Below are 105,097 nucleotides of genomic sequence, written 5' to 3' on the forward strand. Positions count from 1 at the left end.
AGAACTGGTCAACAACGATGACTGGATGGAAGAGTTCCTGCAAGGGCTGTGATATGCATTCACACGTTGCAGGTGAAAAACACCTTCTATAACCCGTATTCCAGAGGATTTGTCGACACTCTGTCTTCTTCTCATTACGCCGTTTCCTGGCAGCTCTTGGAAGACCTTTTTTCTGACCTTTGAAGGATTCACGGAAGAAAGTTTCATCCAGTTCTGTGATACCACTAAGCTCCGGTGCCCGGTTGTGCTCAATAGCCTGTAAAAATCGATGCCTCCAACAGAATGATGTTTTCAATGAAACGCCGCATTGCTTGGCAGCCGGGCGAAGCGTCAAAGAGTGAGTCAACCCCTCAAGATACTGCGGCCAACGCTCAGGATGTCTTAAACGGGCCAGAGGCGTTTTGGCAAAAGAGTTCAGAGTCTTTCGACAAGACTTGCACCGGAAACGTTGTCGTTGGTTCCGCATCCCCTGCATATTCTGGAAACTCTTGAACACCAATGGCACTGACTTAAGGCCTCAGCCCTTGATAATTCAAGGCTTACTCGGAAAGAAGCGACTATAAAAAGTCACAAACCTAAATATTTCCCTTCCGAGCAAGCCATGAACAAGTGTAGCCAAGAATTTCTGTCCCTCGCAGATGAATGCCTTCACCAATTTGCACAGACTGAAAGTGATGAATTTTCATCAATCCTTACCTCTGATGACCTTAACTCTTTTCAGAATTGTTACCCCGGCTGCAGGGTAAGGGATTTTCCACCCATCAAAACATTAACCTTGTTCATGCGACAGGTGGCCAGTGACACCAAATCATGTCGCCACGCCCTCATTGATGAAGCGAGAGACCAGGTCGTCAGGGGCAACAAGGAGAAAGTGCCCAACACTGACACCAGCGCATATTGCAAAGCGAGGCAACGGTTGAGTGAAGCATCCGTAAGAGGTTTGCTGCGCATATCTGGCAATAGCCTTGATCACGCCTCACCAGAATCATGGCTATGGCATCAACGTCGTGTACTCCTTACTGATGGTTCAACATTGTTGATGCCTGACACCGTAAAAAATCAAAAAGAATATCCTCAGCCTGGCACTCAAAAAAGGGCTTGGTTTCCCGATTCTCAGAATTCTTATTTTGATATGTCTTGGCAGTGGCGCATTGCTTGATTTTGCTGTGGCTGCCTACGAAGGGAAAGAAACCGGGGAACAAGCTTTGCTCAGGAAATTGTTCTCCCATCTGCAGGATGGCGACATCCTTTTAGGTGATGCGAATTTTGAGAACTGCTTCCTGTTGGCTTTGCTGTTACAAGCCAAGGCTGACGTGGTTTTCGAGAAAAATGGTGCCCGCCATATTGATTTCCGGAAATGCGATCAAAAGCTGGGTAGCAAGGATGGATTATTCAAATTAACAAGACCAGTCCGACCTGAGTGGATGAGTCAGGAGCTTTATGATCAGATGCCTGCAGAGCTGGTAATCCGTGCTGTCAAGAACAAACGTAGCACCATCATCACCACTTTATTGGATGCTGAGGAGTATCCCCGGACAGAGATTATTGCGCTGTATCTGAAACGCTGGTGTCATTCCTTCAGACGTTGCTGGGAGCATCGGGTGGCTGGCTGGAACAGAAAATCATTAATATGTTGGACATCATAGGACAGCATATTGTTGGAAATCGACCTGGTCGGTCGGAGCCAAGGGCCGTCAAGAAACGGCCAAAACCGCATAAAAGGCTCCAGCATTCAAGGTCGCAGGCTCGCAGACTCAAGAAATACCAAGGGAAGTGAGCTTAAGTCAGTGGCATTGGCTTTCACACTGGTATTGCCGCTGCCGACCCTGACCCCAGATTTACTGACACTGCTGCTTGTAACACTAATCTGACCAGTTGGCTTCTTGATGGGAGAACCAGGCTGGAAAATTCTGGTTGTCCCGAGGCAAACTGGTCCCGAGGCAAACTGCCCGACTGAAAGCACTGATGCTCCATCCACACGACTCACCACAACCACCACTACAGACGACAGCGTTCAAGCAACAAGTGACGTATTATCTTCACCTCTGGAAACATGGGGCAATAGCACTGTAACCCTGACTACCACAGACAGCACTGATTACCCGAACTACTCACCGAGCGCAAAAACATCGTTATCGACGAGCCTGTCAAGTTCACCGGATTCTTCATCGGTTAACACAGCCGATAACGGCAATACTTCATCCCTCCTTAACACCGACGAAGTGGATGCAGGCATTCCGTTGCCTACCCTGGCCGGAGGGGCAGCAGCGGGTATTCTCACCGGCGGCATTATCCTGTATGCCAGCTACCAGTGGTACCATCAGCAAGGGTTAAGAGGCACAAAGTTAGCCCTGCGGCCCATCACCTGTATCAGCGATGCGATTTGCTGCCATTCACCAGCTATGGGGAAAAAAGCGGATAGCATGGAACTGGTTTCTTTGCGGTCGATTGATGTCTGACAGTGAAACCAGAATCGGCAGACCGCCATAAAACGTCAGACTAATGCGGATAAACATTGACAGCATACACTCATCCCGTCTGGTCCGAGAATAGCGCCCGTCCGGGCGACCCCATGGCGAGGGTGGCAGAAAATTAAGGATAAACATTCCGTTTTGTGAGGTGAGTCTATTCTCGGACAGCCTCCTGATTATCCAACGGTTAACGTTGCAGTGGGATGATGCCGTTGAACTTCCCATTCGGGTAATGTCTTTCTCCGATCCTTAAGTTTCAGCGGGTCCCAGACATGGATTTTCCAGTACACTTTATTACTTATCCATAAACAGAGTTTCATAACGTTGATCATGAAGTTTTTGAGTGCGGCTTTAAAGCCTTCCCAGCGAGCACGTCGGCTGGCGTATTGCTCATAGGCTTCGCCTGTTTTGGCTAAATCTGCCCTGCTTGCCGATGCCAGCTTTCTGCCAAGTTTGGCACCAACCACCAGAAAGTTATTCAACGAGCGGTAATAGGGAAGTGATGTGGCGGCATCTCCGGCGATGCAGATAAGCTTTCCTGATGGCGTGACATGGTGAACTTTACGGGCATGAAAAATAGACAGGGTATGGGGCGTTAATTCTTCAGTGTCAGCAATGAGGGTTTCCTGGCAGAATTGATGCTTTATCGCCTGCCAGTTTTTTATTTTTTCTTTCAGGCTATCCCTTACTTTACTGTCGCAGAGCTTTGCGGCATGGCCAAGGTTGTAGCCAGAGAGACTGTCGAACTCTTCTTTTGAAATAAAAAAGTCAATGGTGACCTCATTGGTCTGTTCATTGAGTGGGCGAATTCTCTCTTCGACCGGTGATAACATCAATTTGAAGGTTGCATAAACATAGCGGGAAAGATTAAGCCAGCCACTGGCCAGCTTTTTCGTTGGGCCCCGGACCTGGTATTTTACCCTGACTCGATATTGCAGGTCTTTTTTTGAGGTAAACTCACTGTCTTCATCGGTTGATGATAGTTCGGAGAAGAGAATATCTTCTCCCTGGTAGTCCGGGTTATCTGCCATTTTCAGTAACGCTTTTCTACTTTTTGAATGTGCGCCATCGGCACAGACAAGGGCATCAAACAGGGCTTCTCCTGATTTAAACGTTACTTTACCATCGCCAATGGCAACCACTTCATAATCACTGCCAGCGTGCATGGTGATGCCCATTCGTTGGGCAATTGACTTCAGATCGGTTTCAAGCTCTTTACAACTGATATGACCATGCTGCCTGCGGATTTTATCTCTAAGCTGCGCCATTCCCTGTGTTAACACCGGATGGTCATAACTCTTCAGTGATCTGAAGCATTGATCATCAATGTGAACTGTGTGATTTCGAGCGTATTCTGCTCTCTTTTCAAACATTTCTATATCAGTATCAGGCTGCCCTGCCTTCAATTGCAATGCATTGTAAAGGGCAATAGGGCCCATTCCCACGTAGGCTACTTTGAGGGCTCGATGATTCAGAGGCTGGCCTGTCCCTGGCATTTGTTCACTGGACTTTTTCCTGTTATTCGCTAACCCCTGTGACACCGCTATTTCAGGTGCTGGTAAAAATAAACCCGGATAGCGCTCATCCACGCCTGGTATTGCTTCCCTGATCATGACTTCTCAGCTCCCTCTGTGAAATAACTATTTGATAAAACTGAATTATCTGTTTTGGATTATTCAGTACGATGGTTCATAAAATCGAACTGTTAAAAGTTGGACATTTTTTTTAGAAAAACGTTCGTTTTAATTTTTACCATTCAATCGATAGACATCATTTTCTTCAATTGAGAACAATGTCTGGTCGGCCCACCCGGGCGGCCCCACCTGGGCGGCCCCACCTGGGCGGCCCCATTGCAATACCAACAGGCCAAGACTTGCCAGCACACTCTGGGCAGCACCTTCTATAGGGAGGAGATAATGGCGGCATTGGAACTAATGTCAGTGGTGTGTGGTCAAATGTGGTTAGCGAGGCTCGAAAACTCAAGATTATCAGTGGAAAATAGGAGAATTTGCCATGGAATGCAGAAGTCATTCACCAATCCGTTTTTCTATACCAGCCGGTGCTGACAACCAGCCGATGGGACAAGCCCTGGCAGCCATCACTGGTGAATTAAATGGTATGAAAGTACAAGATACCAGTTCACAAGCTATGTTTTCCTCAACTTTTGCAAGTCAGCCCGCATCCGGAACTAGTCAACCATCGACAGTCTCCTTAGCAGGCAGAAGCTCGATTGTGCCTGTCAGCGAATCATCGACAAGAACCTATCCATCGCAACTCGATCGTTTTCTTGATGGCGGTCCATTCCCGGAACTGTCCAAAAAGGAAAAAGACGAGATCAGAAAGGAAAGGCTGGCTTTTAGTAGTATGGTGCGCAAAAAGGAATCAAAGTTTGGCGAATATCATTTAGCAGGTTTTCCGTACTTACCAATTAGTACCAAACACACGACCTACTTGATTCCCACCGACGATATCAAAACTTACTTGTTGATTGCCGAGCATTACAAAGATCTGCGCTTCGCAATTGACTTCGATGAGAAAGAACGCGCTATAGAAGCTCAAGACAAACTCATGGTCTATTTGAATGATCCCCATTGTCTCAAAATGAGTGTTGCGGAAGCAGCCCGCTTTCAGGCCGAAAGTGCAGCAAACTTTATTGCACCTGAAGTTGTCAAAAAAATTCTGGACAGCAAGCTGGATTATTTTGTTGAGGCGCTCACCGATGAAAACAAACGACCAAATGTCATTTTTACTCTCCTCACCCTACAAGACAAACTGAATGATGCCAAGAAAGAGGTGGATGAATGCATTGAGTATCCAAGTGTGTGGGATGATGAAGATGACAGCCCCAAGCTGTCTATTCAAGTGGGCCATTCCAGGCTGATTATACAGAATGAACCGGCCCAAAAAGCCAAACAGGCTTTGTGTCATATGCAGGATATGATCTCTCATCTTTTGCAACAGGATTATGATCAAGCCAAGATCAGCCAACAGTCAATAAAGCTCAAGCAAGGGAACTTCTACGTCGAATGATGGCAATTTCGAAAGATATCTGAGCTTATGGTTTAGCGGCTGCGATCAGCCGCCAACAATCCCACCAACAACTCCGTCAATAACCACAACATTTCTGCCGCACCATTGGAACAACAACCACAGGCTCCTGGTTCGGCGGGAGAATCCTTCGATTAGGGATAGGCTCCGGACATCATTTTCAGTGACTCTATCTCGTCCGCCCAGAGTGTTTCATCAATGGTTTCCAGAACCATGGGAATGCCGTCAAACCGGCTATCAGCCATGATATAGCGGAACACCTCCCAGCCAATCTCGCCCTGACCAAGGCTGTGGTGCCGGTCTTTTCGTGAGCCCAGTGCACCTTTGGAGTCATTCAGGTGCATGCCTTTCAGGTACTGAAAACCTATGACCTGCTCGAACTCGGCAAACGTTTTCTGGCAGGCGTCCTGTGTGCGAAGGTCGTAACCGGCAGCAAAGGTATGGCAGGTATCCAGACAGACACCAACACGGCTTTTGTCGTCCACCTGTTCAATGATTTCGGCGATTTCGGCAAATTGCCACCCCAGGTTGCTGCCCTGGCCTGCGGTATTTTCGATCACCGCAATCACGCCCTGAGTTTGCTCAAGGGCTATATTGATGGACTGGGCAATTTTACCCAGGCAGTCCGATACCCCAATTTTTCTCAGGTGACTGCCCGGGTGAAAGTTCAGTCGGTCAAGACCGAGCTGCATACACCGTTCCATCTCATCAATAAATGCCGCCCGGGACTTTTCCAGGGCTTCCTGCTCCGGATGACCCAGGTTGATCAGATAACTGTCGTGGGGGAGAATTTGTTGCGGTGTGAAATGGTATTGCTCACAACGCTCTCTGAATAACTCGATGCTCTTCATTGACAGCGGTTTGGCGTTCCACTGTCTTTGATTTTTGGTGAACAGGGCAAAGGCGGTTGCACCTAATTCATGAGCATTCACCGGGGCATTTTCGACACCACCGGCCGCACTGACGTGTGCTCCAATGTATTTCATTGATTGGGACTTCCTGTGGGTTTTATGAGATAAGTGCAACGGTAGGCACTATCTACAATGTGCTAGCTACAAGGTGCTTGTGGTCGGAATTTTTATCCTCAATTTTATGCCATTCTTGCGTCGGGGTCGCCTACTGAAAAGAGTTGTCTGGAGAGGCGCTATTCCCGGTCAGCCTCTCGGGCATTCATCTCTTCTGATAACCATTGCATATATTGAGCCCGGGTTTCTGTAAGCTCATTCGGCAGGTGATGCCGGGCACCCTCCAGCCAGAGGACTTTGGGCGAGCGATATAGTTGCCCTAAAGCCTGAATGTTATAGGGGCCGTCCACCGTGGTGTCATCCGTGCCCTGAAGGATCAGTGGGCTTAACGGGATTTGCTCTTTGGATGACTCTATTGTTCGAATCCAGCGGTCCAAAGCAGAGACCCATTGTGTGGGTAACACGGTTGGTGCCAGTGGATCATTGTGCGCTCTGTTCAGGAAGTCTTCATCCCGACAGTTATCTTTGAATTGCCTGGGAATCTGGCGAATAAATGGCCGGACCAGGTAGAGCTGTAGTCGGCTGAGTTTCCATAACCAGGGCCGAACCAGTGGAGCAGACAGGATAACCTGATCAAAAGGCATAGGCGTGCCTTGCCTGGTATGGTAATGCAACAGCTCGGTAATAATGGCACCACCTGTGCTCTGACCGTAGGCAAGCCATGGCCCGGGCAGTATTGACGTGCAGTACTGCATAACATCTGCCAGCACCAGGCGATAGTGTGCAAAGTCTTCAATGGTCGCTGGTTGGCCACTGGAAAGCCCGTGACCGGGAAGATCGTAGGCCAGAACGTTATAACCTTCTTCCAGGAAGAAGCGGATAACATGCTCAAACAGGCCGACATGGTCATAGTAGCCGTGGAGCAGAAATACCGAGCCTTTGGCTTCAGGTCGGGTGTATAGGTGGCAGGCAATGTGGTATTCAGTGCTGTTTATATACCCCAGGCAATGCTGGACATCAGGGAGGCGCTTTTCCAGGTCAATGCGGTAATACTCAAAGTATGCCTGTTCGTGAGGATACGGAGTCAGGCCATACGAGAGCGGCCGCATATCAGAGATAAGCCCGGGTTTGTCCATTAACTTTCTTCAGGTACTTTCTGGAGGTCCTTCAAGGGAACTTCGATCTCTTTTCTGGCAACAATCTTTTCTTCAATGCCTTCGTCAGTTCGCTGACTTTCAATGAACTGGATAAGAATAATACCACGGTCCATCTTAACACCTTTGACAAACGTACTTTCAAGGTGTCGGAAAAGAGGGTTGTTATACAGTACCGACTCACCTTCCTTGAAACTTACGGAGTCTGGCTTCTCATCCGGAATGCGGCCATTGTATTTCCAGACAAATGCCTCAATCTGGTCGATCAGCTGCTCACCATTAGGTATCGGCCTGGGTAGTAGCCTGCCCATATCTTTTTCAGGAAGTCGCCCTTCGTTGTATAGCTTTTGACTGATCTTGTTAAACCGGACCACCTGGGCAATGCCCCGGGTTGAACGGATTTTGTGAAAAGAGGGAAGGGCGTCCTTGTCTAATCGGATGAACAGATAACCAGGAAACAGGGGAACGCGAGCGCTTTTTTCCTGAATGAGAGGACAATAGGCCTCAAAGCCCTGGTGCTCAAGATTATCCTGGGCACGAACCTCTTCCCGGTGTTTGGCTTTCAGCAAATACCATCCCTGTTGCAAAGCCGCTTGTTCAGATGACATAACAAATCCTTTTGACGACGTTTACTGAAAATAACCAACGGTCAGGTAGAGTGCCATGAAGTGGTTCCCTGCAATGTGTGAACTTCATCATCGGACATTCAGCCAATTTGGCATGTTGCCGGGCTGTCGTACAGTTAACATTGCCCTTATTTATCGAGGTCAGCACACGACAGTAGAAGTCAGTGTATGTGCTGAACACAAGAACTATGCCAGTAAAAAGCACGTTAACGCAGGCCAGCAGTTGGTTTCTGCATTCAATAGAATCAGCTGATCTAAAGGTGTTCGACGAGAGCATTCTACAGGACTCAGTCACTCAGACAATACTCAATCAGCAGCAGAGTCCTTTATGGAAAGACTATTTTTCAGGGAAGCAAGTAAACAAGGGGGGGGGAAAGGAAGGAAAAATACCGGAAGAACATAAATTGTCTTCCGGCTCTTTTGATCGACCGATCAGCGCTTGGCTGCTGCTTCGAGCATGGCTACTGCAGGCAGAACCTTGCCTTCGACAAACTCAAGGAAGGCACCGCCACCGGTGGAAATGTACGACACTTTATCTTTAATGCCGTACTTGTCGATAGCGGCCAGGGTATCGCCACCGCCAGCGATGGAGAATGCATCTGAGTTGGCAATGGCCATGGACAGTGAACGGGTACCCTCACCGAACTGGTCAAACTCGAAAACTCCCACCGGACCATTCCACAGGATGGTTTTTGCTGCCGTGAGAACGTCGGCAAACAGCTTCTGGGTTTCCGGGCCAACGTCAAAGATCATATCGTCATCTTCAACCTCATCCACCGACTTGATAATGGCGGTCTCGTTCTCATCGAATTTCTTACCGCAAACCACATCCACTGGCATTGGGATATCACACTTTTCCATCAGGGCTTTGGCCTGAGGGATCAGATCTGCTTCGTAGAGGGACTTGCCCACATTTTTGCCAGCAGCTGCCAGGAAGGTGTTGGCGATACCGCCACCGACGATCAGCTGGTCACAAACGCCGGACAGCGACTCAAGCACGGTCAGCTTGGTAGAAACCTTGGAACCACCAACGATCGCCGTCATCGGACGCTCTGGTTTATCCATAGCCTTGCCCAGAGCCTCCAGTTCCGCCGCCAGCAGTGGACCGGCACAGGCAACAGCGGCAAACTTGCCAACACCATGGGTGGAAGCCTGGGCGCGGTGTGCAGTGCCGAAAGCATCCATCACATAGATATCGCACAGGGCGGCCATTTTGCGGGACAGGGCTTCGTCGTCTTTCTTTTCGCCGACGTTGAAACGGCAGTTTTCCAGAATAACCAGCTCTCCGGCTGCCACGTCAAAACCACCGTCAACCCAGTCTTTGACCAGGCGAACTTCCTTACCCAGCAGGTTGCCAATGTAGTCTGCCACCGGCTTCAGGGAGAACTCCTCTTCATACTCACCTTCAGTAGGGCGACCCAGGTGAGAGGTCACCATGACATGAGCACCGGCTGCCAGAGCCTGCTCGATGGTTGGCAGAGACGCCAGAATACGGGCGTCACTGGTGACCTTGCCGTCTTTTACCGGAACATTGAGGTCTTCACGGATCAGCACGCGTTTGCCTGCCAGATCCAGGTCGGTCATTTTTAAAACGTTCATTGGGAGCCCTCTTGATATTCACTGATGGCTGAGTTTCTCAGGGGCAAGCACTGTTTATTAATACTTGCCTTGTAGAAATTGCCTGGGGAATAGCGAAAAAACGTCGGGGACAATAGCACATAAATGACACTTCAGGTATGCATTGATACGCTCTTATGACCTGAATCAAACGGTGATCCAAGAGTTTCCAGAGGGTCACAAAATTTATCGTGGATGTTGTTTGAAAACGTTAATGGTGCGGGGATAGCTGGCGACAACTTATGGCGTTACAGGACTTCAGACTTTACAGGACACCAACACTGAGCTTCCACCAAAGTAAAAGGCAGGTATCGGCGATAAAGCAAATTTCTGCGGGATTACCCGGTGATCTGATGTGAGCACGGCAATTATCTCGGGTTTCATCATTGGGGATGGTTGAAATTACCAGTTTATTCACTTTTAAGAAATCGGGAATGCCGGGTTTATGTTTTCCAATGATCAAGGTGATCTGATTCACCAGCCTGAGGATATCGTATACCATAGCGAAAATAGTGACGATCTGGCAGAAAAACGCATCATAGTGGTATTAGTTGACGATTAAGGAATTCGAAAAGAGCCAAAAGTAAGTTATTCAGGGACAATTCCTAACCAGTAACCCGCAACATCCAGCATCCGATTGGCAAAGCCCCATTCATTGTCAAACCAGCATAGTAGCCTGACCAGACGATTGGCAGAAACCTGGGTTTGTGTACCATCAACGATGCATGAGCGGGCATCATGGTTGAAATCCACTGAGGCGTGGGGCTCGTTGGTCATACCCAGTATCCCTTCAAGACGACCAGAGGTGGCCTGTTCCAGAATATGATTGATTTCTGCTGCTGAGGTGTTTCTGCTGACCTGAACTGTCAGGTCAATACAGGAAACATTAATGGTGGGAACCCGCACGGCACTGGCTGTAAATCGCCCCCTGAGTTCAGGCAGCAAACGGTTAATGCCTTTGGCAAGGCCTGTATCAACCGGGATGATGGAGTGCAGGGCGCTGCGGGTCAGACGCAGGTCGTTCTGATGATAGGCATCAATAACCGGTTGATCATTCATGGCGGAATGGATGGTGGTCATGGAGCCGTAGTCAATCCCGAGGGCGTCGTTTAACGTTTTGAGCACAGGCACAATGCAGTTAGTGGTACAGGATGCACTGGAAACAATACGGTGCCTGGCGTTTAACTGCTGTTCATTGATACCGTAAACGATGGTTGCATCCACGTCCGGTTTTGCTGGCTGGGAAAAGAGCAGGCGGGAAGCTCCCCGTTCAATATGAAGATTTGCGGTAGCCCGATCATTAAATGAGCCTGAGCATTCCAGTAGCAGGTCGATGTTCAGGTCTTGCCAGTTGATTTCCCGTGGATCCGGCTGGTTAAACACCCGAATGCGGTCATCGCCGATCAACAGGTGGCTATCGTCTGCGAACACCCGGCCCGGAAAACGGCCATGGGTTGTATCATAGCGGGTCAGGTAGGTCAGCGTGTCAATAGTGGCCAGCTCATTGATGGCGACCACTTCCATACCATGCACAGGATGATCACGAAAGCCATTTTCATAGAGTGCACGCAGCACGCACTGGCCGATTCGCCCATACCCGTTAATGGCCACCCTGTATGTCATCGTTTGTTTGTTTCCAGCGGTTGTTAGCGTCGGGTATTGTACCGGAAAATATCAGAAATGTGATCAGGAGCACCTGACCCGGCTTTCAGCAAACAATTATTCATTTTGTTATAAATGAAACTTTTTAACATGCACACACTCCAAAAAAGCCCTGTCAATGCACTAACGGAAGTATCGTTATGATTTCTGGAAACTCAATACATGCCCGGAAAAATGACCAGGGAGCGACTCTGGATAATAATCCGACATCTTCTGATTCTGGCAGTTGGCTTGGTCGCACTGCGACTCACAACCCTTCTCCCCATGATGCTTCTCACCATCATTCTCCGGGCACGACCTGCCAACCCTCGGCTCCAGTGACTAAAACGAGATCGGCGACTGTTGAAGCAAGCCCCGATAACGGCATGCGACTCCCTATGCTTAAACTGGTGGAGTGTCAGCTGTCATTGAAAGAGGGGTTTAGTGCGGTTTCTAATGCTCTTCAGACAATGTTGTTACGTAGCTCAATGCCTCGCTGCCCACCTTCTCTCAGAAAAGGATTGGATATTCTTAAAACTAAAGAACCATTTGATGACAAGCTCTTTCTGGAATTGGCAAGGCTTTTACGCGCAGCCCCATCAGTTATTGCAGGTCATCAGGAAGTTGATAAATCTGTAAAGATTGATGTGTTGGAAGGTTTGTATCACCAGCTCAAGTCTGTGCCACCAGTGCAGCTGAAGAAGGCACATTCTCTACGGGCTCATTTAGAAACGATTAAACAGAACTTTGAACGCTATGCTCCGGAAGACAGGTTATGTTATTTACCTGATCCTGTTCCAGAGCATGAGGCAGCGCAAATGAAGGGTTATATGGATGCTTTGGATACGCTGTTATCCGACATTGACAAAAGTGCTCTTGGTCTATTGGTAAAAGACCATGTCTCACTGCAAAAACAGCTGTCAGACGCAGCTGAAGCTGTTCAGACATGTAAATATATTTTGAACAGAAAAAATCTGTAAATAAGGGGTGAAGTTTAAAACCACTCGTTCAGGAATTATTCTCTATTCATAAATGAAACTTTTTAACATTCACTCAATCTAAAAGAGCATTATTAATAGAATTAAGGAATATATCTTATGATCTCCGGTAACCCAATACCGGTTCAAAATGGCTTGGGCACTGCTCAAGATGATCCGGCATCTTCTGGTTCTGGCAGCTGGCTTGGTCGCGCTATTAACGTACTTAAAGCGGTGACCTGTTTTGTCTCGGGAGTAGCCGCTGTGGCTGCCCTGTCCACTGGCTTCTATGTTGTGGCTGCGGTATGTGGCGCGATTTTCGCGGTGTCCGGATTATCCCTGCTGTTTGGCAATAGTCACAATAACGTGGATCTATCAGGGGCAAGCCTACAGTCACCTTCAGATGATCCTGAAGATACAGGCGCAGTCGAACTGTGTAGCACTGACCAGTCAGAACCGGTCAGCCAGTTGGCCACCCACAAGTCGCATACTCCTTCCGATTATACGACAAGCTCGGTCTACAGGGGCGCGCCGACACCGGTGAAGACAATGAATCCGCCGACGGTTAATGTCAGCACCAATAATGGCAGGGGCCTCCTGCCCAAGGCTGAACTGGTGAGGTGTAACAATGTACTGGACGATGGGATCAGAAATGTCCATGTGGCTCTTGATGCCATGAGGCTGTATAGCTTATCAGCCAACAGCCCGTCATTTTACAGGAAGCACATAGGTACTCTTAGAAGCAGTGAACCATTTGATGAAGATTTATTTCTGCTTCTGGCAAAACGTTTAAAGGTAGATAAAACGGTTATTAATGGTCACCAGCAACTGGATAAGGCTGTCAAGATTGATTTGCTGGAGAAACTGGTTGAACAGCAGAAGGATGTGCCCCAAGTGCAGCTGCAGCATGTTAAAACTCAAATGGTCAATCTGGAAAACCTTAAAGAAGACCTGCAACGCCACTCTCCGTTACTCGAAATTAGTTCAATACCTGATCCGGTACCAGAAAGTAAAGTGTCACATATGAAGCGTCATGTGGATGCCCTGGATACAGTGTTGGCCAACATTAGAAAGCGCTCGCTTGCTGACCTTATCGACGCTGATGACTCATTGCAGGAACGGTTGTCAGAAGCGGATGCAGCGATTGAAAAATGTCGAAATATTTTAAATGGGACTGATCGTAAATATTATTGAAGTGGGCCATTTCCGGGACCCTGAAATATCCGGGCTAGGCATTCCTCCAACCGGGGCTTGTTGCAGTAACGATTATTTTTTTTTCATAAATGAAACTTTTTAACAGGCGCATACTCTAAAAAAAGGAATTCTAAGGCAATAAAGGAATATAATTTATGATCTCTGGAGCCCCGATAACCCCCCAAAATAGCTTGGGAGCTGCTCAAGATGATCCGACATCTACAGGTTTTGGCAACTGGCTTGGTCGCACTATTAAGGTACTTAAAGGGGTGACTTGTTTTGTCTCGGGAGTTGCCGCTGTGGCTGCCCTGGCTACTGGTTTTTATGTTGTGGCTGCGGTATGCGGGGCGATTTTCGCTGTGTCCGGGTTATCCCTGCTGTTTGGCAAAAGTCATAATGACGTGGAACCATCAGGGGCAAGCCCACAGTCACCGTCAGATGATCCTGATGATTCAGGCGCGGTCGAACTGTGTAGCACTGATCAGTCAGAACCGGTCAGTCAGGTGGCCACCCACAAGACCTATACTCCTGCCGATTATACGACAAGCCCGGTTTACAGGGGCGCGCCGACACCGGTTAGACCGGGTTTAGTTGATCTGGAGACGTGTAAGAGTGAATTGCACCACGGGCAAGGAGAAGTTGGTATAGTTCTTAATCACATATTTCTCAATTGCTTAACAGACCATCGCGATCTGACTCATCCCTGGAAACAATTGGATATTCTAAAAACTAAAGAACCATTTGATGACAAGCTCTTTCTGGAATTGGCACAACTTTTACGCGTAGACCAATTGATTATTAATGATCACCAGCGTATTGATAAATCTGAAAAGATTGCATTGTTAGAAAGGGAGTATAAACAGCTGAAGGAAGTGCCTAAGGTGCAACAGGATCACACTCTTAAACTAATTGCGGATCTCAATAACATTAAAGATAACCTGAAATCCTTTGTTCTACCAGGCAGGTCATTTCGCGTACCTGATCCGGTTTCAGATATTGATAGAGCAACAATGACGGAGCATGTGGATGCTTTTGATTCGCTGTTATCCCGCATTGACAAAAGTGCCATTGCTGAACTGATTCGGGCTGATGAAGAACTGAAACGCAGGATGTCAGACGCAGCGGAAGCTGTCCAGAAATGTAGAAATATTTTTGCACAAACCACACCGTAAATGTGAGTGGGCTATTTCAGGGTCCCTGAACCAGATAAAGTTCAGGGGCAATTCTCGGTCAGCCTTAACCTACCGTTACAGGTGCTTCCCTTTCTCCTTCTTTCTTTACCAGCAACAGTGAAGCAACAGAGAGTATTCCGCAACCAGCCATCACCGCTGCCATGGGAATGGCTGTTCCATTATGCAAGTAACCAACCAAAGCAGAGGCAATCCCTCCCATGGTAAAACGCAGTGCGCCTGCCAGGGCGTTTGCTGTTCCTGCCGATTTTGGGAAGTGGGCCAGGGCCAGGGCGTTGGAGTTAGGACCCGTCAAGCCAATACAGGCGATATAGCAGGCAATTGGGATCATCAGTCCGGGCAGGCTGCCAAAGCCGGTAACCGTGTTAAGCAGGAGCAAAAGTGCAGAGACCGCTGCGATCAGGCTGCCTGAGCGCAGAATCGTAAACAGTTTGAACTGCGCAACCAGGCGGATATTCACCATATTGGTGATCCCCATGGCCAGGATATTAATGGCAAAGAGCAGCCCATACTGTTCAGCGGGGATGCCAAACAGCTCAATGTAGACGAAGGGAGAGCCGGAAATAAACGCAAACATGCCACCAAAGAAGAAGGCATGGCAGAGAATACAGCCAATGGCTTCCCGGTTTTTCAGGATGTTGGCGTAATTCAGTGCCAGCTGTAATGGCGACACCATAAGCCGGTCTTCATCTGGCAAAGTCTCCTTAACCCGGAAAAAGGCCAGAATTAATGACAGGCAGGCGGTTATCGCCAGAAAGATAAACAGGCTCTGCCAGCCAAAGAACTTGAGAATCTGCCCACCCAGCAGTGGCGCAGCCAGTGGTGCCACGGTCATGACCATGAGAATGGAGGACAGTGCTTTGGCTACCTGTTCCCTGGGGAACAGATCCCGGATCATGGCCGGAATCGTCACCATAATGGCCGCTCCGGCCATTGCCTGCAGTACCCGGACAATAATCAGCTGGGTGGCACTGGTACACAGGGCGGCCAGAATATTGGTCAGGATGTAGAAGATGATGCCCGGGAACATGACCGTTTTCCGGCCGAACCGGTCCGATAACGGGCCACAAACCAGCTGGCTTATGGCAAAGCCAATGGTATAGGCACTCAGTGTGTACTGTATCCGGCTTAATGGCTCCCCCATGCTTTTTGCGATGGTGGGCATGGCGGGCAGGTAGAGGTCAATGGCCAACGGCCCAAGTGCTGTTAGCGCCCCCAGGGTCAGAATCAGGAATAAGCGCTCGCCCCGGTTCTCTGTTGTTACCAGATGAGTTGACGTTGTCATTTTTCAGGCTCATATTTTCGGGCAGCCGGGAGTTTGGGTTTCAAGAGGTTTTTGTCCCGAAATGGCGGTGGCTGCATTTATATAAAAATTGTCTGACTTAACAGCCGAACCGCTGTAGTACTTTGAGAAATGCACGACACTGGTTTATTGTTTATGAGGGAACGTCTTGTCCGCTAAAGCAATGGTTGGTAACGGACAGGTAACGGCATCAATTTATAGTTTATACGGCTATAAATAATTCTTTCATAAAAGCATTAAGCGATAAATAGAAAAGTACACTTGTACAAATAGTACTTACCATGCATTTACTGCCGGTCGCTTCTCTGGTGATAATTTTTCTGCCGCTACTTTTCTGTGATCCGGGTGCTGAAAGTGATTGAAGCTCATACGATAGCCACAGCTTAATTGAATTTCACCGGTTGCAAGACATTGGTATGGCGTATTTTCCGCCAGCACCTCTTCTGGCCGCCGGGCATTAAAACCGATCAGATCCCAGCAGCCAGGATTCAGCTGTTTCAGCAGTATGGCGACAATCGGTGAGTTGGCCAGATCAAGGTTGGTGGCAAAACTGACGTATGAGCTGTTTTTATGCGGTGTGATATGGATGGTGGCATAGCGGTTGCCCCGAATCGCATTCAGGGAGTAACCACAGGGGGTAAACAGCCAGTCGCTCAGGGCAAAGTCCGGAAACAGGCGGTTCAGTTTAAGCAAGCGACGGATGTCTTTAATCGTCTGGCGCTCACAGCGCAGGCTGTCAGCATTTTCCCCCCGGATATGGTACATCAGCAGTTCGCTGGTGGTGTCATCAAGCGCTGGTCCATAGGGCTTGTCCAGATGGAATACATAGTTATGATGGCCATCCGGATACCCCAGACGAAAGGCACAGCCGGGCACACGCTGGCTCAGTCGGTCAACGTCGTCCATAAAAGAAGTGTTCTGAAGATGGGGCTGGTACTCATTTTTGCGCTGGAATCGGGCGCAGCGGATATGCTCCAGAGGGGTTTGTTCAAAGAAGTAGAGGGCAGCATCCACCAAAGTAGTGGTGCCACAGGTAAGCATCAGAAACCGGTCATGCCAGACAAACAGGCTGGACTCCGACAATAGATAAGCGTCACAGTGTTCGTTGCTGAGAATGGCCAGGATGTCTGCCCGGGCTCTGGCCACCATCTGTGCCCAGAAGCTTCTGCCCAGGGCCCTCAGGGAAACCCATTCCGGGCTGGTGACGATCTCTATTTTCTTTTCCGAGCCTTCAAAAAACATCACGGCAGGCTCCCTCCGATAAACTCCAGGTAGGTGTAGCCCCGGAGCCCTGATTCCAGTTCCGCCAGTATGGCCCGCTGTTGCCCTGGTGGCAGGTTTTCCCTGACCAGCTGCCGGTAGGTGCGAAGAAAGCTTTCCGGCTGCAGGTTGACATAACGCATCACCTTTTCCACGGTATCACCCGCCTGGTACCCGGTGACTTCCACTTCTCCCTGCCCATTGATGTGGACCGAGGCCACATCGGTATCCCCGAACAGGTTATGCATATTCCCCAGAATTTCCTGGTAGGCACCCACCATGAAGATACCGATCAGGAACGGGTTTTCCGGCTGCCATTGAGGCACGGGCAGGGTGGTTTCTATGCCCTGGCCGTCTACGTACTGATTAATGACGCCGTCGGAGTCACAGGTGATATCCTGCATTACCGCCCGGCGGCTTGGCGGGCGATCCAGACCGGACAGGGGCATGACCGGAAAGATCTGATCAATACCCCAGGCATCGGGCAGGGATTGAAACAGGGAGAAGTTCACATAGAACTTGTCCGCCAGTTTGTCACTGAGTTCATCAATCAGCGGGCGATGGGCCCGGATGTGGGGGGAGAGCCGGGTCTTCAGTTCGTGGCAGAGACGCAGGCTGGTGTTTTCTGCCCAGGCCCGGTGCTCAAGCCCCAACAGTCCCATGGCAAACTGGGTATGGACTTCTGCCAGGTCAGCCTGGCTGTTGTGATAAATCTCGGTCAGGGCGCGTTCACCCCGGCTATGACTCAGGTCTTGCCAGGAACTCCACATATTATGCAGCAGAAGGGGGGCATCTGCGCTGGGGGGCGTCAGTACTTCCGGTTCATAGCTTTCCACCCCCAGGATATCGGTGATCAGCACTGCGTGGTGTGCCACCAGGTGTCGGCCCGACTCGGAAATAATACCCGGAACCGGCAGGCCGTACTGCTGGCAGATATCGCCCAGGGTGAAGACGATGTTGTTGGCGTACTCCTGCAGGCTGTAGTTCATGGAGCAGGAACTCTGACTGCGAGTACCTTCGTAGTCCACCGCCAGGCCACCGCCCACATCAACAAACCGGATCGGCAAGCCCATACGGTGCAACTGGGCATAAAGGCGGCCACATTCACTGACGCCCTTGCGCACATCCTCGATATTGGCGATCTGGGAGCCCAGGTGGAAGTGCAGGAGCTGCAAAGACTCCTGTTGCCGGGCCTGCTTTAACCGTTCTACTGCATGGAGTACCTGGCTGGCGCAAAGACCAAACTTGGATTTTTCCCCACCACTGGCCTGCCACTTGCCTTTGCCCTGAAAAGCCAGACGTACCCGAAGGCCCAGACGGGGTTGAACACCCAGGCTGGCCGCCTCACTGAGCACCATGTCCAGTTCGGTGAGCTTTTCCAGAACAATAAAAACCTGATGACCCAGCTTTTCCCCGATCAGGGCCAGGCGAATATACTCCCGGTCTTTGTAGCCGTTACAGATAATCACTGAGCTGGCCCGTTTGGCCAGGGCCAGAACCGCCAGCAGTTCCGGTTTGCTACCCGATTCCAGGCCCAGCTGTGGCTGTTTGCTGGAGGACTGACTGTTCAAAATATCTTCTACCACCGTCCGCTGCTGGTTGACCTTGACCGGGTAAACGGCCAGGTATCGATGGTTGTAACCGTAATCACGGATGGCCCGGTTAAAGGCGTGGCACAGATTATCCAGACGCTGATGGATAATCTGCGGAAAACGCACCAGCACCGGCAAGGAAACGCCCTGACGGTTCAGCTGACTGGCAATGGTACTCAGTTCAACCGGTGGCGTGCCCTTGATATTGACCGTGACATGACCCTGATCGTTCAAATCAAAATGATTCTGGCTCCAGAAACGGATGTTATAAGTAGAGCGTGCTCCATCAACGTCCATTCTGTTGCTACCTGTTGTACTGTGGAAATAATGAAGGTCGCCAGCGGTTAGCTCCTCGGGCTCATAGCCAGTTTTCGTCCAAAAACACAACTGATTGAAGGATCAAGTATTTTTGACTTAAAAATAAGTGGGGCCATACTGCCATCTGGTGGATAAACCTCCCAGGGCCAATAAACATCAGTAAGAGCTATACAGGGAGGGCCCGAATGCGTAAAAGAACAAAGTGTAGTATGGAACTCCATTACGTACCTCATGAAATCTGCACTCAGATTTCTGGCATATCGCAATGGCTTGATGCTCATCCTCAGTTCAATGCTTGGTCTTATGAATATCTGAGTTCAGGTGACAAAAAGAGCACTGGCAGGGTGGGTTGTCAACAGAATCCGTTCTGCGTGAGGCACTGTTAAAAACGTATTTGGACAGGTAGTTACGACTATCTGTCGTCTGTTTTGGGTAATGAGGTATGGATCCCCGGGAACCAAATGTTCAGGGGAAGCTTTGTGGAATCAAAGATAGGGTTTAAAGGTGAAAACCTTTTATCAGTAGTAGCTGATTTCAGCGTCGTTTATTTCTACAAAAGTCCCTGAGTCTCTGGTCATTATTTCAGATGCCTGATCCAATGCACCAATTGCACCAAATGCGCCTCCTGCCCTAACAAAGCGACAAACGGACTCTACTTTAGGACCCATGCTACCAGCGGCAAAAGGAAATTTTTCAAATGCATCCGGTGTGGCGCTGCGTATTTTCCTTGAGCCAGGTTGGCCATAATCTGTTTCTACGGCAGGTACGTCAGTAAGGAGAATCAGCCCATCTGCTCCCAGCCCTTCTGCTAAAACAGCAGAGGCCCTGTCTTTATCAACCACCGCTTCGACACCCAGTAATTTGTTATCAGCACCACGGGTTACGGGTATTCCTCCACCGCCACCACAGATAACGGTAATCTCCCCAGAAGAAACGATATGTTTCAGGCAGGGCATTTCAAGAATCTCTTTTGGTTGTGGGGAAGGAACGACGCGCCGGTAATAATGACCGTCGGCCTTAATGGTCCATTCGGGGTTGGCATTACTGATCACTTCTGCCTCTTCACGGGTATAGACAGGGCCAACAAATTTGTCGGGATGCTCAAAGGCAGGATCATCAGCACTGACAATAGTTTGAGTGGATACAGTACAGACTTTGCGACCGGGCATAAAATTCCTGAGTTCCTGCTCAAACATAAAGCCGATCATGCCCTGGGTTTGTGCTCCCAGTGCATCAAGTGGATATGGGTTTACCTCTTTGTAGGCCTGGTTCATTAACGCCAGCAACCCAACCTGTGGGCCATTGCCATGGGTCAGGACAACCTGGTGGTTCTTGGCAACGTTAGCAATAGATTCTGCAGCCATTCGGATGTTCTCTCTTTGCAGATGGGCTTCCAAAGGTTGGTTTCTCTGCAAAATAGCATTGCCACCAAGGGCTATAACAACAAGCATGGTTAAACCTCTGTCAGGATTTACTGGTTAATGAAAAAGGAGGCACAGGACTGCCGGTTAAGAAGGCACCGGGGGTAAACAGGGTATTGTCTTGGGCGGGTCAGGCGTCGGGTGTTACTCATGGAAGGTGCCGTGCCAGATGATTCGAAGAAAGGCCTGAGTGATCTGCCCGGCCTTTGATTTACACCGCCGGAACCTGCTGGGTAATGCAGTGAATATTCCCGCCACCGAGCAGAATCTCCCTGGCATCAACTCCCACGACCTCATAGCCGGGATAGAGATCCTGCAACAGAGCCTTTGCCTTCTCATCGTATGCCGGATCCAGCAGTGGCAGGATAATCCGTTGATTGGTAATCAGGAAATTGGCGTAAGAACCGGCCAGACGTTCTCCGGCACTTCGTTCCATACCTTCACAGATATCAATGCCACCTGCTTCATCATCCTGTATATAAAGGGGCCCCGGGATGTGCATTTTATGAATTTTCAACTGACGACCATGAGCGTCTGTTGTTTCAGACAACACCCGCCAGGCTTCCTGGGAAATCTCATACTGGGGATCATTTTCATCATCACACCAGGAGAGAATCACCTCGCCGGGGCGAACTATATGAATCAGGTTGTCAACATGTCCATTGGTTTCGTCGTTATACAAGCCTCTTGGAATCCAGATAACTTTTTCGATATTCAGATAATCTGCCAAAACCTGTTCAATGTCTGATTTGCCCAGGTCAGGATTGCGGCTTTCATGGAGGAGACACTCTTCCGTGGTATACAAAGTACCCTCACCATCCACATGAATGGAACCACCTTCCAGAATAATCGGAGCCCGATAGCGATCATCGCGGTTGATTTCGCAGATTTTCTGAGCCACCTGATCATCACGGTCCCAGGGGAAGTAAAGGCCATCCACCAGGCCGCCCCAGGCATTAAATTCCCAGTCAACACCACGGCGCTCCCCCTGGTCATTGACCACATAACTGGGACCGATATCACGCATCCAGGAGTCGTTGGTGGTCATTTCCACCACGCGGATATTTTCCGGTAGCATCCGTCGTGCATTGTCATACTGCGCTGCAGATACCGCCATGGTTACCGGAGTCACTTCAACAATGGCTTTGGCAACGTTAACAAACACCTGTTGTGCAGGTTTCCCACCATAGCGCCAGTTATCGGTACGCTCTGGCCATGCCATCCACATTTCTGCGTGCGCCTCGTGCTCGCCAGGCATCCGGAACTTGTCTTTTTTGGGTGTGGTTTGACAGGTAATACTCATCGCTGTACATACTCTTACTGATTAATGTTGCTGCCGTGGTTATACAGAAGCGGAATGCATTCGTTTGGTTGCAGTACTGAGAACCCATTCGCCAATCCCTACCGTGATGGTGATGCCGAGGGCAACCGGAATGGAGTAACCCCAGTCGACAGTGCCATGGCCAATATCCGGAAAAATGAACAGCAACACCGCCTGAGCAATAAAGAGAAAACACAGTACACTCAGAAATGCCTGGATCCTGGTGCTGCCGGGTACCTTATAAGGACGTTCACGATCCGGATCGCTGACACGCAGCTTGAAGTAGGCCGGAAACATAAACAGGTAAGGCAGCAGGAAGATGCAGGAAGAAAAAGCAAAAATAGACCAGAACAGTTCATCACTTTCACCGGTGGTCAGGCCATAAAGCAGGATCACGACAGTCGACACGGTACCGGTAATCGTATTGGCCCCAATGGGAGTTTTATAGACCGGATGCTCCCTGGCAACAAATCCGGGAAGCTCTCCCGCCTGTGCGGCTTCCATCGCTGCACGGCTGGCCCCCATGGTCCAGGTGGTCATATTGGCAATAAAAGTCAGCAGAGCCAGAGAACCAACGCCGTATACCATAAAATGACCAAACTCGCTGTCACCAAACAGAGTTTTCAGGGTAGAGACAATACCGGCAACCAGACCAATCTCTTCAACCGGCAATGCCAGCAGGATGCCGAGGGTTCCAGAGATATACAGCCCTGTCACTATCGCTGCCGAGATCAGGATAGACTTGGGAATGTCTTGACGTGGATCTTTTATTTCACTGCCCATACAGGCAATAAGCTCAAAACCCATCAGATTAAAGATAATGACCGGCAGGAAGCCGAGACCGGAATCCAGCGATGGCATCATGGAGTTCAAGGTAAACTCATTGGCAACACCATGCTGGCTTGAGTACCAGTACCCTCCCACACCCAGGACCAGGATCACGGTTACCTTGAAAAGGGCCCCCAGGTTGGTTACCCAGACACCGGCATCCACGGAAATATTACAAATCCAGATGGTCAGCCAGGTTAAACCAATACAGATGGCAATTTGCCACCAAAGATGCATGTCCGGAAAGAACATTTCGGCAAACATGCCCGCAAACATGATGTACACTGCCGGCATCCAGAGTCCCACATTGATCCAGTAAAACCAGGTAGTGCGGACAGCCCACTTAAAACCAAAAGCTTTTTTTACCCAGTCGTAGATGCCGCCCTCACCAGGATATGTGGTACCCAGTTCAGACGAGATCAGGCCGTAAGGAATGACAAAAAGCACCATGGTGATCATCCACCAGGTAATGGAAGAAGGTCCTATGGATGCACTGGCCGTCAAACCATCGACCACCAGTACTGCACAAACGCTAAACAGGGTCAGGCTGGGTAATCCCATTTTTCCTGTTGTTTCACTGGTCATTATTGCTCTCTCCGCAGGCCTTGAAGAAACAGAAAAGACGACGATGTTCGATTTCAGGAATCTAATGAACCTGAAAGCCATATAGCCGAAAACTCAATGGTCAAAGTAAAATCTGATGAACTCCGGAAGACGAGACGTGGCACCCTGGGCGGCTGGAAGCAATAAGGAGCGTTTTTGCCATACGCTCATCTGCTGCCATCAATGGAACTGGTATAAAGATGCTTTCAAACGGTTGATACAGAATGTTTTGAAAATCCTGATTTACACGACATTCATTTTCTAATATAGACTAGAAAAATTACACGACAATAAATTTATAGACTAAAATCGCAACAGAGCTAAAACACATGTTCACACAACACATAAGATGTTCCGGGCCTGAAACCAGCTGATTGCCCGAGACAGCCTGCTGAAAGAAATGTGCCGTTTGGAGTAGTAAAAAGCACTCTTGGAAAACGATCATTTATTTCCCCCCTTGCATACCCGAGCAGAACAACCCCGGTGAATAATCAGGAGTATCCTGTTATGAAAATGCCATCATCCAGTGCCACTGAACTGACCAAGCCAGAACTCAAGCACTTCCTGACAACACAGGACTATACACGACAGGAACTGACCGATATCCTTGAGCTGATGAGCATGTTTAAGGAAGCCCGTAAGGCAAATGCGGTACCACAGCTGTTTGCCGGCAAGTCGGTTGCCATGATTTTTGAACAGCCTTCCACCCGTACCCGGGTCTCTTTTGAAACAGCCGCCACTATTCTGGGTGGTGGTGCCTTATTCCTTTCTCCAAAAGATATACACCTGGGCGCTAAAGAAAGCTTGTCAGATACCGGGCGTGTACTTTCCCGTATGTGTGATGTCATCATGGCCCGGGTCGATGATCACAAAACCGTCGCAGGCCTGGCTGAGTACTCCACCGTGCCGGTAATCAATGGCCTGTGCGACTGGCTGCACCCAACCCAGATCATGGCTGACCTGTTCACCATGCAGGAACACCTGCCAGCAGGAAAAAAACTGGAAGACCTGACCGTTGCCTTTGTCGGCGATGCCACCAACGTATGTTCTTCCCTGATGTTTGCCTGTACCAAGTTTGGTATGCACTACAAACATATCGGTCCCAGTAAATATCAGGCTCCTGAAATGTGGCAAGAGATCGCCAGAGAAAACATCAAGCTTTCCAATGGCAAACTGACCGTGACCGATAATATCGAAGAAGTGGAAGGCTGTGACATTATTATTGCCGACAGTTTCTACTGGTTTGGCCAGGAAGCTGAAAAAGAAGAGCGTCTGAGTACGTTTATGCCAACTTATGTCGTCACCGAGGAAATGATGGCCAAAGCAGGAGAAAACAGCATCTTTATGCACTGCCTACCTGCTAATGACCAGAGGGAATGTACCCGTGAAGTGATGGAAGGTCCGCACTCTGTGATTTTTGATGAAGCAGAAAACCGACTGACTGCGCAAATGGCATTGCTGGTTTATCTGACGCACAAATCAATTAAAAAACCCACTGAAGAGACGCTGGCCTACCACAAGGATCGTATCGAAAGCTTCCTGAGCCGGGTTTAATCGGAGTTCTCTGGTAGAAATAAAGCCGTTGTTTTTGGAGCCAAGTTTACGGGATTTTTTATTATCGGCGTAACGGATTGACTCACCAACAGTTACCTGTAATTCATCAGCCCCTGGCAGGGGAAGCGTTGCCGCTTTGCTGTTTTTCCGCCACTGCCTCTGCGATGGCTGTCTCAATGTAGCGTGGCAGGGCGAAAGCAGCCAGATGAACCTCTGGTGTGTAGTAGCGAGTGGTAATGTTACTGTGGGCAAAGCGTGCTTCAAGTTCGACCAGGGGGATATGGCGGGCTTTAAGGTCATCGGTGCCCCAGGCAAAGGTCATGATGCCACAGGCGTAGGTGGGAACGGCGGCGCTGTAAAAATGCAGGTCCGATACATAGCTGGCCAGACGATGGGCGGTGGTTGTTACCTCATGCAACTGCATAAACGGTACCCCGTTTTGGGCAACGAAAATGCCTTTATCAGTCAGCAGTCGTTTGCATCCCCGGTAAAATTCAGAGGAGAACAAGACTTCCCCCGGACCGATAGGGTCGGTGCAGTCAGAGATAATCACATCAAAGCTATGGTCAGCGATCCCGTGATTGTTGACGAACCGAACGCCATCCTCAATCACCAGGTTAACTCTCGGGTCATCATAGGCCCCGGCACAATGGTTCGGCAGCCACTGGCGGCAGAGATCAACCACAGCCCGGTCAATTTCCACCATGGTGACCTGTTCAACGGATTGATGCCGGAGTACTTCCCTGAGCATACCGCCATCACCACCGCCAATAATCAGTACGCGCTTTACCTTGCCATGGGCCAGGATGGGCACATGGGTCAGCATTTCATGGTAGATAAACTCGTCTTTTTCGGTGGTTTGAATCACGCCGTCCAGGGCCATGATGCGGCCAAAGAACCGGTTCTCAAAGATGATCAGATGCTGGTGTTCGGTGTGATCTTCAAACAGCAGCCGGTCAATCGAAAAATTCTGTCCATAGCCTGAATACAGTGTTTCCTGATAGGTATCTTCGCAGTGCATTGTTGCCAATCCTGTAGATAAATAAAAAGAACCGCAAATACTCGTTGTATGCCGATGAATCTGTTGAATATTGGACCATTAGCCAAATGATTGGCAGCGGGCCTGATGGGGAAACGGCTGTTCACGGGTATGAACTTTGGTTATTCCGTGTTGCCGCAAGGCCCACCCAGGGGAAATAAGACGACATTGTCAGATTGAAATGTTTTATTTTAAAAGTGCTGAATTAAACCTGCATGGATATCGGATGGCAAGTTGGGATAGTGAGGAAAAAACGGCCAATAGCGCAGATGGTCGTTTTCAACGATGAGAGGACAGCCATCCCTTTACCAGGATGGCTGAATGGATTTAACCGAGCAGCTCTTCAGCGATTGCCACGATATTGTCAACAGTAAAGCCAAAGTATGGGAACAGGTCTTCTGCCGGAGCGGACTCACCGTAGGTGGTCATGCCAATAATGCGCCCATCCAGGCCAACGTACTTGTACCAGAAGTCAGCAGCAGCGGCTTCAATCGCAATACGGGCAGGCACTTCCAGGGGCAGAACGGACTGTTTGTATTCAGCATCCTGGGCATCAAACACATCCGTGGATGGCATGGAGACCACACGTACTTTATGTCCCTGGGCAGAGAGAGCAGCCTCGGCGTTCATAGCCAGCTCTACTTCTGAGCCGGTAGCCATCAGAATCAGCTCAGGCGTACCTTCACACTCTTTCAGGATGTAACCACCCCGTTCAACCAGGGCAATCTGTTCATCGGTTCTGGCCATGCATGGCAGCCCCTGACGGGAGAAGATCAGGGCACTGGGTCCATCAACACGTTCGATGGCATGTTTCCAGGCGACGGCAGATTCTACTGTGTCACATGGACGCCATGCATTCATGTTCGGTGTCATGCGCAGGCTGGCGATTTGCTCAATAGGCTGGTGGGTTGGACCATCTTCACCCAGGCCGATGGAGTCGTGGGTGTAGACCAGGATTGAGCGCTGTTTCATCAGCGCGGCCATACGGACAGCGTTGCAGGCGTATTCCATAAAGACCAGGAAGGTTGCGCCGTAAGGAATGAAACCACCGTGCAGGGCAATACCGCTCATCATGGCGGTCATGCCGAATTCACGGACGCCGTAAAACAGGTAGTTGCCATCAGCATCGTCACGCTTGATGCCTTTGGAGCCGCTCCACAGGGTCAGGTTGGAGCCCGCCAGGTCTGCCGAACCACCAAGCAGTTCCGGGAGGATCGGGCCATAAGCGTTCAGGGTGTTCTGGGAGGCCTTACGACTGGCGATCTTCTCACCTTCCTGTTGGCAGGACTTGATATAAGCCGATGCCTTTTCGGCAAAGTCAGCGGGCAGGTCACCTTTCTGGCGACGGGTAAATTCTGCCGCAAGCTCCGGGTATTGGGCCTGATAGGCTGCGAACTTTTCATTCCAGGCGTTTTCTTTGGCGGCACCGGCTGCTGTGGCATTCCACTGGTTGTAAATGTCAGCAGGCACTGCAAACGGTGCGTGTTGCCAGCCGAGACGCTCGCGGGTCAGCTTGATCTCGTCATCGCCTAACGGAGCGCCGTGGCACTCCTCTTTACCGGCTTTGTTGGGTGAACCAAAGCCGATAATGGTTTTACAGCAGATCAGCGTGGGTTTGTCCTGTTCGGCGCGGGCGGCTTCGATGGCGGCTTTGATCGCTTCAGGGTCGTGACCGTCAACCGCCGGAATGACATGCCAGTGGTAAGCTTCAAAGCGCTTGACGGTGTCGTCGGTGAACCAGCCTGCCACTTCACCATCAATGGAGATGCCGTTGTCATCGTAAAATGCCACCAGTTTGCCCAGGCCCAGGGTGCCCGCCAGGGAGCACACTTCATGGGAGATACCCTCCATCATGCAGCCATCACCCATAAAGACGTAGGTATGATGGTCAACAATATCGTGGCCAGGCTTGTTGAACTGAGCGGCCAGTGCCTTCTCGGCGGCGGCCATGCCAACGGCATTGGCGATGCCCTGGCCCAGGGGACCGGTGGTGGTTTCAATGCCCGGTGCATAACCATACTCGGGATGGCCTGCCGTTTTGGAGTGCAGCTGACGGAAGTTTTTCAGGTCATCAATACCCAGATCGTACCCGGTCAGGTGCAGCAGGGAATAGATCAGCATGGAACCATGGCCATTGGACAACACAAAGCGGTCACGATCCAACCACTCTGGATTGGCGGGGTTGTGATTCAAATAGTCGCGCCACAGCACTTCAGCAATATCAGCCATCCCCATGGGGGCACCGGGATGACCGGATTTGGCTTTTTGTACGGCGTCCATGCTGAGGGCACGAATGGCATTGGCAAGCTCACGACGTGAGGACATGGGAATCTTTGCTCCTGGGAATCCAGTCTGGTTAAATTCGCGCGCTAGTTTAGCGAAACCGACAGCATTCTTCATCCATATTGGTTTACTGACTAGATGCAGAGAAATAATCTGCTATTGCTTTCTGTGAGATTGAAAACAACAGGCGAGATGGAAAACAAGGCAGGCCTATTATTGAAGTGATTGAAACGCTGAACTATCACCGTTGCGTGGTGTCACATCTGCACGTTTTTTGTACGTTAAATTCCGGAGGCTTTATGAGCCCCTTAACTGGTACCCAACCGCTCCCCAAGGATAGTTTTACCACGCCAGAATCAAAGAAGGAGAAAGCTGTCGATAAGAGAGCCATGTCGATAGAGTCAAAGCAATCTTTGCCACAGAGTAACCAGAGAGCACTGTCAGATTACAATATCAAGGTTGACGGTAAAAAACATGCCAAAACTGCTGGTGAAGAAGGAAAAATGCATGACGAATACTGTACAAAATGCCTGATGGCTGCTGACCAGCAGAATAACTCCAATACCTATGTCAGTAAACAGGAAGTGCTGCATGACTACCGTCAGGATGGCATCTGGTCCTGGGGTCTGAATGGCGTGAACATTGCCGGTTATCCTCAGTGTCCTGTGCCTGGTTGTGCAGGCCATATTCCGGAAGGAGCAATGCTGATCGGTAAGCACTGGAAATAAAGACGGGCTTCACAATCCAGGCATAAGTTGGTCAGTCTATTCTCGGTCAGCCTCCCAGGGTTCTGTTCGCTCATGGTAATGTCTGCCCAAATGCTTGATGGCGATCAGCCATAGGGCAATGGCCAGTATAAAAGCCCCTGCCAGCCAGGACATGGCAAGGCTGAGGGAGCCAAAAAGGGTAATCAAAATCTGTTGAAAAAAAGAGCTGCCTGACTTGCCAACCCGACTCACCACTAACTCAATAGCTGCTTTTCCCTTGTACTTTCGCTCAGCATCAAGAGGTATGAAAGTGATCTCTTTGGTGGCATCAAACAGCGTATATTTTGCCGATTTGCCGAGGGCATGGCAGTACATGCCGATCTGCAAGCCGATCATGGTCAGATCCATATAACAAATACCGAAAAAGCTGACCTGTGATTTCTGATACATGGCCAGGAGAAAAAAAGGCAGGGCCGTGGCTGTCAGAATGATAGGGGTTGCAAAAGCTGCTGCCCACCAGCTGATCTTCAGCAGGGCTGGCGTTAGCAGACCACAGATCAGACTGCCTATGCCGCTGATCATGGCCACCTTGCCCATAAACATCGAGTAGTCTGCCTCACAGGGATACAGCTGCACCAGCTGGCTTTTCCAGGCCAGCTCAACCATGTTAATGGCGATGCAATAAGCCAGCATAACCAGCGCAATGCTGGCCAGGTACGGGCAGCGCAACAGGTATCGTGCGCTGGCCAGCAACGGCAGGTTGGTTGGGGTGTGTGTCTTCTGGCGGGTGGGATCTGTGAGGTTTTTCGAAGTTAAGTGGCAGCAGTATTCATTGAGCAGCAGAATCAACAGCCCGAAAAGCACGAACAGAAGTGATAAGATCTCCAGGCTCTCCTGCCAGCCTGAATCCGGGGCCATAACTCCCCTGGAAACGCAGTAGTAAAGCATAGGGCCGGAAATAATGGATGCGCTGCTGCCGATCATGGTGATCAGGGGATATTGCCGGGTGGCACTCTGGGCATTGTGGAAATCATTGACGGCTGTCCAGAAGAGGGTGCAGATCACCGCCGATCCCCAGAGTTCTGCCACGGCAAAGAACAGCGTCAGGGGCCAGTAATAGACCATGCCGACAATAAATTGCAGGTTTTCATGGATGAATGGGGACAGCAGAGCAAGCGCTGCGGTGGGGGCGAAAGACTCCAGGTTTGGATAAATAACCATGGAAAACAACGGCATCCAGATCAGAAAAGGGATTAATGCAACGACAAACAGGGTACGTTTACTGAGTCGGTTAGCCAGAAAGCTGTAGGTGATTAAAAAGATAAAAGCGACAGGCATGACAACCATCAACTTGATGAAGGGAATGGCTTCCGCACCAAGCCGGGTAATGAGCAGCGACTCTTTCAGGTTCCAGAGTATGTCAAAGTTGAAGGTGCAACAGGACAGCATGGCAATTTGCAGATAAAGCATCGAATTTGAATTACCAGCAACGTTTCTGGATGAATTTTTAGTCATATACAGCGTGTTTCCTACCTCCCGTTATTGCTTCCAGATACTGATGCTCAGCAGGCTATTGTCATTCAGGCGCAGAAAGTGCTGGATAAATATAGTGCAGAGATTGGATTTCTTGTGTCTATTGATTGTATATAAAAATATTTTGATATAGATTTTGGCTCTTGCTAAACTTCCCCCTTCGAATATCCCGGTAAATGAGTCAATGATTTACTGTGCTTAAGTGATTGGAAAGGATGACGTGTGTTGACGGATGCTTTTGAGCAGCTGGCCTCGGTGAGCAAAGCCAGTGGCGATGTTCTGAGATTACAGATTCTGAGGGTCTTGAGCACAGAGTCTCTCGGTGTGCTGGAGCTGAGCGGTGTGTTTGCCATGCGTCAGCCAGCCATGAGCCATCATTTGAAGGTTTTGTCTCAGGCCGGGTTAGTCTCAACCCGCAAAGAAGGCAACACGGTTTTCTACCGTCGGGCCCTGCCCACATCGGCAGGTCATCTTGAAGGGGTAGTCCGCTCATTGTTTCAGGCGGTGGATGGTATACCGCTACCTCATGATCTTGCCGAACAGCTTCAGGCCATTCGCCTGCAGCGGGCGGAACTGTCCCAGGCATTTTTTGCCCGCAATAGCGAAGAATTCCGTCAGCACCAGGAGCTGATTGCCGAGCACCAGCTCTACGCTGAAACGGTGGCAGACCTTATTGAGACTACCGATTTTCCTGAACAGAGCCTGGCCCTTGAGCTTGGTCCCGGTGAGGGAAACTTTCTGCCAATACTCGCCTCTGTGTTCAAGCTGGTTTACGCACTGGATAACTCGGAAAAAATGCTGAGTTACTCCCGGGCGCTGGCCAAACAGCAAGGCATTGGCAATGTCACTTTTGTTCATGGCGAGATCCAGTCACTGAGCAACATGACCAGCGCCTTTGACTGTATCGTCATCAATATGGTGCTGCATCATGTGCCCAGCCCGGCGGACATCTTTAACTGGTCTTCCCGACTATTGAAGCCCGGTGGTAGCCTGTTTATCAGTGAACTCAGCCATCATGATCAGGACTGGGTTCGGGAGTCCTGTGGTGATCTGTGGCTTGGTTTCAGTGCCGGTGAGTTGGCTCAATGGGCGGATAAAGCAGGATTAATCAGCGGTGAATCCCAGTATCTGGGGTTACGCAATGGTTTTCAGATCCAGGTTCGACGTTTCTTCCTTGCCGGATAAACGATGACCTGGTTAACGCCTCAATTGAACGTTATGAACAGATGGTTTCATGGAATCAAAGAGGCGCACTCAATTTTTTCAAGAGGGTAAAACGGCTATGTCTGAGTATTCGCTATTCACATCGGAGTCGGTATCTGAAGGGCATCCAGACAAAATTGCTGACCAGATTTCTGATGCTATTCTGGACGCCATCATCAAGGATGACCCGGAAGCACGGGTTGCGGTAGAAACCATGGTGAAAACCGGCATGGTGATTGTTGCCGGTGAAGTGCGCACCACAACCTATGTTGATATTGAAGAGCTGGTTCGTAATGTCGTTACCAGCATTGGCTATAACCATGGAGACCTGGGCTTCGATGGTGAGTGCGTTGCGGTTCTGAATGCCATTGGCAAGCAGTCTCCGGACATTGCCGTTGGTGTTGATGAAACCGACGAACACGAACAGGGCGCTGGTGATCAGGGCCTGATGTTTGGATATGCTACCAATGAAACACCGGTGCTGATGCCTGCCCCTATTTACTATGCCCATGAGCTGGTTAAGCGCCAGGCGCAGTTGCGCAAGAATGGTGTGTTACCCTGGTTGCGTCCTGACGCCAAGAGTCAGGTAACCATGCGTTACGACCAAAATGGTAAGGTGCAGAGTGTCGATGCCGTTGTGCTTTCTACTCAGCACTCTCCGGATGTCTCTCTGGATGAAATTCGTCGTGAAGTGCTGGAGCAGATTATCAAGCCTGTATTCCCGGAAGGCTGGCTCCATGAAGACACCAAATACCACATTAACCCGACGGGTATATTTGTGATTGGCGGGCCTGTTGGTGACTGCGGTCTGACCGGACGCAAGATTATTGTTGATACCTACGGTGGCATGGCCCGTCATGGCGGTGGTGCCTTCTCCGGTAAGGATCCATCCAAGGTTGACCGTTCTGCCGCCTACGCCGGCCGTTATGTTGCCAAGAACATTGTTGCTGCCGGTTTGGCGGATCGTTGTGAAATTCAGGTGTCCTACGCCATTGGTGTTTCTGAGCCTACCTCGATTTCCATTAACACGTTTGGCACCGGTAAAGTGTCCGATGAGCGTATCGTTGAACTGGTTCGTGAGTATTTTGATCTGCGTGCCGGTGGACTGGTGAAGATGCTGGATCTCAAGCGTCCAATCTATCAGTCCACGGCAGCCTATGGCCACTTTGGCCGGGAAGAGGCCGAGTTCACCTGGGAGCGCACCGATAAAGCGGAACAGCTTCGCAAGGCAGCAGGTCTTTAATTTTTCCTTCTTCAGGCAGCTGGTTGGCTGCCTTTTTTACCTGCTTTTCTCAAAACTCTTTCCTTTCCTCTGTATTGTTCAACCTTGCCAATAAAGCGAATGCGGTGTCTATATCAAAGTTTGTTGATATAGGTTGTTGCCGCTGCTAGACTGCACAATAATTCGGATAATACGCAGAACAGGATACGTTTTATGAGTGCTAACCCTGAGTTAACTGCTGATTTGCAAAGCGCCACCAAGGGTCCGGACTACCGGGTAGCTGATATTTCCCTGGCGGATTGGGGAAGGCGCGAGATTCAGATTGCCGAAGGTGAAATGCCGGCACTGATGGCGATCAGAGCCAAATACCGTGATTCTCAGCCGCTGAAAGGCGCAAAGATCATGGGCTGCATTCATATGACCATCCAGACTGCGGTACTGATTGAAACGCTGGTAGCGCTTGGTGCTGAGGTACGCTGGTCCTCCTGCAATATCTTCTCTACCCAGGATCACGCCGCCGCCGCCATTGCCGCAGCGGGCATACCGGTATTTGCCTGGAAGGGTGAGACCGAAGAAGAGTTTTGGTGGTGCATCGAGCAGACGGTCCTCGACGGTGCCGGTGAGCCCTGGCAAGCCAACATGGTGCTGGACGACGGTGGTGACCTGACACTGCTGTTACACGACAAGTACCCTGCACTGCTGGACAACATTCACGGCATTTCTGAAGAGACCACCACCGGGGTTCACCGCCTGCTGGAGATGCTGGAAAAAGGCACCCTGAAAGTACCGGCAATCAATGTTAATGATGCGGTCACCAAAAGTAAGAACGACAACAAGTATGGCTGTCGCCACTCTTTGAATGATGCCATCAAGCGGGCCACCGACCATCTGCTGGCGGGCAAGAAAGCGCTGGTGATTGGTTACGGTGATGTAGGTAAGGGTTCCGCCGCTTCGCTGCGCCAGGAAGGTATGATTGTCAAGGTTACGGAAGTGGATCCGATCTGTGCCATGCAGGCCTGTATGGATGGTTTTGAAGTGGTTTCACCCTATATTGATGGTGTTAACGATGGCGCCGACGCTTCTATCAACCGGCAGCTGCTGGCCACCACTGACCTGCTGGTGACCACCACGGGTAACGTTCATGTCTGTGACCGGCACATGCTGAAAGCCCTGAAAAATGGCTGTGTGGTTTGTAATATTGGCCATTTTGATACCGAAATAGACACGCAGTTCATGCGGGACAACTGGACCTGGGAAGAGGTCAAGCCGCAGGTTCACAAGATCGTCCGGGATGATTCTTGCAATGATCACCTGATACTGCTGTCCGAAGGTCGACTGGTGAACCTGGGCAATGCTACCGGACACCCGTCGCGTATCATGGACGGTTCTTTTGCCAATCAGGTTCTGGCTCAGATTCATCTTTATGAAGCAGGGTTTGCTGATCTGCCAGCCGATCAAAAATCAGACAAGCTGGCGGTGACCGTACTGCCCAAGAAACTGGATGAAGAAGTCGCTGCCTACATGGTGGAAGGCTTTGGTGGTGTGATTACCCGGCTGACTCAAGGCCAGGCTGACTACATCAATGTACCTGTTGATGGCCCCTTCAAGAGCGACGATTACAAGTACTAAATGTCTTTTTCGCTGGCTGATATCTCTTCACCAGCCAGCGACCTCTGCTGGTGACTACCATGGCAAATACAATAACCAATAATACTCCTGTCAGCTTTGAGTTCTTTCCCACTAAAACAGAAGAGGGTGCCCGGAAACTTGAGCAGAATGCCCTCAGCCTGGCCAGATACCAACCGGAATTTTTCTCAGTGACCTACGGTGCTGGTGGCTCAACACGGGACAGAACCCTTGAAACTGTGCTGTCAACTCAGAACCAGACCCGCATAGCAACCGCTCCTCACCTTTCCTGCGTTGGTGACTCCCGGGAGCAGATTAAAGAGTTGCTGAATTTTTACCGTGACCAGGGCATTGAGCGTATTGTTGCCCTGAGAGGTGATCTGCCTTCAGGTATGGGACGTGACAGTGGTGAACTCCGCTACGCCAATGAGCTGGTGGAGTTTATTCGCACTGAAACCGGGGATCACTTTCATATCGAGGTTGCCGCTTATCCGGAAGTTCATCCACAGGCACCCAATATGGAAAAGGATCTGGCAAACTTCAAGCGTAAGGTGGATGCCGGTGCGGACTCGGCGATTACCCAATATTTCTTTAATGCAGACAGTTATTTCTATTTCCTGGAGCGTACGCACTCACTGGGCATTGATCTCCCGGTGGTTCCCGGAATCATGCCGATCACCAACTATAGCCGCCTGGCTCGCTTTTCCGATGCCTGTGGTGCCGAGATTCCACGATGGATTCGTAAGCAACTGGAAGCCTATGGTGATGATATCAGCAGTATTAAACAGTTTGGTGAAGAGGTGGTGACCCGGCTCTGTGAGAGGTTACTGCAAGGTGGTGCTCCGGGTTTGCACTTTTATACGCTTAATCAGGCGGCCCCCTGCCAGGGTATCTGCGATAACCTGGGCATTTTGGCTGATTGATGGCAGGAGTTATGAGTTGTGAGGGAATTGTGAATGGTATTATTATTCCTGTTCCCCCGTAACTCATAACTCTCAACCCAGTGCCCCTCCATGAGAAACCCTCGTATTTATTCAGCGCAGCCGCTTCAGGCTGATAGCTCCATCGAACTTTTTGAAAATGCCGCCAATCATGTTGGCCGTGTTTTGCGCATGAGACCCGCAGAGCCCCTGGTGCTGTTTAATGGTCAAGGGGGAGCCTGGCAGGGAACCGTAGAGAGCGTTAGTAAAAAGTCGGTTACCGTTTATCTTGAGTCGTTTATCGAGGGTGATGCCCAGTCCCCCCTGACTATCGAACTGGGTCAGACACTCAGCCGTGGTGAGCGTATGGATTATGCCATTCAGAAGGCAACGGAGGCGGGTGTTACCGCCATTACCCCATTATGGAGTGAGCGTTGTGAGGTGAAGCTGAATGCAGAACGTTTGGATAAACGGGTCAAACACTGGCAACAGGTGGCTATCAGTGCCTGTGAACAGTGTGGCCGTAACATCGTACCGACCATACATACGCCCGTTAAGCTGGAAGATTGGCTCACCACTCGGGCGACTGAATTGAACTTTGTGCTGCATCATCGAACCAGAGAGAAACTCAGTGGTTTTGCCCAGCCAGAATCGGTATCTCTGTTGATTGGCCCGGAGGGTGGATTAACTGCTCAGGAAATTGAGTTGGCTGAGGGCCACCGCTTTAACCCGCTGGCCTTAGGACCCCGTGTGCTGAGAACGGAAACTGCACCGGTAGTGGCGATTACGCTGATGCAGTACCTCTGGGGAGACTACTGAATAAGTACCTACAGGATCAGTATAAATAGTGAAAATAATGGCTGGTCAGCTCAGGTAAAAATCCTAATAATTCGCCGTCCTTTTCAGTAAGAGCCTTTGGTTATGAAAAAGTCGCTTTTCAGGCTCTTTGCTTATCTGGTCCCGGGCAAGCGGCATATTCAGCCCTGGACAGTTTTGGAGTAGATGGTTCATGAAAAAGATGGCGATCAAAGCGCTGGCTATTGCTGTTTTTGCAGCATCACTGACTGGCTGTATGGGTCAGATGGGCACCTCGGCTATGGTGACCAAAGCTAACCTCTCGGTGGTCGACAACCGGTATGGTCGTGCCGGACTGTTCATGCTGCTTAGCCCGGTTTACGGTATTGCCGCTACTGCAGACTTTTTCATTTTCAACACCGTCGAGTTCTGGACCGGCACCAACCCGATTACCGGCAAGTCGCCAGCGGTTGTTGATATGCCTGTTGATGCCATCTTCAAGGTCAACCACAAGCTGGATAAGTCCATGACCGAAGTACCTCTGGATCGTATCACTTCTGCTTCGTTCAAGCAGGTTGATGAGAATACGGTTGAAATGCAGGTGACGTACACTGACGGCAAGCAGGCCATTATGCGTGGTGAAAAGTCCGGTGAGGCAGTCAGCTTCTTTCTGGATGGCGCGTTTGTTGCCACCGCTCAGGTTGCAGAACTGAATGATTATGTTGCTGCCAGGCAGTCTTGATTAATTCCGTCTGAAGCACCAGGCGTCTGTCGTCTGGTGCCATAACGGTTATTCTGTGATTCTTCACACTATTGGTCGGTGTCCGGGCCGTTTTCAGGATCAGAATAGAAGGGTTGATGAAACTAACCCATTTCTCCCTGCTACCGACCTTCCTATTACCGAAAAAAATCAGCGCCCACCTTATCAGAAACCACCAGCTACCCCCTGTTTTGGCTCCTGTTTCAGCGGTTGTTTTCGGCAGTACTTAAATGAGTGTCCCAAAACCGTTTTATAGGAAAAGTTTCACGTAACTCAACGGGATATATGGGTGTTTATCACTATACATGCAAAGTAGATGGTGTGAAAAAATGCCGATGATTTTTCGCTGGGCTTAATATTGAGCCCTTGTCTTGATACTGGTCTTAACAAAAGTATTTATTCCATAAACAGTCAGCCCAGTGAGCAAACGTTTGTACGGTCATTGGGTTGAAATAAGGAAGTCTTGATGGCTCATTTGATCGACGAAGTTCTGTTTCAATCAGATAACAAGTTCAAGAATCGTATCGTGATGGCTCCGATGACGATTCAATCCGCCTTTTTTGATGGCGGCGTCACCCAGCAGATGATTACCTATTACGCCGCTCGCTCTGGCGATGCAGGTGCTGTAATTGTCGAAAGTGCTTTTGTGGAAAATTACGGCAGAGCTTTCCCCGGTGCACTGGGTATCGATACTGACGGCAAAATTGCTGGTCTGAAGCAACTGGCGGATGCCATCAAGGCCAGAGGCTCAAAAGCTATTCTGCAAATCTACCACGCCGGTCGTATGGCAACGCCTGAGTTTAATGGTGGCCATAAACCGATCTCGGCCAGCCCTGTCGCTGCTCTGCGTGATAATGCGGAAACCCCGCTGGAAATGACCGAAGAGCAAATCGAAGAGATGATCGAGTTGTTCGGCAATGCCGTGAACCGTGCCATTATCGCCGGTTTTGATGGTGTTGAAATCCACGGTGCCAACACTTACCTGATCCAGCAGTTTTTCTCGCCACACTCCAACCGCAGAAATGACCGGTGGGGTGGCGATATGGAAAAACGCACCACATTCCCGCTGGCTGTTCTGGCCAAAACCAAGCAGGTGGCACAGTCTCATAACAAGGCTGATTTCATTGTCGGTTATCGCTTCTCACCTGAAGAGATTGAAGAGCCGGGTATCCGCTTTGAAGATACCATGTTCCTGTTGGATAAACTGGCGACAGAAGGTCTGGACTATTTCCACTTCTCTATGGGCAGCTGGGCACGTAACTCCATCGTAAACCCGGAAGACAAAGAGCCACTGATCAACAAGTATCGTCAGCTGCAGTCTGAGGCGGTGGCCAGCGTGCCGGTGATCGGTGTGGGTGGTATTGCCCAGACTGCCGATGCACAACAAGCACTGGCCCAGGGTTATGATATGGTGGCCGTGGGCAAGGGTTACCTGGTTGAACCTGCCTGGGCAACCAAGGCTCTGAACAATGAGACCTGCGCCGAGTTCGCCGATATCGCTCAGCAGGAAGCCCTGCTGATCCCGACGCCGCTGTGGGACATCATGGATTACATGATTGTCGACAGCGAAGCAGAAGCGGAAAAACATCAGCGCATCAAAGAGCTGCAAGGTATTGAGATCCGTTTCCAGCCAGGAACTTATACCGCTTACGGCCGTGGCCACAACGGTGACCTGCCGGTGACGGTAACCTTCTCTGAAGATGAGATTCTTGAGATTGTGGTGGACTCTTCCAGAGAGTCAGACGGTATCGCCAACCCGGCCTTTGAGCGTATTCCACAGCAGATCGTTGATGAGCAGACGCTCAATATTGACGTGATCTCCGGCGCAACCGTCAGCAGTCAGGCGGTAATCGACGGTGTTTCCAATGCGGTTGATCTGGCCGGTGGTCACTCCGAGGCTCTGCGTGTGAAAGCCCGTAAGGCGGTTGAGTGGATCGCGCAAACCATCGAAGAGAGCGCCGATGTGGTGGTGATCGGTGGTGGCGGTGCCGGTTTGAGTGCAGCGCTGACAGCCCTGGACAAAGGCAAGTCAGTTATCCTGCTGGAGAAGTTTCCGGCCATTGGTGGTAACACGGTCCGTACGGGCGGTTGGGTTAACGCTGCTGAACCCGCGTGGCAGGGTGATTTCGCGGCACTGGCGGGTGAAAAAGAGACCCTGATGGCCCTGGCTGAGACGCCAGAGTCTGAGTTCGCCGGTGAATATCTGGACGATTTCCGTACCCTGAAGTCACAGCTGGATGATTACTTCAACCAGCACGACCATGGCAACAAATACCTGTTCGACTCGGTTGAACTGCACCGCATCCAGACCTACCTGGGCGGTAAGCGTACCGACCTGAATGGCGAAACCATCTATGGTCAATACGATCTGGTCAAGCAGCTGACTTCCAGCTCCATGGAGTCCATCGACTGGCTGAGCGAGAAAGGCATCGAGTTTGAGCGTGGCCTGGTGGATATCGCTGTTGGTGCCCTGTGGCGTCGTGCCCACAAGCCAAAGCGTCCAAAAGGCGTTGAGTTTGTTGATAAGCTGCAAAAGCGCATTCTGGAACAGCATGGTCGCATCATCACCGATACCCGGGCTACCGACCTGATCGTTGAAGATGGCAGGGTTGTGGGTGTCAAGGCGATCCAGGCCAACGGTAATGAGCTGATCGTGAAAGCGAGCCACGGTGTGGTCATGACTTCTGGCGGCTTTGGTGCCAATACCCAGATGATCAAGAAGTACAACACCTATTGGAAAAATATTGCTGACGATATCAAAACCACCAACTCTCCTGCGCTGGTGGGTGATGGTATCGAAATGGGTGAAAAAGTCGGTGCTGAGCTGGTGGGTATGGGCTTTGCCCAGCTGATGCCAATCGGTGATCCGAAGTCCGGTGCTCTGCTGACTGGCCTGATTGTACCACCGGAGAACTTTGTCTTCGTTAACCAGAAGGGCAAGCGTTTTGTTGATGAATGCGGTACCCGTGACAAGTTGGCCGATGCCTTCTTCGACCACGGTGGCACCGTTTACATGATTGCCGATGCCGAGATTCGCAAAACAGCAGCCAACACCTCCGATGAAACCATTGCCCGTGAAATCAGCGAAGGCATCATCCTGGAAGCGGATACGCTGGAAGAACTGGCCGACAAGATTGGTGTGCCACAGGCGGAATTTGTGCAAACCATCAAGCAGTACAACACATGTGTTGAGCAGGGCCACGATCCTGAATTCAACAAGAGTGCGTTCGGCTTGAAGGTGGAGCAGGGACCGTTCTACGCCACACCACGTCAGCCTTCTATTCACCACACCATGGGTGGCTTGAAGATCGATACCAGCACACGAGTGATTGGTAAGGATGGTAACGTTATTCCTGGCCTGTACGCAGCGGGTGAAGTCACTGGCGGTATCCATGCCGGTAACCGTCTGGGTGGTAACGCCCTGATCGATATCTTCACGTTTGGCCGTATTGCCGGTGAAAGCGCGGCTGACCTCGTTTAAGGTATAGCGGCGACAACCAAAAGCCTGCCCTGCCCAAGTGGAGTGGCGGGCTTTTTGGTAGCGAGCTATTTCTACACAAATGTTCATGACGATGGTTTGTCACCCTCTGTCATGAAAGCTTTAGCCACAGAGTCACGGAGACACAGAGGAAAAGCGTTTTTCTGTTCTCCGTGTCTCTGTGCCTCCGTGGCAATTTATTTCACGGCAAACACAAGTTCATACACAAGTACCAGTTCATGCACAAGTACCAAACCCGATTCCAGATGATGGGAACAGTGATTGATCTGGTCGTTTATCATCAAAATGGTGAGCAGCTGCTCAAAGCGGCCTATCACCAACTTTCCCAATACGCCCAGCGGTTCACGGTCAATCAGCCTGCTGTCAATCAACCAGATAGTGAGCTGATGGCGATCAACCAAAATGCGGGTATCGCACCCATCGCGGTTGAGTCTGATCTCTTTCACCTGATCAACATCGCCAAGGCGGCAAGCCAGGACAGGCGCAACCCCTTCAATATTGCTATTGGCCCTCTGGTCAAGCTCTGGCGCATCGGCTTTCGGGATGCCAGACTGCCCTCAGCGGCGGAGATATCTGCACGGTTGGCGCTGGTCGATCCCGATAACATTGTCCTGAACGAGCAGGAGAGAACGGTATTTTTGCGTCAACCCGGTATGGAGATCGACCTGGGGGCCATCGCGAAAGGCTATTTTGCCGATCAGGTCAAACAAGCGCTGGTCAACGCCGGTGTTGATCATGGCTTTATCAGTCTGGGGGGCAATGTGGTCACCATCGGTCACTCCCCCACCAATGCCAACCGGGCCTGGAATGTGGGTATTCAAAACCCTCTGGCAGAGCGGGGCACCATTATTCGTGCGCTGCCACTGAACGATGCCTCCATGGTCACCTCTGGCATTAACGAACGCTATTTTGATGTCAATGGTCAGCGTTACCACCATCTGCTGGATGCACAAACCGGTATACCCATTGCCACGGATATTGCCAGTCTGACCATTATTTCCAAACACTCCGTTGATGGTGAAATCTGGAGTACTGCCGGGTTTTTATCCTCGGCGGATGATGCGCTGCACTATTTATGTCAACAGGCATTTATCGAAGCCGTTGTCGTGGCAAAGGATGGCACCGTTAAGATGACCGATGGACTGGTTGACCATGGTCGTTATATTGCTTTGCGGTGAATAGACCATCTACCAGCCAGTCCTGCTCCAATTCGTGTCTGCGGTATGAGAAGCAGTGCCTGCGGGGGGCCCGCCAGCAAACATGACGGTTTAAACACACGTTGCCGAAAAAGCATCCGATTTTAAACAGAAGGAATATTAACTGTACGATTAATTAAAACTAAGGAACTAATTATTACAGGAATGGTCTTATTACTGCATACCGAAGTTAACCTGGAAAAGTGCATGTTAATAACAACGGCAAGAAAGTGGATGAGCAAGCGTTGGTTAACAAGCTGGAAACGCTTCAGGTCAATACCCCCCAGCAAGATCGGTTACCTGCCCCAAAAGACGTTACAGTCATCATTCTGACAGGTGCCCACCGGAAAAGTTGCTCCGGTATTCCGGGTCAACCCGTTATTGTGAGTTAATTTCTGATCGCAGCGAGATTCCGGATAATATCAAAATAATCATCAGTATTCGAAAATGCATGTTTTTTTCCTAAGCGACCACATGAGAAAAATGATGAACGCAAGATTAATTCATTTAGTTGTTAAATTGAACCATTCAGAATAAAAAGAGTCGAAAAAAGCTATTAATGCTCGTTCCGCCAGTTTTTAAGGTTCCGACGTGGATATTGCCAAATTAACTTACAAAAACCTGAACGCTTATCAATCGGGCCTCGAGAACAGCCTGCCAGCGATGGACGAAGTTACCGGCCCTCTCTGCCTACAGGAATCACGACCTGTTCATGTTGTTGGTGGAGAATGCACTCCATCGGACGGTTTCTATGAAAAAAAGCGACTCGAAGACTTCAGGATAGCGCCTCACTGTGAGTTTGAGGGTAAATTGAGATCTTCCGCAGAAGTATCTCTGGATGAGAAGCCAGGTTATGCCAGTACTGCAGAACTGCCGTTAAATTTTATCTGGGTCGGGAGTCTTATTCCTGATAAATACGCTAAAAATATCTTTGACTGGGCCAATGCCTACCCACAGCGGATGACTGTTCTGTGGATTACATCAACTTTGTTAAGTGAGCAGGCCAGGGAGGATATGGTCCGCTTTGAAGAAGTTTGCCCGGAAAATGTCCGGGTTATGGATACTGTTATCAATCCACTATTAAATAACATTGGCTTTGCCGACATCGAGCGCTGGATGTTTAATGGATTTGAAACAATGTCCAAGGTTGAGATAACAAGAACAGCCTGTGCATATAGCGATGTACTCAGGGTGCTTCTGATGTTTTATGGCACTGAGCTGCTTGATGGTATTAAGCAAGGCTCGGGTGATACCGATAAAAGAACCAACCCGTGTGACGGGATGATTTATTTAGATACCGATATTTATTACAACTCCCTGTACAGGATGGATGATCTGTATTTTAAAGGGGTTTTATGCAAGTGGAGATTCCTGGTCCAATTACTGACGTACACCTCGAATGATATTTTTGCCACTTCCCATGCCCGATCAGACTTTTTTGGTTGTTTAATGCACGAGGTGCTGACCAAAACCTTTGCATTTATGAGTCAATATTCCAGCTGCGCAGAGTATGTTCGTCCCGAGCCTGATGATATTAGGTCAAATGAATTGAATGTTACTGAGTTTTCCTTTGTGCCTGCTGATAAGATGGTTACCAGGCACTATGGAGGATTTGCAGAAAAATTAGAAGATGAAAACGGTGCCTTTTCTTTTCCCCTCAAAGAAACAGTGGGTCATGATGCTTCCTGGGTTGATGGTAGCGCTTTAAGCCTTCAGCGTTCGATGTTCAGAGCAAAGAGCCTTATGCAGCGGTCCGTTGATTATTTTTGTTCAATTTCGTGATTTCCCAAAAACCTCATTGCGTACAAAAAAATTTTTGGATTATTGAATCGTTTGCGAAGAATAAATATTGCACTATGATAATTTGTTCATGCACAGGATTGCCTGAAATTACCTGAATCGCCATAACCAGTTTGAGAAATAATTCGTATGTTTGCAGTTAATAATGACAATAATCCCAGTGCAGGTATTAATTTCATCTGTGATAATCTTGGAAGCCCATGTCCGGATGATACATCTGCCAGTCCTGTTTTTCAGGGTTCGTATGAAGTAAAGCATATCCAAACCGACAAAATTACCAGAGCTTTTGTTAGTCAAACTGAATTAGTCAAACGTCAGCTGGGTGATCTGGGTCTTCCCCGGTTGGACCAGAAAAATGTCAGCAAATTAATTACCAACGAAGTGGCAATTGTGCTTGAAGGTACTGCACCTCAGATCGGGATAGCCGAAGTGACTCCTTCAGCTAATGGTAGTAATACTGCGGTAAATGGCCCGTTTGCAAATGCGGTGGCATTACCCAATCAGTCAGTTGGCAAGAATCAGTCTTTGCCCGTGCTCAACAATAGTGATTGTGAGGTTTCTTCCCGTCTGTTTGATGCTTTCCAGGCTGGCAATGCTCAACTTGTCATCCAGTATTGTCAGCAAATACTGGGCAGCCCCCGCGATGAGTGGGCAAAGCAAACACTGCTGGAAGCCAGAAACCCTGCTGGTATTCCCGGTCTCTACATAGCGCTCAAAAAAGGTCATACCGACTGCATCAGTGCCTTTCTCGATCAGGTACAATGCAGTAACCTGAACGTTGAAATGAAGCAGAAACTGTTGGCTCCCCAAGTCCCTCCAAGCAACACGCCAGGTCTTTTGCTGGCTATGAGAAATGGCCACGCTGACCTTGCCCGCACCTATTGTGAATGGATACTATCAACAAATAACTCTGATTGCTGGAAAGAAGAACAGCTAATGGCTATTGATTTATCTTCTATTGACGGGTTAGACGGGCCAGATTATCAAGCGCCCGCTTTGCACGAAACCATGGAAAAAAACCACAGTGAGTGTGTTAAGGTTTTTTGTAAACTGGTTTTAGCAAGTAATCTCAGCGTTCAGATCAAAGAGAATCTGATAACCGCTAATCAAGTTGAATGGCCATTGAGGCCGGGTCTCTACAGTGCTTTTCTTAAAGGCAAAGCTCACAGTGTGGAAGCTTTTTGCCAACAAGTTCTGGAAGCACAACTTGATGTTAGTGTGAAGCACAGGTTGTTGGCACCAAAATGGTATGGTGCAACAATCAAGCAGGAAGCCAATTTAGGATCTGAATTATTTCAGATATACAAAACCACTATAAAAAATAGCAATTTGAATTCTATAGCAAAAACATCACTAACATCTGGTATTTTAAACCGGTTAAAAAGAATTTTTGATCCTGTCCGCCTTTATCTCAACGTTCGTGATGCATTTCGGTAGATAAGCTACAGAACCAGGGAACTGATTATTAAACGAATGGCCTTACTATCAAATTGCGAACAGTTTTCGCCACTAAATTGTGGATAAGTAATTAATTGTGGATAAGTAATTGGCAAATAAGTAGCTGGCCATATGGAATCATATATTTCTGGCTACTTGGGCAGGTGCTATGCGAGGCACAACGGAGGGAGCATAGCCGTAGCTATGTGACCGGAGTTGTAACGAAGCAGAGTGCCTGAACAAGGAGTCAGAAATATATGATTTCATATGGTTAGCTACTTACGTAATGGTTTGGCTTTTTCGCTTCATTGACAACCTCCCCCAGCTAAATCGCTGGAGGATGTCAATTTCTGTTCCACAAGAGAAAGGTCCGGAATTGAAGCAGGAACGTCTCTCATAATAATCCGATATTTCTCCATGGGGCCTTTTTCTTCTGCTGAATTCCGCACTTCTTCCCGTACCAGTGTTAATGGTTGCGGAATCCCCTGCACCACCATGGCATAGAATGGCAGGCTATCGTTTTTGCTGGTGCGATGCATAATGGCAATACGATTGCTGGCAGAGAACTCGGCAAATCGTCCCTGGTTCAGTCTTTCAAAGGAAACCACCGGGATCTTTGTGCCCCGCCAGTCAAGATCACCCAGCAGCCATTCGGTTTCCGGGTAATTGGCTTCCGGACGACTGTAGTCCTGAATACCGGCGATGCATACTGAAGGTATCAGCAGGGGACGCTGCTGCATGGGGATCAGCACGGACGAAATGGGCTTGTGGGACATGGTTTCCTCTTCTTTCTGCTACTGTGCGGTTGTTGTGAAGGGCAGGGCTTCCCGGGAAGCCCTGTTATCACGCTGTCTCAACTTCAATCAGTTTTTCAATCGCTTCGAGTAATGGCCCTTCCTGGAAAGGCTTGCCTATGTACTCATTGACACCCAGGCTTAAGGCCCGGTGGCGATGTTTCTCACCGGTTCTGGAGGTGATCATGATAATCGGCAGGTCCTGAAGTTCAGGGTCATTCCTGATCGCACTGGCCACCTCAAAACCATCCATACGGGGCATTTCGATATCCAGCAGCATAATGTCTGGCTTCTGCTCGGCGAGACGGGTCATGGCTTCCACACCATCCCGTGCCGAGATCACCTCGTATCCCTGACGGGTTAGCAGACGACTGGTGACTTTTCTTACGGTCACCGAGTCATCCACCACCAGCACTCTGATGGCCTGATCACTGCTGTCCGGTTCATGCCTTTCCACGGCATCAGGTTTGGCTTCCTGAATGACCAGCTGATGTTTGCGGTAGAGTGCCGCCGGATCAAGGATGACCACTACCCGACCATCACCAAGAATGGTGGCACCATTTACCCCGGCAAGACCGGAGAACTGAATGCCCAGACTCTTGGTAATGATTTCCCGGCTACCCACGATAGCATCAACCTGAACCGCTAAATTCTCACTGCCTCTTTGCACCATGACTACCGGACACTGACCATCACTTATTTTGGGGCTGCCAGTACCGAGAAGAGCGCCCATGTAGATCAGCTGGTGCTCGGTACCATTGCCATAGATGAGTGGTGCTCTGTTTTGGTAGCAATCGGCCAGCATTTTTGCTGACACCATGGAGATACCATCAATGGCATGCATCGGCAGTGCGTAAAGGCTGCTGCCGACTTCCACCATCAACGCCCGGTTAATGGACAGGGTAAATGGCAATCTGAGAGAGAATTGTGTGCCGAGCCCGGCCTCAGACTTAACCTGTATACTGCCGCCCATTTGGCGAACCGAGTTATTCACAACATCCATCCCGACACCGCGGCCAGAAAGGTGGGTCACCTCGCTTGCGGTACTGAATCCGGACTTCATGATCAGTTCGATGGCTTCCTGATCCGTTACCGGTTCATCAGGACTGATCAGTTGCTGTTCAATCGCTTTGGCTTTTACGGCTTCAATATCGATGCCACGACCATCGTCGGACAACTCAACCACCACGTCGGCACCATCGCGTCGGATCGATAAGGCAATCTGGCCCACTTCAGGTTTGCCTGAATTCTGTCTTTCGGCCGATGAATCTTCGATGCCGTGACCAATGGCATTTCGGAGCATGTGACCCAGCGGAGCCAGCATGCGCTCAAGCATGGTTCGGTCCATCTCACCTTCGGCATTACTGACCACAAGCTCGACGGGCTTGTTCAGGTCATCAGACACCTGACGGACAATCTTGCGCAGCCTGGGAACCAGTCGGCTGAACGATACCATCCGGGCTTTCATCAGCTGTTCCTGAAGCTCAATCTGGGTTCTGGACTGTTGCTGGAGCAGCGTTTCTGTATCCCGGGATTTTTCCTGCAGGGCCTCCCGCAGATCCATAAGGTCAGAGGCGGACTCCACCAGCGAGTGAGAGAGCTGTGACAGTTCTGAGTACTGGTCCATTTCCAGTGGGTCAAAATCAGGGTTATCACCAAGATCACCCTGGTGCCGGGAGATGATCTGGCTTTGCGTCTCGATATCGAGTCGCCGCAACTGTTCCCGAACCCGTAGAATGGTTCGATTCATCTCTTCCAGGGTTCTGGAGGCATCTGTCGTCTGCTGCTCAATGCGGGAGCGGCTGATGCTGGTTTCCCCGGCAAGATTGATCAGGGTTTCCAGAAGTTCCGGGGGAATGCGGACCATTTCACTGAGTGATGACTGAAGCGTTGTCTCTTCCCTATCGGCAGAACTCTGGGACGCTAACCGGATGGTAGACACGGGCTCCGGTACCTGACCGGGCATCGGCTTCGGTAGATCAGGTGCTGGCAGTTCTGACAGGTTATTGACCCATGTATCTTCATCAAAGGTCCTGGCGAGAGGTTTGGCTGGCGCAGCCTGCCCCAGGTAGTCCGGAAGAGTGTCAGGCTCTTCAGTGGTTGAGTGGCTGGTGTTCAGTCTATGCTTCCATTGCCTGAGCTCTTCCAGCATGCGCTGTACGTCAGGGGATGGCTGCCCGTTGCCAGGGTTTTTCAGTGTTGTCTCTATGGTGTCGTGAGTTTTCTGAATCAGCGCCAGAGGAGCGCTTTCAGGCTCACAGCTGCCATTGGCAATGGATTCATAGATATCTTCCAGCCCATGGCTCAGTTCTCCAAGCTCATGAAGTTCTGCCATCATTGCTCCCCCTTTCAGGGTGTGCAGGCAGCGTTGAAGCTCATGAACCGGTTGTAAATCGCTGGTATTGCCCAGCCATGTTTCCAGCGATTGGGCTGAGTCTTCGAGCAGCTCATAAGCCTCCTCGATAAACAGCTTATGCAGCTCCGGCTCGGGCTCTGCCCCATTGATGTACGGAGCAAAAGAGGTGCCTTCTGCCGTGACTGAAGCACTCCAGGACGGCTGGGCTATCGGTTTGAAACGATTATCTTCAGTGAACGATAAGTCGATGTCTTCTACTGCCTCTGTCTCGACATCAAAATCAAGCAGGGCATCAAAGTCATGATCCTCGAGGTCTTCTTCGAACGTCAGGTCTGGGTCTGCCTGACTCAATGCCTGCTCAAACAGCAAAGACTCCAGTGCTTCACGCAGAGCGCTGAAAATTGCGTGTGGGGGTTCCGGCGTTTGCTGTGAAGCCACCTGGTTCATCATTTCAACCAGGGCTTCGAAGCCGTCCGTAAATGGCGGCAGTAACTGTTGGGGCAGGCGGGTCTCATGGGTCTCCAGGTAAGTGCAGACATCATGTAACACATCACAGAGCTCTGTGATAGCCGACAAACCTGCTTCATTGGCATTCTCAGCAAGCACTTTCAGTTCAAACTTGAACCGGTCAAGCTCCTCGTGGGGCGTGCCGTTAACCCATGATTTCAGGTGGCTGCTGGCATCCAGTAACAGGTCAAGGTCGCTGGCCAGGAAAAGTGCTGCCTGTTGGCCTGTTGGCTGCTTTACTGGTGCAGGCTCCGGGGCAGACTCATCATGCAAGCTGTTGCTGAGCAGTTGGTTATGAAGCGCACCAAGCCAGTTAAGAAAGCTATCAACTTTCAGTTCCAGAGGGTGGGAGTTGGTTTGCAGTTGTTGCAGTGCATCCTCAATCAGGTCTACCCCCTGTTCCAGCATGCTGATGACCTGGCTATCAGCAGGCACCAGGTGTGCCCGGAATTCCTTGATGGTCTTTTCAATAGCGGCAACCAGCTCGGCAAGGGGGGTAATGTCTGCCATAAAGGCACTGCCTTTCAGGGTGTGCAGTGCCCGCTGGACAGAATCTGTGATCTGGATATCGCCACCCATTTGATGGCTACTGCCGATGAACTCTTTGACGACACTGAGGTGGCTTCTGGCTTCTGTAGCAAAAATGGCCAGTAACTGTTGATCATACCCGCTATCCAGCTCAACGGTTTGCTCTTCAGTTGCAACGTTACTGATTGCCTCGGTTTCCGGAGGCTCTGTCAGTTCATTATCCAGCTCATCAACGTCGCTATGCAGGGCTTCTTCGGCATTGTCCTCGATAATGTTGCCAAACATCATGGCCGGTTCTTGCTGCTCAGGCTCTACCAGCTCCTCACTATCAACGACAAAGTGGTTTCCTTTACCCAGGGCATCTGCTTTTTCCATGCACAGCAGAACTTCCGGGGTGAGTTGTTGACTGTCCCTGGCAAAATCATTCACCAGTTCAGGCAACATGGCGATGACTTCATGGAGTAGCTCAGCTATGGGCTCAGACGCTTGAATCGTGCCTTTGACCACGTTGTTCAGCATGTTTTCCAATGACCATGCCAGCTCACCAATAACGTCAGCACCGATCATGCGGCCGCTGCCCTTTAACGTATGAAAGGCTCTTCTGATCTCATTGGTGGTGGCTGCATCATGGATATTACTGCGCCATTGTGGCAATAGCGCTTTGAGCTGTTGCTGAACTTCTGTCGCTTCTTCGACGAAAACTTCATGGAGGTCGTCGTCATCATCTTCATCCATTGACAGGCTGAAGGTGTCTTCTTTTTTAGAGAGCGTTTCTTCTTTAGAGAGCGTGTCCTTTGGGGAAGAGTGGTGTGACGGTGTTAGATCCCCGGCGATGTCATCGCTGCCCGGGGTGTTATATGTGGTTACGGTACTATCTGGTGAAGAGGTCGAAATCTCAGAAAGTGAGAACGTTTCTTCAGGAGAGACGCTTTCCAGGTCCGACAGATTTTCCTCATTCGCCGAAAAATCAATCGTCTGTGTCGGCTCATCACTCACTGTTAGCGGGCTTTCAATAGACGCCGCTGCCGGAATCAGGTTCTCCCTGTGGACTATATCGATCGAGTTGGAGTAGGTCGTGTCCTGTTTCCCGGTAACTGCCTGAGAGGGGCTCAGACTGTCGGTTGAGAACTCTATGGTTGGGCCGTAGTCTGCTTCTTTTTCACTGGCAGCAACTGCTCCGGTAGCTGACGACAGAGGCTTTTCGTAGTGAAACTCAATAACGTCATTGTCAGCCGCTTGTTCCTCCTGTGCCGCTCTCTCTTCATCGGAAAGCAGGTGGGCAGCGAACGGGTTAGCTTTGGCTTCAGGTTTCGGGGTGGATGAAATGGCTGGCGCGGCAGGTTCTGCTTTTGTGACGGTAATGGATGACTCAAGCCGATCAATACTTTTCCGGGTAATATCCAGCGTTTTTTCGACGTAGGCAGAAGCCCCGCCACTCAACTGTTCCAGATAGTATTCAATGCTGGACAAACTATCGGCCATTGCATCCAGCTCATCGAGGCCGGGCTTGAGGTTTTTGTCCAGCCATTGCTGCTGAATATGCCTTGAACAGCGACTGATTAACTGTGCAACACGGTCCAGAGGAATCATGGCAAGACTGCCCTGGATGCTTTTCATCAGGGGTAATAACTTGACCAGGAACTCCGGATTATAATCACTGCCCAGGTAGCCCTCCACAGCGCCTTTGGCCTCTTTCAGGTTGTTCCGGGCTTCATAAATCACTTTCTGGTGAATATCGTTTATCTGTGCTGATACAGAACTCTGGCCGGTTACCGATCGGTTGAGGCCCATGAACTGGTTCAGTCCGGACTCCACTTCAAGCAACCGGGCCGCCGTATTGATCAGGGCATCGTTCACTTTTTCGGGTGAGTGGCCACCAGTAAGAATCATCTGCAGATGTTGATGCTCTCTGTGCATGATTTTCTGCAACGATTCGAGGCCAAGCATGCCTAATGTGTCAGAGATTTGCTGGCAGGTGGCCAGTTGATCCCGAAGCCTGGATTGATTGTCCCCGGGGTTCAGCAGGTAGAGATCCAGTGCGTCTTTGATATGAGTCAGCTCTTCCTTAATGGCTTTCACCACCGATGTCGCTGCATCAATGTTGAGCAGCTTGGCATCCTGCGGTTCTGCCTCCAGGGCCTGGTCCAGAGAGTATCGTCGCTTCAGAGAGAGGATAAGCGCATGATCACTGTTTGCTTTGGCGATCCGATAAAGAATCCCTCTCAGTATCTCTTCCGAGGGTGGGGTGTTCAGGCGTTTGGCTTCCTCACTGGCCAGACACTTGAACTCATTGTCCATTTCACGAAGGATTCTGATGGCGTGACTGTCTATGGTAATAGAGCCTTCCTTGAGGCCCTCGGAGAATGCGGTGCAGGCATCCCATAGCGGGGATATTGGCGAGTCCCAGCAAAGGTTTTGCAGCTTGGCAAATATTTTACTGATGACCGTCAGTTGCTGGTCCCGCTGGCTGTCCCTGAGAATGCCGGCAAGACACAGCTGATATTTCTGCCGTATTTTCCGTACCAGAACCGCAAAGCCGCTGGCCTGCAGCTTGTTCAGCTGTGCTTCCGGGATTGGTGCAATGGTGTGAACGATGGCCGGGGCAAAAAAATCAATATCAGACAGCGCCCGCTGCCCCCGTAATTGGCGCATTTCATTGAGCAGGTGCTTCAGCAGGCTGGGGGTATCCCTGCCAGATCTGGAGGTATGGACAAGATAGCCTGGCAGCTGAAGCATCGCCTGAATCAGTACCACCAGCCGTTGCTGACTGTTATCCGCCGGAGTCTCATTCAGGCTATCTAATAACAGCAGAATTTCCCGGGTCAGTAACCGGGCTCCCTTCTGTTTCAATATCTTCAGCGTGCTGTGAATTTGCTGGATTTTGGTACGACAATTCTCCAGAAACACAGCCTCATCTGTGGAATCAGCATACTGTTCAAGGTCCTGACGGGCTTCAGTGAGGGTGCCTTCAATCTCTCCGATAACCCAGTCCAGACCTATGTATTCACGCTGTTCGACCATGCCTGGCTCCCGTTTCCAGCTACCATTCCCGCTGTCGTATGCGCTCTTTGTAACGCTCTGTTTAACAAGAGCGCCCGAGCGGCGGGCATTATGCTTGTTGTCATACTCTCGTCTCTTGCGGAGTCAGTGTCAGGACTCTGAGGTTTCAGGCAGTTTGAAACCCGTAACCGACTGACGCATCTCCATGGCCATACCGGCCAGATCACCGATGGATTGAGCGGTTGCCTTGGTACCTGAGGAGGTTTGAATCGAAATATCCCGGATGGCCACCATGCGGCTGGAGATCTGTGAGGCTGACTGTGCCTGGACTTTTGCCGTTTCAGAAATGTTCCGGATCAGGCCTGACAGGCTGTTGGACACCTGCTCGATCTCTTCCAGTGCCACACCGGCATCCTGCGCCAGACGGGCTCCGTGTACCACTTCAGAGGTGGTTTGTTCCATGGAAATGACCGCTTCGTTGGTGTCAGTCTGGATGGTCGATACCAGCGCTTCGACCTGTTTGGTGGCTGCCGATACCCGTTCTGCCAGACGTTGCACCTCGTCGGCAACCACGGCAAAGCCCCGGCCTGCTTCACCGGCCATGGAAGCCTGGATAGCGGCGTTCAGGGACAGAATGTTGGTCTGGTCGGCGATCTCGTTGATCAGTGAGATAATGTCACCGATTTCCTGAGAGGACTCACCCAGTCGTTTAATACGCTTGGAGGTATCCTGAATCTGTTCACGGATAGTGGTCATGCCATCGATGGTATTTCGTACCACCAACCCACCGTTAGCCGCGATCTGTACCGAGCGCTCGGCCACATCTGCGGAGTCGGAGGCTCCGCTGGAGACCTTATCAATGGACTCGGCCATCTGGTTCACGGACTGGGTTGTAGCGCCGATTTCCTGAGCCTGGTGGTCGGAAGCTTCGGCCAGCAGTCGGGCGGTTGCCTGTGTTTCCTGGGCGGCTGCGTCAACCTTGACGGCCGTCTGGTTGATGGTGTTAACCAGGGCGCGCAGTTGTTCAATGGAGAAGTTAATGGAGTCGGCAATGGCCCCGGTAAAGTCTTCGGTAACACTGGCCTTAACCGTCAAGTCACCGTCTGCCAGGTCTGCCATTTCATCCAGAAGTCGCAGAATGGCCTTCTGGTTAGCGGCGTTCTGGGCTCTGGTCGCCTCGCTCTGGGTTTTGGTTTCTTCCAGACGACGGCGGGTATCCATAATGATGGACATGGCGGTGAGCAGGATAAACAGCAGGGAAAGGCCTCCGGAAGCCATGGTGGCCAGCTCCAGTGTCTTCTGTTCAATAGTGGACGTGGACAGGGTATCTGCCAGCACCGATGTTTGCTGCAGCAGTTGTTGTGAATCGGTGAAGATGGTGTCGGAGGCGGCGCGTACCTGGAACAGTTCGGGAGAGGTTTCCAGAATCTCATCAACACTGCCATCGACGAATTCAAACAGGTCAGAGATCTCCATAAGACGGTCAACGGCCTCATCATCGGTCACCTGACTGATGCGCATGGCAAGGTTACCTTCCAGCATACCCTGCAGTACCCGCCCGAAGAGCTTGGCATCACGGCCAAAGCTGTCAGCCGCCATGATGGAGTCTTCGCCACCTTCCAGAACCTTGGCAACACTCCGGATAATACGCTCTGCCAGCCAGGGCTGGCGCTGAGCCATGGCAATCTGGTCGGAGGGTGCATTGTTATCCAGAAGGATTTCTACCACCTCGTCGTATTCAATTTGCAGTTGGGGAATGGTTTCACTCAGTGTGGTAGCAACTTCATGCAGAGACAGTACGGTGTCCTGTGCCGCGAGAATACTGTCGGCTTCTACCTTCATTTCAGACCATGAAGAATCCAGGGCTTCAATTTGCTGGGCGGTAGCGCTATCGGATGTGTCAATAAAGGGGATAACAGAAAGGCTGGCACGGTTCAGCTCATCAATATATTGGCCAAACATTGCTGTTGCTTCTTTCAGCAGGGGAAAGGCTTCTTCTTTACCGGAGGCCGCTTCTGAGGCGTTTTTGGCAATCTGCTGGGAAAGGACCCGAAGCTCACTGGCATTGGTTTCATGGGTGTGCAGCAGCTGGGACTGCTGGTCATTATAGATAAATGCACCTGTCATCACTGACAGGGACAGCACCAGCATGGTGATCGAAGCGATCGTGGCTCTGTTAGCCTTGCTTCCCTGTCCCGTATTCGCTTGATTGCCTTTCATGGTTTATTCCCCGATTTCTAAATCAAAATCCTGTTTATTCACTGGCGGCCTTTAGAAAACGCTCGTTGGTAACGAGTCCCTCAACACTGAATACGACATAGTGTTGATCTTTGACATAGGAGCCCTGGGTAAATGGATGAATATTTTCCGGAATGGTCGCCGGTATTTCATCTGCGTGGCTGCCGACGGTAAACTGCTGCATACCTTTTACTTCATCAACGATAAGGCCAACGGAAATGTCTTTCTTCTCGATAACAAGTATCCGGTTGTTGTGATTGGGTTGACTGGAAACATAACTGGCCTGGTTACTTTTCAGAAAGTCGCCCAGGCTGACGACGGGTATCAGGCGTCCCCGGACATTCGCTAATCCCCTGACCCATCGTTGCACACCGGGCAATGGCGTTGTCTGGGGAACGGGAAGAATCTCAGATATTGAACCAACCTGAACCATATAATGCTGGCCATCCAGCACAAAGCTGACACCCTGCCAGTAGCTCAGATCAGTTTGCTCTACCGGGATTTGAGCACTGTACAGGAAAGCACTTTGCTCAAGTGTCTCCAGATAGTCGAACGGATGACTGGAGTTGCTCATAGTACTCCTTTCCTTCATTGTTCCCTTGACAATTGACCGTGACGAATGCGGGATAGCCCTCGTGTCCGAAAGGGTTTTTCGGAGTAGCCAGGCCTGATTCAGGCCGCAGCATCACTCAGGACTTCGTTCAGCGTTTCCAGAAGCAGGGTTTCCTTAATGGGCTTGGTCAGATAGTTTCTGGCTCCCTGTCGCATGCCCCAGACGCGATCCGTTTCCTGATCTTTGGTGGTGACAATTATGACCGGAATGTGTCCAGTGCTGCCATCTTTAGAGAGCTGTCGGGTGGCTTGAAAGCCGTTCAGGCCCGGCATGACGATATCCATTAATACCGCATCAGGCTGCTCTGCCCGGCAGAGGGCGACACCATCGGCACCATTGTCAGCCGTCATTACGGTATGACCATGTTTCTCGAGCATTGCACTCAGCTGGTACAGTTCGGTTGGTGAGTCGTCAACAATTAATACCTTAGCCATAAATCCCCCGGGTGTTTTGGCCTGAATAAGGGCCGCACCAAACTTGGTTACTTGCTGTTATTTATTTTCTGAACCCTTTCGGGTCTCATTGACAGAGACGTCGTCAGGGGCTTCCCATTCACGTACGTTTAAACGGCCAGAGCATAGTCAGGGCAGTGTTCCCGAATCGTTGTGAACAGTTCATCACGGCTGAATGGCTTGGTCAGGTAGTAATCTGAACCGGCAATTCGTCCTCTGGCACGGTCGAAGAGACCATCCTTACTGGAGAGCATGATGACGGGAATCTGTTTAAATGCGTTGTTATTTTTAATCAGCGCACAGGTTTGATAGCCGTCCAGACGAGGCATCATGATATCGACAAAGATGATGTCCGGTTCGGACTCGGCGATTTTTGCCAATGCGTCAAAGCCATCGGTGGCGGTAACCACCTGGCAACCCGCCTTGGTCAGAAGTGTTTCAGCTGTACGACGAATCGTCTTGCTGTCATCGATGATCATGACCTTGAGGTCTGTTCCGCTACCTTGCATGTTTTACCCCTGGCAATCCGCAGAAGAAGCGACAATGGTTCGCTGCCATTCTTTTCTTGTTGGTCCGTTCCCAATGGCTTAATTCTGTTTTAACCGGATATCTGGACCGTTTATTATCCTTTTTTATCATAAGTTGGTCGTTGCTGACCAGAAACGTAATGGTTACAAGTCACGATTTTTCCAACCAGCTGTAAAGTCCCGACTGTTCATGGCGATGTATCTAGATAATAAATCTCCGTAGGAAAGAGACAGGGACCTCCATGAACCGTTTTCAATTTCTGCTGATCAGCGTGTTTTCTGGCCTGCTTGGATGGAATGCTGACGTCTCAGCTGAATCTCTGGAAGAAGCTCTGGGTCAGGCTCTGCGTTCAAATCCTCAGGTAAAAGTTGCTCTTAGCCGCTTAAAGGCTGAGAGAAAAAATATCGATGCAGTCGCTGCCGATTTCTGGCCAACGATTGATCTTGCGGCCGGTATCGGCAGACAGCAAAAGGATACCAGTCCAGATACCGATGGGGACAAGCTCACCCGCAAGGAAGCTTCATTTTCCCTGAAACAGAACCTCTTTGCCGGTTTTAATACCTGGTATAACGTGAAGGGGGCCCGTAAAGGTGCTGAGGCGGAGCACTGGCGACTCTACTCTACACTGGAAGATCTGGCGCTGCAGGTTATCAATGTCTATCTCAAAGTGCTTGAGCGTCGTGACCTGGTGGAACTGGCAGAAGAAAACCTGGACATTCATCACGAAATTTTTGATCAGATTGAGCGTCGTGCCCGTCAGGGGGTGGCCCGCAGCTCTGATTTGATTCAGGTAGAGGGGCGGCGGGCAAGAGCAAATGCCAATCTCATCAGTGCCAGAAATAATCTGATGGATGCTGAAAGTGAGTACCGTGCCCTGGTCGGGCACAGTCCCGGTGATTTGGAGTTTCCCGGCTTTGCACATCTTGATTTGCCAGAAGATTTGCAAAATGCCATTAACAACAGCAGGCAGGATCACCCCAATGTCAAAGCTGCGGAAATGGATGTTGAATCATCGGAACACGCATACTCTTCCCGTAAGAGCAGTTATCTGCCATCGCTGGATGCTGAGTTAGACCAAAGCTGGAAGCGCAATGCCGATGGCCAGCTGGGTGATTATGGTGATACGGTCGCCATGGTTCGGCTTCGCTACAACTTATTCCGTGGCGGCGGTGATCAGGCTCGCTTGCTGGAGAGTGCCCATCAGGCAGAAGAGCGGCGCTCCGAGAAAGCCAGGGTCATGAGAGATGTCGAAGAAACAATGCGTATCAGCTGGGCGGCTCTGCAGTTTATTGGCGCACAACGAGAGTATTTATTGCTTCATGAAGATGCCAGCCGGGATACGGTTGCGGCATACCGGGAGCAATTTAATATTGGTAAGCGGACACTGCTGGACTTGCTGGACAGCGAAAATGAACTATTTCAGTCCAGCAACAGTTTAACGTCCGCTATCTATCAGGAAACCTATGCCCGTTATCGTGTCCTGGCGGCGGTGGGCAGGCTACTGGAAAATGTGGAATTTTCTATCCCGAAAAGCTGGCATCTGGATGGTTAAAAAACGCCGTATTTTCAAATCGGTCAGCCTTCTACAGGAGGATTATTGCGAGTGTCAACACCTAAGGCGTTTGGGCTGGATCAGCTGCCCATGCTTCATCTGTGGCCTGGAAGGTGTGAAATGGGGTGATGTAGATACTGTGTTATTAAGCACCTGACCTTTCTGATATGTCCTTTCCCAGCTCAAGCTAGCCTCCCTGGATTATACCCAAACAACGATTTAGAAAGAGAAGCTATATACAGGGCGAAGTGTTTTTGTCTGAATCGTAATATAATACGCCGCTTCCAATTTTATGTGTTTTAGTAAATCAGTGGCTTGCCTGTACTTGGTCGGTAGTTAAGTAGTTGGTTAACATCTTATTATGCTGTCGTCAGTTTTCTGATAAGCCCGAAACGGAATGTTGCTCATGAGCAGAACTGATAACGCAGTACAACGCTTTATCTTTGAAAATACCGATATTCGCGGTGAAATTGTTTCCCTTAACCACAGTTATGTTGATGCCCTGGCTGCCCATAATTATCCCGAGGTGGTCAGACGCCTGCTGGGGGAGTTGGTGGCCTCTGCCCTTCTGTTGAGCACAACACTGAAATTTGAGGGGCTGCTTACCCTTCAGGCCAGGGGTGACGGGCCATTAACTTTGCTTATGGTGGAATGTACCGACCAGCGGTCATTCAGAGCGGTTGCGCAATTCAAGGATGATCTTTCTGAGGGAACGCTTCAGGAGCTTCTGGGCAAGGCAAGCCTGTTGATTACCGTGGACCCGGTCAAAGGTAAGCGTTACCAAGGCATTGTTCCCCTGGAAAAGGAAACGCTGTCAGCCAGTCTTGAAGACTATTTTACGCAATCTGTACAGTTGCAGACCCGCCTGTGGCTGGCCTGTGATGGCCAAACCTGTGGCGGTTTTCTGTTGCAGGCTCTGCCTGCCAGTGTCGAGCTTTCCGAGGACATTCGCGCTGAATCCTGGAAGCGCATGACGGCTCTTGCTGAAACCACTCAAGATGCTGAGCTGCTGGAGCTGGATCATGAAACACTGCTGGTCAGACTGTTTCATGAAGAAACTGTCCGTATTTTTGACAAGGAGCCTGTTCGTTTCGTCTGCACCTGTTCCCAGGAAAGAAGTGCAAAAATCATCAGCACTCTGGATCGCAAAGAAATTGAGTCAATTATTGAAGAAGAAGGTCAGGTGGCGATGGACTGCCAGTTCTGCAATCACCAATATGTCTTTGGTAAAGATGACATCGATTCAATCTTTAACGAAAAACCACAACTTCACTGAAGTTTTCTGATTTCTCTCCTTCCGATCCGGTCAGGAATTCCATTGAATTTCTGACCAGTCAGAAAAAATACGGCATTGCTCGTCTATATTTTCTTCCAGTCACTGAGGATAAATTTGACCCGGGGCAATACTTCTTAGCCGACAAAGGTTTAACGTTTTTACCAGACTCAATTAACCAAGAGGTGTGATGAGGGGGTCTATAACCTGTAATTCCAGAGTTATATTTCAATAATAGATCTAATACCCTATCATAGCACGCCACAAGAATTACCATAATCTAACAACACAAAACGTTAAGTTGAGCGTATTGCCGCAGGAGAACTTTGCATGGCCCATGTAAACGTAAAGGAAGCTCTGGCTGCTGTCGGAATCAAGGATGTCCTTGATGTGGTCTACAACCCCTCTTATGAAACGCTGTTTGAAGAGGAGACCCGTCCGGAGCTGGAAGGCTATGAACAGGGGGTGGTTACTGAAATGGGGGCAGTGTCGGTGGATACCGGTATCTTCACTGGCCGTTCTCCGAAGGACAAATACATCGTCAAAGACGATACAACCCAGGATACCATCTGGTGGTCAGACCAGGGTAAAAATGATAACAAGGCAATTACTGAAGAAGTCTGGGCAGATCTTAAATCACTGGTAACCAATCAACTGTCCGGCAAGCGTCTGTTCATTATTGACGGTTTTTGTGGCGCTAATCCTGAAACACGCCTGAGCGTGCGCTTTGTGACCGAAGTGGCATGGCAGGCACACTTCGTCAAGAACATGTTTATCCGGCCCGGCGAAGATGAGCTGAAGGACTTTGAACCGGACTTTATTGTCATGAACGGTGCCAAATGCACCAACCCGAAATGGCAGGAGCACGGTCTCAACTCGGAAAACTTTGTGGCATTCAACCTGACGGAGCGGATTCAGGTGATTGGTGGTACCTGGTATGGCGGTGAAATGAAGAAAGGGATGTTCTCCATTATGAACTACCTTCTGCCGCTCAGGGGCATAGCGTCCATGCACTGTTCAGCCAATGTGGGTGAGCAGGGTGATACTGCCATTTTCTTTGGCCTGTCCGGAACCGGGAAAACCACACTCTCTGCCGATCCCAAGCGCGCCTTGATCGGTGATGATGAGCACGGCTGGGATGATGATGGCGTGTTCAATTTTGAAGGCGGCTGTTATGCCAAGACCATTAACCTGAGAGAAGAGAATGAGCCTGAGATTTTCCACGCCATTCGTCGTGATGCGTTGCTGGAAAACGTGAGCGTTGATGCCCAGGGTAACATTGACTTTGATGATGGGTCGAAAACCGAGAATACCCGGGTTTCTTATCCGCTGTATCATATCGATAATATTGTTAAGCCGGTTTCCAAGGCTGGCCACGCCAAAAAAGTGATCTTCCTGACTGCCGATGCTTTTGGTGTTTTACCGCCGGTCTCCCGTCTGACCCCTGAGCAGACCAAGTACCACTTCCTCTCCGGTTTTACCGCGAAACTGGCGGGCACTGAGCGTGGTATCACGGAACCAACACCGACGTTCTCCTCTTGCTTCGGTGCTGCCTTCTTGTCACTGCACCCAACCAGGTATGCTGAAGAGCTGGTTAAGAAGATGGAAGCCCATGGCGCTAACGCTTACCTGGTAAATACGGGATGGAATGGTACTGGCAAACGCATCTCCATCAAGGCAACCCGGGCGATCATTGACGCCATTCTGGATGGCTCTATCGATAAGGCCGAAACCAAAACGCTGCCTTTCTTCGGATTGCATGTACCGCAAAGTGTTGTTGGCGTTGATGGCAGTATTCTGAACCCTCAGGACACCTATGAGGACCCGGCAGAATGGGAGCGTAAGGCACATGACCTGGCGGATCGCTTTATCACCAACTTTGCTAAGTTTACCGATAACGAAGAAGGTAAGGCGCTGTTGGCTGCCGGTCCATCACTGGGCTGATACGTTTACAGGGTGTCATCGGAAAACCGTAGTTCTGTGGGAAGGACGGGGCTGGGAGTCTATTCTCGGATAGCCTCCTGGTCTCCCCGTCCTGGCCGATATACTTCCACCTCCGGGGCTGTTTAAGATTGTCTCTCTCTGGCAGGAATCTTCCAGAGCAGCGCAGTAGATCCTTTCGGTATGGCGCACGTTAGATCATTGGCGCAGTGAATCATTAAATAATCACCATCGGGGCTAAATTTGGCCCGTCTAACGCGATGATCCAGGGTTATCAGTTCTTCATCTATCCATTTACCATCATCACCCCTGCCCCAGAGTTGCACAAAACCCGGCTTGTGATGATCCTTCTGAATGTCTTTGCTGCCATAGATCAGAAAGCGGTTATCAGCCCCATTAAATTCGGCACCTCTGATGGCATAGCCATTAGGGATGGTTATGGCATGTTTGATCCACTTGCCATCGTCATCGCGCCAAAGGATGTAGGATTCAGAGTCTGTGGTAAAGTTAAGGGCACAGGCCATACGCCCTGAGGATGAAAACCGGCTGTCATCGACTCTGCCTTTAAGTTGAACCACCAGCTGTTCCTGCCATTGGCCCTGGCTGTCGAGGCTCTGGATTTTCACAGTATTATCATTAAGACTGCTGGTCAGTACACTGTCCTCCTGATCGTTGAAGGCAGCGTTGTTAATGGCCCCCTGATGACGTATCCATGCCTTGTTAATCAGGTTACCTTCCCCGTCATCACCCCAAATGCAAACGTCACTCGTTTGATTGCCGTAGCTCAGGAGAAAATTCTCGGAGGGGCTGAAGATGGCTGTGTCACTGGCGATGTGCCTGAAGAACTGGCCTTTATCCAAAGTGTCATCATTACTGTTGCAATTACAGAGCATAAAGGCACCACGATCAAGATAGGCCAGTAATTTACATCCGGAGGGGCTAAAGTCGACATAATGGCAACCCGGAATCGTTTTTTTATCTACCCAGTCACCGTTATTGTCATAACCGGAGATTATAACATTTTTGGCTATGTCTCTGGTCATTGCATGCTGCTCATCATTACTCAGGAGGGCTGCTTTGATTTTCACGCGGCTGTGCATGACCGTTTTCTCCTCAAGACAGTTGTTCTCATCATTAAAGCCCCAGATGGTCGCTGATCTGTTACTGAGGGTCAGTAAATAATTGTTCGTGGTCTTGAAGGGCGGTTTCTTAAGCTCGGTTTGCATAGCGCAAATGATCTCTTTTGGCTGGTGTTGTGGGGTCCACCGGCCGTTACTATCCAGACGCAGTACGTTGATTTTGAGATTCCTTGGGTCGAAGGTCGCAATTTTATCATGCAACGGGCTGAAGCTTGCAGTCACTGGTGGATAGTTTCTTTCAAGTGGGGTGTGTGCAAGCGCCGCCACCTCCTCCCAACAGCCATCATTATTCAGCGTACTCACTTTGACATTGCCATCGTCACAGAGGCTCAGAAGCGTATCTTCTGACCGGTTCAGCTGACCAAAAATCTTTTGGGAACCCCTGATCCACCCGTTCTCCGACCAGTTGCCATCCGGATCTTGTCGCCAGGTTCTCAGACTGAAATCTCTTAAGCTGTCGCAACCAGTGATGAAAAGATTCTTACTCGTTGGGCTGATGCTGGCTTCCTGAATATAACAACCAAAGCTGGCCTTCAATTTGAATTCAAGACTGTTGGTCCGGCATTGAAAAATGCCACTCTTCGGGGGGGCAATAGAGCCAGGCTCAATACGACCATCGCCCGGTATCATCTCGATATGGGGTTGTTCATGCGATTGCGATGCATCGACCACACTGGCGTCTGGTGAAAGATGATTGGTGGAAAAACTCAGTCCGACAATGTTCGGTTTACGATCACCAATACCTCTGGTGGCCAGCCATCCGGGTGGTAAATCCAGTTTCAACCGTTTGAGCGGTTGAGTCTGATTGGATGCAGAGACGTCTGAAACACTTTTGTTAAATTTAGCCACTAACCCGGATAATGGCTCCAGACCTTTAATTAACGCCTGTTGGTCTATTACCAAATTCCTTGTGGTTGCGTTACCAGACGAACCGCTGAAGTGACTCTGTGCTGATGGTTCCATAATAACTCCGGTATATTGCCGCAAAGTGAATTTACAGGACCATTGATCAGTAGCATCCAATGGATGTTTGACTGGTCATGCTGTTGCCTGTCTGAGTCATCAGTATCTGAGCTGTAGATCAGTAAACAGGGGAAAAGTTCCTGCCATAGGCATTTTCCGGTAATCTGAAGGTTTGTTTGCATACAAATGGTTCAGTTTCGTTATAATTCCGGGTTTTCTCTGGTCATTAGCGCGTCTTTATGGCTTGAGTTTTCAGGTAAGGATAGACATTGATTACCAGCTGGATGCAGAAATGGTGCTGTTTCTGAGCATTTTCTGGAAACTGTCCTATTGTTTTGATTCCCATGATGAGTGTGTTTTATGCAGAGTATCTCCCAGCGTATAGCTGAAGAATTAGGTGCCAGACCTGAACAGGTCACCAGTGCTGTACAGCTGCTTGATGATGGATCTACGGTGCCTTTCATTGCCCGTTATCGAAAAGAGGTCACCGGAGGTCTGGACGATACTCAGCTGAGAACGCTGGAAGAACGTCTTCGTTATCTGCGAGAGCTGGAAGAGCGCCGTGAAGCCATTCTCAAGAGCATTACCGAACAGGACAAGCTGACGCCTGAACTGGAAAAAGATATCCGCTCAGCAGAGACCAAAACCCGCCTGGAAGACCTTTACCTTCCCTATAAGCCCAAACGCCGTACCAAGGCTCAGATTGCCCGTGAGGCGGGTCTGGAGCCTCTGGCCGACCTGCTGTTCGATACCCCGGAAAAAGAGCCTGAGGTGGAAGCCGCGGCTTTTGTTGACGCAGATAAGGGAGTAGAGGATACCAAGGCGGCTCTGGAAGGTGCCCGTTATATCCTGATGGAACGTTTCAGCGAGGATGCCGAGCTGCTGGGTCAGCTGCGTGAGCTGCTCTGGGATGAAGGCATCCTGAGCAGTCGTGGCGTTGAGGGTAAAGAAGAGGAAGGTGCCAAGTTCCGGGATTACTTTGAACACGATGAGCCACTGAAAAGTGCTCCGTCCCATCGGGCGCTGGCTATCTTTCGTGGACGAAATGAAGGGGTATTGCAGGCGAACATCCGCCTTGTCAATGAACCGGACGACCGTCGTGAAACCCACCCCTGTGAAAAACTGGTCGCTGACTTCTGGAAGGTTGAGCATAAAGGCCGGGCGGCAGATGACTGGTTGAAGGATGTGGTGCGCTGGACCTGGCGGGTTAAGCTGCTGTCTCAGTTGGAAACCGAGTTAATGACTCGCATCCGCGAAAACTCTGAAGATGAAGCCATCAAGGTGTTTGCCAAGAACCTGAAAGACTTGCTGCTGGCGGCACCTGCTGGCCTCAGGCCAACCCTGGGTCTGGATCCCGGTTTGAGAACCGGTGTGAAGGTTGCCGTGGTGGATGGTACGGGCAAATTGGTCGAGCATACGACTATTTATCCCCATGCTCCCCAGAAGAAATGGAAGGAGGCCCTTGGCACTCTGGCCACCCTCTGTCTGACTCATCAGGTTGAGCTGGTCAGTATCGGTAATGGCACGGCATCCCGCGAAACGGACCGTCTGGCTGCTGAACTGATGCGCAGCTATCCAAAACTGGGCCTGACCAAAATTGTGGTCAGTGAAGCCGGTGCGTCCGTGTACTCTGCATCTGAACTGGCCGCCCGTGAATTCCCGGACCTGGATGTTTCTATCCGTGGTGCCGTATCCATCGCCCGTCGTTTACAGGACCCTCTGGCCGAACTGGTGAAGATTGAGCCGAAATCCATCGGTGTTGGCCAGTACCAGCATGATGTCAGCCAGATCAATCTGTCCCGCTCTCTGGAAGCGGTGGTTGAGGACTGTGTAAACGCGGTAGGTGTTGATCTTAATACCGCTTCCAGCGCCCTGCTGGCACGCGTATCGGGCCTTAACCGAACTCTGGCCGACAACATCGTTGCCTATCGCAATGAAAATGGTGCCTTCAGAAGTCGTAAAGACCTGCAAAAAGTGGCTAGGTTTGGTGCTAAAACCTTCGAGCAGGCCGCAGGCTTCCTGAGAGTGATGAATGGTGATAACCCTCTGGACAGTTCTGCCGTGCACCCTGAGGCGTATCCGGTGGTAGAGAAGATTGCCAACCAGTCAAGCCGGGATGTGCGAGCCCTGATCGGGGACTCGGCTTTTTTAAAGGGCCTGAATGCGGCGGACTTTACCGACGAAACCTTTGGTCTGCCCACCGTTACCGACATCATCAGTGAGCTGGATAAGCCCGGTCGTGACCCGCGTCCGGATTTCAAAGCCGCCGAATTCAAGGATGGCATTGAAGATATCCGCGATCTGAAGCTGAATATGGAACTGGAAGGCGTGGTCACCAACGTGACAAACTTTGGTGCGTTTGTGGATGTTGGTGTCCATCAGGATGGTCTGGTGCATATCTCCGCGTTGTCGGAAAACTTCGTTAAAGATCCCCGCGAAGTGGTAAAAGCCGGCGATATCGTTAAGGTCAAAGTCATGGAAGTGGACGTTGCACGTAAGCGTATCGGGCTTTCCATGCGGATGTCGGATAAGGCCGAAGAGCGTGCTGAAGCTCGCCAGCAACCACGGCAAGCCAGAACCGAAAAGCCTGCAGATCGCAGCAAGCCTCAGAAAGCCGGTCAGTCCGGAAATCGCGGTAAAAAGCAGGATTCAGGTGGTACTTTTGCCGACTTGTTTGCCAATGCGAAACAACTTCGCAAGTAAACAAACTCAGAGAAAAAGCCGGTTTTGACAGTTCCCGCAAAGACACTGTTAACGGCGATGTTTGCCTGCCAACGAAAAAGTCAGACAAGCCTTTGTCTGGCTTTTTTTAGGGGATTTAGGCAATTCAGGCTGGTATTATATGGACGACAGGACGAGGCTGTCGCACAAGCACAGGCTCCTGGGCCAAAACGTAATATTCCAGGAATGATTACCCTTCGCAGTTTCGGAAAATGCTGTTGATCTGTCTTTTGCGACAACCTCAGGCGGTGGTCAGCTGCTAAGCTGATTGCTATTTTATCAGGCTCATTCAGGTTGTCTTGCCCGGTTTGAAGCTGAGTACTTATGAGAGTTCGTTCATGGTGTCGTGGTCGCGGGTATCCGTGTTGCCAATAAGAATCATCTCTCTGAACGAATGTTATAGATAATTATTATTGGATCTGTACCTTGGCTACTGAGTATCAGGATCGTCTGGAGCTTTTCCAGTCCCGTGCTAACCATTCAGTTCTTCATGGCATCTGCCATGGTATTGAGCGTGAAAGTCTCAGGGTTACCTCAGATGCCCGTCTTTCCCGGAAAAGTCATCCTGAGAAGCTGGGGCGCGCATTAACCCACCCTTATATCACCACTGACTATTCTGAAGCACTGCTTGAATTCATAACGCCGGTGCACAGCCGCATTAGCGATACGCTCTCCTTTCTTGAGCAACTGCACCAGTACACCTGCCAGAATATGGCAACAGAGTTCCTCTGGGCCGGCAGTATGCCGCCGCTGCTGGAAGGGGATGACAGTATTCCTATCGCGCAGTATGGGAGTTCCAATATCGGGGTAATGAAAAGTATTTATCGTGAAGGGCTCTGGCATCGCTATGGCAAGCCAATGCAAACCATTGCCGGTATTCACTACAACCTCTCTATGCCAGAAGAGTTCTGGGCGCTGTTACAGCAGTCCTCCGGACAAGAGGAGATCAGCGCTCAGGACTTCAGGTCAGCGGGTTATTTTTCCCTGATCCGGAATTTTCTGCGTTACTCGTGGCTGCTAATGTACCTGTTTGGGGCCTCTCCGGCCGTTAGCCGAAGTTTTTTTGCCGATGGTGGGGTTCAGTCAGGCCTTCAGGCGCTGGATAAAGACTCGCTTTTTCTTCCTTATGCGACGTCGTTACGTATGAGTGATATGGGGTACAGCAATCACGCCCAGTCTTCCCTGAATATTTGTTACAACACACTGGAAGAGTACGTGGACAGTCTTTCCAGCGCCATTCGTACACCATACCCTCCCTATGAAGCCATTGGTCTGAAACAAGACGGCAAATACCTGCAACTGAATACCAACCTGTTGCAGATAGAGAATGAATATTACAGCACCATTCGCCCAAAGCGGATTGCTCGTTCCGGTGAAAAACCAGTGACTGCCCTGCGCAACGAAGGCGTTGAATATGTTGAGGTACGTTGCCTTGATATCAACCCCTTTGAACCAATGGGACTGAGTGAGCAGGATGCTCATTTTCTGGATGTTTTCCTGGTCTACTGTTCGTTGCAGAACAGCAATCCTATTCATGCCGATGAGTGTGATGAGGTCAGCAATAATTTCAAAACAGCGGTTACAGAAGGCCGCCGCCCGGGTGTCGAGTTAAGACAGCAAGGGCAGCCTGTCCTGCTCCAGAGCTGGGGGCTACAGCTGCTGGATGAAATGTCTTCCATTGCTGAGATTCTTGACCAGGCAAACGAATCATCAACGTTTGTTGAGAGCCTGTGTGCGCAAAGAGAAAAGCTGAAAGATGCCGCTTTAACCCCTTCTGCGCAGGTGCTTAATGCCCTTGAAGCCGGAGATTCCGGTTATCTTGAGTTGATGATGTCTTTATCGGAAAAGCACTCCAAACGCTTCTCTGAGCATGATCTGAGCGATGAACGAATAGCCTACTTTGAACAGCTTGCCCAGCGCTCTGTTGCTGATCAGCTGGCAACAGAAAACAATGATAGCCGTGACTTTGATACATTTCTGCAGGAATATAAGGCAGCAGAATAGTTCCTGAACCATTGCCTTTAGTCAGTCGCCGGTGGAAAGGACTCTCTGGCGAATGTCTGAGATGATAGCGTGGCAGAAATTAATAGACAGTACCCGGTTCCATCTTTAAATCAGACTTTGGAAAGTTGTTTTTATCTGGATGAAATCAGGATGCGGCCAGCAGTATCTGAACTAGTATCAGAATTTGGTAATTAAAATAATTTTTTTTAATTAAATGGTTTTTTTTTAGTTAAAAAAGTTGTTGGACTGCCATGAAAACTCCCTGAAACCATTGGATTCATAACGTTCCTGCAAAACTTGCAATTTAAATTGTGTTGTGTTTTGAAAAATAAACGCTTGCCGCAAAAAATTCACTGTCATAACCTAGCATCTGAGCTGCCTGACAAAGGCGCTTACGAGGTCCCCATTCACGCAGAAGAGATCTAATTGTTAAAGAGGAACTGTCTATCATGCTGGAGGGTTGCCAAACGGCTAAAGAACGTTGGGGAGGTGTATCAGAAATTATTGATCGCTGGCTCAACGAGCGTCAGGAGCTGATCGTCCTTTACTGCTCCATCAATGGAATGGATCAATTTGATGATGACAAGCGTCCGGTAGTCAGTAAATTAAAGGAACTGTGCCAGATTCTGGTGGATTATGCGTCAGCTGGTCACTTTGAGGTTTACGAGCAGTTGATTCAGGAAGCCCGGGAATTTAATGATGGGGGTGTTGAACTGGCTCATACGGTGCTGCCAAAGCTTGAAGAGAATACCTCAAGATGTTTGAAATTTAATGACAGTTGTGAATCAATCAGCTCTCTGCAGAAACTTCAGGGCGCTGTATCGGAATTAGGTGAAACTCTGGCAGAACGTTTCAGTCTTGAAGATAAAATGATAGAAACTCTGCATGAATCCCACCGGGAAAGGCTCACGGGATCATGATGTTCAGATCAGATGAGGACAAGCTGTATTCAGACCATACAGTCGTTTTGTCCTCATTTCATTTTTAACTGCTTTTGTTCACATCCCTGAGTTCTACCTTGAAAATAATTGCCTCATTGGGTCCGATGATTCCGGGAATACCGCTGGAGCCGTAGGCCAGAGTCGAGGGAATAAAAAACTCCCAGGTGGAACCTTCAGGCATTTTCTGTAGTCCTTCTGTCCAGCCCGCGATAACCCGGTTTAACTGGAAAGTGGCGGGTTGGTTTCGAGTGTATGAGCTTTCGAAAAGGGTTCCGTCTATCCGGCGGCCTTCATAGTGAACGGTTACATGATCAGTAAGGGATGGCTTGATGCCAGTACCTTTTGTCAGTACCCGGTACTGCAAACCACTCTCCAGCACAACAATGCCTGGTTTTTTGCTGTTTTCTGTCATAAAAAGCTGGCTTTTTTCCAGGCTCTCCTGCGCTGCTGCCTGGTACTGAACCTGTTCAAGGTTTTTCTTTTGCTCCTGCGCTAAATCTACAAAGTAGGTGACTTCATCCTGTGACAGCAGTAAAACCTGGTTGCCAAGACTATCCTCTACCCCCTGGATAACGGCGTTAAAATTGATCCCATCAAATTGTTTCAGTTGCTCAGCCATGGACACTCCGAGGCTATAGCTTAATTTGTCACTGTCTGTTTCCAGAGCGGCAAATGAACACAGTGAGTAAGAGAACAGGGTAACGCTGGCAAGCGTTTTGAAGATCATATTTACACTCTTTCTGATAAATTTGTATCCTGCGTTTTGGCACAGTCTTTTCAGTACAGGTAACTCTGAGCCCTATCATTTAGTAAATTGGTTTTTTTGGCAACCCCGGACGAGGGTTGTGTAATGAAAAAGTGCCTTATTTAAAGTGTTTTTCGAGATAATGAATATGAAAAATAAACGTCCTCTTCTATCTATCTGCTTTAGGAAAATGGAATTTAATTAGAAAAAAACAGAGAGAAAGCTAAAAAAAAATTTGCAGATGACGAATAAGCACTCTATGTTGGAATTAAAACTGGGTATAAATTATTCAGTTTTTATTACGATGTACTAACTACTAGTAGATTGGTTAAATTAAAACGAGGGACGACCCAATGCCTGCAACAAGGAAGACTGCAGCTAAAAAAAGCACTGTCAGGAAGGCTGCTGCTAAAAAAGCTCCTGCTAAAAAAGCCACTGCCAGCAAGACTGTTAAAAAGGTCGATATGGTGAAAAAGTGGGAAAAAGAAATCGACGCACTGAAGAAAAAGCTGGAAAAAGCCAAAGAAGCCCTGAAAAAGGCCAAGGCCAGTGCCAAGAAAGCTACTGCTAAAAAAAGCACTGCTAAAAAAGCCACTGCCAAGAAAAAGGTAGCGGTAAAAAAGAAAACTGCCGAGAAGAACGCCACCGTCAAAAAGGCGGCAGCCAAGAAAAAGACAGTAACCAAGAAAAAAGTGGCTGTTAAGAAGAAACCAGCGGCCAAGAAGAAAGTAGTAGCAAAAAAGAAACCTGCCACTAAAAAGAAAGTAGCTGCCAAGAAAAAGCCAGCAGCCAAAAAGGCAGTTGTGGCTAAGAAGAAGCCTGTAACTAAAAAGAAAGTGGCCGCTAAGAAAAAGCCAGCAGCCAAAAAAGTAGCTGTCAAGCAGAAGGCTCCAGCCAGAAAAGCAGCTGCAAAAAAGTCCCCTGCCAAGAAGAAGTAATGAAGTAATATAGCTGGTAACTCGAAGCTCGAAAGGGGGGATTCTATTCCCCCTTATTATTTTTGTATCTTCACTTTTTTCTCCTCTCTAGATATTCGATTCCTCAGTGAAAGCAGTTACCAGGAACCTCCTTGAAATAAGTATCGGGAACTAAAATCTGCAAATACAGTCTGAACAGAATAAAACAAAAGGGTATTAACATGATTGATGGAATCAACCCTTTCACGATCCAGACAAGCAGCTCGGAAGCAGAAAAATGCTCTGTCTGCCTGATGGCCTTCGGCAGAGATGTGGCTACTCTTATCACTAGCGTGTGTAAACACACCTTTCACACTGATTGCCTTAAAAATTCCCTCATTGCACAAAAACAAATTGCAAATAGGACTACCTGTCCACTGTGCAGAACGGATTTATCGAGTTTGGCAAAAGCATTAGTCAATTCAGCTACCACGGGTCAAGGGGAGCATGGGCAGGGCAGGCCTGACTCAGTGCCCCAGCGGGATATCAACCAGAATGCCCTTGTATATGCAGATCGCCTAAGGGAGCACCAAAGGGAACGCACAAGGGAGCGCTACCAAAATGACCCTGCTTATGCACAGTACCAGAGGAGGCGACAAAGTACATACCAGGCGGCGCGCAGCCAAAGTGATCCTGTTTACGCCGAGCGTGAAAGGGCACGCAAAAGGGAGCTGCAAAGGGCACGTTATCGGAATGATCCCGCTTACGCAGAGCGCGAAAGGGAACGTCAAAGGGAGTATAGGCAGCGCCAAAGGGCGCGTTACCAGAATGACCCTGCTTACGCAGAGCGCCAAAGGGAACGTGAAAGGGAGTATAGGCAGCGCCTAAGGGAGCGTCACCAGAATGACCCTGCTTATGTCGAGCACCAAAGGCAACGCCAAAGGGAACGTGAAAGGGAGTATAGGCAGCGCCAAAGGGAGCGCCAACAGAATGACCCTGCTTATGCCGAGCACCAAAGGCAACGCCGGAGGGAACGTAATAGGGCTCGCAGGGAGAGAAACCAGAGAGTCAATCAATTGCAATCGGTTGCAACGGTAAACCCTGTAGCAACAAGGATGCTGGGCACGAATCAAACGAACGAAAGCACTAATTAATCCTTTCCTACCGGTCATCGACTCTTGGGAGTTACTATAGATACATTGAACTGAGATTTGGCTTTTTGTTCAAAGAATTTTTTGCCTTCTCTGAGCTGGCGGTTTATACCGTCACCCAGTCTTTGCTGCTTCGATGATATCCTCTTGCAGGTAGCATTATGTTTTTTCCGGCGTCACGATAGGCCTCTCCTTTATTATTGGTCTGATCGGTCGTCCATAATTAGACCATGTCAATGATCACATTGAATTCCATCAGCCTTTTAAGGTCTGGCAAGCTCCTTCTGGAGAATGCATCAACAATTATCCATTCCGGTCAGCACGTTGGCCTTGTGGGTGCTAATGGGTGTGGCAAATCAAGCCTGCTTGCGTTGCTTACGGGAGATTTGCAACCAGATAAAGGTGAACTCGCGTTTGATAAGGGCTGTGGACTGGCGCACATGGCTCAGGAAATTGATGTCCTGGACCGAAATGCCGTGGATTATGTATTGGATGGTGATATTGAGCTGCGCCGGATAGAGCAGGCGATTGCTGAGGCAGAAGCCGCAGGAAAGCACGAAAAACTGGCCGATCTCCATGAGCAACTGCTGAGTGCCGATGGTTACACAGCCCGTTCCCGGGCAGAACAGTTGCTGCATGGATTGGGCTTTAATCACCAGGTGCTGAACAAAAATGTCCGCGACTTTTCCGGTGGATGGCGGATGCGCCTGAATCTGGCCAAGACTTTGATGTGCCCGTCAGACATTATGTTACTGGATGAACCCACCAACCATTTGGATCTTGATGCCATTGTCTGGCTGGAAAACTTTCTCAAGCGATACCCGGGAACGTTGCTGGTTATTTCCCATGACCGGGATTTCCTCGATGCCATTACGGATCACACACTCCATATAGAACATCAGACACTGTTCCAGTACCGTGGCAACTATTCAGCTTTTGAGCATCTGCGCGCACAGCGACTGCAACAGCAGCAGGCTGCCTTTGAGAAGCAGCAGAAACTGCGGGCTCATATGGAAAAATTTGTTGAACGTTTCAGGGCCAAGGCGACCAAAGCCAAGCAGGCTCAAAGTCGCCTGAAAGCGCTGGCAAGGCTGGAAGATATTTCAGCGGCCCATGTGGATTCACCGTTCTCTTTTGCCTTTCCGGAAGCCGATAAGATGTCTGCACCGTTACTGGTACTGGATACGGCTGAACTCGGTTATGGTGATAAGCCGTTATTAAAACTCAGCATCAATATTCAACCTGGCAGTCGTATCGGGCTTCTTGGTGCGAATGGCGCTGGCAAGTCCACCCTGATCAGAACACTTGCCGGGGAATTGCCACTGATTTCGGGCAAGGTCCATCTGGGAGAGCACTTAAGCATTGGCTACTTCGCACAGCACCAGCTGGAGAGTCTGGATTTCAATGCCAGCCCTCTGCTTCATCTGCAAAGGCTTTCGCCGGAGGCCAAAGAGCAGACGTTGAGAAACTTTCTTGGCGGGTTTGGTTTTCATGGGGATAAGGCCCTGGAGTCGATTCAGGGGTTTTCCGGTGGTGAGAAAGCGAGACTGGCCCTGGCGATCATTGGCTGGCAGAAGCCAAACCTGTTGCTGCTTGATGAGCCAACCAACCATCTTGATCTTGATATGCGTCTGGCCCTGACCATGGCCTTACAGTCATTTGAGGGGGCGGTGATTCTGGTTTCCCATGACCGAAACCTGATTCGCAGCACCACCGACGAGCTTTATCTGGTTCATGATGGCCGCATGGAAGAGTATTCAGGTGATCTGGATGACTACAGCCAATGGCTGGTTCATCTTCGCTCTAAGGAACGTAATGAATCCCGAAGCGGCAGAAGCGAAGAGAATGGTGGGGAACTGGTTGGCTCTTCACAACAAAACGCACAACAGAAGAAAGACATACGACGCCAGGAAGCTGAAAGGCGTAAAGCACTAAGGCCGTTGAAGCAAAAAGCGGAGCAACTGGAAAGTCAGCTGGAAGACCTGCAATCGTCCCTTGAACAGGTTGAAGAACGGCTCTCTGACCCTTTGATATACGAAGAAACCGCCAAAGAAAAATTGAAAGAGCTGCTAAACCGGCAAACAACACTTAAACAGCAAGCCCTGGAAACAGAAGAAGCATGGATGGAAGCGCTGGAGGCCATCGAAAACGCCGAAACCAACGAATAAAATTGTGGGGCATGAATGCCCCATAATTTTATGCGACAGCTTCCTGCTCGCTGGCTTCTTCCTCTGTTACGATATCCAGCTTACCCAAAAGAGCACTCACACGGTCACCCCATGCGCTGAGTTCCTGCTTAAGCTGGATATTTTCTTCTTCAAGGCGGGTATTAGCAGACCTGAGGTCTTCTACTTCCATTCTTGACAGTTCCAGTTTGTCAATCAGGTTCTGGAGTCTTGATTCAAGCTGGCCTAGGGATTCAATAGACATAACGACATTTGCACCGAGAGGTCTGTGAAAAGTATTTAATAGTTTGCACTATTGCGGAAAGTTACGATAGCACGTTTTTATCGGTTTTGATCACGGTTTTGATCACAAGAGTTCACCGCTATTAAGAATACTTCAGTAAAGCCTGACTATACTAGGTTTAATTCAAGATAATCGTTGAATTTATCGGTAGTTGAATTTATCGGTATCAGTACCATGCATTTTAAAGCAGAGCAATCTGTTGCCTTGTGGGCTCATTCCGAATGAAGCTTCATTGCAGGATAGTCCTTCATAGGAAGACAAGTACCCAGAAGCCTGTCGCTTCGGGAGTTCCAAATGAGCAAGACTTCTCAGCCCTGTGCCAGAATTATTTCAGCCTTGAATGTTGAAGATGAGGCGATTCGGGCCTTCTATATTTCCCTGATCAACAACCAAAGTGTTGATGAATACATTAATGAACGACACCTGCATTTTTGCTCACGACAGGTTGAAGGTTACTTTTTGAGCCATGTCCTGGCGTTGACCGAACTGGCTTTGGAGTTGCCTGTCGTCAGGACCTGATGGCCACCGTTCACCAGGTAATGGTCAGACATCAATCCCGGATAAGCTGACAAAAAAAAATGAAGACGATAAACTGCCTGCAATTTCTGCTGCTCTCGTCGTGTGAGAGCGCTCTTTGAATGAATAACAAGCCTGAAGCGCCATAGTGAACCACCTTAAGTAAAGTTAAGCGGATTGGGAATTTGCTATGGCCAGGAAAGGGATACAGGAAGTTTATGCCTGAATTGATTCCTGCCGATTCGGTTGGTCTCGTAGCGCCCATTGCGATACCGTTTGATCAGCCCCTGTCGTTGAACTGTGGCGAACAGCTGGACAAGTTTCAGCTGATGGTCGAAACCTATGGTGAGCTGAATCAGTCCCGCTCCAATGGGATGCTGATCTGTCATGCCCTCAGTGGTCACCATCATGCGGCAGGCTATCACAGCATGGCAGATCGCAAGCCCGGCTGGTGGGATAACTTTATTGGCCCGGGAAAACCAATCGATACCCGCCGGTTCTTTGTTGTCGCCCTCAATAACCTGGGAGGGTGCCACGGCAGTACGGGCCCAACCAGCATCAATCCCGAAACCGGCAAACCTTATGGGCCAGACTTTCCGGTGGTCACTGTCGCAGACTGGGTTAACAGCCAGGTCATGCTGGCTGACCATCTGGGTATTTCCCAATGGGCTGCGGTGATTGGTGGGAGCCTGGGTGGGATGCAGGCACTGCAATGGAGCATTGCCTATCCCGACAGACTTCGCCATGCCGTTATCATTGCTTCTGCGGCCAGGCTGTCGGCCCAGAATATTGCCTTTAATGAAGTGGCCCGGCAGGCCATCATGTCCGATGATCAGTTTGCCGGTGGTCGTTACCTGGAAGCGAACAACATTCCCCGCAAGGGATTGGGGCTTGCCCGCATGGTGGGGCATATCACTTATCTGTCTGATGATGCCATGGGGGCCAGGTTTGGTCGTGAGCTGAAAAATGACGGCTTCAGTTACGATTACAATGTTGAGTTCCAGATAGAAAGTTATCTTCGTTATCAGGGCGAAAGTTTTTCCGGCAGCTTTGATGCCAACACCTATCTGTTAATGACCCGGGCACTGGATTACTTTGATCCGGCCAGTGACTATGACAACAGCCTGCCAGATGCGCTCAGCAGGGCGACCGCCAGATTTTTTCTTGCTTCATTCTCAACCGACTGGCGTTTCTCCCCCGAGCGTTCAAGAGAGATGGTCGATGCACTGATGAAAGTGGATAAGGATGTGACGTATCTTGAAGTGGATGCTCCCCAGGGGCACGATGCATTTCTGATGGATATTCCCCGCTACGTGCGAGGTTTGTCGGCCTATTTGCATCGGGTAGCGGAGGAGTGCTTATGAGCCGGGGGGATTTTGAGATTATCAGGAACTGGGTTGCCCCGGGCACCCGGATTCTCGACCTGGCCTGTGGTGATGGACAGCTGTTGCACGAGCTTCAACGAGAGAAGCAGGTCAGTGGCTATGGTCTGGAAATTAATGCCCAGGATATTGAAGCCTGCATTGAGCGGGGGGTAAACGTTATTGAACAGAACCTGGATCGCGGGCTGGGCAACTTCAGGGATGATAGCTTCGATACCGTGATTATGACCCAGGCACTTCAGGTGATGCACTTCCCGCACCTGGTGCTGGAGGAGATGCTCAGGGTTGGACGGGAATGCATTGTTACTTTTCCTAACTTCGGCCACTGGCGCTGCCGCCTCTATCTTGCCGCCTATGGTCGCATGCCGGTCTCGAAGTTTATGCCTTATACCTGGTATGACACCCCCAATATTCACTTTTGTACCTTCAGGGACTTTGAAGCGCTGTGCCGGGAGAAAAATTACCGGGTGTTGAACCGAATGGTGGTGGATCAATCGTATAAAAGCGGCCTGGCGGGGCGTGTCTGGCCAAACCTGATGGGCGAAGTGGCCATTTATCACTTGGGAACGATCCTGAAATAGCTTCACATTTCTTCAGACGCTGCCCGCTACCCGAAAAGCCGAAATTGCTTTTGCGGGCAGCGGGAAGCGGGCGGCGACCTTTTCCAGGACTGTGTAAAATGATGAAGTTATTCTGGAACAAATCAAAAAACCGGAGAATTGCATAATGGCGATGCTGCGCAGTATTACGTCAATGACTCAGCGTTGGATGGCATGTCTGGCCCTGCTGGTGTTGGGCGTTGTCGGGATGGTTAATCCGGTGACGGCTGACAGCCAGATTCCAGAAGCTCGGGTGATGAATCAGGAACCCATTGAAATGGGCAACTACCGGATCTATTTCAGTGCCTTTAACAGTACATTTGTGCCGCCTGGTATTGCAGAGCAATATAGTCTCCGTCGAGGTAGCCGGTACGGTATTGTCAACATTGCCATTCGTGATGTTTCATCCGATGAACTGGGTACCGCAGTCACCGGCAGGGTCAGTGGCCACACCATGAACCTGCTGACTCAGAAAAGCAGCCTGAAGTTTTCTGAGGTCAAAGAAGGCAGTGCGATTTACTATCTGGCCGATTTTAAGTTTTCAGATGAAGAGCTGCTAAAATTTGCCATAGATGTTAAGCCTCAGGGCAGCTCGCGAAGCGAGACACTCCGCTTTGAGCAGATTTTTTACCATTAAAATGTCGCCTGTTAGCTCTGTTTATGTTGCAGGTCAAACATTTTAATCAGAGGTCATGTGTTGAATTGTGAGAAACAGTATGAATGAGGGGATTCGCAAGGTGGTGCTTGCCAGTGGTAATCAGGGCAAGCTGGCGGAGTTTCAAAAGATGTTCGAGCCCCTGGGGATTCTGATGCATCCCCAGAGTGAGTTTGGTATCGGTTCAACCTGGCCGGAAGCAGAAGAGACGGGCCTGACCTTTATTGAAAATGCCATTATCAAGGCCCGCTATGCTGCCGGAATATCGGGCCTTCCGGTTATTGCCGATGATTCGGGCCTTGAGGTTGATTGCCTCAATGGCGAGCCGGGCATCTACTCTGCCCGTTACGCAGGACCCGATGCTTCCGCTGCTGATAATAACCAGAAGCTGTTGCATCGATTACAGGGGCTTAAGTCGGCCGAGCGAACCGCACGATTTCACTGTGTGCTGGTTTACCTGCGTCACGAACATGACCCTACCCCGATCATTGCCCATGGCCAGTGGGAAGGGTATATCATTGAAGAAGCCCTGGGAGAACATGGGTTTGGCTATGACCCCCTGTTTCTGGTGCCCGCAGAGCACTGTACGGCGGCGGAACTGCCTTCAGAGTTAAAGAATCAACTGAGTCACCGAGCCCGGGCATTGCAGCAGTTGGTTGCCCGCCTCAAGGAGAGAAAACACTGAAGCCTGCTTCAGTGCTGTTAACATGCTTAAGCTTCCTCCCCTTAGTCTTTATATTCATGTGCCATGGTGCGTGAAAAAATGTCCTTATTGTGATTTCAACTCGCACAGGATCACCGGCGATATTCCTGAAGATGCCTACATCAAAGCGTTGCTGCATGATATCGACAACGAATTGGACAGCGTCCAGGGGCGCCCGATCCATTCCATTTTTATTGGCGGTGGCACTCCCAGCCTGCTGACGGCAAACGCTTATCAGCAGCTGTTCAACGGCCTTCAGGCGCGGGTAAGGTTCTCGGATGATATTGAGATCACCATGGAAGCCAACCCCGGTACCTATGAGCACGATCGCTTTCAGGCTTATCTGGAGGCGGGTGTGAACCGGCTCTCATTAGGTGTGCAAAGCTTTCAGGATGAGAAGCTGGCCGCCCTCGGGCGTATTCATTGTGCCGATGAAGCGCGACAGGCCATTGCCGTAATCACCAGCCATGGCTTCAGCAATATCAATATCGATCTGATGCATGGTTTACCGGGGCAATCTGCGGAGGATGCGCTTTACGATCTGAAGCAGGCCATTGACCTTAAGCCAGCGCATATCTCCTGGTATCAGCTGACCATTGAGCCCAATACGGTTTTCTATTCTAAAACACCGGTATTGCCGCCGGATGATACGCTCTGGGATATTCAGGAAGCCGGGCAGGCCCTGTTGGCATCAGCTGGGTTTCAACAGTATGAGATTTCTGCCTACAGTCAGCCCGGGCGTCGCTCAAAACATAACCTGAACTACTGGCAGTTTGGTGACTATATCGGTATCGGCGCTGGTGCCCATGGAAAGTTAACCCATGCATCTATCGGGCTGATTTATCGTAACTGGAAAACCCGCATGCCGGCAGATTACCTGGCAGCCGACAGCTATATTTCCCATGCCTTTGAGGCTGGGCGACGGGAGCTGGAAGCCGATGAGCTGCCCATCGAATTTATGATGAATGTACTGCGACTGCATGAAGGCGTTGATGCGCAGCTTTATGGTGAGCGAACGGGACAGGCATTAAGCGGTATCCACCAGCAACTGAAACTTGCCCGGCAAAAAGCGTTGCTGGAACCTTCAGAGTCGAGGCTCAAGCCTACTCCTACCGGTCGGCTTTTTCTGAATGATTTGCTGGAATTGTTTGCGTGAGTGATTCGCTGGTCAGGTATTGCCGGTTTTGTCGGGCTCGTCTGCTGGAGACATGGAGATATCTATTGCTAAGGTGACAAGCTTTTTGCGATCCGATTTTATCTCTTTTGTTGCCTCTATAAACTTATGAACACACTTTTGTACATCATCCCTGAATTTCCCAATATCCGCAGGGGGCAGGCTGCCAATATTTTTTGCCTGGTATTGAGCGGCCAACATATCCAGGCTGCCTTGACTGCTATTAAAGGCCATAGCTGCGTTCCATGTTGATGTTGCTCTCCAGGAGAGTTGTTTGTACACATCCAGTAAAGCCTTGCGAAGAGATTGAAGACTTTTGCCAACGTTGATTGTCGCGCACTTAATATGTTCCTCCACTGCTAATTCTATGGTTGGTGCAATATTTTCAGGTGTGTGCAGCACCTTACAGGTTGATTGAATAGTTATTCCCGGAGCGTTCGGGCAGTTCGCAGGGAGTTGCCTTGCACAGCTGGGCACAGGGGGGGGAGTCAACGTTGTAGCCGAGGATCTCTGCCAAAAAGGCTCGAGATTTTTTTTAAATGGCTGGTCAATGCCTACCACAAATTCTTTATTGGCAGCTCCTTCTTTTATCTTAAATTCAGCTTTTCGTTGGCATATCCTTTGTTCCATCTCCTGCAACTTATTCTCATAACCACCGGGCTTCGAAGGCCTGGGTCGGGTCGGTAGCTCGCGGCCGCTTATCCTTGCTTTTTGGGAAATGGTTCTGGCGGGGTTTGTTTGGCCTGAGGCGGCCAATAACGTGCGGTTACTGGTATTGGATTCTGCTTTGCCTGATAAGGAGTGACTGTCCCGTTGTAAGTTTACTGATGGTTGTCGGCGCTCATAACCGGAATGTGCAGAGATTGAAACTGACAGGGGGGCAAATAGATTTTTTACTGTGGCTACCGACGTTGCCTTGCTGCCATTATTCAAAAGATTTGGCCGGGTCCGTGCCGGTTGCGATGACGGTCTGGCCGATTGTTGATCATACATTTTCTTGCCATGGCTTTTAAAATGGCCGGAGTGAGCCGTGGTTTTTTCCGTCGTTATACTGTGTGCCGTTAACTCTCTCGGTTTTTTTGTCACGGACTCGTGGTGCCGGGGAGCTGTTAGTAGTTGTTTATCTGCCTGAACCTCACTGCATTTTGGCGGTTGATTTGGACGTCGCTGCCCTGGCATTTCCGTGGCAGAAAAATTCTGGATGGGTTGAAACGGGTTTGGACGGAGCGGATCTGCCATTTTAAACACCCACTAAGTGAATTTAATGGGTGTATAGATGTTTATTCTATAAGATAGTTTTAGATCGAGTGGAACCTTCTCCTCAACCTGAAATTGAGAACGGTTATAATTAGTCCGCAGGGTTATATATTACCATCGACGTTTACCTGTTAACGTTACAGGGCAGTCTATTCTCGGTCAGGCTCCTAGTTCCACAAGGCCATCTACCGGATGCGCTTGAACAGCAGGTCCCAAACCCCGTGCCCTAATCGATGACCACGCTTTTCAAACTTGGTGAGCGGACGAAAAACCGGTCTTGGCGAATAACCGTTTTCTGCGGCCATGTTCTCAAAGCCTTCTGCTGAGTTCATCACTTCCAGCATCTGTTCGGCATAATTTTCCCAGTCAGTGGCCAGGTGAATAATGCCACCAATGTCCAGCTTGGGACGAATAGACTCAATAAAAGCGGGTTGAATCAGGCGGCGTTTGTGGTGGCGTTTCTTGTGCCATGGGTCCGGGAAGTAAATCTGTACCCGTGACAGGCTACCATCGGGTACGCACTGCTTCAGCACTTCAACTGCATCGTCGCAATAGGTTCTCAGGTTGTGGATACCTGCCAGACGGGCTTCATTAAGCAGGCTGCCGACACCCGGGCGGTGTACTTCAATACCAATGAACTGCTTATCGCTCTCCTGTGTCGCCATGGTGACCAGGGAATGTCCCATGCCATAGCCAATTTCCAGAACCCGGGGTGCTGCATCCGTAAAGGCATTCAGGAAACCCTCTGTGCCTTGCTCCAGAGTCAGTCCCCAGTCCTGCCAGCACTCATCCCAGCCCCTTTGCTGGCCCGTGGTCATGCGGCCAGCGCGGAGCACAAAACTCTTGATTTGACGTTTGTGGAGCGTTTCCTGTTGTGGGCCATCAGCCTCATCGGCCGGTTTTACAGTATCGTTCATGGAGATTTGAGTTGGTAGAAAATGATCGGGGTAATACCAATTCCGCCTTCTAAATATGAGATCGAGCAAGTCATTTTGGACCGCTGGGCAAGGCGGAATGACGAGTAATAGCAAGACTATTGCGAGGAATTCCAACGAAGATCCAGCGGTTCAAAATGGCTGCGCAGTTCATATTTACAAGGAGGAATTGGTATACGATACTGCTCGGGGCGTAAAATGCAAATTTTAGCGGCTGTCTATTCTCAGCAGCCTCTCAAGCGCGGGAATAATCTCTGGCGGCAAAAAAGGCCAATATCAACCAGCCAATGATGAATGAAACGCGCATGAGCGCCAAAGGCGCTCAGTGCCACGGCAGTCATACCGCTGATGGCACCAACCAACAGGGCATTCATGACTTATGTATCCCCGGCAGATTGGTTGCACTGTCAGCCGCTAACAACAGGCCTTCCTGGAAATAGCGTGAGCTGGTTTCAAACTCATCAAGGTGTGCCAGCAGATGACCCAGTTCGTTATACACATCAACACTTTTCCGGAGCCTGAGGCTGGCTTCAAGATACTCCCGGGCTTTACCCCAGAGTTCATTGCGCAGTGCCAGACGACCAAGGGCCAGTAACAGTTCAGGGTCATTGGTCCGCTGGTTAAGCAGCGATTCTGCAAACAGCAATTGCTTTTTCAGGTCTCTGCCCGGCGTTTTGCCATAAAGGCGGATCAATGGCTCGCTATAGCAGTGATGAAGATTTTCCCGCAGCAGCAGTTCGGTTTTTTCCCCGGCACCCAGTCGAACCAGACAGTCACAGTAGCGATAGAGGATAGCAGGATCCTTCCTCTGACTGTGGCTCAGGCCGGACCAGATATGATCCGCCGGTTTGGTTTTCTCTTCACTGGAGACACGGTTTCGGCCGTAGTTATAAGCCTGCTCGAACAGCGCTTTAAATGCCTGTTGTTCCAGCTGGTGATATTCGTCGTCCTTAATCACTTTTTGCTTGCGCAGCCTGGGCAGCAGTTTTTCCAGTGATTGCCAGTCATTCAGACGGATATAGACCTGCTTGAGCATTTTCAGAATGTAGCCATGACGTGGATACTTCTTGTGCAGATGGGTCAATGTGGCCAGCGCCTGTTCCAGGTGGTTACTGGCCAGTTGCAGTTGTGCCTGGGTGATACCAATCGCCATTTCTGCGCCCGGAGCCTTGCTGTCCGCCTGTCTTAGCCAGTTAGCACTGGCTTCATGATTTCCTGCTTCATGGGCCGCCCTGGCGGCGGCCAGATAGTTGATTAACGGTGATTCACTGTTTTTCGCCGCCTGACCAAGGAGCCGCTCCGCCTTTCGCCAGTGCCCTTTGGTAAACTCAGCCAGCCCCCGATCAAACAGTTTTCTGGCCCTGGCTTTGCGGGCACCCGTTGACAGTGGGTAGATAACACTGAATGTGCCCAGCAGTAACCGACCCATAATCACCGCCAGCCAGACCAGGCCAAGGGAAATGACAACCAGCAGCAGTAAACCCCAGAGACTGCTTTCAAAGGTCATCTCATCGTAAGCAATCAGCACATAACCATGGTCGTTGACCATGATATTGGCCAGTAAGAAACAGGCAGAAACAATGGTCAGGAACAGTGCAAACCCTTTCATGAAAGTTGCACTCCCTGTTCAGCAGGCTGATCCGGCTCTATCAATGGCGGACTGCTTTTCCCATCATCGCCATCGGGTGATGCTGGTGTTGTCTGGTTTTCTTCCGGCTCGATGGTTGAATCACCGTCTGCTGGTGTGAGAGTTGAGCTGGACTGATGCTCTTTCAGTGCCTCCAGAGAACGATGAATAGTGGGCATATCGGGGGTAATGGAGAGTCCTTCCAGTTCAGTAAGCTCTGTAGCCAGCTGATTGCTGACATCACCACCGAGCATAAAATAGCGACTCAGCCAGTCACTGGTTTGTTTGAGACTGTTTTGATAAATCGCCTGTTTTCCGGTAATCAGAGCGAGTTTACTCTGTTCGATCAACATCAGCATCTTCTGACGGATTAACTGCTCCTGTTCCGGTGTCAGCAATACTTCAATGGGTTGCTCTCGCTGGGTATTAATACGGAACAGTCTGGTGAAACGGTGCCAGGTGTCCAGCACTATGGCCTTGATGGTTTCCTGCCAGGTTCTGTCCGCTGGTGGGTTGGTTTCATCAGTGACCATTGATCCGGGGTCCGGGGCACTGGCCACATCGGCAATATGGCCATCATCCAGGATCACAAGACCGGGGATCAAATCCGCAATGGCTTGCAGTCGCAGCCAGATAGCTTCCTGATCCAGCAGGGTGGTCGCTTTCAGAACCGCTATATCTTCTGCCAGGGCCTCTCTGACCGGAAAGAGAGTGTAGTCATCCAGTTGCCCCAGTATCTGCCCGGCACTGGCCATCAGTTCAAGGGCACTGGTAACATCATTGACCGTCAGCAGTCGCTGATTGGCGAGGCGCAGCAGGTATTCGACTTCGGCAATACGCCATTGGTTGCGTGTGGAACCTTCAAGTTCCCGAACTTTGCTGGAAAGAGTATCAACCCGGGATAACAGTCTGTCTTCCCGCTGTTGCAGGGCTTGCAACTGTTCTTCGTGTCTTTCTATATCGGTGGCGGTGTTTTGTGCCACCGTGGTCAGCCTTGCCTGTTGTCGTGCAACCTGTGTCTGCAGCTGGTCCATGCCCTCAAGCAGAACCGGCTGGTTCTGTTCCAGTGGCATGGCCCGCCAGCCGATGTAGCCACTGAGGCCAAGGGCGCAGGCGGACAGTAACAGGGCAAAGCCTGCCAGACCTTTACCTGACCCTTTGCTTTGGTGTTTTTTGGCGGCTTGCTGTTCTGAATGGGACTCTTTCGCTGAATGGATGTCGGTTTTCTGCTGAACATCTTCAGGGGTATTGTCTGGTAAACGGTCTGTGTTCTGGTCTGTATCGCTCACGCTTGGGCCTTCCGATTGTTCGAGAGGATAGTCTCCCTTGTTTTTCTATCTCTTGCCCGGGCACTTCTTTCAAGGTTCCCGCTCATTTTTCACAAGAGGCAGATTTGGGCCAATGCTTGCAACATCATCTCGTTGCTGGCGCCACCGGTATTGGTTACCTGTTGGAAACCCAGGCTATGGGCCTCCCTGGCAACCCGTTCACTGGGAACAAGCAGCCGGTAGTCAGCTCGATAGGGCATGGGTAAATAGTACCCAAGGTTTTCCAGGGTTTCGCCACTACCGCAGAGAATGACATTGATTGAATGGCTTTCCAACTTTTTTACCACTGCATTGCGTTCATAGGTGGGGCAGGAACGCTGGTAAACGTCCAGTGTGTTGACCGTGGCACCGGCATTAGTGAGCTGCTCTTTCAGCACCTCCCGTCCCCCCACTCCCTTGATAATCAGGACCTTCTTATTCTGAACATGGTTAAATGTGTCCAGGGTAAGAAGGGCCTCACTGTCTACGCCGGTGTCTGAATAGTCAGCCCTGATCGCAAACTGCTCAAGTTCAGCTGCTGTGCTGCTGCCAATGGCAAACCACTGGCAGTGAATTGGTAGCTGTGGCCAGTACCGTTCGATCAGCTCTACGCCCAGGCGGGCGGCCGGACGGCTGGTGACAATAATATGGTCAAACTGGTCGAGCATCAGCAGGCAGTCTGTCATTGCCTGTGTTTCTGCCAGCGCATCAATAGCAAGCATGGGCACGGGCCAGGCCTGGCCACCAGTTTTTTTGATGGCATCTGCCAAAGCCTGTGCCTGAGGCTCAGGGCGGGTTACCAATGCGCGAATATGAGACAGTTTCATTATGCAGTTGAACTAATTCTTTATCCAATAAGTCAGAGTTGGTGCTACTCAGACGTCAAGTGCAATCAACCAGACAGAGAATATTATTCATGGAAACAAATGTGCAAGTAACGAATGCAACCACTCGAGTCGAATCGAATTTTACACCAACATCCAACACTGAAATAGTTTTATTAAACGGGCATAGACTGAGACACACGGATACAGTTAAAAGTCGAATGTCTGATAATTGTCCAATCTGTCAAGAAGCACTATTCTCGGAAGAAAAAGGCATTATAGAAAGACCTTGCCATCATTTTGAACACCAGGAATGTATTATCAGGAAAATGACCGCCGACAATCAAGCTACAGCTATAACAATATGTGCTACCTGCAGAAGTCAAAAGCCGCACGATAAAGAAAATATCTTTTATAACAACGGTGCTGATTGGTTGAAGAAATCTGAGCAAAAATGCGAGAGAAAAGATTGCTTATATGTCCACAAAGGAAATGACAAAGCAGTGGTGCCTGATTGTCCATATCCATATTCAATGTTTCCGGACCATGGAAGTGCGAATGGCTTCCTTCATCAATACGGCAAATTAGTAGACGAACTTATTGTAACGCAACTGGGCTACTCCGGTATTAAAGCCTCTGGATTACGTGTGGAAAATATAACTGAGGAACAAAAGAATGAAATGGAAAGAAAGTATGGCAAAGAAAATGATTTGAAGAACCTGGTTGAGCAATTTGATGAAAACCACTGGAGAGCAGAAGAGCGTATAACCACCCTGGAACGAACATTCAATCAGGATTTTGAGCATACCCCGGCTAACACAAAGTCTGTCAGACGTAAAATAAGCTCAGAAAATATGATGGAAAGTGAAAATACTATTAGAGATAGAATCCAGGACGCCAAACAAGCCTTATCAAATAGGGCCGTCAGTAAATCCCTTATTGATTTGCGCGCTGCGCTTGAGAATGACAGAGAGCAGTCCGGGGGGTGGGGGTCACCTGAAGTCACATCAATGATTTCACTGTCAAATCCAAATCCTCATGAGCTGATTCCCGGTTTGGCAGAGTCAACGGATATGGATTTCTCCATGGTCAGAAACTTTTTTATAGATGGGGTGAATCATCCATTCGAAGTTCGATTGGATTCAAAGATCCTGAATGAATCCAAATCAGTGAATGAGGCTGTTTCAAATATTATTAACTGTGTTCGTTGTGAACTTGTGATGAGTAAACTCATGAAGAACTATCCGGCCTATTTTGATGATAAAACCAAAGTGTATTTAAAAACGCCATTTGATTACTGGGGTGATAAAATTGAGATTGTTTGCAGGTATAGTAAAGAACAGGCTTATGCCATCAAGTTGAGTGAAGTATTTGATTTTGAAAAAAAGGTATTTAACTTCACAGTATTTCTGGATGCCGTGGATAAATTCAAGAGTTATGGTATTAATCGCCATGATCTCAGGAATGGTCCAAAGCTTCCGGCAAGCCACAGGCAAATGGGTCGGTGCGGTATGGAACGTTCAAACCGTCAGAGTGGACTTTTTGGTCGCGATTCTGGAGGTTTGGCATCTGCAGAAAGCCCGTCAGTATCCAGGAGCTTCTTTGATACACCCAGTGGGTTTGGGAATTTTGGATCTGCGACACGATCAGTACCCCCGTCAAGACCAATGGGCTTATTTGGTACACTCAGTGGGTTGACGTTTGGTCCACCCGGCGGGTCGAAAAATGTTGGTTTTGGATCAGATCCCTCGTCAGGATCCACGAGCTTGTTTGCTCCACCCGGCGGGTCGAAAAATGTTGGTTTTGGATCAGATCCCTCGTCAGGATCCACGAGCTTGTTTGCTCCACCCGGCGGGTCGAAAAATGTTGGTTTTGGATCAGAGCCCTCGTCAGGATCCACGAGCTTGTTTGCTCCACCCGGCGGGTCGAAAAAGGTTGGGTTTGGATCAGAGCCCTCGTCAGGATCCACGAGCTTGTTTGGTCCACCCGGCGGGTCAAAAAATATTGGGTTTGGATCAGAGCCCTCGTCAGGATCCACGAGCTTGTTTGGTACACCCGGTGGGTCGAAAAATGTTGGATCTGCGGCACAACAATCAGAGCCCCCGTCAGGATTCACGGGCTTATTTGGCGCATCCGGCAGGTCAGAAAATGTTGGATCTGCGTCAAATTCAGTTCCCCCGTCAGGATCCACGGGCTTATTTGGTGCACTCGGCAGGTCGGAAAATGTTGGATCTGCGTCACAATCAATGCCCCCGTCAGGATCCACGGGTTTATTTGGTGCACTCAGTGGGGTGGGAAATTTTGGATGGATGGAGGCACCACAAGTGCCATCCAGTACCGGATTTGTACAAATACCCGCTGGTGGTGAGCCCGGATTTACTGGCTCGGATCCCACAACAGCATTGACATTTCTTTCTTCTCAGGAAGAAGAATTTATTGATTTTAACGATATTCTTTAGGTTTTAATCAAGAGCAGTTTACACCACACCAGATCAACACCAACGCCGTCGGAAGGCGGCTTTACGCAGTGTTCAATCCACAAGGATTTTATCCGCCCCCTGTTTCAGCAGCGATTCAGCCACCTGAATACCCGCAGATTCATACTCTTCAGCGGTACAGGTCACTTCACTGCGATAAATGGTCTGGCCATCAGGGCTGCCGACCAGGCCTCTGAGAAATAGCCGGTCTCCGTCCAGTTCTGCAAATCCGCCAATCGGGACCTGACAACCACCATTCAGTCGTCTGTTCATGGCCCGTTCAGCACCCACCCGGATGGCCGTGTGCTCGTCGTGCAAAGGGGCAATCAGTTGTCTGGTTTGCTCATCGTCCAGGCGCAACTCAATACCGACGGCACCCTGTCCAGCCGCTGGCAGGCTCACCGTGGTATCCAGGTAACTGCGAATGCGGTCAGCCATCGCCAGTCGAATCAATCCTGCGGCTGCCAGGATGATAGCGTCATATTGACCGTCATCCAGTTTGGCCAGACGGGTATTCACATTACCCCGCAGAAACTGAATGGTCAGATCAGGACGGGCAGCCAGTATCTGACACTGGCGGCGCAGGCTTGATGTGCCAACAACGGCACCCGGTGGGAGTGCATCCAGAGAAGCATAGTGATTGGAGACAAAGGCATCCCGAGGGTCTTCCCGCGGGCAGATAACCCCAAGGCCAAGCCCTTCGGGAAACTCCATGGGGACATCCTTCATGGAATGCACCGCAATATCGGCACGACCTTCCAACAGCGCATTTTCCAGCTCTTTGACAAACAGTCCCTTGCCACCAATTTTCGCCAGTGGCGCGTCCAGAATGCGGTCGCCCTGGCTGGTCATTTTGACCAGTTCGACCCGGATATCCGGATGATGGTGTTCCAGCTGCTGTTTGACATATTCCGCCTGCCACAGGGCAAGGGCGCTTTTACGGGTGGCGATACGAACGGTTTTCACAGGATTGATGGCTTCTATTGTTCAAATTAAGTACCAGCTATAGACAAACACACTGCTGGCAAAACATTTGTGAGGGATAATACGACAGACCGGCTTTAAGAGACAGTGTCAGGCTCTGTTGGCTAAGCAGAGCCCGGAAGGGAGGTTAGACTTTACAGGGATTGCATGATCTTTTTGATCAACGGCACATGACGTCGGCTGATGGACAGTGGCTGTGGCACTTCCCTGAGATGGATAAAACAGTGCCCCTTATCATCCCTGGACAGACTTTCAATGGCATCACGGCGCACCAGCGCATTTCGGTGAATTCTGACAAAGTGCTGGCTGTGGTCTTCTTCCAGAGTCTTGAGCGAATCATCAATCAGCACTTCTCCCTGTCGATGATGGACCGTCACATATTTATTATCCGCCATAAAGTAGAGCACATCATTCAGGGGAACCAACTCGATACCGCGCAGGGTTTTGGCGGCGATATGGCCCTGCTCCTGATGCTCTGGCAGATGGTCGTTCAGCCAGGCCAGTTGCAGACGATTCACTTTGCTGGCGCGTTGTAATGCCTGATGCAAATGGTCCTGACGAATCGGTTTCAGCAGGTAACCCACGGCCTGGGCATCAAACGCTTCCAGGGCATGATTGTCATAGGCGGTGCAGAAAACCACGGCCGGTGGCTTGTCCATGGCGCTGATATACCTGGCAGCCTCCAGACCGCCCATTACGGGCATACGAATGTCCATCAACACGATATCGGGGTGGTACTGGCTGCACAGATCAATGGCATCCCGTCCATTGCTGGCCTCATGTTCAAGCACCATAAAGTCATCAATCCGGCCAATCAGGTGTCTCAGCCGTTCCCGGGCCAGTGGCTCATCATCAACAATCAGGACATTCATTGTTCAGTGATCGGTTCCCGTCAGTAATTTATCAATGTTCTTATCAAATTTGTAAATCAACAGCGTTGTCCCATTGGCAGGGATAGTGCACCTGCGCCGTGTACCATTTGACCCCGGAATGCTCCCGGATATCCTTGGTCAGGCTGGCTTTGCTGCCATAGAGCATCGCCAGGCGGGAACGGATATTGTTCAGGGCAATCTGATTGCCCTTGGAAATGGTCTCAGTATATGGCATCGGATTTTCTACAGAAATCTGAACCATTTGCTGATCAATGTTGATGCTGATGGTAATGCAGCCACCGGCCTCCAGCGGCTGAATGCCATGGTAAACGGCGTTCTCCACCAAAGGCTGCAAGGTAAAGGGAGGAATAGACAGCCTGTGCGGAAGTTCACCAACCAGCCACTTGACCTCAAGGCGCTCACCCAGCCTTTGCTGCTCGATTCTCAGGTAACTTTCGCTGATCTGTATCTCTTTCTGGATGGGGACGACCGCACTCTTGTTCTGACCGGGATTTTGCAGGCTGGCCCTGAACAGGTCTGACAGGTCTTCCACCGCCTGCTCTGCTTTTTCAGGGTTGACCTGAATCAGGCTGGCAATGATGTTCATGGAATTAAACAGGAAATGCGGGCGCATCGTCGCCTGCAATGAGTCGAGGCGGGCATTGTGGATAACCTGTTGCTGCAAATTGACTTCATACTGAATGTAAAAATAGCGCAGCAGCATGGCCGAGATAATCATTGCCGCCAGCAGATTGCGGTTGACCTGTTGCCAGTCTGGTGCAAAGTGAACAGGCGACAGTAAGGCCTGAGAGAGCAACGTAAGCAGCAGCGTAATGATCTGTACGCCCAACAGAGAAATCATGACCGACTGCCAGGTGGGAAGCCCCTTCAGAAAAGGCCTGGCCAGATAGAGAAAGGCGCTGCTGGAGAGCACAATCCACTGAACAAACAGTGACAGCATGGCCAGTCGTGTCCAGCTGAAGTCGACCTCGCCAGGCAGGGCAAGCACCTGAACCAGGACAAACAACTCAGAAATCAGCACCAGCATAAACACCGACTGACCTGACCCAAGGTCGGGGAGAAAAAAGTCATCTTTGTTGTGCCGGGTCTGGATCATCATGGGGCGGCTCTTGTTCTCAACGCTGTTTGAGAACCCGTTTTTATCAGGGGCTGTTTATCTCAGGCGGCCTCTCAGGTAAGAGGCAGTGCATTATTGTTATCGGAAGCCTGTCTATTCTCTTGCCCGGAAGAAGGCTGTGGGCGATGCAATCAAGCCATGACACCGATATAATGCCTCCGCTCACAACGCGCCAATGCCGGATCGGTATTGATTGTACGTTCGTCTTTAAAAAATGAGAACCGGGTGGGGAAGAGATCAATGTCGGCAAGCCATTCAGCAGATCAGGGTGAAAAGCGCAGTAACCACAGTTCTAATCAACAATGGGGTGGGCGTTTCAGCGAAGGCGTCGATGCCTTTGTTGCCCGTTTTACCGCTTCTATTGATTTTGACCGACGCCTTTATCGCCACGACATTCAGGGGTCAATGGCCCATGCCCGGATGCTGCACCGGGCGGGTATTCTGAGCGAAGATGAACTTAATGCCATTATCTCTGGCCTTGAAGGTATTCTTGAGGATATTGAGCAGGACCGTATCGACTGGTCCATTGAGCTTGAAGACATCCACATGAATATCGAGGCTCGCCTGACGGATCGCATTGGCGCTGCCGGCAAAAAACTGCACACCGGGCGCTCCAGAAATGACCAGGTCGCTACCGACATTCGTTTATGGCTGCGTGATGAGATTGACGCCATATCAGCAGAACTCAAGCGCCTGCAGCACGGCCTGTTGGTGGTTGCCGAGCGTGAAGCTGATACCATCATGCCAGGCTTTACCCATCTGCAAACAGCACAGCCTGTGACCTTCGGTCATCACCTTATGGCCTGGTATGAGATGCTGGTGCGTGACGATGAGCGCCTGCAGGACTGCCGCAAGCGTGTTAATATCAGCCCCCTGGGCGCTGCTGCACTAGCAGGCACCACCTACCCTGTTGATCGGGAATATACGGCTTCTGCCCTTGGTTTTGATCGTCCTTCCCGCAACTCTCTGGACTCCGTCAGTGACCGGGACTTTGCCATTGAGTTCTGTGCCGCCGGGGCCCTGATCATGACGCACTTGTCACGCATGTCTGAAGAGCTGGTGCTGTGGACTTCAGCGCAGTTTAACTTTATTGACCTGCCAGATCGCTTCTGTACCGGCTCTTCCATTATGCCGCAGAAGAAAAACCCCGATGTACCGGAACTGGTCAGAGGTAAAACCGGCCGGGTCAATGGCCATCTGGTGTCATTGCTGACCTTGATGAAATCCCAACCGCTGGCATACAACAAGGACAATCAGGAAGATAAGGAACCACTGTTTGATACGGTGGATACCCTCAGGGATTGCCTGCGGGCGTTTGCTGATATGGTGCCGCATATTCAGGCCCGCAAAGAGAACATGCTGGAAGCCGCTCGCCGGGGTTTCAGTACCGCTACCGATCTGGCAGATTACCTGGTGCGCCGTGGCATGCCCTTCAGGAATGCCCATGAAGTGGTGGGTAAGGCCGTGGCCTTTGGTATTCAGGAAGGCCGGGACCTGTCTGAGATGACGCTGGCGGAGCTTCAGGTTTTCTCTGATACGATCGAGCAGGATGTATTTGATGTCCTGACGCTGGAAGGCTCGGTAAGCGCCCGTAATCATCTCGGTGGTACAGCGCCAGAGCAGGTCCGGCAGGCTGTTTTAAATGCCCGTAAAATGTTGTAAAAGGTCTTGAAAAGAAGGAACCACAAAGGCACAAAGACACAAAGTTTTTTCTGGACTTGCCTGGTCTTGGCAAAGAAAAGGTTTCCTGCGTGCCTTTCTGGTTCAAAATTCATTTATCCTTTGCAGCAACTTCGGACCGTGGGAACGAGAACTTCCTTTGTGTCTTCGTGCCTTTGTGGTTAAACCTTGTTATCAGACTCTGTTGTTTATCATGAGCTTGTTGTTACACCAGATTGTTCTGCGCCAGGCAGAACGTTCGCCTTCCTCGAAAGCCCTGGGCTGCAAAGACCAGTGGTTTGATTACCAGACCGTTTCCCGACAGATTCGTTCGCTGGCCGCCGGATTGCAAAAGCTGGGTCTGATGCAACATGAACGGGTGGCAATCTACCTGCCTAAAACACCAGAAGCGATCTTCAGCTACTTTGGTGCAACGGCCGCCGGTGGCGTTATGGTGCCCGTCAATCCGGTGCTGAAAGCGCCCCAAGTCTTTCATATTCTCAAAGACTGCAACGTTCGTGTGCTGATTACTAACAAAGCCCGCTATCAGCAGCTGGAAGCTGAAATTCACCAGTGCCATGACCTTATGCAAGTGATTCTGGTTGATGGTGACCTTGCTGATGAGGACCCGGTCAATAATCCCTTGTCTGATAGCGCTTTCGTTCATCGACAATCCGCCAACCCAATGAACTGGGCAAATTTCCTCAAGCCCTGTGCCTGGTGGGAACCAGTGTCGTCCATTGATGCGGATATGGCGGCGATTCTTTATACCTCCGGCAGCACAGGAAAGCCCAAAGGCGTTGTGCTGTCACACCGTAATATGGTCACGGGGGCCAGCAGTGTTGCCCAGTATCTGGGCAATACACCGGAAGACCGGCTGCTCTGTGTTTTGCCCTTCAGTTTTGATTACGGTTTCAGCCAGCTGACAACGGCATTTCTGGTGGGTGCCAGTTGTTATCTACTGGAATACCTTCTTCCAGGGGATGTCATTAAAACGGTGGAGAAACAGCAGATCACCGGGCTAGGCCTGGTTCCGCCACTCTGGGTTCAGATAGCCGATCTGCCCTGGCCACAAGGGGCTGGTGACAGTCTGCGCTACTTTACCAATACCGGTGGTGCCATGCCGACGGCCACCCTGGCTGTACTGCGACAGCGTTTTCGCTATGCCAAACCTTACTTGATGTATGGTTTGACCGAGGCATTTCGCTCCTGCTTTCTTCCTCCCGAACAGATTGATTTACGACCCGGGTCTATGGGTAAAGCCATTCCCAATGCGGATGTGATGGTGATCAATGAGCTGGGTGAGATCTGTGGACCCCATGAACCCGGCGAGCTGGTGCACCGTGGTGCCCTGGTCAGCATGGGATACTGGAATGATCCGGAGCGAACGGCTGAACGCTTCCGGCCTGCACCCTGTGCCATAGCGGGAATTCCAGGTAAAGAGCTGGCCGTCTGGTCCGGTGATATTGTTCGTAAAGACGACGATGGATATATTTATTTTGTCGGTCGTCGCGACGATATGATCAAAACATCCGGTTATCGGGTCAGCCCAACGGAAGTGGAAGAGGTGGTTTATTCATCCGGGCTGGTGGCAGAAGTGGCTGCTATTGGTGTCCCGCACTTCCGTTTGGGGCAGGCCATCGTTCTGGTCGTAGTGAGCAGCAGTGAAATCGATGAACCCTCATTGGTCCGCCACTGCCAGCAATGCCTGCCCGCTTATATGGTCCCCATCCGTGTTATCCAGCAAACGACACTGGCCAGAAATCCCAATGGTAAAATTGATCGCAAGCCACTACTGGAAGCCTACCGGAGGCTGTTTCAGGACGTGGAGGCTCCTGTTTCGTGAATAATCTTGGGCAAGAGAAAATGACTAAAGGACATCACCGACTGGCCAGTCTTCCGTCCAGGGATAACCAATTACTGATTGCCGGGTATACCGCTGCTGATCTGGTGACGATTGCCGGCTCTTCACCCTGCTACATCTACGACCGGCAGGCCCTGACCCAGAGAGTCGCCCAATTTCGTCAGCAGATGCCCGCAGAGCTGAAGCTTCACTACGCCATAAAAGCCAACCCGATGCCCGCCGTCGTGGGCCATATGGCACAGTGTGTGGATGGGCTGGATGTTGCTTCCCACCGGGAAATGCTGGTTGCCCTGGGTACCGGTATGGCGGCGGCCAATATCAGTTTTGCCGGGCCGGCCAAGGGAGAACATGAACTGAGAGCCGCCGTTGCGGCGGGTATTACCATCAATATCGAGTCCCCCCTGGAGTTGCAACGGTTGTACCACTGTCATCAGCAGCTGGGTATTCGCCCCCGTATCGCATTTCGGGTGAATCCGGACTTTGAATTAAAGACCTCCGGGATGAAAATGGCGGGAGGCCCAAAACAGTTTGGTATAGATGCTGAACAAATGCCGTCTATTTTGGCGGAGCTTGATTTGGATAAACTGGACTTTCAGGGGTTTCATATTTTCTCTGGCTCGCAGAATCTCAAAGCGGAGTCTCTGATTGAGTGCCATCAGCAAACCTTTGAACTGGCCGCAAGGTTGGCTGACCAGGTTGCTGCCCCGGTAAGGCATATCAATATCGGCGGGGGGCTGGGCATTCCCTATTTCCCCGGAGAACAGACGCTGGCAATGGAAGGTATTGGCGAAAATCTGCAGTACCTTCTGGATCATCGTCCAGAGTCGCTCAAGTCATCAGAGGTGGTGATGGAGCTTGGGCGCTGGCTGGTGGGTGAGGCGGGTTATTATATTTGTCAGGTGACGGATAAAAAAGAATCCCGTGGACAGACCTTCCTGATGACCAATGGCGGACTGCACCATCACCTGTCCAACTCCGGCAACTTTGGTCAGGTCATCCGGAAAAATTACCCGGTAGTTCTGGCCCATTGCCTTGACAGTGGCGAACAGGAAGTGGTCGAGATTGTCGGACCGCTCTGTACGCCTCTGGATGTTGTCGGGGCAAAACTGGCATTGCCAAAAGCGGAGGTGGGAGACTTTATCGTGGTTCTGCAATCTGGCGCTTATGGCGCAACCGCCAGCCCTCAGAAGTTTCTCGGGCATCCCGAAGTGGTGGAGTTGTTATTGTGAGCAGAGCCAGGCCGGAATTAATCTGGCCTGGAAATAACCATCAGGCAATTGCCCCAACTGCATCCACATAGGAAAGAACAGAGCCAACGGTTTCGAACAGTTCCGCGTCCAGATCATCGTCATTGACGGCAATGCCAAAGGTTTCTTCCATTGCCGTAATCAACCCAACTACGGCCATGGAGTCGAACTCCGGAAGGGCTCCCAGCAGTTCAGTCTGTTCATTGAACTCACTGGTATCCAGCTTGAGAAGATCTGCCAAAATGGCGTTCATTTGTTCCAGCTTGGTCATTTATCATCCCGAGGGGTAAAAATCGGCCACTTTAGGCATTTTCCGTCTATGGCGCAACTGTGGTCGTCAGCATGGAATAAACGGAAACTTCTATGTTGTGATAAGGATTAACGTTCGATCTGTGACTCAAGTGCCCGCCAGACAACATCCGGTGTCATCGGTGCAAAAATTCCAGGATTGGTGGCAGGGAACTCGCCGGTTGGACAGTGTTCAAGGGTCAGGTGCTTCTGTCCCGTGCCATAAGCACCGACTTTTACCGGGCTGGTGGGTCCATAGAGCGAGACCGCCGGTGTTTCCAGTGCTGCTGTTAAATGTCCCAGGCCGGTGTCAACGGCAACGGCTGCCCGGGCTTCACAAATCACGCCAGCAACGTCAGCCAGTGACAGCTTCGGCAGCACTGTGGCCCGGCTGCTGGCATTGGCAATGCGCTCCGCTCTGGCCTTTTCATGGTCATTACCCCAGGGCAATACGACCTGAAGACTGGCCTGATTCACTTTCTGCGCCAACTCACACCAGTAGTTTTCAGGCCAGTGTTTGGTTGGCCAGGTGGTTCCGTGAACAAACACCACATAAGGTTTGTCCTTAATCAGCCCTTTGGGGAATTTGTCTTTATTCAGCAGAAACTGACCGGGTGTTTTTGGTAATACATAGGCCAGCGATTTGGCAAAGAGCTGGCGAACACGCTCAACGGCATGCTGTTCCAATGGGACCGATTGTGGGAACTGGTAAAAACGGCTGGCAATCGGCTCACGGGCAGACTGTTTATCCAGCCCAAAGCGAGGACCTTTGGCTTTTCTGGCAATGAAAGCGCTTTTTAACAGCCCCTGGGCGTCAATCACGGCATCGTAGTTACTGGTGCCCAGGGCTTTTTTGAACTGCTGCCACTCCCCGGATTTCCAGGTTTGCAGCAACGACTTGCGCCAGCGGCGCACAGCGACAGGAATCACCCGGTCAACCGCGGGATGCCAGGCTGGAATCTCGGCAAAACTCTCTTCCACCACCCAGTCAAAACGCAGGCCGGGTATGGCTGATACCGCATCGGTCAGTGCCGGAAGAGTGTGGATGATATCCCCCATAGAGGAAGTTTTTACCACCAGAACATGCCTTGGTTGAGTCAACGGGCGTTACCTCCTTCTTCGACCAGCGTTATTTCAGGATGCTGTTCATGGTGACCGTCCTGGTCGGTCGTCAGATGCGCGATGGCAGCCAGAACCCTGTCTGGAGACAGCTGCTTCATGCAGTTCATATGCCCGAGCGGGCACTCCCTTTTGAAACAGGGGCTGCAATCCAGCTTCATAGACAGTGTTTCACTGTTTTTGTTCATTGGCGGCGTATGATCGGGCGACGTTGACCCGTAAACCGCCACCAGGGGCCGATTCAGGGCTGCCGCTATATGCATCAGGCCAGAGTCATTACTGACCACAGCGCTGGCAAAGGAGAGCAGGTCGATGGCATCGGCCAGCGATGTTTCACCGGCCATGTTATGGCAGTGCTGCTGCAATGCATCAGGCAGGCCGTTCTTTATTTCAGCGGTGACCGCTTGATCTTTGGCTGAGCCAAACAGCCAAACCTGCCATCCCTGTTCAGCAAGGGAGCGTGCCACTTCGGCGTAGTAACCGGTTGGCCACTGCTTGGAGGGGCCAAACTCAGCACCCGGGCACAGTGCCAGAATGGGCCTGTCGGTGTGCAGGTGGTAGCGGCCAGGGACTTTGCTGGCGGTATTATTGTTTACCTGAAGTGCAGGAATCGGCAGAGGCTCCGGTAGTGAAGCACCCTCTGGATAGGCCAGGGCGACAAACCGCTGCACCATCAGTGGGTATTGACTTTTATCCAGCTTGCGAATGTCGTTCAGTAGCCCGTAGCGCATTTCGCCGCGCCAGCCAATACGGTGCCTGATGTTGGCCCAGAGGGGCACTAGCGCCGATTTGAACGAGTTGGGTAAGGCGATGGCGTGTGTGTAGCCTTCCGCCCTCAGGCTTTTGCCCAGCTGGTAGCGGGCTTTAAGCCCCAGTTTGCCATGACCCAGGGGCATATCAATACCCCTGCGAACTTCAGGCATACGCTCAATGATCGGCAGGCTCCAGGCGGGAGCGAGTACATCGATGATGGCATCAGGGTGTTGTTGTTTCAGGGCAATGAACAGCGTTTGTGCCATTACCATGTCCCCTACCCATGAGGGACCGACGATCAGATATTTCATCCCGTCTGGACTTCCTTATAGTGAATGGGAGGGAATTATAAGCGCTGTTTACGCAGGTAAAAAGTGACCGGTTAATGAGTAAGACTCTCCGGGGCTGGAGAGCCTGGATGGGCTGAACTGGTCAACAGCTTGAAAGGGGGGGCTGTACAGCTGTTGCAGCGAGCCGATGAGAGCAAGAAACCACGCCTTACTGAAAGTACTTGCGCAGAGCACCATCAGTGAAGTCAGTTTTTTGCATTAAGAAAAAAACATAACCCGGGAACTTTTACATCACTGGATGGATCAATGATACCAAGTATTTTTTTGTACACATTTCCAATGTACTTTTATGCAACATCATCGAGGCCTGTTTATGATTCAGCAACCTATTCAGCAGTCCATTCAGCAACCAATTTATGACAGCGCTTCCCAATGTTCAGGGAATGGCGTCGAACATTCCTGGCTCGGCCATGGCGTTGCTGTTGCTAAAGCATTTGCGAAATCATTGATCCCGATGGAAGATCCTCACTTCAGTATTAATCCCGATAAAGCACTGGAAGGTATTGGGCGACTGGCCACGGCAACTATCGTGCCGTTGAGTCCCATCCTTTTCATAGCGAAAGATATTGTCGATGCGTGGTTCGCCAGCTGTGTGCCCGGGCCAGATGTCAAACCGGAATTACCACAGACATCAAAAGCAACCGGGGAAGAGGCGCAGGAAAAAGAACCCGGCTCGAAAGACGCACCCCTTCAACAGTCATCCGCAGCCCGCTATCAAGGGAGTCAGGGAACCAGAGGACTGCTTGCACTTGGTACGCTGGCCAGCTCTTTTGAGTATGCCAATTCGAATGACAGTGCCGGTGATTCATTTCCCATAAACAATATAGATGATCTGCGCAGGATTGGTAATGGCCTTTCACTGGCTGGTACATACCATCAGACGACGGATATAGTTGTCCCTCAAGGCTTTCAAGCCATTGGTCGTGGCAAAGGTCCATTCACCGGTAAGTACGATGGGGGGTGCAATACCATCAAAGGCTTGGATGACTGTCTTGTTGACCGTCTGGAAGGCAGCATCAGTAACCTTGGCTTTACCGATGGCACGATAAATAAAGATGAGCGTGGGGATGGGCGAGCTGGGATAGCAGCCTGTATTGTCGAGAAGAATGGCAATGTCAATGATATATGGGCCAAAAAAATTCATATTACGACCTCGGGGTTAAGTCGTGACGCCGGCATCGGGGCGGGGCAGGTTAGAGGAAGTGTTGCCAATATCACGGCGGTGGATTGCTCGGTCACAAGCGAAAAAGACAATTCAAACGTTGGCATCGGGGGTGGGTTAGTGGACAAAGGAGGAACCGTTTACAATACCACGGCAGTGAAATGCAACGTCGCAAGCGGAGGACGTATGTCAAACGCCGGCATCGGGGGGGGAAGGTTGATGGAAAGGTTGAATACACCACGGCGGTGGGCTGCGAGGTCAAAACCGGATATTCAAAATACGATGATATAAAAACCGGACATACAGCTCACGCCGGCATCGGGGGAGGGCTAGTTGGTAAAGAAGGGAATGTTTCCTATACCACGGCGGTGGACAGCGAGGTCATAGTCATGGGTAGTCATTCACATGCCGGCATCGGGAGGGGGCGAGGGGGAAGGGTTTTCTATACCACGGCGGTGAACAGTAAGGTCCATGGCAAACCACAGAATTATTATCCCTCTGACTCTAATTATCATCTTCGTTGCCAAAATGCAGACCCACGAGTGTTAACAGCCAATTGCTCTATCAGAACTGAATTTCAGGATTCGGGTTTTTCGTATAATGATGCTTGCCCGAAACATGGCACTATAGCGTCAACAGAAGCTGCAGCATCAACTGCCCCTACAACGCCAACAACTGAGCCGACGTTAGCAGACACCAGAGTCTCAACAATCGCTACAGTATCAACAACTGCTTCGGCGTTAAAAGACACTACAGCATCAACTGCCCCTACAACGCCAACAACTGAGCCGACGTTAGCAGACACCAGAGTCTCAACAGACGCTAAAGTATCAACAACCGCTTCGGCGTCAACAGAGGAGGCGGCGTTAGCAGCCGACACAGTGTCAACAGGCGCAACAGCATCAACAGCCGCTACGGCGGCGAGTATTACCACAGGTTCCCTTCTGGCGTTAGGCGGATTAGGGATTGTCGGCTATTCAACCTATCAATGGATTACCGGTTACCGGAATGGGTTGCGTGGTAAGGAGCTGGCGAAGAAACCCCTGACTCGTGGTAAAGAACTGGCTAGCGCTGCGGTCAACTCGGTATCACAGTGTATTCAGGGAACCAGGGAACGAATGAACAGGCAGAGAGTTCCTACACAGAAACCAGATCATGAAATGAGCCAGGTACTGACTGACAGAGTAACGGAGCTGGACAAACGTGTGTAACTTATTTATTCAGACACTCCCCTGTATTGGAGCCTTTAAAAAAGGCGACCGTCACTGAACAGTCGCCTTTTCATAGCACCAGAATGTCAGAACGATCAGGTTGCTGCTGATTCTTCCTGTTTTCCCTCTACAGAGTTCGAAGCATAAGGGGGATGCCACAGGGATCGGTGATATCGCCGCTATTATCAAATATTTATTAGTCGAAGCAGTGGAAACTTCAACATTGTCAGACGAACCAGCAAAGAGGGAATGCGAGCGACATTGAGCAAGATCAAAGACTATCTCAACACTGTGTTGCCTAAAGTAAAAGTTCTTCATCCATGGCCGGAGCACCGGTTTGACGTTAAATACTCGAGGTAGGAGTCGTATGCGCTAGCAGTGCAAGTACGGATCTGCGCAGGGGGTGGCGGGTGACCGCCATTCCTACTGTGACCGACGAATTTTATAGATCAAATTCGCAGTTCTCTAGGAGCCTGTCCGAGAATAGCGCCCGTAGCGAGGATGGCAGAAAATTGAGGATGAAAATTCCGTTTTGTGAGGTGAATAGCGGGGCTATTTGCCGAACAAAACGGAATTTTTAGACCAATTTGCTGCCACCGCACGACTGCATGGATGCAGGAGCTAGGGCAACGAAGGAGCAGTTGCCGGTAGGGCAGTCTATTCTCGGACAGGCTGCTAGGTGCTTCCTTTGGTTTTTTGTGTGCCGAAGCCCTGCAACTTTCTCCGATCATTATCCCCATTATGAGTTTTTACTGGCTTCTTTCTCTTCCTGTTTCTCTTTTTTGGTTTATCTGTTTGCTCTTCTACATGTTCTTCGGCGGTAAAGTAACAGTCATCTGAGAATTGCCCTCCTTCATCGGCAGTAACGTATGCCTCATCTGCTGATTCCTCGCCACTTTTAAGTGACACAGAGCCATGGGCCTCTGGCGGGATGGCTAACCTTGTCTTTATTTGATCAATCACTATTTTCATTGAATTGTGGTTATCAAGCTTGTTCACCGGGATTTCAATGACCTCAAATCCTAATTTTTGCAGCAGGGCGATTTTCAATAAAGTCGAACCATTCCTGGTTTTGAAATCACCATTCACATAATGGAAAGGTCCCTGAACGTCGATAACTATGTTGTAATCTGGCAGTCTCAGGTCAACCGGAGGTAATGAGTTCAGACTTTTTTCTTCCTCAATGCTCAAAGACGGAAGGCTTGATCGAAGTTGATCGCGGAAGGTGGATTGTGTTTGTGAAATGTTTGTTCGGTAATGGGGGACCACCGGACACGCTCTCCCAAGCCAGCTCGCCGCCATGGCAAGGAGGTATTGATCCTCTGTATTGCCTGAGAACGTATTTTCCAGGCGAGAAAATAGTTCACCTATGTGCTTTTCAAGCGGGTTTTTATCATTGCTACCTGAGTCCAGATAAAATCTGGCACAGAATACCATTACTCCCCAGAGAGACATCCGTATACCTTGCTGAGAGAACTGAGGGTTTTCACTGATTCTGTCCACAAGAGAATCGAACGTAGATTGAACCAGGTTCAGCTCAATGGCCTCACCCAGTTTCGCCACGGCCCACAGCAGGTTGGCGATATGCTTAGGAATAAAGAGGTCTTTCTCTTCTTTTGATTCGGCTTTGGCTGTCACATGGTACAACAGCGCGGCCAGGGCTTCTTTGAGCTTCGCTGTCTTCTCCAGCTCCAGCCCGTTGTCCACCAGTGTCACCACGGCCCACAGCAGGTTGACGGTAGCTTGAGTGTTGAAGTGGTCTTTCTCTTCTTTTGATCCGGCTTTGGTTTTCACAAGGGGCAACAGCGCGGCCACGGCCTCTTTGAGCTTCGGTGTTTTATCCAGCGCCAGCCCGTTGTCCACCAGTTTCGCCACCGCCCACAGCAGGTTGGCGATATGCTGAGAATTCAAGTGGTCATTCTCTTTTTTTGCTTCGGCTTTGGTTTTCACATGGGGCAACAGCGCAGCCACGGCGTCTTTGAGCTTCGGTGTCTTCTCCAGAGCCAGCCCATTGTCCACCAGTTTCGCCACCGCCCACAGCAGGTTGGCGATATGCTGAGAAATAAAGTGGTCTTTCTCTTCTTTTGATTCGGCTTTGGTTTTCACATGGTACAACAGCACGGCCACGGCCTCTTTGAGCTTCGCTGTCTTCTCCAGCGCCAGCCCGTTGTCCACCAGTGTCGCCAAGGCCCACAGCAGGTTGGCAGTACCTTGAGTGTTGAAGTGGTCTTGCTCTTCTTTTGATTTGGCTTTGGTTGTTACATGGCACAACAACGCGGCCACGGCCGCTTTGAGCTTCGGTGTCTTCTCCAGCGCCAGCCCGTTGTCCACCAGTTTCGCCACGGCCCACAGCAGGTTAGCGGTACCTTGAGTGTTGAAGTGGTCTTTATCTTCTTTTGATTCGGCTTTGGTTTTCACATGGGGCAACAGCGCAGCCACGGCCTCTTTGAGCTTCGGTGTCTTCTCCAGCGCCAGCCCGTTGTCCACCAGTTTCGCCACAGCCCACAGCAGGTTGGCGATATGCTGAGGATTAAAGTGGTCCTTCTCTTCTTTTGATTCGGCTTTGGTTTTCACATGGCGCAAAAGTGCGGCCACGGCCTCTATAAGCTTCGGTGTCTTCTCCAGCTCCAGCCCGTTGTCCACCAGTTTCGTCACGGCCCACAGCAGGTTGGCGACTTCCTGTGGCTTGAAATGGTCTTTCTCTTCTTTTGCTTCGGCTTTGGTTTTTACATGGGGCAACAGCGCGGCCACGGCCGCTTTTAGCCTCGGTGTCTTCTCCAGCGCCAGCCCGTTGTCCACCAGTTTCGCTACGGCCCACAGCAGGTTGGCGATACCTTGTGCATCAATATCCCTGGCTTCAGGTTTTTGATTGCACTTAAGTATTACTGGGTCAAGTAAAGTTGACAGTAAAGCAGCTTGAGTTTCCTTAACCCACTCATCCGTGTATTTATAAGGGGTAAAAACACCCGCTGAAGTAAATGAATGAAGCGTTGTCGTCAGGCTTTGCCAAGTCCACCCGGGTGTCGCTTTAAAATCACGCAACAATGGTATCAGTTGGCGTTGTTCACTATGATGTAAAGGGCGTTTTGACGCTGATGTGTATTGTTTAATTGAACTGGCAAATTGACCATGTTTTTTACCATCATACCGATCACCATAACGAGCAGATATCCTTACCAGCCAATCCATTTTTTCTTGTGTGATAAGAGCATTAAAATCATAAACAGGTTTTACTGAATGTTTTGGTGGATAGTGAGCAGAACATGCGTCAGAAGTATGATTAAATTCATTACCCATTGGGATAGAGGGGAGTGGAGTATTTGCCTGCCTGACTGTGCCATGCCTGTACCGCCCACTCCTTGCAGTATCGGCATGATTATCCGGTTGTTTATAATTATTACCTGATGTCGTGTATTTCCAACTTATACCAGCAGTGTCTCTATCCATAATTATATTTCATTAATTCATAAAAAATATAAAAAGTAGACTACTTTTCGGTGCCCGGCAATGGACTGAGAATCAATGCCTTCAGGACAGCAGTGCAAAAGATTTGGTACAAAGCCTTAAAGCGGCGCAGCCAGAGAAGCAGACTGAACTGGAAGTACTTGCGCAGAGCATCATAGTGAAGTCAGTTTTTTGCATTAAGAAAAAAACATAACCCGGGAACTTTTACATCACTGGATGGATCAATGACGCCAGGTAATTTTTTGTACACATTTCCAATGTACTTTTATGCAACATCATCGAGGCCTGTTTATGATTCAGCAACCTATTCAGCAGTCCATTCAGCAACCAATTTATGACAGCGCTTCCCAATGTTCAGGGAATGGTGCCGAACATTCCTGGCTCGGCCATGGCGTTGCTGTTGCTAAAGCATTTGCGAAATCATTGATTCCGATGGAAGATCCTCACTTCAGTATTAATCCCGATAAAGCACTGGAAGGTATTGGGCGACTGGCCACGGCAACTATCGTGCCGTTGAGTCCCATCCTTTTCATGGCGAAAGATATTGCCGATGCGTGGTTCGCTAGCTGTGTGCCCGGGCCAGATGTCAAACCGGAATTACCGCAGACATCAAAAGCAACCGGGGAAGAGGCGCAGGAAAAAGAACCCGGCTCGAAAGACGCACCCCTTCAACAGCCATCCGCAGTCCGCTATCAAGGGAGTCAGGGAACCAGAGGGCTGCTTGCACTTGGCACGCTGGCCAGCTCTTTTCACTATGCCAATTCGGATGCCAATGCCGATTGTCCACAACCCATAAAGATGCCCATAAAGATTAATGATACGAAAACCCTGGACAAGATTGGTCGAGATCCCTGCTATCCACTGGACGGTACATACCAACAGACGGCGGATATTGTTGCCACTCAAGACTTTCAATCCATTGGCAGTGATACCGATCCATTCACCGGGCAGTACGATGGGCAGTGCCGTACCATCAGCGACCTGCCTGACTGTCTTGTTGACACTCTGAAAGGCCGCATCAGTGACCTTCACTTGACTGGTGCCAATATAATAAATTCCACGAAGGTGACTGGGTTAGCAGCCTGTGTTGTTGATATTAATGGCACAGTCAGTGGTGTCCGGGCCGAAAATGCTCGTATTTCCACCTTGGGTGACAACGTTTACGCCGGCATTGGAGGAGGGGAGGTTAAAGGAACGGTTGCCAACATCACGGCGGTGGACAGCACGGTCAAAACCTCGGGTGTACGTGCATTCGCCGGCATCGGGGGAGGGCATGTTTTCAATCGAGCAACGGTTGTCGGCACCACGGCGGTGAACAGCACGGTCGAAACCAAGGAAAAAAATGCACACGCAGGCATCGGGGGAGGGTATGTCGATCGAGCAAAGGTTGCCGACACCACGGCGGTAGACAGCACGGTCAAAACCTCGGGTGTACAAGCATACGCCGGCATCGGGGGAGGGCTTGTCGATCGAGCAAATGTTTCCGACACCACGGCGGTGGACAGCACGGTCGAAACCTCGGGTAAAGATGCATACGCCGGCATCGGGGGAGGGTTCGTTGATGGAGCAACGGTTACCGACACCACGGCGGTGAACAGCACGGTCAAAACCTCGG

General features: G+C 50.2%; 79 protein-coding genes and 2 pseudogenes. 44 read left to right on the forward strand and 37 right to left on the reverse strand.

Going from position 1 to position 105,097, the window contains the following annotated elements:
* Window positions 1–106 precede the first annotated feature (106 nt).
* Window positions 107–469, reverse strand: a pseudogene (locus CX664_RS25490) (IS1595-like element ISEnu2 family transposase); the annotation flags it as partial.
* 447 nt (window positions 470–916) lie between these two features.
* Here CX664_RS25490 and CX664_RS25495 point away from each other — a divergent pair.
* The 3 genes from CX664_RS25495 to CX664_RS02655 all read left to right on the forward strand — a co-directional run bounded on the left by CX664_RS25495 (window position 917) and on the right by CX664_RS02655 (window position 2,459).
* Window positions 917–1,159 carry a hypothetical protein gene (locus CX664_RS25495; RefSeq protein ID WP_145999778.1) on the forward strand — a complete coding sequence of 81 codons (243 nt, stop codon included), beginning with the start codon at window positions 917–919 and terminating at the stop codon, window positions 1,157–1,159.
* Complete coding sequence (locus CX664_RS02645; protein ID WP_145999779.1) at window positions 1,128–1,646, forward strand: hypothetical protein; 519 nt, start codon at window positions 1,128–1,130, stop codon at window positions 1,644–1,646. The genes CX664_RS25495 and CX664_RS02645 overlap by 32 nt, the downstream gene beginning before the upstream one ends.
* A 240-nt stretch (window positions 1,647–1,886) precedes the next feature.
* Window positions 1,887–2,459, forward strand: a complete 573-nt coding sequence (locus CX664_RS02655) for a hypothetical protein (RefSeq protein ID WP_101745230.1) — start codon at window positions 1,887–1,889, stop codon at window positions 2,457–2,459.
* A 188-nt stretch (window positions 2,460–2,647) separates the two neighbouring features.
* Here CX664_RS02655 and CX664_RS02660 read toward each other — a convergent pair whose 3' ends face one another.
* Window positions 2,648–4,084 (reverse strand): FAD-dependent monooxygenase family protein, encoded by a 1,437-nt coding sequence (locus CX664_RS02660; RefSeq protein ID WP_101745231.1) that lies wholly within the window; start codon window positions 4,082–4,084, stop codon window positions 2,648–2,650.
* 400 nt (window positions 4,085–4,484) lie between these two features.
* On the opposite strand from CX664_RS02660, the gene CX664_RS02665 reads away from it, so the two are divergent.
* Window positions 4,485–5,501 (forward strand): hypothetical protein, encoded by a 1,017-nt coding sequence (locus CX664_RS02665; RefSeq protein WP_101745232.1) that lies wholly within the window; start codon window positions 4,485–4,487, stop codon window positions 5,499–5,501.
* Between the two features lie 152 nt (window positions 5,502–5,653).
* Here the strand turns inward: CX664_RS02665 and nfo are convergent, their stop codons facing one another.
* The 3 genes from nfo to CX664_RS02680 all read right to left on the reverse strand — a co-directional run bounded on the left by nfo (window position 5,654) and on the right by CX664_RS02680 (window position 8,246).
* Entirely contained in the window at window positions 5,654–6,505 is an 852-nt protein-coding gene (nfo, locus tag CX664_RS02670) for a deoxyribonuclease IV (RefSeq protein ID WP_101745233.1), read from the reverse strand.
* 158 nt (window positions 6,506–6,663) lie between these two features.
* A complete protein-coding gene (locus tag CX664_RS02675; protein ID WP_101745234.1) occupies window positions 6,664–7,620 on the reverse strand; it encodes an alpha/beta hydrolase in 957 nt (318 codons plus the stop codon).
* Window positions 7,620–8,246 carry a transcription termination/antitermination NusG family protein gene (locus CX664_RS02680; protein ID WP_101745235.1) on the reverse strand — a complete coding sequence of 209 codons (627 nt, stop codon included), beginning with the start codon at window positions 8,244–8,246 and terminating at the stop codon, window positions 7,620–7,622. Before CX664_RS02680 ends, CX664_RS02675 begins: the two co-directional genes overlap by 1 nt.
* Window positions 8,247–8,301: 55 nt before the next feature.
* Between CX664_RS02680 and CX664_RS02685 the strand changes: the two genes are divergently transcribed.
* Window positions 8,302–8,517 carry a hypothetical protein gene (locus tag CX664_RS02685; protein ID WP_101745236.1) on the forward strand — a complete coding sequence of 72 codons (216 nt, stop codon included), beginning with the start codon at window positions 8,302–8,304 and terminating at the stop codon, window positions 8,515–8,517.
* Window positions 8,518–8,696: 179 nt separating this feature from the next.
* Here CX664_RS02685 and CX664_RS02690 read toward each other — a convergent pair whose 3' ends face one another.
* On the reverse strand, window positions 8,697–9,863 hold the full coding sequence (locus CX664_RS02690; protein ID WP_101745237.1) for a phosphoglycerate kinase: 1,167 nt from the start codon (window positions 9,861–9,863) through the stop codon (window positions 8,697–8,699).
* Window positions 9,864–10,469: 606 nt separating this feature from the next.
* Entirely contained in the window at window positions 10,470–11,504 is a 1,035-nt protein-coding gene (locus CX664_RS02700) for a type I glyceraldehyde-3-phosphate dehydrogenase (RefSeq protein ID WP_101745239.1), read from the reverse strand.
* Window positions 11,505–11,683: 179 nt separating this feature from the next.
* On the opposite strand from CX664_RS02700, the gene CX664_RS02705 reads away from it, so the two are divergent.
* From CX664_RS02705 to CX664_RS02715, 3 genes are all read left to right on the forward strand, one after another.
* Window positions 11,684–12,502 (forward strand): hypothetical protein, encoded by an 819-nt coding sequence (locus CX664_RS02705; RefSeq protein ID WP_145999781.1) that lies wholly within the window; start codon window positions 11,684–11,686, stop codon window positions 12,500–12,502.
* 117 nt (window positions 12,503–12,619) lie between these two features.
* Window positions 12,620–13,693, forward strand: a complete 1,074-nt coding sequence (locus CX664_RS02710; RefSeq protein WP_101745241.1) for a hypothetical protein — start codon at window positions 12,620–12,622, stop codon at window positions 13,691–13,693.
* Between the two features lie 155 nt (window positions 13,694–13,848).
* Entirely contained in the window at window positions 13,849–14,865 is a 1,017-nt protein-coding gene (locus tag CX664_RS02715) for a hypothetical protein (RefSeq protein WP_101745242.1), read from the forward strand.
* A gap of 64 nt (window positions 14,866–14,929) precedes the next feature.
* Here CX664_RS02715 and CX664_RS02720 read toward each other — a convergent pair whose 3' ends face one another.
* The 6 genes from CX664_RS02720 to CX664_RS02745 all read right to left on the reverse strand — a co-directional run bounded on the left by CX664_RS02720 (window position 14,930) and on the right by CX664_RS02745 (window position 23,511).
* A complete protein-coding gene (locus CX664_RS02720) occupies window positions 14,930–16,168 on the reverse strand; it encodes a Bcr/CflA family multidrug efflux MFS transporter (RefSeq protein WP_101745243.1) in 1,239 nt (412 codons plus the stop codon).
* Window positions 16,169–16,462: 294 nt separating this feature from the next.
* A complete protein-coding gene (locus tag CX664_RS02725) occupies window positions 16,463–17,428 on the reverse strand; it encodes an adenosylmethionine decarboxylase (protein WP_101745244.1) in 966 nt (321 codons plus the stop codon).
* Entirely contained in the window at window positions 17,428–19,335 is a 1,908-nt protein-coding gene (speA, locus tag CX664_RS02730) for a biosynthetic arginine decarboxylase (protein WP_101745245.1), read from the reverse strand. Before speA ends, CX664_RS02725 begins: the two co-directional genes overlap by 1 nt.
* A gap of 539 nt (window positions 19,336–19,874) precedes the next feature.
* Window positions 19,875–20,807: a carbamate kinase gene (locus tag CX664_RS02735; protein ID WP_101745246.1), complete on the reverse strand. Its 933-nt coding sequence runs from the start codon at window positions 20,805–20,807 to the stop codon at window positions 19,875–19,877.
* Between the two features lie 181 nt (window positions 20,808–20,988).
* Window positions 20,989–22,080 carry an agmatine deiminase gene (gene aguA, locus CX664_RS02740; protein WP_101745247.1) on the reverse strand — a complete coding sequence of 364 codons (1,092 nt, stop codon included), beginning with the start codon at window positions 22,078–22,080 and terminating at the stop codon, window positions 20,989–20,991.
* Window positions 22,081–22,119: 39 nt separating this feature from the next.
* A complete protein-coding gene (locus CX664_RS02745; protein WP_101745248.1) occupies window positions 22,120–23,511 on the reverse strand; it encodes an APC family permease in 1,392 nt (463 codons plus the stop codon).
* Window positions 23,512–24,036: 525 nt separating this feature from the next.
* On the opposite strand from CX664_RS02745, the gene ptcA reads away from it, so the two are divergent.
* Window positions 24,037–25,083, forward strand: coding sequence for a putrescine carbamoyltransferase (ptcA, locus tag CX664_RS02750; RefSeq protein ID WP_101745249.1), 1,047 nt, complete (start codon window positions 24,037–24,039; stop codon window positions 25,081–25,083).
* 106 nt (window positions 25,084–25,189) lie between these two features.
* On the opposite strand, the gene speE is transcribed toward ptcA, so the two are convergent.
* Both speE and tkt read right to left on the reverse strand, forming a co-directional pair.
* Window positions 25,190–26,104, reverse strand: coding sequence for a polyamine aminopropyltransferase (gene speE, locus CX664_RS02755; protein ID WP_101745250.1), 915 nt, complete (start codon window positions 26,102–26,104; stop codon window positions 25,190–25,192).
* A gap of 345 nt (window positions 26,105–26,449) precedes the next feature.
* On the reverse strand, window positions 26,450–28,447 hold the full coding sequence (tkt, locus tag CX664_RS02760) for a transketolase (protein ID WP_101745251.1): 1,998 nt from the start codon (window positions 28,445–28,447) through the stop codon (window positions 26,450–26,452).
* 257 nt (window positions 28,448–28,704) lie between these two features.
* On the opposite strand from tkt, the gene CX664_RS02765 reads away from it, so the two are divergent.
* On the forward strand, window positions 28,705–29,133 hold the full coding sequence (locus CX664_RS02765; RefSeq protein ID WP_101745252.1) for a hypothetical protein: 429 nt from the start codon (window positions 28,705–28,707) through the stop codon (window positions 29,131–29,133).
* Window positions 29,134–29,169: 36 nt separating this feature from the next.
* Here the strand turns inward: CX664_RS02765 and CX664_RS02770 are convergent, their stop codons facing one another.
* Complete coding sequence (locus CX664_RS02770; RefSeq protein WP_101745253.1) at window positions 29,170–30,627, reverse strand: Npt1/Npt2 family nucleotide transporter; 1,458 nt, start codon at window positions 30,625–30,627, stop codon at window positions 29,170–29,172.
* 240 nt (window positions 30,628–30,867) lie between these two features.
* Here CX664_RS02770 and CX664_RS02775 point away from each other — a divergent pair, with 240 nt between their 5' ends.
* The 11 genes from CX664_RS02775 to CX664_RS26140 all read left to right on the forward strand — a co-directional run bounded on the left by CX664_RS02775 (window position 30,868) and on the right by CX664_RS26140 (window position 45,103).
* Window positions 30,868–31,830, forward strand: coding sequence for an ArsR/SmtB family transcription factor (locus CX664_RS02775; RefSeq protein WP_241698167.1), 963 nt, complete (start codon window positions 30,868–30,870; stop codon window positions 31,828–31,830).
* Window positions 31,831–31,927: 97 nt separating this feature from the next.
* Complete coding sequence (gene metK, locus CX664_RS02780; RefSeq protein WP_101745304.1) at window positions 31,928–33,091, forward strand: methionine adenosyltransferase; 1,164 nt, start codon at window positions 31,928–31,930, stop codon at window positions 33,089–33,091.
* A 192-nt stretch (window positions 33,092–33,283) separates the two neighbouring features.
* On the forward strand, window positions 33,284–34,699 hold the full coding sequence (gene ahcY, locus CX664_RS02785; RefSeq protein ID WP_101745255.1) for an adenosylhomocysteinase: 1,416 nt from the start codon (window positions 33,284–33,286) through the stop codon (window positions 34,697–34,699).
* A 59-nt stretch (window positions 34,700–34,758) separates the two neighbouring features.
* Window positions 34,759–35,619: a methylenetetrahydrofolate reductase [NAD(P)H] gene (gene metF, locus CX664_RS02790; protein ID WP_101745256.1), complete on the forward strand. Its 861-nt coding sequence runs from the start codon at window positions 34,759–34,761 to the stop codon at window positions 35,617–35,619.
* Between the two features lie 90 nt (window positions 35,620–35,709).
* Complete coding sequence (locus CX664_RS02795; RefSeq protein ID WP_101745257.1) at window positions 35,710–36,435, forward strand: 16S rRNA (uracil(1498)-N(3))-methyltransferase; 726 nt, start codon at window positions 35,710–35,712, stop codon at window positions 36,433–36,435.
* Window positions 36,436–36,625: 190 nt separating this feature from the next.
* A complete protein-coding gene (locus tag CX664_RS02800; protein WP_101745258.1) occupies window positions 36,626–37,153 on the forward strand; it encodes a DUF3332 domain-containing protein in 528 nt (175 codons plus the stop codon).
* Window positions 37,154–37,637: 484 nt separating this feature from the next.
* Window positions 37,638–40,652, forward strand: coding sequence for an NADH-dependent flavin oxidoreductase (locus CX664_RS02805; protein ID WP_101745259.1), 3,015 nt, complete (start codon window positions 37,638–37,640; stop codon window positions 40,650–40,652).
* Between the two features lie 236 nt (window positions 40,653–40,888).
* Complete coding sequence (locus CX664_RS02810; RefSeq protein ID WP_101745305.1) at window positions 40,889–41,848, forward strand: FAD:protein FMN transferase; 960 nt, start codon at window positions 40,889–40,891, stop codon at window positions 41,846–41,848.
* A gap of 221 nt (window positions 41,849–42,069) precedes the next feature.
* Window positions 42,070–42,258 (forward strand): hypothetical protein, encoded by a 189-nt coding sequence (locus CX664_RS02815; RefSeq protein ID WP_101745260.1) that lies wholly within the window; start codon window positions 42,070–42,072, stop codon window positions 42,256–42,258.
* Window positions 42,259–42,457: 199 nt separating this feature from the next.
* Window positions 42,458–43,648: a hypothetical protein gene (locus tag CX664_RS02820; RefSeq protein WP_101745261.1), complete on the forward strand. Its 1,191-nt coding sequence runs from the start codon at window positions 42,458–42,460 to the stop codon at window positions 43,646–43,648.
* Window positions 43,649–43,795: 147 nt separating this feature from the next.
* Window positions 43,796–45,103 carry a hypothetical protein gene (locus CX664_RS26140; RefSeq protein ID WP_101745262.1) on the forward strand — a complete coding sequence of 436 codons (1,308 nt, stop codon included), beginning with the start codon at window positions 43,796–43,798 and terminating at the stop codon, window positions 45,101–45,103.
* A 305-nt stretch (window positions 45,104–45,408) separates the two neighbouring features.
* On the opposite strand, the gene CX664_RS02830 is transcribed toward CX664_RS26140, so the two are convergent.
* The 6 genes from CX664_RS02830 to pilG all read right to left on the reverse strand — a co-directional run bounded on the left by CX664_RS02830 (window position 45,409) and on the right by pilG (window position 56,100).
* Window positions 45,409–45,879, reverse strand: a complete 471-nt coding sequence (locus CX664_RS02830) for a chemotaxis protein CheW (RefSeq protein ID WP_101745263.1) — start codon at window positions 45,877–45,879, stop codon at window positions 45,409–45,411.
* A gap of 67 nt (window positions 45,880–45,946) precedes the next feature.
* Window positions 45,947–52,309, reverse strand: a complete 6,363-nt coding sequence (locus tag CX664_RS02835) for a hybrid sensor histidine kinase/response regulator (RefSeq protein WP_101745264.1) — start codon at window positions 52,307–52,309, stop codon at window positions 45,947–45,949.
* A gap of 129 nt (window positions 52,310–52,438) precedes the next feature.
* Window positions 52,439–54,415, reverse strand: coding sequence for a methyl-accepting chemotaxis protein (locus tag CX664_RS02840; protein ID WP_420810340.1), 1,977 nt, complete (start codon window positions 54,413–54,415; stop codon window positions 52,439–52,441).
* 127 nt (window positions 54,416–54,542) lie between these two features.
* On the reverse strand, window positions 54,543–55,100 hold the full coding sequence (locus CX664_RS02845; protein WP_180966355.1) for a chemotaxis protein CheW: 558 nt from the start codon (window positions 55,098–55,100) through the stop codon (window positions 54,543–54,545).
* Between the two features lie 98 nt (window positions 55,101–55,198).
* Window positions 55,199–55,573: a twitching motility response regulator PilH gene (gene pilH, locus CX664_RS02850; RefSeq protein ID WP_101745267.1), complete on the reverse strand. Its 375-nt coding sequence runs from the start codon at window positions 55,571–55,573 to the stop codon at window positions 55,199–55,201.
* Window positions 55,574–55,701: 128 nt separating this feature from the next.
* Window positions 55,702–56,100: a twitching motility response regulator PilG gene (gene pilG / locus CX664_RS02855; RefSeq protein WP_101745268.1), complete on the reverse strand. Its 399-nt coding sequence runs from the start codon at window positions 56,098–56,100 to the stop codon at window positions 55,702–55,704.
* Between the two features lie 260 nt (window positions 56,101–56,360).
* Between pilG and CX664_RS02860 the strand changes: the two genes are divergently transcribed.
* The 3 genes from CX664_RS02860 (at window position 56,361) to pckA (ending at window position 60,888) form a co-directional block, all read left to right on the forward strand.
* Window positions 56,361–57,671, forward strand: coding sequence for a TolC family outer membrane protein (locus CX664_RS02860; protein ID WP_101745269.1), 1,311 nt, complete (start codon window positions 56,361–56,363; stop codon window positions 57,669–57,671).
* A gap of 406 nt (window positions 57,672–58,077) precedes the next feature.
* The gene (gene hslO / locus CX664_RS02865) at window positions 58,078–58,947 is read left to right on the forward strand and encodes an Hsp33 family molecular chaperone HslO (RefSeq protein ID WP_101745270.1); all 870 of its coding nucleotides are present in this window, start codon (window positions 58,078–58,080) and stop codon (window positions 58,945–58,947) included.
* A 327-nt stretch (window positions 58,948–59,274) separates the two neighbouring features.
* Window positions 59,275–60,888 carry a phosphoenolpyruvate carboxykinase (ATP) gene (gene pckA, locus CX664_RS02870; RefSeq protein WP_101745271.1) on the forward strand — a complete coding sequence of 538 codons (1,614 nt, stop codon included), beginning with the start codon at window positions 59,275–59,277 and terminating at the stop codon, window positions 60,886–60,888.
* 122 nt (window positions 60,889–61,010) lie between these two features.
* Here the strand turns inward: pckA and CX664_RS02875 are convergent, their stop codons facing one another.
* Window positions 61,011–62,987 (reverse strand): WD40 repeat domain-containing protein, encoded by a 1,977-nt coding sequence (locus CX664_RS02875; protein WP_101745272.1) that lies wholly within the window; start codon window positions 62,985–62,987, stop codon window positions 61,011–61,013.
* A gap of 360 nt (window positions 62,988–63,347) precedes the next feature.
* Here CX664_RS02875 and CX664_RS02880 point away from each other — a divergent pair, with 360 nt between their 5' ends.
* The 3 genes from CX664_RS02880 (at window position 63,348) to rsd (ending at window position 68,632) form a co-directional block, all read left to right on the forward strand.
* Window positions 63,348–65,690, forward strand: coding sequence for a Tex family protein (locus CX664_RS02880; RefSeq protein WP_101745273.1), 2,343 nt, complete (start codon window positions 63,348–63,350; stop codon window positions 65,688–65,690).
* Between the two features lie 444 nt (window positions 65,691–66,134).
* Complete coding sequence (gshA, locus tag CX664_RS02885) at window positions 66,135–67,712, forward strand: glutamate--cysteine ligase (protein ID WP_101745274.1); 1,578 nt, start codon at window positions 66,135–66,137, stop codon at window positions 67,710–67,712.
* Between the two features lie 449 nt (window positions 67,713–68,161).
* Window positions 68,162–68,632, forward strand: coding sequence for a sigma D regulator (gene rsd / locus CX664_RS02890; RefSeq protein ID WP_101745275.1), 471 nt, complete (start codon window positions 68,162–68,164; stop codon window positions 68,630–68,632).
* A gap of 64 nt (window positions 68,633–68,696) precedes the next feature.
* Here the strand turns inward: rsd and CX664_RS02895 are convergent, their stop codons facing one another.
* Window positions 68,697–69,380 carry a BamJ family beta-barrel-assembly machinery protein gene (locus CX664_RS02895; RefSeq protein WP_101745276.1) on the reverse strand — a complete coding sequence of 228 codons (684 nt, stop codon included), beginning with the start codon at window positions 69,378–69,380 and terminating at the stop codon, window positions 68,697–68,699.
* A gap of 371 nt (window positions 69,381–69,751) precedes the next feature.
* Between CX664_RS02895 and CX664_RS26145 the strand changes: the two genes are divergently transcribed.
* The 4 genes and pseudogenes from CX664_RS26145 to CX664_RS02910 all read left to right on the forward strand — a co-directional run bounded on the left by CX664_RS26145 (window position 69,752) and on the right by CX664_RS02910 (window position 73,613).
* On the forward strand, window positions 69,752–70,336 hold the full coding sequence (locus CX664_RS26145) for a histone (RefSeq protein WP_180966356.1): 585 nt from the start codon (window positions 69,752–69,754) through the stop codon (window positions 70,334–70,336).
* 200 nt (window positions 70,337–70,536) lie between these two features.
* Window positions 70,537–70,728: pseudogene (locus CX664_RS28045) on the forward strand (RING finger domain-containing protein); the annotation flags it as partial.
* Window positions 70,729–70,755: 27 nt separating this feature from the next.
* Complete coding sequence (locus tag CX664_RS02905; protein ID WP_241693435.1) at window positions 70,756–71,448, forward strand: hypothetical protein; 693 nt, start codon at window positions 70,756–70,758, stop codon at window positions 71,446–71,448.
* A gap of 227 nt (window positions 71,449–71,675) precedes the next feature.
* Complete coding sequence (locus CX664_RS02910) at window positions 71,676–73,613, forward strand: ATP-binding cassette domain-containing protein (RefSeq protein ID WP_338063464.1); 1,938 nt, start codon at window positions 71,676–71,678, stop codon at window positions 73,611–73,613.
* 28 nt (window positions 73,614–73,641) lie between these two features.
* Here the strand turns inward: CX664_RS02910 and CX664_RS02915 are convergent, their stop codons facing one another.
* Window positions 73,642–73,875, reverse strand: a complete 234-nt coding sequence (locus tag CX664_RS02915) for a cell division protein ZapB (RefSeq protein ID WP_101745279.1) — start codon at window positions 73,873–73,875, stop codon at window positions 73,642–73,644.
* 333 nt (window positions 73,876–74,208) lie between these two features.
* Between CX664_RS02915 and CX664_RS02920 the strand changes: the two genes are divergently transcribed.
* The 6 genes from CX664_RS02920 to hemW all read left to right on the forward strand — a co-directional run bounded on the left by CX664_RS02920 (window position 74,209) and on the right by hemW (window position 78,925).
* Complete coding sequence (locus CX664_RS02920) at window positions 74,209–74,433, forward strand: hypothetical protein (RefSeq protein ID WP_101745280.1); 225 nt, start codon at window positions 74,209–74,211, stop codon at window positions 74,431–74,433.
* Window positions 74,434–74,648: 215 nt separating this feature from the next.
* A complete protein-coding gene (gene metX, locus CX664_RS02925; RefSeq protein WP_101745281.1) occupies window positions 74,649–75,794 on the forward strand; it encodes a homoserine O-succinyltransferase MetX in 1,146 nt (381 codons plus the stop codon).
* On the forward strand, window positions 75,791–76,393 hold the full coding sequence (gene metW, locus CX664_RS02930) for a methionine biosynthesis protein MetW (protein ID WP_101745282.1): 603 nt from the start codon (window positions 75,791–75,793) through the stop codon (window positions 76,391–76,393). The genes metX and metW overlap by 4 nt, the downstream gene beginning before the upstream one ends.
* 172 nt (window positions 76,394–76,565) lie before the next feature.
* Window positions 76,566–77,048: a DUF4426 domain-containing protein gene (locus CX664_RS02935; RefSeq protein ID WP_163387958.1), complete on the forward strand. Its 483-nt coding sequence runs from the start codon at window positions 76,566–76,568 to the stop codon at window positions 77,046–77,048.
* A 79-nt stretch (window positions 77,049–77,127) separates the two neighbouring features.
* Window positions 77,128–77,751: an RdgB/HAM1 family non-canonical purine NTP pyrophosphatase gene (gene rdgB, locus CX664_RS02940; protein ID WP_101745284.1), complete on the forward strand. Its 624-nt coding sequence runs from the start codon at window positions 77,128–77,130 to the stop codon at window positions 77,749–77,751.
* A 22-nt stretch (window positions 77,752–77,773) separates the two neighbouring features.
* Window positions 77,774–78,925 (forward strand): radical SAM family heme chaperone HemW, encoded by a 1,152-nt coding sequence (hemW, locus tag CX664_RS02945; RefSeq protein WP_101745285.1) that lies wholly within the window; start codon window positions 77,774–77,776, stop codon window positions 78,923–78,925.
* A 12-nt stretch (window positions 78,926–78,937) separates the two neighbouring features.
* Here hemW and CX664_RS25515 read toward each other — a convergent pair whose 3' ends face one another.
* The 5 genes from CX664_RS25515 to CX664_RS02970 form a co-directional block, all read right to left on the reverse strand.
* Complete coding sequence (locus CX664_RS25515; protein WP_219622118.1) at window positions 78,938–79,573, reverse strand: hypothetical protein; 636 nt, start codon at window positions 79,571–79,573, stop codon at window positions 78,938–78,940.
* 812 nt (window positions 79,574–80,385) lie between these two features.
* Window positions 80,386–81,117, reverse strand: coding sequence for a tRNA (guanosine(46)-N7)-methyltransferase TrmB (gene trmB / locus CX664_RS02955; protein WP_101745287.1), 732 nt, complete (start codon window positions 81,115–81,117; stop codon window positions 80,386–80,388).
* 388 nt (window positions 81,118–81,505) lie between these two features.
* On the reverse strand, window positions 81,506–82,744 hold the full coding sequence (locus CX664_RS02960; protein ID WP_101745288.1) for a heme biosynthesis HemY N-terminal domain-containing protein: 1,239 nt from the start codon (window positions 82,742–82,744) through the stop codon (window positions 81,506–81,508).
* Window positions 82,741–84,051, reverse strand: coding sequence for a uroporphyrinogen-III C-methyltransferase (locus CX664_RS02965; RefSeq protein ID WP_101745289.1), 1,311 nt, complete (start codon window positions 84,049–84,051; stop codon window positions 82,741–82,743). The genes CX664_RS02960 and CX664_RS02965 overlap by 4 nt, the downstream gene beginning before the upstream one ends.
* 89 nt (window positions 84,052–84,140) lie before the next feature.
* Window positions 84,141–84,896 carry a uroporphyrinogen-III synthase gene (locus CX664_RS02970; protein WP_101745290.1) on the reverse strand — a complete coding sequence of 252 codons (756 nt, stop codon included), beginning with the start codon at window positions 84,894–84,896 and terminating at the stop codon, window positions 84,141–84,143.
* An 89-nt stretch (window positions 84,897–84,985) separates the two neighbouring features.
* Here CX664_RS02970 and CX664_RS02975 point away from each other — a divergent pair, with 89 nt between their 5' ends.
* The gene (locus CX664_RS02975; RefSeq protein WP_145999785.1) at window positions 84,986–87,352 is read left to right on the forward strand and encodes a hypothetical protein; all 2,367 of its coding nucleotides are present in this window, start codon (window positions 84,986–84,988) and stop codon (window positions 87,350–87,352) included.
* Window positions 87,353–87,424: 72 nt separating this feature from the next.
* Here the strand turns inward: CX664_RS02975 and hemC are convergent, their stop codons facing one another.
* The 3 genes from hemC to CX664_RS02990 form a co-directional block, all read right to left on the reverse strand.
* Window positions 87,425–88,336: a hydroxymethylbilane synthase gene (hemC, locus tag CX664_RS02980; protein ID WP_101745292.1), complete on the reverse strand. Its 912-nt coding sequence runs from the start codon at window positions 88,334–88,336 to the stop codon at window positions 87,425–87,427.
* 152 nt (window positions 88,337–88,488) lie between these two features.
* Entirely contained in the window at window positions 88,489–89,226 is a 738-nt protein-coding gene (locus CX664_RS02985; protein WP_101745293.1) for a LytR/AlgR family response regulator transcription factor, read from the reverse strand.
* 43 nt (window positions 89,227–89,269) lie between these two features.
* A complete protein-coding gene (locus tag CX664_RS02990; RefSeq protein ID WP_101745294.1) occupies window positions 89,270–90,346 on the reverse strand; it encodes a sensor histidine kinase in 1,077 nt (358 codons plus the stop codon).
* A 258-nt stretch (window positions 90,347–90,604) separates the two neighbouring features.
* On the opposite strand from CX664_RS02990, the gene argH reads away from it, so the two are divergent.
* The 3 genes from argH (at window position 90,605) to CX664_RS03005 (ending at window position 95,116) form a co-directional block, all read left to right on the forward strand.
* Window positions 90,605–92,026, forward strand: a complete 1,422-nt coding sequence (argH, locus tag CX664_RS02995) for an argininosuccinate lyase (RefSeq protein ID WP_101745295.1) — start codon at window positions 90,605–90,607, stop codon at window positions 92,024–92,026.
* Window positions 92,027–92,237: 211 nt separating this feature from the next.
* Window positions 92,238–93,869 (forward strand): acyl-CoA ligase (AMP-forming), exosortase A system-associated, encoded by a 1,632-nt coding sequence (locus CX664_RS03000; RefSeq protein WP_101745296.1) that lies wholly within the window; start codon window positions 92,238–92,240, stop codon window positions 93,867–93,869.
* Window positions 93,866–95,116 (forward strand): pyridoxal-dependent decarboxylase, exosortase A system-associated, encoded by a 1,251-nt coding sequence (locus tag CX664_RS03005; RefSeq protein ID WP_244910617.1) that lies wholly within the window; start codon window positions 93,866–93,868, stop codon window positions 95,114–95,116. The genes CX664_RS03000 and CX664_RS03005 overlap by 4 nt, the downstream gene beginning before the upstream one ends.
* Before the next feature lie 40 nt (window positions 95,117–95,156).
* Here the strand turns inward: CX664_RS03005 and CX664_RS03010 are convergent, their stop codons facing one another.
* The 3 genes from CX664_RS03010 to waaF all read right to left on the reverse strand — a co-directional run bounded on the left by CX664_RS03010 (window position 95,157) and on the right by waaF (window position 97,605).
* Window positions 95,157–95,405: an acyl carrier protein gene (locus CX664_RS03010; protein WP_101745297.1), complete on the reverse strand. Its 249-nt coding sequence runs from the start codon at window positions 95,403–95,405 to the stop codon at window positions 95,157–95,159.
* A 107-nt stretch (window positions 95,406–95,512) separates the two neighbouring features.
* A complete protein-coding gene (gene waaC, locus CX664_RS03015) occupies window positions 95,513–96,523 on the reverse strand; it encodes a lipopolysaccharide heptosyltransferase I (protein ID WP_101745298.1) in 1,011 nt (336 codons plus the stop codon).
* Complete coding sequence (gene waaF / locus CX664_RS03020) at window positions 96,520–97,605, reverse strand: lipopolysaccharide heptosyltransferase II (protein WP_101745299.1); 1,086 nt, start codon at window positions 97,603–97,605, stop codon at window positions 96,520–96,522. The genes waaC and waaF overlap by 4 nt, the downstream gene beginning before the upstream one ends.
* Before the next feature lie 352 nt (window positions 97,606–97,957).
* On the opposite strand from waaF, the gene CX664_RS03025 reads away from it, so the two are divergent.
* The gene (locus CX664_RS03025) at window positions 97,958–99,097 is read left to right on the forward strand and encodes a hypothetical protein (protein ID WP_145999786.1); all 1,140 of its coding nucleotides are present in this window, start codon (window positions 97,958–97,960) and stop codon (window positions 99,095–99,097) included.
* A 98-nt stretch (window positions 99,098–99,195) separates the two neighbouring features.
* Window positions 99,196–100,017, forward strand: a complete 822-nt coding sequence (locus CX664_RS25520) for a hypothetical protein (protein WP_145999787.1) — start codon at window positions 99,196–99,198, stop codon at window positions 100,015–100,017.
* 675 nt (window positions 100,018–100,692) lie between these two features.
* Here CX664_RS25520 and CX664_RS03040 read toward each other — a convergent pair.
* Window positions 100,693–103,464 carry an RAP domain-containing protein gene (locus CX664_RS03040; protein WP_101745303.1) on the reverse strand — a complete coding sequence of 924 codons (2,772 nt, stop codon included), beginning with the start codon at window positions 103,462–103,464 and terminating at the stop codon, window positions 100,693–100,695.
* Between the two features lie 309 nt (window positions 103,465–103,773).
* Between CX664_RS03040 and CX664_RS03045 the strand changes: the two genes are divergently transcribed.
* Window positions 103,774–105,097, forward strand: a 1,324-nt coding sequence (locus CX664_RS03045; protein WP_145999788.1) for a hypothetical protein, incomplete at its 3' end; no start/stop codon positions are given.

Source organism: Endozoicomonas acroporae (assembly GCF_002864045.1).
GTDB lineage: Bacteria > Pseudomonadota > Gammaproteobacteria > Pseudomonadales > Endozoicomonadaceae > Endozoicomonas > Endozoicomonas acroporae.

Coding starts and splice junctions, on each gene's coding strand:
- CX664_RS02655 (WP_101745230.1), top strand. CDS start 1,887: ATGGGAGAACCAGGCTGGAAAATTCTGGTTGTCCCGAGGCAAACTGGT.
- CX664_RS02660 (WP_101745231.1), bottom strand. CDS start 4,084: ATGATCAGGGAAGCAATACCAGGCGTGGATGAGCGCTATCCGGGTTTA.
- CX664_RS02665 (WP_101745232.1), top strand. CDS start 4,485: ATGGAATGCAGAAGTCATTCACCAATCCGTTTTTCTATACCAGCCGGT.
- nfo (WP_101745233.1), bottom strand. CDS start 6,505: ATGAAATACATTGGAGCACACGTCAGTGCGGCCGGTGGTGTCGAAAAT.
- CX664_RS02675 (WP_101745234.1), bottom strand. CDS start 7,620: ATGGACAAACCCGGGCTTATCTCTGATATGCGGCCGCTCTCGTATGGC.
- CX664_RS02680 (WP_101745235.1), bottom strand. CDS start 8,246: ATGTCATCTGAACAAGCGGCTTTGCAACAGGGATGGTATTTGCTGAAA.
- CX664_RS02685 (WP_101745236.1), top strand. CDS start 8,302: ATGAAGTGGTTCCCTGCAATGTGTGAACTTCATCATCGGACATTCAGC.
- CX664_RS02690 (WP_101745237.1), bottom strand. CDS start 9,863: ATGAACGTTTTAAAAATGACCGACCTGGATCTGGCAGGCAAACGCGTG.
- CX664_RS02700 (WP_101745239.1), bottom strand. CDS start 11,504: ATGACATACAGGGTGGCCATTAACGGGTATGGGCGAATCGGCCAGTGC.
- CX664_RS02705 (WP_145999781.1), top strand. CDS start 11,684: ATGATTTCTGGAAACTCAATACATGCCCGGAAAAATGACCAGGGAGCG.
- CX664_RS02710 (WP_101745241.1), top strand. CDS start 12,620: ATGATCTCCGGTAACCCAATACCGGTTCAAAATGGCTTGGGCACTGCT.
- CX664_RS02715 (WP_101745242.1), top strand. CDS start 13,849: ATGATCTCTGGAGCCCCGATAACCCCCCAAAATAGCTTGGGAGCTGCT.
- CX664_RS02720 (WP_101745243.1), bottom strand. CDS start 16,168: ATGACAACGTCAACTCATCTGGTAACAACAGAGAACCGGGGCGAGCGC.
- CX664_RS02725 (WP_101745244.1), bottom strand. CDS start 17,428: ATGTTTTTTGAAGGCTCGGAAAAGAAAATAGAGATCGTCACCAGCCCG.
- speA (WP_101745245.1), bottom strand. CDS start 19,335: ATGGACGTTGATGGAGCACGCTCTACTTATAACATCCGTTTCTGGAGC.
- CX664_RS02735 (WP_101745246.1), bottom strand. CDS start 20,807: ATGCTTGTTGTTATAGCCCTTGGTGGCAATGCTATTTTGCAGAGAAAC.
- aguA (WP_101745247.1), bottom strand. CDS start 22,080: ATGAGTATTACCTGTCAAACCACACCCAAAAAAGACAAGTTCCGGATG.
- CX664_RS02745 (WP_101745248.1), bottom strand. CDS start 23,511: ATGACCAGTGAAACAACAGGAAAAATGGGATTACCCAGCCTGACCCTG.
- ptcA (WP_101745249.1), top strand. CDS start 24,037: ATGAAAATGCCATCATCCAGTGCCACTGAACTGACCAAGCCAGAACTC.
- speE (WP_101745250.1), bottom strand. CDS start 26,104: ATGCACTGCGAAGATACCTATCAGGAAACACTGTATTCAGGCTATGGA.
- tkt (WP_101745251.1), bottom strand. CDS start 28,447: ATGTCCTCACGTCGTGAGCTTGCCAATGCCATTCGTGCCCTCAGCATG.
- CX664_RS02765 (WP_101745252.1), top strand. CDS start 28,705: ATGAGCCCCTTAACTGGTACCCAACCGCTCCCCAAGGATAGTTTTACC.
- CX664_RS02770 (WP_101745253.1), bottom strand. CDS start 30,627: ATGACTAAAAATTCATCCAGAAACGTTGCTGGTAATTCAAATTCGATG.
- metK (WP_101745304.1), top strand. CDS start 31,928: ATGTCTGAGTATTCGCTATTCACATCGGAGTCGGTATCTGAAGGGCAT.
- ahcY (WP_101745255.1), top strand. CDS start 33,284: ATGAGTGCTAACCCTGAGTTAACTGCTGATTTGCAAAGCGCCACCAAG.
- metF (WP_101745256.1), top strand. CDS start 34,759: ATGGCAAATACAATAACCAATAATACTCCTGTCAGCTTTGAGTTCTTT.
- CX664_RS02795 (WP_101745257.1), top strand. CDS start 35,710: ATGAGAAACCCTCGTATTTATTCAGCGCAGCCGCTTCAGGCTGATAGC.
- CX664_RS02800 (WP_101745258.1), top strand. CDS start 36,626: ATGAAAAAGATGGCGATCAAAGCGCTGGCTATTGCTGTTTTTGCAGCA.
- CX664_RS02805 (WP_101745259.1), top strand. CDS start 37,638: ATGGCTCATTTGATCGACGAAGTTCTGTTTCAATCAGATAACAAGTTC.
- CX664_RS02810 (WP_101745305.1), top strand. CDS start 40,889: ATGCACAAGTACCAAACCCGATTCCAGATGATGGGAACAGTGATTGAT.
- CX664_RS26140 (WP_101745262.1), top strand. CDS start 43,796: ATGTTTGCAGTTAATAATGACAATAATCCCAGTGCAGGTATTAATTTC.
- CX664_RS02830 (WP_101745263.1), bottom strand. CDS start 45,879: ATGTCCCACAAGCCCATTTCGTCCGTGCTGATCCCCATGCAGCAGCGT.
- CX664_RS02835 (WP_101745264.1), bottom strand. CDS start 52,309: ATGGTCGAACAGCGTGAATACATAGGTCTGGACTGGGTTATCGGAGAG.
- CX664_RS02840 (WP_420810340.1), bottom strand. CDS start 54,415: ATGACAGGTGCATTTATCTATAATGACCAGCAGTCCCAGCTGCTGCAC.
- CX664_RS02845 (WP_180966355.1), bottom strand. CDS start 55,100: ATGAGCAACTCCAGTCATCCGTTCGACTATCTGGAGACACTTGAGCAA.
- pilH (WP_101745267.1), bottom strand. CDS start 55,573: ATGGCTAAGGTATTAATTGTTGACGACTCACCAACCGAACTGTACCAG.
- pilG (WP_101745268.1), bottom strand. CDS start 56,100: ATGCAAGGTAGCGGAACAGACCTCAAGGTCATGATCATCGATGACAGC.
- CX664_RS02860 (WP_101745269.1), top strand. CDS start 56,361: ATGAACCGTTTTCAATTTCTGCTGATCAGCGTGTTTTCTGGCCTGCTT.
- hslO (WP_101745270.1), top strand. CDS start 58,078: ATGAGCAGAACTGATAACGCAGTACAACGCTTTATCTTTGAAAATACC.
- pckA (WP_101745271.1), top strand. CDS start 59,275: ATGGCCCATGTAAACGTAAAGGAAGCTCTGGCTGCTGTCGGAATCAAG.
- CX664_RS02875 (WP_101745272.1), bottom strand. CDS start 62,987: ATGGAACCATCAGCACAGAGTCACTTCAGCGGTTCGTCTGGTAACGCA.
- CX664_RS02880 (WP_101745273.1), top strand. CDS start 63,348: ATGCAGAGTATCTCCCAGCGTATAGCTGAAGAATTAGGTGCCAGACCT.
- rsd (WP_101745275.1), top strand. CDS start 68,162: ATGCTGGAGGGTTGCCAAACGGCTAAAGAACGTTGGGGAGGTGTATCA.
- CX664_RS02895 (WP_101745276.1), bottom strand. CDS start 69,380: ATGATCTTCAAAACGCTTGCCAGCGTTACCCTGTTCTCTTACTCACTG.
- CX664_RS26145 (WP_180966356.1), top strand. CDS start 69,752: ATGCCTGCAACAAGGAAGACTGCAGCTAAAAAAAGCACTGTCAGGAAG.
- CX664_RS02910 (WP_338063464.1), top strand. CDS start 71,676: ATGTCAATGATCACATTGAATTCCATCAGCCTTTTAAGGTCTGGCAAG.
- CX664_RS02915 (WP_101745279.1), bottom strand. CDS start 73,875: ATGTCTATTGAATCCCTAGGCCAGCTTGAATCAAGACTCCAGAACCTG.
- CX664_RS02920 (WP_101745280.1), top strand. CDS start 74,209: ATGAGCAAGACTTCTCAGCCCTGTGCCAGAATTATTTCAGCCTTGAAT.
- metX (WP_101745281.1), top strand. CDS start 74,649: ATGCCTGAATTGATTCCTGCCGATTCGGTTGGTCTCGTAGCGCCCATT.
- metW (WP_101745282.1), top strand. CDS start 75,791: ATGAGCCGGGGGGATTTTGAGATTATCAGGAACTGGGTTGCCCCGGGC.
- CX664_RS02935 (WP_163387958.1), top strand. CDS start 76,566: ATGACTCAGCGTTGGATGGCATGTCTGGCCCTGCTGGTGTTGGGCGTT.
- rdgB (WP_101745284.1), top strand. CDS start 77,128: ATGAATGAGGGGATTCGCAAGGTGGTGCTTGCCAGTGGTAATCAGGGC.
- hemW (WP_101745285.1), top strand. CDS start 77,774: ATGCTTAAGCTTCCTCCCCTTAGTCTTTATATTCATGTGCCATGGTGC.
- CX664_RS25515 (WP_219622118.1), bottom strand. CDS start 79,573: ATGGAACAAAGGATATGCCAACGAAAAGCTGAATTTAAGATAAAAGAA.
- trmB (WP_101745287.1), bottom strand. CDS start 81,117: ATGAACGATACTGTAAAACCGGCCGATGAGGCTGATGGCCCACAACAG.
- CX664_RS02960 (WP_101745288.1), bottom strand. CDS start 82,744: ATGAAAGGGTTTGCACTGTTCCTGACCATTGTTTCTGCCTGTTTCTTA.
- CX664_RS02970 (WP_101745290.1), bottom strand. CDS start 84,896: ATGAAACTGTCTCATATTCGCGCATTGGTAACCCGCCCTGAGCCTCAG.
- CX664_RS02975 (WP_145999785.1), top strand. CDS start 84,986: ATGGAAACAAATGTGCAAGTAACGAATGCAACCACTCGAGTCGAATCG.
- CX664_RS02985 (WP_101745293.1), bottom strand. CDS start 89,226: ATGAATGTCCTGATTGTTGATGATGAGCCACTGGCCCGGGAACGGCTG.
- CX664_RS02990 (WP_101745294.1), bottom strand. CDS start 90,346: ATGATGATCCAGACCCGGCACAACAAAGATGACTTTTTTCTCCCCGAC.
- argH (WP_101745295.1), top strand. CDS start 90,605: ATGTCGGCAAGCCATTCAGCAGATCAGGGTGAAAAGCGCAGTAACCAC.
- CX664_RS03000 (WP_101745296.1), top strand. CDS start 92,238: ATGAGCTTGTTGTTACACCAGATTGTTCTGCGCCAGGCAGAACGTTCG.
- CX664_RS03010 (WP_101745297.1), bottom strand. CDS start 95,405: ATGACCAAGCTGGAACAAATGAACGCCATTTTGGCAGATCTTCTCAAG.
- waaF (WP_101745299.1), bottom strand. CDS start 97,605: ATGAAATATCTGATCGTCGGTCCCTCATGGGTAGGGGACATGGTAATG.
- CX664_RS03025 (WP_145999786.1), top strand. CDS start 97,958: ATGATTCAGCAACCTATTCAGCAGTCCATTCAGCAACCAATTTATGAC.
- CX664_RS25520 (WP_145999787.1), top strand. CDS start 99,196: ATGGGTAGTCATTCACATGCCGGCATCGGGAGGGGGCGAGGGGGAAGG.
- CX664_RS03040 (WP_101745303.1), bottom strand. CDS start 103,464: ATGGATAGAGACACTGCTGGTATAAGTTGGAAATACACGACATCAGGT.